The 113,885-nt window shown below is 62.3% G+C and carries 106 protein-coding genes and 2 tRNA genes (1 of these 108 running past the window's edge); 43 read left to right on the top strand and 65 right to left on the bottom strand.

The genetic code is table 11. The features are described from left to right. A protein-coding gene (locus tag NKJ28_RS21250; RefSeq protein ID WP_352636865.1) for a GNAT family N-acetyltransferase crosses the window boundary here: on the top strand, positions 1-919 show its 3' portion. It extends 311 nt beyond the left edge of the window; only the last 919 of its 1,230 coding nucleotides appear in the window; its start codon lies beyond the left edge, outside the window; it ends in the stop codon at positions 917-919. A gap of 22 nt (positions 920-941) precedes the next feature. Here NKJ28_RS21250 and NKJ28_RS21245 read toward each other — a convergent pair whose 3' ends face one another. Next, entirely contained in the window at positions 942-3,191 is a 2,250-nt protein-coding gene (locus NKJ28_RS21245; RefSeq protein WP_352636864.1) for a GumC family protein, read from the bottom strand. 255 nt (positions 3,192-3,446) lie between these two features. Between NKJ28_RS21245 and NKJ28_RS21240 the strand changes: the two genes are divergently transcribed. From NKJ28_RS21240 to NKJ28_RS21210, 7 genes are all read left to right on the top strand, one after another. Continuing rightward, positions 3,447-4,010, top strand: a complete 564-nt coding sequence (locus NKJ28_RS21240; RefSeq protein WP_023674625.1) for a polysaccharide biosynthesis/export family protein — start codon at positions 3,447-3,449, stop codon at positions 4,008-4,010. Between the two features lie 12 nt (positions 4,011-4,022). Further along, entirely contained in the window at positions 4,023-5,147 is a 1,125-nt protein-coding gene (locus NKJ28_RS21235) for a glycosyltransferase family 4 protein (RefSeq protein WP_023674624.1), read from the top strand. A gap of 116 nt (positions 5,148-5,263) precedes the next feature. Beyond that, entirely contained in the window at positions 5,264-6,802 is a 1,539-nt protein-coding gene (locus NKJ28_RS21230; protein ID WP_352636863.1) for an undecaprenyl-phosphate glucose phosphotransferase, read from the top strand. Next, complete coding sequence (locus NKJ28_RS21225; protein ID WP_023674622.1) at positions 6,799-8,088, top strand: O-antigen ligase family protein; 1,290 nt, start codon at positions 6,799-6,801, stop codon at positions 8,086-8,088. Before NKJ28_RS21230 ends, NKJ28_RS21225 begins: the two co-directional genes overlap by 4 nt. Positions 8,089-8,124: 36 nt before the next feature. Continuing rightward, positions 8,125-8,201, top strand: a tRNA-Pro gene (locus NKJ28_RS21220). Positions 8,202-8,991: 790 nt separating this feature from the next. Then, positions 8,992-9,225: a hypothetical protein gene (locus NKJ28_RS21215; protein ID WP_023674518.1), complete on the top strand. Its 234-nt coding sequence runs from the start codon at positions 8,992-8,994 to the stop codon at positions 9,223-9,225. Positions 9,226-9,372: 147 nt separating this feature from the next. Then, positions 9,373-9,567, top strand: a complete 195-nt coding sequence (locus NKJ28_RS21210; protein WP_023674517.1) for a hypothetical protein — start codon at positions 9,373-9,375, stop codon at positions 9,565-9,567. Positions 9,568-9,605: 38 nt separating this feature from the next. Here NKJ28_RS21210 and NKJ28_RS21205 read toward each other — a convergent pair whose 3' ends face one another. Further along, on the bottom strand, positions 9,606-10,064 hold the full coding sequence (locus NKJ28_RS21205; protein WP_352449319.1) for a YbaK/EbsC family protein: 459 nt from the start codon (positions 10,062-10,064) through the stop codon (positions 9,606-9,608). A gap of 120 nt (positions 10,065-10,184) precedes the next feature. After that, a complete protein-coding gene (locus NKJ28_RS21200; protein WP_023674515.1) occupies positions 10,185-10,463 on the bottom strand; it encodes a helix-turn-helix domain-containing protein in 279 nt (92 codons plus the stop codon). Positions 10,464-10,780: 317 nt separating this feature from the next. Between NKJ28_RS21200 and NKJ28_RS21195 the strand changes: the two genes are divergently transcribed. Further along, the gene (locus NKJ28_RS21195) at positions 10,781-10,972 is read left to right on the top strand and encodes a hypothetical protein (RefSeq protein WP_023674514.1); all 192 of its coding nucleotides are present in this window, start codon (positions 10,781-10,783) and stop codon (positions 10,970-10,972) included. 126 nt (positions 10,973-11,098) lie between these two features. On the opposite strand, the gene NKJ28_RS21190 is transcribed toward NKJ28_RS21195, so the two are convergent. From NKJ28_RS21190 to NKJ28_RS21160, 7 genes are all read right to left on the bottom strand, one after another. After that, a complete protein-coding gene (locus tag NKJ28_RS21190; protein ID WP_023674512.1) occupies positions 11,099-11,440 on the bottom strand; it encodes a hypothetical protein in 342 nt (113 codons plus the stop codon). Between the two features lie 74 nt (positions 11,441-11,514). Next, positions 11,515-12,057 (bottom strand): MerR family transcriptional regulator, encoded by a 543-nt coding sequence (locus tag NKJ28_RS21185; RefSeq protein ID WP_352575914.1) that lies wholly within the window; start codon positions 12,055-12,057, stop codon positions 11,515-11,517. Between the two features lie 245 nt (positions 12,058-12,302). Then, positions 12,303-12,626 (bottom strand): integration host factor subunit alpha, encoded by a 324-nt coding sequence (locus tag NKJ28_RS21180; RefSeq protein ID WP_023717292.1) that lies wholly within the window; start codon positions 12,624-12,626, stop codon positions 12,303-12,305. Positions 12,627-12,731: 105 nt separating this feature from the next. Beyond that, entirely contained in the window at positions 12,732-13,703 is a 972-nt protein-coding gene (locus tag NKJ28_RS21175; protein WP_023674509.1) for a beta-ketoacyl-ACP synthase III, read from the bottom strand. A gap of 9 nt (positions 13,704-13,712) precedes the next feature. Next, the gene (gene plsX / locus NKJ28_RS21170; RefSeq protein ID WP_352449317.1) at positions 13,713-14,783 is read right to left on the bottom strand and encodes a phosphate acyltransferase PlsX; all 1,071 of its coding nucleotides are present in this window, start codon (positions 14,781-14,783) and stop codon (positions 13,713-13,715) included. Between the two features lie 123 nt (positions 14,784-14,906). After that, entirely contained in the window at positions 14,907-15,455 is a 549-nt protein-coding gene (locus tag NKJ28_RS21165) for a YceD family protein (protein ID WP_352636862.1), read from the bottom strand. Positions 15,456-15,495: 40 nt separating this feature from the next. Next, on the bottom strand, positions 15,496-16,035 hold the full coding sequence (locus NKJ28_RS21160; protein WP_023674506.1) for a ubiquinol-cytochrome C chaperone family protein: 540 nt from the start codon (positions 16,033-16,035) through the stop codon (positions 15,496-15,498). A 114-nt stretch (positions 16,036-16,149) separates the two neighbouring features. On the opposite strand from NKJ28_RS21160, the gene NKJ28_RS21155 reads away from it, so the two are divergent. Further along, the gene (locus tag NKJ28_RS21155) at positions 16,150-16,683 is read left to right on the top strand and encodes an outer membrane protein assembly factor BamE (RefSeq protein ID WP_352636861.1); all 534 of its coding nucleotides are present in this window, start codon (positions 16,150-16,152) and stop codon (positions 16,681-16,683) included. A gap of 124 nt (positions 16,684-16,807) precedes the next feature. Here NKJ28_RS21155 and NKJ28_RS21150 read toward each other — a convergent pair whose 3' ends face one another. Further along, positions 16,808-18,949, bottom strand: a complete 2,142-nt coding sequence (locus NKJ28_RS21150) for a sodium-translocating pyrophosphatase (protein WP_023674504.1) — start codon at positions 18,947-18,949, stop codon at positions 16,808-16,810. 255 nt (positions 18,950-19,204) lie between these two features. Further along, positions 19,205-19,705, bottom strand: coding sequence for a DUF2165 family protein (locus tag NKJ28_RS21145; protein ID WP_352636860.1), 501 nt, complete (start codon positions 19,703-19,705; stop codon positions 19,205-19,207). Between the two features lie 79 nt (positions 19,706-19,784). On the opposite strand from NKJ28_RS21145, the gene NKJ28_RS21140 reads away from it, so the two are divergent. After that, positions 19,785-20,018, top strand: a complete 234-nt coding sequence (locus NKJ28_RS21140) for a hypothetical protein (RefSeq protein ID WP_023674502.1) — start codon at positions 19,785-19,787, stop codon at positions 20,016-20,018. Between the two features lie 27 nt (positions 20,019-20,045). Here NKJ28_RS21140 and NKJ28_RS21135 read toward each other — a convergent pair whose 3' ends face one another. The 17 genes from NKJ28_RS21135 to NKJ28_RS21055 form a co-directional block, all read right to left on the bottom strand. Continuing rightward, positions 20,046-20,795, bottom strand: a complete 750-nt coding sequence (locus NKJ28_RS21135) for an ABC transporter permease (protein ID WP_352636859.1) — start codon at positions 20,793-20,795, stop codon at positions 20,046-20,048. Further along, entirely contained in the window at positions 20,792-21,730 is a 939-nt protein-coding gene (locus NKJ28_RS21130) for an ABC transporter ATP-binding protein (protein WP_023674500.1), read from the bottom strand. The genes NKJ28_RS21135 and NKJ28_RS21130 overlap by 4 nt, the downstream gene beginning before the upstream one ends. Beyond that, entirely contained in the window at positions 21,727-22,902 is a 1,176-nt protein-coding gene (locus NKJ28_RS21125) for an ABC transporter permease (protein ID WP_031211170.1), read from the bottom strand. The genes NKJ28_RS21130 and NKJ28_RS21125 overlap by 4 nt, the downstream gene beginning before the upstream one ends. Positions 22,903-22,945: 43 nt before the next feature. Then, complete coding sequence (gene osmF, locus NKJ28_RS21120) at positions 22,946-23,857, bottom strand: glycine betaine ABC transporter substrate-binding protein OsmF (protein ID WP_352636858.1); 912 nt, start codon at positions 23,855-23,857, stop codon at positions 22,946-22,948. Positions 23,858-24,016: 159 nt separating this feature from the next. Next, on the bottom strand, positions 24,017-25,234 hold the full coding sequence (locus NKJ28_RS21115; RefSeq protein WP_352622820.1) for an MFS transporter: 1,218 nt from the start codon (positions 25,232-25,234) through the stop codon (positions 24,017-24,019). Beyond that, positions 25,231-25,731, bottom strand: a complete 501-nt coding sequence (gene nusB, locus NKJ28_RS21110; RefSeq protein WP_352449306.1) for a transcription antitermination factor NusB — start codon at positions 25,729-25,731, stop codon at positions 25,231-25,233. The genes NKJ28_RS21115 and nusB overlap by 4 nt, the downstream gene beginning before the upstream one ends. Further along, the gene (gene ribH, locus NKJ28_RS21105; protein WP_352456583.1) at positions 25,728-26,222 is read right to left on the bottom strand and encodes a 6,7-dimethyl-8-ribityllumazine synthase; all 495 of its coding nucleotides are present in this window, start codon (positions 26,220-26,222) and stop codon (positions 25,728-25,730) included. The genes nusB and ribH overlap by 4 nt, the downstream gene beginning before the upstream one ends. Before the next feature lie 130 nt (positions 26,223-26,352). Further along, the gene (locus NKJ28_RS21100; RefSeq protein ID WP_352449304.1) at positions 26,353-26,970 is read right to left on the bottom strand and encodes a riboflavin synthase; all 618 of its coding nucleotides are present in this window, start codon (positions 26,968-26,970) and stop codon (positions 26,353-26,355) included. 30 nt (positions 26,971-27,000) lie between these two features. Beyond that, positions 27,001-28,131 (bottom strand): bifunctional diaminohydroxyphosphoribosylaminopyrimidine deaminase/5-amino-6-(5-phosphoribosylamino)uracil reductase RibD, encoded by a 1,131-nt coding sequence (gene ribD / locus NKJ28_RS21095; protein WP_352571466.1) that lies wholly within the window; start codon positions 28,129-28,131, stop codon positions 27,001-27,003. 2 nt (positions 28,132-28,133) lie between these two features. Next, positions 28,134-28,643 carry a transcriptional regulator NrdR gene (gene nrdR, locus NKJ28_RS21090; protein ID WP_352571467.1) on the bottom strand — a complete coding sequence of 170 codons (510 nt, stop codon included), beginning with the start codon at positions 28,641-28,643 and terminating at the stop codon, positions 28,134-28,136. A 153-nt stretch (positions 28,644-28,796) separates the two neighbouring features. After that, positions 28,797-29,375 carry an invasion associated locus B family protein gene (locus NKJ28_RS21085; protein WP_502896681.1) on the bottom strand — a complete coding sequence of 193 codons (579 nt, stop codon included), beginning with the start codon at positions 29,373-29,375 and terminating at the stop codon, positions 28,797-28,799. Between the two features lie 76 nt (positions 29,376-29,451). Then, the gene (gene glyA, locus NKJ28_RS21080) at positions 29,452-30,765 is read right to left on the bottom strand and encodes a serine hydroxymethyltransferase (protein ID WP_352571468.1); all 1,314 of its coding nucleotides are present in this window, start codon (positions 30,763-30,765) and stop codon (positions 29,452-29,454) included. Positions 30,766-30,881: 116 nt separating this feature from the next. Further along, on the bottom strand, positions 30,882-32,528 hold the full coding sequence (locus NKJ28_RS21075) for a Na+/H+ antiporter (protein WP_352636857.1): 1,647 nt from the start codon (positions 32,526-32,528) through the stop codon (positions 30,882-30,884). Positions 32,529-32,657: 129 nt separating this feature from the next. Next, positions 32,658-33,911, bottom strand: a complete 1,254-nt coding sequence (locus NKJ28_RS21070) for a L,D-transpeptidase family protein (RefSeq protein ID WP_352636856.1) — start codon at positions 33,909-33,911, stop codon at positions 32,658-32,660. Positions 33,912-34,249: 338 nt separating this feature from the next. Next, positions 34,250-34,765, bottom strand: coding sequence for a transcriptional regulator LdtR (ldtR, locus tag NKJ28_RS21065; RefSeq protein ID WP_023674486.1), 516 nt, complete (start codon positions 34,763-34,765; stop codon positions 34,250-34,252). A 202-nt stretch (positions 34,766-34,967) separates the two neighbouring features. Next, a complete protein-coding gene (locus NKJ28_RS21060) occupies positions 34,968-35,390 on the bottom strand; it encodes a DUF6163 family protein (protein ID WP_023674485.1) in 423 nt (140 codons plus the stop codon). Continuing rightward, a complete protein-coding gene (locus tag NKJ28_RS21055; protein ID WP_023674484.1) occupies positions 35,387-36,430 on the bottom strand; it encodes an enoyl-CoA hydratase/isomerase family protein in 1,044 nt (347 codons plus the stop codon). The genes NKJ28_RS21060 and NKJ28_RS21055 overlap by 4 nt, the downstream gene beginning before the upstream one ends. Positions 36,431-36,575: 145 nt before the next feature. On the opposite strand from NKJ28_RS21055, the gene NKJ28_RS21050 reads away from it, so the two are divergent. The 3 genes from NKJ28_RS21050 to NKJ28_RS21040 all read left to right on the top strand — a co-directional run bounded on the left by NKJ28_RS21050 (position 36,576) and on the right by NKJ28_RS21040 (position 39,567). Beyond that, positions 36,576-37,400 (top strand): DUF8605 domain-containing protein, encoded by an 825-nt coding sequence (locus tag NKJ28_RS21050; protein WP_352636855.1) that lies wholly within the window; start codon positions 36,576-36,578, stop codon positions 37,398-37,400. An 87-nt stretch (positions 37,401-37,487) separates the two neighbouring features. After that, positions 37,488-38,519 carry a porphobilinogen synthase gene (gene hemB / locus NKJ28_RS21045; protein WP_352636854.1) on the top strand — a complete coding sequence of 344 codons (1,032 nt, stop codon included), beginning with the start codon at positions 37,488-37,490 and terminating at the stop codon, positions 38,517-38,519. A gap of 400 nt (positions 38,520-38,919) precedes the next feature. Next, positions 38,920-39,567, top strand: coding sequence for a dihydrofolate reductase family protein (locus NKJ28_RS21040; protein ID WP_352571472.1), 648 nt, complete (start codon positions 38,920-38,922; stop codon positions 39,565-39,567). 49 nt (positions 39,568-39,616) lie between these two features. Here NKJ28_RS21040 and ppk2 read toward each other — a convergent pair whose 3' ends face one another. Next, a complete protein-coding gene (gene ppk2 / locus NKJ28_RS21035; RefSeq protein ID WP_352575879.1) occupies positions 39,617-40,537 on the bottom strand; it encodes a polyphosphate kinase 2 in 921 nt (306 codons plus the stop codon). Between the two features lie 280 nt (positions 40,538-40,817). Here ppk2 and NKJ28_RS21030 point away from each other — a divergent pair, with 280 nt between their 5' ends. Then, positions 40,818-41,861, top strand: a complete 1,044-nt coding sequence (locus NKJ28_RS21030; RefSeq protein WP_352449292.1) for an aldo/keto reductase — start codon at positions 40,818-40,820, stop codon at positions 41,859-41,861. Positions 41,862-41,974: 113 nt separating this feature from the next. Continuing rightward, positions 41,975-42,133, top strand: a complete 159-nt coding sequence (locus NKJ28_RS21025; protein ID WP_352449291.1) for a hypothetical protein — start codon at positions 41,975-41,977, stop codon at positions 42,131-42,133. Positions 42,134-42,184: 51 nt separating this feature from the next. Here NKJ28_RS21025 and NKJ28_RS21020 read toward each other — a convergent pair whose 3' ends face one another. Further along, positions 42,185-42,442, bottom strand: a complete 258-nt coding sequence (locus NKJ28_RS21020) for a DUF982 domain-containing protein (protein WP_023674477.1) — start codon at positions 42,440-42,442, stop codon at positions 42,185-42,187. A gap of 96 nt (positions 42,443-42,538) precedes the next feature. Continuing rightward, a complete protein-coding gene (locus NKJ28_RS21015) occupies positions 42,539-43,201 on the bottom strand; it encodes a GntR family transcriptional regulator (protein WP_352571474.1) in 663 nt (220 codons plus the stop codon). 197 nt (positions 43,202-43,398) lie between these two features. Here NKJ28_RS21015 and NKJ28_RS21010 point away from each other — a divergent pair, with 197 nt between their 5' ends. Further along, a complete protein-coding gene (locus NKJ28_RS21010) occupies positions 43,399-44,658 on the top strand; it encodes a multidrug efflux MFS transporter (RefSeq protein WP_352636852.1) in 1,260 nt (419 codons plus the stop codon). 53 nt (positions 44,659-44,711) lie between these two features. Next, a complete protein-coding gene (locus NKJ28_RS21005; protein ID WP_023674474.1) occupies positions 44,712-45,083 on the top strand; it encodes a DUF423 domain-containing protein in 372 nt (123 codons plus the stop codon). A gap of 69 nt (positions 45,084-45,152) precedes the next feature. Here the strand turns inward: NKJ28_RS21005 and NKJ28_RS21000 are convergent, their stop codons facing one another. Then, a complete protein-coding gene (locus tag NKJ28_RS21000) occupies positions 45,153-45,296 on the bottom strand; it encodes a hypothetical protein (RefSeq protein WP_023674473.1) in 144 nt (47 codons plus the stop codon). Positions 45,297-45,667: 371 nt separating this feature from the next. On the opposite strand from NKJ28_RS21000, the gene NKJ28_RS20995 reads away from it, so the two are divergent. Further along, a complete protein-coding gene (locus NKJ28_RS20995; protein WP_352636851.1) occupies positions 45,668-46,747 on the top strand; it encodes a LacI family DNA-binding transcriptional regulator in 1,080 nt (359 codons plus the stop codon). Positions 46,748-46,769: 22 nt separating this feature from the next. Here NKJ28_RS20995 and NKJ28_RS20990 read toward each other — a convergent pair whose 3' ends face one another. Beyond that, the gene (locus NKJ28_RS20990; RefSeq protein ID WP_352636850.1) at positions 46,770-47,945 is read right to left on the bottom strand and encodes an OpgC family protein; all 1,176 of its coding nucleotides are present in this window, start codon (positions 47,943-47,945) and stop codon (positions 46,770-46,772) included. A gap of 215 nt (positions 47,946-48,160) precedes the next feature. On the opposite strand from NKJ28_RS20990, the gene NKJ28_RS20985 reads away from it, so the two are divergent. Then, entirely contained in the window at positions 48,161-48,817 is a 657-nt protein-coding gene (locus NKJ28_RS20985; RefSeq protein ID WP_023674469.1) for an alpha/beta hydrolase, read from the top strand. A gap of 46 nt (positions 48,818-48,863) precedes the next feature. On the opposite strand, the gene NKJ28_RS20980 is transcribed toward NKJ28_RS20985, so the two are convergent. The 3 genes from NKJ28_RS20980 to sthA all read right to left on the bottom strand — a co-directional run bounded on the left by NKJ28_RS20980 (position 48,864) and on the right by sthA (position 52,060). Beyond that, the gene (locus tag NKJ28_RS20980) at positions 48,864-49,241 is read right to left on the bottom strand and encodes a VOC family protein (protein WP_352636849.1); all 378 of its coding nucleotides are present in this window, start codon (positions 49,239-49,241) and stop codon (positions 48,864-48,866) included. Between the two features lie 72 nt (positions 49,242-49,313). Beyond that, the gene (locus NKJ28_RS20975; RefSeq protein WP_352575868.1) at positions 49,314-50,522 is read right to left on the bottom strand and encodes an MFS transporter; all 1,209 of its coding nucleotides are present in this window, start codon (positions 50,520-50,522) and stop codon (positions 49,314-49,316) included. Positions 50,523-50,671: 149 nt separating this feature from the next. Beyond that, positions 50,672-52,060: a Si-specific NAD(P)(+) transhydrogenase gene (gene sthA / locus NKJ28_RS20970; protein WP_352636848.1), complete on the bottom strand. Its 1,389-nt coding sequence runs from the start codon at positions 52,058-52,060 to the stop codon at positions 50,672-50,674. 212 nt (positions 52,061-52,272) lie between these two features. Between sthA and NKJ28_RS20965 the strand changes: the two genes are divergently transcribed. The 3 genes from NKJ28_RS20965 (at position 52,273) to NKJ28_RS20955 (ending at position 54,665) form a co-directional block, all read left to right on the top strand. Continuing rightward, on the top strand, positions 52,273-52,743 hold the full coding sequence (locus tag NKJ28_RS20965) for an RDD family protein (protein ID WP_023674465.1): 471 nt from the start codon (positions 52,273-52,275) through the stop codon (positions 52,741-52,743). 138 nt (positions 52,744-52,881) lie between these two features. Next, positions 52,882-53,646 (top strand): arginyltransferase, encoded by a 765-nt coding sequence (locus NKJ28_RS20960; RefSeq protein ID WP_023674464.1) that lies wholly within the window; start codon positions 52,882-52,884, stop codon positions 53,644-53,646. 122 nt (positions 53,647-53,768) lie between these two features. Next, positions 53,769-54,665, top strand: coding sequence for a DMT family transporter (locus NKJ28_RS20955; protein WP_352636847.1), 897 nt, complete (start codon positions 53,769-53,771; stop codon positions 54,663-54,665). On the opposite strand, the gene NKJ28_RS20950 is transcribed toward NKJ28_RS20955, so the two are convergent. Together NKJ28_RS20950 and parC are read right to left on the bottom strand one after the other, a co-directional pair. Then, entirely contained in the window at positions 54,653-55,873 is a 1,221-nt protein-coding gene (locus tag NKJ28_RS20950; RefSeq protein ID WP_352621043.1) for an AI-2E family transporter, read from the bottom strand. The two genes, NKJ28_RS20955 and NKJ28_RS20950, sit on opposite strands and share 13 nt — an antisense overlap. A gap of 248 nt (positions 55,874-56,121) precedes the next feature. Beyond that, positions 56,122-58,374, bottom strand: coding sequence for a DNA topoisomerase IV subunit A (gene parC / locus NKJ28_RS20945; RefSeq protein WP_352636846.1), 2,253 nt, complete (start codon positions 58,372-58,374; stop codon positions 56,122-56,124). A 371-nt stretch (positions 58,375-58,745) separates the two neighbouring features. On the opposite strand from parC, the gene NKJ28_RS20940 reads away from it, so the two are divergent. Further along, complete coding sequence (locus NKJ28_RS20940) at positions 58,746-59,939, top strand: aq_1923 C-terminal domain (RefSeq protein ID WP_352636845.1); 1,194 nt, start codon at positions 58,746-58,748, stop codon at positions 59,937-59,939. Positions 59,940-60,019: 80 nt separating this feature from the next. Here NKJ28_RS20940 and aspS read toward each other — a convergent pair whose 3' ends face one another. The 4 genes from aspS to NKJ28_RS20920 form a co-directional block, all read right to left on the bottom strand. After that, the gene (gene aspS, locus NKJ28_RS20935) at positions 60,020-61,810 is read right to left on the bottom strand and encodes an aspartate--tRNA ligase (RefSeq protein ID WP_352636890.1); all 1,791 of its coding nucleotides are present in this window, start codon (positions 61,808-61,810) and stop codon (positions 60,020-60,022) included. Between the two features lie 214 nt (positions 61,811-62,024). Beyond that, on the bottom strand, positions 62,025-62,849 hold the full coding sequence (locus tag NKJ28_RS20930) for a carbohydrate ABC transporter permease (RefSeq protein WP_352458566.1): 825 nt from the start codon (positions 62,847-62,849) through the stop codon (positions 62,025-62,027). Between the two features lie 19 nt (positions 62,850-62,868). Continuing rightward, on the bottom strand, positions 62,869-63,741 hold the full coding sequence (locus NKJ28_RS20925) for a carbohydrate ABC transporter permease (protein ID WP_352449432.1): 873 nt from the start codon (positions 63,739-63,741) through the stop codon (positions 62,869-62,871). A gap of 68 nt (positions 63,742-63,809) precedes the next feature. After that, positions 63,810-65,078, bottom strand: coding sequence for an ABC transporter substrate-binding protein (locus NKJ28_RS20920; protein WP_352458565.1), 1,269 nt, complete (start codon positions 65,076-65,078; stop codon positions 63,810-63,812). A 391-nt stretch (positions 65,079-65,469) separates the two neighbouring features. On the opposite strand from NKJ28_RS20920, the gene NKJ28_RS20915 reads away from it, so the two are divergent. Together NKJ28_RS20915 and rnd are read left to right on the top strand one after the other, a co-directional pair. After that, positions 65,470-66,717 carry an MFS transporter gene (locus NKJ28_RS20915; protein ID WP_023674455.1) on the top strand — a complete coding sequence of 416 codons (1,248 nt, stop codon included), beginning with the start codon at positions 65,470-65,472 and terminating at the stop codon, positions 66,715-66,717. Positions 66,718-66,790: 73 nt separating this feature from the next. Further along, complete coding sequence (rnd, locus tag NKJ28_RS20910) at positions 66,791-67,942, top strand: ribonuclease D (protein WP_023674454.1); 1,152 nt, start codon at positions 66,791-66,793, stop codon at positions 67,940-67,942. A gap of 12 nt (positions 67,943-67,954) precedes the next feature. Here the strand turns inward: rnd and NKJ28_RS20905 are convergent, their stop codons facing one another. The 3 genes from NKJ28_RS20905 to guaB are packed head-to-tail and all read right to left on the bottom strand — an operon-like array spanning position 67,955 to position 70,476. Continuing rightward, positions 67,955-68,374 carry an MAPEG family protein gene (locus NKJ28_RS20905; protein ID WP_352571486.1) on the bottom strand — a complete coding sequence of 140 codons (420 nt, stop codon included), beginning with the start codon at positions 68,372-68,374 and terminating at the stop codon, positions 67,955-67,957. Positions 68,375-68,402: 28 nt separating this feature from the next. Continuing rightward, positions 68,403-68,942: a hypothetical protein gene (locus NKJ28_RS20900; protein ID WP_352636889.1), complete on the bottom strand. Its 540-nt coding sequence runs from the start codon at positions 68,940-68,942 to the stop codon at positions 68,403-68,405. 31 nt (positions 68,943-68,973) lie between these two features. After that, positions 68,974-70,476 (bottom strand): IMP dehydrogenase, encoded by a 1,503-nt coding sequence (gene guaB, locus NKJ28_RS20895; protein ID WP_352458563.1) that lies wholly within the window; start codon positions 70,474-70,476, stop codon positions 68,974-68,976. A gap of 295 nt (positions 70,477-70,771) precedes the next feature. Here guaB and NKJ28_RS20890 point away from each other — a divergent pair, with 295 nt between their 5' ends. After that, on the top strand, positions 70,772-72,193 hold the full coding sequence (locus tag NKJ28_RS20890) for an MFS transporter (protein WP_352636844.1): 1,422 nt from the start codon (positions 70,772-70,774) through the stop codon (positions 72,191-72,193). 181 nt (positions 72,194-72,374) lie between these two features. On the opposite strand, the gene NKJ28_RS20885 is transcribed toward NKJ28_RS20890, so the two are convergent. Both NKJ28_RS20885 and NKJ28_RS20880 read right to left on the bottom strand, forming a co-directional pair. Then, entirely contained in the window at positions 72,375-73,070 is a 696-nt protein-coding gene (locus NKJ28_RS20885) for an RlmE family RNA methyltransferase (RefSeq protein WP_023674449.1), read from the bottom strand. Next, positions 73,067-74,494, bottom strand: a complete 1,428-nt coding sequence (locus NKJ28_RS20880) for a Ppx/GppA phosphatase family protein (RefSeq protein ID WP_352636843.1) — start codon at positions 74,492-74,494, stop codon at positions 73,067-73,069. The genes NKJ28_RS20885 and NKJ28_RS20880 overlap by 4 nt, the downstream gene beginning before the upstream one ends. A 494-nt stretch (positions 74,495-74,988) precedes the next feature. On the opposite strand from NKJ28_RS20880, the gene NKJ28_RS20875 reads away from it, so the two are divergent. From NKJ28_RS20875 to NKJ28_RS20865, 3 genes are all read left to right on the top strand, one after another. Next, positions 74,989-75,921, top strand: a complete 933-nt coding sequence (locus NKJ28_RS20875; protein WP_352590477.1) for a lysylphosphatidylglycerol synthase domain-containing protein — start codon at positions 74,989-74,991, stop codon at positions 75,919-75,921. Positions 75,922-76,040: 119 nt separating this feature from the next. Further along, positions 76,041-76,114: transfer RNA gene (locus tag NKJ28_RS20870), tRNA-Gln, on the top strand. A gap of 116 nt (positions 76,115-76,230) precedes the next feature. Beyond that, on the top strand, positions 76,231-76,446 hold the full coding sequence (locus tag NKJ28_RS20865) for a hypothetical protein (protein WP_352636842.1): 216 nt from the start codon (positions 76,231-76,233) through the stop codon (positions 76,444-76,446). Positions 76,447-76,657: 211 nt separating this feature from the next. On the opposite strand, the gene NKJ28_RS20860 is transcribed toward NKJ28_RS20865, so the two are convergent. Beyond that, complete coding sequence (locus NKJ28_RS20860) at positions 76,658-76,957, bottom strand: hypothetical protein (protein WP_352458760.1); 300 nt, start codon at positions 76,955-76,957, stop codon at positions 76,658-76,660. 252 nt (positions 76,958-77,209) lie between these two features. On the opposite strand from NKJ28_RS20860, the gene NKJ28_RS20855 reads away from it, so the two are divergent. Beyond that, positions 77,210-77,632, top strand: a complete 423-nt coding sequence (locus NKJ28_RS20855) for a CBS domain-containing protein (RefSeq protein WP_023674444.1) — start codon at positions 77,210-77,212, stop codon at positions 77,630-77,632. 155 nt (positions 77,633-77,787) lie between these two features. On the opposite strand, the gene NKJ28_RS20850 is transcribed toward NKJ28_RS20855, so the two are convergent. Beyond that, on the bottom strand, positions 77,788-78,213 hold the full coding sequence (locus NKJ28_RS20850) for a hypothetical protein (protein ID WP_352571492.1): 426 nt from the start codon (positions 78,211-78,213) through the stop codon (positions 77,788-77,790). Positions 78,214-78,761: 548 nt separating this feature from the next. Between NKJ28_RS20850 and NKJ28_RS20845 the strand changes: the two genes are divergently transcribed. After that, positions 78,762-78,896, top strand: coding sequence for a hypothetical protein (locus NKJ28_RS20845; protein ID WP_352636841.1), 135 nt, complete (start codon positions 78,762-78,764; stop codon positions 78,894-78,896). Between the two features lie 42 nt (positions 78,897-78,938). On the opposite strand, the gene NKJ28_RS20840 is transcribed toward NKJ28_RS20845, so the two are convergent. The 7 genes from NKJ28_RS20840 to NKJ28_RS20810 form a co-directional block, all read right to left on the bottom strand. Continuing rightward, the gene (locus NKJ28_RS20840; protein WP_352636840.1) at positions 78,939-79,370 is read right to left on the bottom strand and encodes a YybH family protein; all 432 of its coding nucleotides are present in this window, start codon (positions 79,368-79,370) and stop codon (positions 78,939-78,941) included. 449 nt (positions 79,371-79,819) lie between these two features. Continuing rightward, the gene (locus NKJ28_RS20835) at positions 79,820-81,025 is read right to left on the bottom strand and encodes a hypothetical protein (RefSeq protein ID WP_352636839.1); all 1,206 of its coding nucleotides are present in this window, start codon (positions 81,023-81,025) and stop codon (positions 79,820-79,822) included. A gap of 79 nt (positions 81,026-81,104) precedes the next feature. Continuing rightward, entirely contained in the window at positions 81,105-82,010 is a 906-nt protein-coding gene (locus NKJ28_RS20830) for a serine protease (protein WP_352636838.1), read from the bottom strand. A gap of 247 nt (positions 82,011-82,257) precedes the next feature. Then, a complete protein-coding gene (locus NKJ28_RS20825) occupies positions 82,258-82,653 on the bottom strand; it encodes a hypothetical protein (protein WP_352636837.1) in 396 nt (131 codons plus the stop codon). A gap of 18 nt (positions 82,654-82,671) precedes the next feature. Further along, complete coding sequence (locus NKJ28_RS20820; protein ID WP_352636836.1) at positions 82,672-84,444, bottom strand: vanadium-dependent haloperoxidase; 1,773 nt, start codon at positions 84,442-84,444, stop codon at positions 82,672-82,674. A 41-nt stretch (positions 84,445-84,485) separates the two neighbouring features. Next, positions 84,486-85,139: an acyl-homoserine-lactone synthase gene (locus NKJ28_RS20815; protein ID WP_352636835.1), complete on the bottom strand. Its 654-nt coding sequence runs from the start codon at positions 85,137-85,139 to the stop codon at positions 84,486-84,488. 83 nt (positions 85,140-85,222) lie between these two features. Continuing rightward, positions 85,223-85,945: a LuxR family transcriptional regulator gene (locus NKJ28_RS20810; RefSeq protein WP_352636834.1), complete on the bottom strand. Its 723-nt coding sequence runs from the start codon at positions 85,943-85,945 to the stop codon at positions 85,223-85,225. A 148-nt stretch (positions 85,946-86,093) separates the two neighbouring features. On the opposite strand from NKJ28_RS20810, the gene NKJ28_RS20805 reads away from it, so the two are divergent. The 3 genes from NKJ28_RS20805 to NKJ28_RS20795 are packed head-to-tail and all read left to right on the top strand — an operon-like array spanning position 86,094 to position 88,833. Continuing rightward, positions 86,094-86,741 (top strand): cysteine hydrolase family protein, encoded by a 648-nt coding sequence (locus NKJ28_RS20805; protein ID WP_352636833.1) that lies wholly within the window; start codon positions 86,094-86,096, stop codon positions 86,739-86,741. Further along, positions 86,738-88,057: a type I glutamate--ammonia ligase gene (locus tag NKJ28_RS20800; protein WP_352636832.1), complete on the top strand. Its 1,320-nt coding sequence runs from the start codon at positions 86,738-86,740 to the stop codon at positions 88,055-88,057. The genes NKJ28_RS20805 and NKJ28_RS20800 overlap by 4 nt, the downstream gene beginning before the upstream one ends. Beyond that, a complete protein-coding gene (locus NKJ28_RS20795) occupies positions 88,057-88,833 on the top strand; it encodes an N-formylglutamate amidohydrolase (protein WP_352636831.1) in 777 nt (258 codons plus the stop codon). Before NKJ28_RS20800 ends, NKJ28_RS20795 begins: the two co-directional genes overlap by 1 nt. Positions 88,834-88,894: 61 nt before the next feature. On the opposite strand, the gene NKJ28_RS20790 is transcribed toward NKJ28_RS20795, so the two are convergent. Then, complete coding sequence (locus NKJ28_RS20790) at positions 88,895-89,686, bottom strand: hypothetical protein (protein ID WP_352636830.1); 792 nt, start codon at positions 89,684-89,686, stop codon at positions 88,895-88,897. Positions 89,687-89,833: 147 nt separating this feature from the next. Between NKJ28_RS20790 and NKJ28_RS20785 the strand changes: the two genes are divergently transcribed. The 7 genes from NKJ28_RS20785 to NKJ28_RS20755 are packed head-to-tail and all read left to right on the top strand — an operon-like array spanning position 89,834 to position 96,086. Continuing rightward, complete coding sequence (locus tag NKJ28_RS20785) at positions 89,834-90,466, top strand: DUF4129 domain-containing protein (protein WP_352636829.1); 633 nt, start codon at positions 89,834-89,836, stop codon at positions 90,464-90,466. Continuing rightward, the gene (locus NKJ28_RS20780; protein WP_352636828.1) at positions 90,463-91,662 is read left to right on the top strand and encodes a DUF4350 domain-containing protein; all 1,200 of its coding nucleotides are present in this window, start codon (positions 90,463-90,465) and stop codon (positions 91,660-91,662) included. The genes NKJ28_RS20785 and NKJ28_RS20780 overlap by 4 nt, the downstream gene beginning before the upstream one ends. Further along, positions 91,649-92,605: an AAA family ATPase gene (locus NKJ28_RS20775; RefSeq protein WP_352449246.1), complete on the top strand. Its 957-nt coding sequence runs from the start codon at positions 91,649-91,651 to the stop codon at positions 92,603-92,605. The genes NKJ28_RS20780 and NKJ28_RS20775 overlap by 14 nt, the downstream gene beginning before the upstream one ends. Next, positions 92,602-93,909, top strand: a complete 1,308-nt coding sequence (locus NKJ28_RS20770) for a DUF58 domain-containing protein (protein WP_352636827.1) — start codon at positions 92,602-92,604, stop codon at positions 93,907-93,909. Before NKJ28_RS20775 ends, NKJ28_RS20770 begins: the two co-directional genes overlap by 4 nt. Next, positions 93,906-94,937 carry a stage II sporulation protein M gene (locus tag NKJ28_RS20765; protein ID WP_352636826.1) on the top strand — a complete coding sequence of 344 codons (1,032 nt, stop codon included), beginning with the start codon at positions 93,906-93,908 and terminating at the stop codon, positions 94,935-94,937. The genes NKJ28_RS20770 and NKJ28_RS20765 overlap by 4 nt, the downstream gene beginning before the upstream one ends. After that, positions 94,924-95,790: an RDD family protein gene (locus NKJ28_RS20760; RefSeq protein ID WP_352636825.1), complete on the top strand. Its 867-nt coding sequence runs from the start codon at positions 94,924-94,926 to the stop codon at positions 95,788-95,790. The genes NKJ28_RS20765 and NKJ28_RS20760 overlap by 14 nt, the downstream gene beginning before the upstream one ends. 20 nt (positions 95,791-95,810) lie before the next feature. Beyond that, positions 95,811-96,086: a hypothetical protein gene (locus NKJ28_RS20755; RefSeq protein WP_352449242.1), complete on the top strand. Its 276-nt coding sequence runs from the start codon at positions 95,811-95,813 to the stop codon at positions 96,084-96,086. A gap of 41 nt (positions 96,087-96,127) precedes the next feature. On the opposite strand, the gene NKJ28_RS20750 is transcribed toward NKJ28_RS20755, so the two are convergent. Further along, positions 96,128-96,814, bottom strand: coding sequence for a D-lyxose/D-mannose family sugar isomerase (locus NKJ28_RS20750; protein ID WP_352636824.1), 687 nt, complete (start codon positions 96,812-96,814; stop codon positions 96,128-96,130). 246 nt (positions 96,815-97,060) lie between these two features. On the opposite strand from NKJ28_RS20750, the gene NKJ28_RS20745 reads away from it, so the two are divergent. Then, positions 97,061-98,119, top strand: coding sequence for a D-TA family PLP-dependent enzyme (locus tag NKJ28_RS20745; RefSeq protein WP_352636823.1), 1,059 nt, complete (start codon positions 97,061-97,063; stop codon positions 98,117-98,119). 245 nt (positions 98,120-98,364) lie between these two features. On the opposite strand, the gene NKJ28_RS20740 is transcribed toward NKJ28_RS20745, so the two are convergent. The 6 genes from NKJ28_RS20740 to hutG all read right to left on the bottom strand — a co-directional run bounded on the left by NKJ28_RS20740 (position 98,365) and on the right by hutG (position 113,466). Continuing rightward, entirely contained in the window at positions 98,365-99,117 is a 753-nt protein-coding gene (locus tag NKJ28_RS20740) for a heme ABC transporter permease (protein WP_352636822.1), read from the bottom strand. A gap of 259 nt (positions 99,118-99,376) precedes the next feature. After that, positions 99,377-101,146: a glucan ABC transporter ATP-binding protein/ permease gene (locus NKJ28_RS20735; protein ID WP_352636821.1), complete on the bottom strand. Its 1,770-nt coding sequence runs from the start codon at positions 101,144-101,146 to the stop codon at positions 99,377-99,379. Positions 101,147-101,509: 363 nt separating this feature from the next. Beyond that, positions 101,510-110,080, bottom strand: coding sequence for a glycoside hydrolase family 94 protein (locus NKJ28_RS20730; RefSeq protein WP_352636820.1), 8,571 nt, complete (start codon positions 110,078-110,080; stop codon positions 101,510-101,512). Between the two features lie 268 nt (positions 110,081-110,348). After that, positions 110,349-110,936 carry a HutD/Ves family protein gene (locus NKJ28_RS20725; protein WP_352636819.1) on the bottom strand — a complete coding sequence of 196 codons (588 nt, stop codon included), beginning with the start codon at positions 110,934-110,936 and terminating at the stop codon, positions 110,349-110,351. Between the two features lie 8 nt (positions 110,937-110,944). Continuing rightward, positions 110,945-112,615, bottom strand: coding sequence for a urocanate hydratase (gene hutU, locus NKJ28_RS20720; RefSeq protein WP_352636818.1), 1,671 nt, complete (start codon positions 112,613-112,615; stop codon positions 110,945-110,947). Positions 112,616-112,647: 32 nt separating this feature from the next. Continuing rightward, a complete protein-coding gene (gene hutG / locus NKJ28_RS20715) occupies positions 112,648-113,466 on the bottom strand; it encodes an N-formylglutamate deformylase (RefSeq protein ID WP_352636817.1) in 819 nt (272 codons plus the stop codon). Positions 113,467-113,885 lie beyond the last annotated feature (419 nt).

Raw genomic sequence — 113,885 nt, 5'->3', positions numbered from 1 at the left:
CGGCCGCCATGCAAACGGCAATTTTGCCGCCGCCGACCCGCAATGGCTGGCGAATGCCGATAGCGCGGCGATCCGCTCGATGCTGGCTGCGATTGCCAAGGCGCGGCGCGACATCGATCTTGTTGCGCTGGAGCGGCTGCTGCCCGATCTCGACGGCGTTGCCAACCCGCTCTCCGCCTTGCCGCATTTTTCGAGCCCCAATCTGTCGCTGGCCGCCGGTCTTGTGGGAGGATTTGACGCACTGCTCACCCGCGTGAGCGGCAAGCGCAGGCGCAAGAAGCATCGCTCGCAGGCGCGCAAGTTCGAGGCCGTTGGCAGCTATCGTCGCATCGAGGCGAGGACTGCGGACGAAGTGCACATGCTGCTCGATGCCTTTTTCGAGATGAAGGAATTCCGCTTCCGCAAGATGGGCATCGCCAATGTTTTCGGTGAGGCGGAGGTGCGCGCTTTTTTCCGCTCGCTGTTTGCCGACGCGCTTCAAGAGGAAGATCCGTCCTTCGTCCTGCATGGGCTGGAAGTCGCCGGCAAACTTCGTGCAGTCACCGGATCGAGCCGCTCGGGCAAGCGGCTGATCTGCGAATTCGGGGCGATCGCCGAGGACGACCTCGCACACACCAGCCCGGGCGACTTCCTGTTCTTCGAGAACATCCAGGAAGCCTGCGAGGCGGGTTTCGAAATCTATGATTTCTCGGTCGGCGACGAACCCTACAAGCGATTGTGGTGCGATGTCGAAACGCAGCATTTCGAGGTGCTGGTTCCGCTGACGCTGAAAGGTCGTGCGCTGGCGCTTGCGCTCAGGCACGGCGCAAGCCTGAAGGCATTCATCAAGCACAGCCCAATGGTCTGGAAGCTGACCAAGCTGCTGCGCCGCAAAGCCGTGGGGCGGACAGCACCGGCCGCAGGCGAAGACGACAGCTGATTTCGATTTTAGAGAAACTGCCTCAGGCGGCCGAGCGCCGTCCCGGCATTGGGCCCGGCGCCACATGGCCGATGGGCGTGACCAGCGTCAGGTCGGGATAGCCACTCTCGATGAGCGCGACCGCGGCCTGCGTCACCTCGTCGTCCGGCTCAAGCATGGAGAGCAAGACCTCGGTCCCCTCGCCCACTAGGCGGCTGATGCCTTGCGCGTCGGCCGGTCCGCATTCGACCACGACCAAATCATAGGCGGTGGTCAGCGACTGCATGATGATCGGCAGCCGGTCGGCGGCGCGCATGGCGCGGACCGGATCGGCTGTGCCGACGGGAATAACGTGGCAGTCCGAATAGAGATCGGGGTGGATCACATCGCTGAACTGCGCTTGCGAGGCGAGCAGATCGGTGATGCCCGGAAACAGCCCGCTGTCCAGCATCGGCCGCGAGGCGGCACCCGAAGCGGTGAGATCAAGCAGCAGCACGCGTAGCCCGGCGTCGGAGACTGCGCGCGCCACCAACACCGCCGAGGCGGCCGCCTCGTCGCCTTCTGGCGACACGAATATGGCGCGGGCGGCACCGGTGGCGATCAGTTTTTCCGCGGCCTTGTCGATGTCGACCTCGCCGAGGATAGAACGTGCCGGTTCAATGTCTCCAGCGGCCATTTCAGAGTACTCCGGTTCGATTTTCTCGGCAGCCGCTTCCGCCACCGCGACGGGTTCCGGCTCCACTTTGCTTTCAATGATATTGTCGTCGTCGGCCTCATCGATCTCGACGACTGCCGGTTCGGACCGGCCAACCGACGGGTCGGGGTCGGCCATCACGCGTTCGGCCTGGACAGCCGGCATCGCAACCTGCTCGATGCGCTCGAAATGGGCACCGGCGGCCGGACGCATGGCGCGGCCGGAAAACAGTTCCTGCAGAAGCGTGACGATCGCCATGATGAGCAACGAGCCGACAAAGGCCGCACTGACAATCGGACCAATCTTGGGGAAATAAGGTTCGGCCGGCACCTGGGCCTCCGAAAATACGCGAGCGTCGACGGGCAGATAGTTGCGATCCTTGCGTGCGGCCGCCTGGAGATAGCTGGATGAATAGAGATCGAGCTGCTGACGCTTGGTCGCGGCATCACGCTGCAGCGCATCGAGTTCCACCTGCTCTTCGCCGGCGCGGGCGGACGCCGCCTTCAGCGTGTTGACGTCTGCCACGAGTTGGGCCTCTCGCGCCTTCGCCGTCTCGGCCTGCGCCATCAGACCTTTCATGATCTTTTCCGCTTCGTTGCGGATCTGGCGGTCGAGATCCGCGAGCTGCGACTTCAGCGCGCGGATGCGCGGATGGTTGTCGAGCAAGGTGGTAGAAAGGTCGGCGATGTTGTTCTTGAGTTCGACTTGCCGCTCGCGCAGGCGCTGGATCAGTTCGGAAGACAACACCTCCGGAACGGCATCCAGCGAGCCGCCATTGCGCAACGCCCTGCGCACGCTGTCAGCGGTCGCTTCCGCCGAAGCGCGATTGGCGCGCACGCGTGACAGTTCGCTCGACAATTCGGACAGCTGCTGGGTGGCAAGCACCGAATTGTTGCCGCCCATCAAAAGATCGGACTGCGCACGGAATGCGGCAACCTTGGCTTCCGCCTCCTTCACCCGATTCTGCAGATCCGCGATTTCCGGCGCCAGAAAGTCGGTGGCGGCGGAATTCGATTCGAGCTTGGCATTGCCCTTGGAGCCGATATAGGCGTTTGCAATGGCGTTTGGGATCGCGGCGGCAAGCTTAGGATCCTCTGACGAGAACTCGATTGCGATCGCGCGGGTTTTTTCAACGCCATAGACGTTGAGCTTCTCATGCATTGCGTCCAGCACGCGCTCTTCCAGCGGAATCTCGAACGGATCGCTTTTCAAGCCAACAAGGACAAGGGCGCGGCTCAGCGCCGACATCTTCAGCGCCTCGTCGAATTCGGGCAATTTCGCCAGGTTGAGCTTCGCCGCCACCTGCTTGAGGATGTCGGGGGACGAGATGATCTGGACCTCGGTGGCCACAGCCTCTTCGTCGGGAATCGACCGCTCGTTGCCGTTGGCCCCGGCTGGCCGCGTGAACTCCGATTCTCGAGGCCCGATCTCCAGCTTGGCTGCCGCCTTATATTCGGGCGTTGCAAGCCAGGCGAGCGCAAAGGCCAGGCCGGTTACAACCAGTGCGACGACAAGGATGCGCAACCAGTTTCGCGCCAGGCTGGCGAAAAGCTGCCTGAGATCGACGTCGACATCTGCGGCCGCGGATTGAACGGACATGCATCCCTGCTCCGGTACTGAGTCAGCATGCACCGTAAACAACTATGGTAACTCAGCCGTTAATATCGCGGTAAGAACCTGTTAGGCTCTACTAACAAGCCGCAAACAAGAGGCTGAAAACCATCTGCATTTGTCGATCCGGCCCGCATCGGCCGCGCGCCTTTACCGGCCATTAACCCTAACAGGATGATAACCGAGCTCGATCGTTAAGGTTTGCCGCAGAGTCGCCGGCTATTCAAAGGTACGTGTCCGCTCATGAAAAGCACTGCTCCCCTTTTCCGCGCGCTGCTTGCCGTATCGATGCTTTCGGGCTGCTCCAGCTACCGGCCGACGCCGGCCGCATTCCATGAAGTTCTCGACCAGCCCTATCGCCTCGGCGCCGGCGACCGCGTCCGCGTAACCGTGTTCGAGCAGGAAGGACTGACCAATACCTACAGCGTCGACCAGTCCGGCTATCTCTCGCTGCCGCTCGTCGGCAACGTGCCGGCGCGCGGCCACACCGCCCAACAGCTTGAAAGCGAGATCGCCGAGAAACTGCGCCAGGGTTATTTGCGGGATCCCGATGTTTCGGTCGAAATCGATCGCTACCGGCCGATCTTCGTCATGGGTGAAGTGGGTGCGGCGGGGCAGTATTCCTACGTTCCAGGCCTGACCGTGCAGAAAGCCGTCGCCATCGCCGGCGGGTTCACGCCACGCGCCAACCAGGAAAGCGTCGACATTACCCGCGACATCAACGGCAAGGTGATAACCGGACGCGTGGTGACCTCCGACCCGCTACTGCCCGGCGATACAGTCTATGTTCGCGAACGCCTGTTTTGATGTGCTGACAAAGTGGCGGACACACTCAGGATCGTCCACTGCTTTCGCTCACCGGTCGGAGGCATCTTCCGGCATGTGCGCGACCTGACCGAGGCTCAGGTCGCCGCCGGCCATGCCGTCGGCATCGTCTGCGATTCGACGACGGGCGGCGATTTCGAGGAACGGCTGTTCGAACAGATGAAAGGCAGCCTGGCGCTCGGCATTCACCGCACCCCGATGCAGCGGCATGTCGGGCCAGGCGATCTCGCCTCGGCCCGGCGCACCTATAGGATCATAAAAGAATTGCGGCCGGACGTGCTGCACGGGCATGGCGCCAAAGGTGGCGCCTATGCCCGTCTGTTCGGCTCATTGTTGCGGGTATCCAGGTCTCGCGTAGCCCGCCTTTATTCGCCGCATGGCGGCTCGCTTCACTATGACGAGACCACCGCCATGGGGAAGCTGTTCTTCGCGCTCGAGCGCTTCATGGCTCGCTTCACCGATTGCCTGCTGTTTGTTTCCGATTATGAGCGGCGGACTTATCGCAGGAAGGTCGGCGAGCCGCCCATTCCGAACGCTCTCGTCCACAACGGCCTGCGCGCCGCCGAGTTCGAGCCGGTGCGGACCGAGCACAATGCGGTTGACCTCCTCTATATCGGCATGATGCGAGACCTCAAAGGCCCGGACATCTTCATCGATGCGCTGGGGCTAGCCGCGACACGGCTCGGCCGCCCATTGAAAGCGCTGATGGTCGGCGACGGCGACGACCTGCCGCGCTATCGCGCCCAGGTGAATCAGCTCGGCCTCGAGGTCAGCTTCCTGGCGCCGATGCCGGCCAGGCTCGCCTTCACGCTGGCCGAACTGGTCGTCGTTCCCTCGCGCGCGGAAGCCATGCCCTATATAGTTCTGGAAGCGCTCGCCGCCGGCAAGCCGATCATCGCGACGGCGGTCGGCGGCATACCGGAAATCTTCGACACCGGCTCGCCTGCCCTGATCCGGCCCGACCCGCGCGAACTTGGCGACAAGATAAGCGCCGCATTGGCCGATCTCGACACCTACAAAGGCCTGATGCCCGGCCTCGCCGACCTCAAGGCACGCTTCGGCGCCGATGTAATGGCCGCCGAAATCGAAAAGGCTTATTTCGCCGCGCTCAAAAAATAGAGCAACGGGTTTCCACCGGGCTGCTCCTGGTGAAAGCGTCTCCAAAGCCATCTGTTGTTTCAAGGGTTTCTTAGCTCTCTTTTGCTATTCACCTGAGGGAAACCTGCGGACGCCCCATGAACGAAATCGACCCAGCGCGCCGTTTTTCGCTAGACGCGGTGCGCAAATTCGACGCCCCTGCCGAGAACAATACGGCCGGCGGCGGCATGACCGATGTTGCCCGCCAGGTCGCCTCGCAATACCGGCGCGATACGATGTCGCCGATCATGGTGAGCGGCGTCCTGCGCATGGTGGAATTCGCGCTGCTGTTGGTGTCAGGTCTTGCCGTCTATTTCTATTATGTCGGCTTTTTCAACTATCTTGCCTGGCAGTACTCACTGACGATCGCCGCCACCTCGTTCCTCGCGGTCGTTCTGTTCGACGTCACCGACTGCTACCAGATCGTCACACTGATGCGGCCGATCGCCAATTTCGGCCGTCTCCTGCTGGTCTGGGCCGGAACCTTCGCCTTGATGGCGCTCACCGCCTTCACCATGAAAATGTCGGAAGACTATTCGCGCCTGCTCTTCGGCACGTGGTTCGTCGTCGGTTTCGTGTTGATCCTGGGTCTCCGCCTGGTGATGTCGAAGCTGATCCGGCGCTGGGCGCGCGACGGGCGGATGGAGCGCCGCGCCGTCATCGTCGGTGGCGGCAAGGCGGCGGAGGTACTGATCCGCTCGGTCGAAAGGCAGCCCTACAACGACATCCGCATCTGCGGCATCTTCGACGACCGCGGCGACAAGCGGTCGCCGCCGGTTGTCGCCGGTTATCCCAAGCTCGGTACAATTTCCGAACTCATCGAATTTGCCCGCATCGCGCGCATCGACATGCTGATCGTATCGCTGCCGCTGACCGCCGAATCGCGCGTGCTGCAGTTATTGAAGAAGCTGTGGGTGCTGCCGGTCGACATCCGGCTATCGGCGCATTCGAACGCGCTGCAGTTCAGGCCGCGCGCCTATTCCTACATCGGCTCGGTGCCGATGCTCGATATCTTCGACAAGCCGATCAACGACTGGGATTCGGTCGCCAAGCGCGCCTTCGACATTGTCTTTTCGATCATCGGCATCATCGTGTTCTCGCCGGTGATGCTGGCGACCGCAATCGCGATCAAACTCGACAGCAAGGGGCCGGTGCTGTTCCATCAGAAGCGGCACGGCTTCAACAACGAGATTATCGACGTCTACAAGTTCCGTTCGATGTATACCGACAAGGCGGACCCGACGGCGAAGCAGACCGTGACCAAGAACGATCCGCGCGTCACCCGCGTCGGCCGCTTCATCCGCAAGACCTCGATCGACGAACTGCCGCAGTTCTTCAATTCGCTGTTCGGTTCGCTGTCGCTGGTCGGGCCGCGCCCGCACGCCATTGCCGCGCAGTCGCACAACCTCCTCTACAATGAAGTGGTCGACGGCTATTTCGCCCGCCACAAGGTCAAACCCGGTGTGACCGGCTGGGCGCAGATCAATGGCTGGCGCGGCGAGATGGACACCAACGAGAAGATTCGCATGCGGACGGAATACGACCTCTATTACATCGAGAACTGGTCGCTCTTGTTCGACCTCAGAATCCTGTTCCTGACGCCGATCCGCCTGCTCAATACGGAAAACGCGTATTGATCGCGACGGCCTATGAATTGCCGGCTGCGGCGGTCAACGCCAAGCTGATTGCACTGATTGCGTCGGGGGCGGTTTTCCTCGGCGTTTTCCTGTCCGGTTTCGTCATTGCCGAGCCCGCGCCGTACGATCTCTACATGATCGGGCTGATCGTGGTGTGGCCCTTGTTCGGCATGCGTATACAGCGCGCGGCGGTGCCACTTCTGGTGCTGCTGGTTATCATGAACATCGGCGGTATGATCTCGATGACGCAGATGTCGGACCTCGCCGGCACGCCGCTCTATCTCGCCGTCTCGCTGTTCCTGGCCTTAACCGCGGTTTTTTTCGCTTCGGTAACGGCCGTCCGGCCCAGTCTCTACCGGGTGATCTTCGTCGCCTATGTGGTGTCGGCAGTGCTGACTTCGCTGGTCGGCATAGCCGGCTATTTCCATGCCTTTCCAGGAGCGGAGATCTTCACCAAATACGACCGTGCCGCCGGCGCCTTCCAGGACCCGAACGTGTTCGGTCCGTTCCTGGTGCTGCCCGGCATCTACCTGCTCTACCTGCTGCTTACCGGCTCGGTTGCACGCATGCCGCTATTGGCGATGCCGTTGCTGATAATCACCGCCGGCATCTTTTTTTCCTTTTCGCGCGGCGCCTGGGGCATGTTCGCCGTTTCGGCGATCCTGCTGACCGGTGCCTTGTTCCTGCAGAGCGCCAGCGGCAAGTTCAAGCTGCGCGTCGTCGTCATGACCATCGCCGCCGTCGGACTGCTGGTCATCGCAATGATCGTCATCCTGCAACTGCCAGGCGTCGCCGAGATGTTCTCGAACCGCGCACAGCTCGAACAAAGCTACGACACCGCCCGGCTCGGCCGCTTCGCCCGCTATACGATCGGCTTTCAGATGGCACTGGAGCATCCGTTCGGCATCGGCCCGCTCGTCTTCGGCAAGATGTTCGGCGAGGACACGCACGACATCTGGCTGAAGATGCTGATGGATTACGGCTGGCTCGGCTTCGTGTCGTTCCTGACGCTGACGTGCTGGACGATCGCCGCCGGCTTCCGCATTCTGCTGCGCGACCGGCCGTGGCAGCCTTATCTTCTATGCGCCTACGTCGCCTTCATCGGCAATATCGGGCTCGGCACCTTCATCGACATCGACCACTGGCGCCATGTCTACCTGCTGCTTGGCTTGATCTGGGGTGCCATCGCGCTCGAATACCGCCACCAGTGGCAACTGCGGGCGGCGCAGCGACCGGCAATCCCCGTCGCGGTTGCTTCAGGCAGGACAGCAACCGAATTCGGTTGACCGGACCCGGTCTATCACGATACATCGCGACCGGTCCGGAGTGTAGCGCAGCCCGGTAGCGCACTTGACTGGGGGTCAAGGGGTCGTCGGTTCGAATCCGGCCACTCCGACCATTAAAATCCAAAGGCTTAGCCAGTTTTCCCCCAAAACTGGCTGTACAGACAATAGCCGCACTGCAGCCAGCGCAACATACGCAGGCGTGATCTCATCGAGGGAACCGATCACGCATCACTCGTGCGCGAGGCACGGAGGCTGGCGTCTAGCCAGAAGCCCACCGAGAAACCGCGCGGTAACGGCTAGGTAAGCTTTGCTGCGTACGCCAACCTTTATCGTGAGCCCGTATTCCAGCTTCAACAAGAAAAGGTCCCGCCGCACATGCCAGAACGGCGGGACTCGATCAGGCGCCTTGCATCAGGCAGGGGTGACTCGGGGGTTGGGCATGCCCGGTGCGCGCGGATCGTAGTGAACCCTAGGCGCATCAGCTGCAATGCGTCCACCAACCGTCGGTTGGAAAGAACTAATTCAATCCCGACGGCTGGCCTGGCCTGAACAGGCGCGCGCTCAAGGCTCAGTTTCTTCCCGGGGAGGAGCTTTTTGGTCAGGACAATCAGGATAGGGCAATTCTTCACACGGAGAGGGCCTGTCGCCAACGCTGCCATAATGTTCCGCGAGTTTTGCGAAACCGTAGGCGAAGGCGAAAAGAAGCGCGAGGACAACCGCTATTCGGACGGCCATACCGTATTGTAGCAGGATCCTCCCATTGGAGCGCGCGGCGTTTTGGTACGTTTGAATGTTGAGTTCGAAAAAGGTTGGCTGTAGTTGAATTGCCGTCGTCCGCAGTTGTAAGGGCGAGCGGACGCTTCGAAGATGCCACGCGCTTTCGCCCTGTCCGGGAGAGATGCAATGTCGCTTCAAGGGGTTGCCTGTCCTGCCGATCTGACCATGTTGACCAAGGCACTCGATGCCCGATGCCGTGAACTAGGCCTCGCTGATGGAGATCCAGGCAGAGAACTGCTCGGCCGCAGGGTGATGGATTTATTTGAAAGTGGTCAGCTCAGCGCCGAAGATTTGAGACTGGCTCTGAGCGGCGAGATCTTTAACGCCAAAAATCGTCCGGCCGGAGCCAGTGGGCTTTGATACGGCAAGCGGCTATCCGCGCAACCATTTGAATTACTGGCCCAGCGTCGGCTTCCGTGTGCGCAGGAGCGCGTGTGAACAAATGTGATTTTGCGGTCGGTGCCAGACGGGCTAACTTTACCCATCGAACGAAAGAGGAGAATGATCATGAAGACATTCCTCGCAATAGCCGCGGCACTGACCATGTCCATATCAGCTGCCTCTGCGGATTGCCCCGCGCATTCCAAGGTCCAGGCATCGGTCGACACGCAGACGAAGACAGCAAGCGTCGAGAAGGCCGATATGTCGACTGTCACGGACGCTCAGACGATCAAAAAAGAAGAGCCACAGAAGACCGAGTAGCGGTAACGCTCAGCGGATCCCACGACCCGGATAAATGGCTACTGGCACACATCCACCCACTCGGCGTCGACGAGTTCGGCCAGGCGTTGCGGGCTGAGCCGTACGGCGGCATTCGTCGCGCCTGCCGCCGGGACGACCTCGTCAAAGGCGCGCAGCGAGATGTCGCAGTAGACCGGGAGCGGCGCCGGTAGGCCGAACGGGCACACCCCACCGACGGGATGATCGGTCGCGGCGAGCACCTGCTCGGCGTCCAGCATTCGCGCCTTGCCACCAAACCGGTCCTTGAATTTGCGATTGTCCAGCCTAGAGATCCCGCTGGCCACGATCAGCATCGTCTGGTCGCCGGCGCGCAAGCAGATCGTCTTGGCAATCTGCGCCGGCGCTACGCCATGCGCTTCGGCGGCCAAAGGCACCGTCGCCGAGCTTGCCTCCGTGACGATGACATCAATGTCGGGCGCGTGTGCGGCGAAAAAGGCGCGAACGGATTCGAGGCTCATCTCCGGCAATTTCCGTCTGGCGTCGCCGTGGCGGCCGGCAAGTCCACTACGTGGCCGTAAAAAACGAAGCCCGCCAGGGCGACCCATGGCGAGCTCGTGGAATAAAAGCATGACACGTCGCTACGACACGGATCGCCTTTTGGCAGGCAACACGGCTTCGTCAAACAGAGCGCTTTCCGGAAGTTGAAGCGCGGAGGCAATACGCCGACGTTTCGAGGGATCGGCATCCTTGCCGCTTTCAATGTCGGCAATCTCATAGGCTGCCAGCCCGCACGCCAGGGACAGCTCTTCGATGCTGTATCCACGGGCTTCCCGGGCGGTTCGGACGGCACTGCGTTCAGGCGTAACCGCGCTCGCCGCCAGTTCGGAGTAAGGTTCGCGTTTTGCTATTTGGGGCATTGGCAACTCCGTGGGATGAAAGAGTTAGATCAAATCATGTTGTTGCCTGAGACGATCGGGAGAATGCCCGCTCGCCGGTGATTTGCCAAGCATCAAAGATAGCGTCACGGCATCGTGAACCGACGCCGGAATGAATGGCGGATGCCGGCGCGCCGACATCTGGCCGGTTCGTCAGCAGACACAGTTCGGAAACAAAATTCTACAGGCCGGAAAAACTGCCGAAAAACTCCAAGGCGATAGTCCCAACCGCAGCGCTCGAGTCACCGACCTGAATCAGTGACGCTCAAATTCCGCCTGCGCAAAAAGGAAACGATGTCATGAAGAAGCCTCTTCTCTCCGCCCTTGGACTTGCAATCGCACTTGCCCTCTCGATGCCGATCATCGGCGCAAGCAGCGCGAATGCAACGACGATGCACACCACCGTCAAGAAGCATCACCGCCATCACTACCATCACCGCGTCCACCACTACCGCCACCATCACAAGAAGGTTGTCGCGAAGAAGTACTGAAAACACCCTCGGGCGAACAACCCGCAATCAGGCGTTCTGGTGCTTGATCAAGGGCGGCGCGCTTGCCGGGCTTTCCGTGTCGGCGAAAAATGGCGGCGGTCCGCTGACCACCGCCATTTGCTTATCTCAACGTGCCGATCTTGAACGCGCTCGCGGTGCTTGTTGCTGCCGGCCGCCGAGGAACAGACTGGCGACGAGCCCGACCAGAACCAGCCCGACAGCGGCCGCCGTCGCCGGGTGATCTCGGGCGGTCTTCTCGATCGCCCGGCCTTGCCTTCTGATTGCCGGCAAGGCGTCGCCGAGGCGCTCAGTGATATCCGAATAATAATCCGACGCGGTATCGCGCCCGTCTTCGTAAAAGGCGCCGCCCCGCTTTAACACGGCTTTCTTCAAGGTGGCCAGTTCCCTGGTCAGGGCCGCGACCTGTTTGTCCAGATCGGTGTCGGAGATGCTCGAAAGCGATGCCATGACGTGCTTCCTTCATCTGTAGAAGGAAGCCTAACGCATGACCCTGAAGACCGTTCCGGTCAGCCCGGCGGGCTCTAGCGAACCTGATCGAGCAGGCGCTTGCATTCCAGCAGGTCGAACAGCGCCTCCTGCAGCAATGCGCGATTGTCACGGGAAAGTTTTGACGTGTCCGGCGGAACCGGACCTTCCTCGTCGGTCTTGCCTATACCGAAAAAACGACGGCTGGGTTTCACCCTCGGCTGGCCAACCAGCATTTCGTCGTCCGTGCCGCGCGGCTGCGCCGCTTGCGTCAGCGGTACCGTGTCGGCCTGCCGGCGCTGCGAGATCGCCTCGACCGCCGCCATGTCGCCACTGCCGACGGCGATCAGAAACTGGTTGCCGTTCTCGCGCAACAGCTTCTGCACGCCCTTGATCGTATAGCCCTGGTCGTAGAGCATATGACGAATACCCTTGATCAGTTCGACGTCCTGCGGACGGTAGTAGCGGCGGCCGCCGCCGCGCTTCATCGGCTTGATCTGGTTGAAACGCGTCTCCCAGAAGCGCAGCACGTGCTGCGGCAAATCCAGATCCTCCGCGACCTCGCTGATGGTGCGGAAAGCATCAGGGCTCTTGTCCATGGGCGAATCCTCACGCTAGAGCATGATCGCGAAAGGCGGGAACCGGGTTCGGGCGACATCACGCTTAACAAGGAGAGCAGCTTTCCGTCCCGCCGGAACGGATCACACCCAAATACCGATCCGGCGTACCGAATCGCATCTTATTTCAGCGGTTTATGAAACAATATTCAAGCCCGGCGCAAAAGCAGGGTTCGCTTTTCAACCGAAGCCTGGAGCATGATTCTTGGCAAAGGGGGATTGGGCGGCTACTTGCTGCCCTTGGCTTTGCTGTTTTGATGGGAGCGCAGGATACGATTCTTCAGCACGTTCGACGACTTGAAGGTCATCACCCGGCGCGGCAGGATCGGCACTTCCTCACCGGTCTTGGGATTGCGCCCGATGCGCTCGTTTTTGGAGCGCACGTGGAAGGTCGCGAAGGACGACAGCTTCACCGTCTCGCCGCGAACGATCGCCTCGCAGATCTCATTCAGCACCGCCTCGACAAGCTCGGCCGATTCAGTACGCGACAGCCCAACCTTGCGGTAAACGGCTTCGGCGAGGTCGGCGCGCGTAAGTGTCTTTCCCCCCATACGAACCGTCCCATCAGCTCAAAAACATAAATCGATACAAGCAACGGCAGAACCTAAGTAATTGATCCGTCAAGGTCAAGGGACCCGAACCCGATAGTTCGGCACTTACCAGCGGAGCAGGACGGCACCCCAGGTGAAGCCGCCGCCCATCGCCTCGAGCAGTACCAGGTCACCCTTTTTGATGCGACCGTCGGCGACGGCTGCGGACAGTGCCAGCGGCACGGAAGCCGCCGAGGTATTACCGTGCAAATCGACGGTCACCACCACCTTCCGCTCCTCTATCCCGAGCTTTTTGGCCGAAGCGTCAATAATTCGTTTATTGGCTTGATGCGGCACGAACCAGTCGAGATCGGCGGCGCCGATGCCGGCCTGTGCGAACGTCGCCTCGATGACGTCGGTGATCATGCCGACCGCATGCTTGAACACTTCGCGGCCTTCCATCCTGAGGTGCCCGACCGTTCCGGTGGTCGACGGCCCACCGTCGACAAAAAGCTTGTCCTTATGGATGCCGTCGGAGCGCAGGCTGGCCGCCAGAACGCCTCGGTCGGCGATGCCGCCTGCCCCCGTGCCTGCTTCCAGCACCATCGCGCCGGCGCCGTCGCCGAACAAAACGCAGGTCGAGCGGTCGTTCCAGTCGAGAATACGCGAAAATGTTTCCGAGCCGATCACCAATACCCGTCTGGCCAAGCCGCCGCGGATATAGAGGTCGGCGGTCGTCACTGCATAGACGAAGCCGGAGCAGACCGCCTGCAGGTCGAAGGCAAAACCGTGGTGCATGCCGAGCCGATTCTGGATCTCGACCGCGGTCGCGGGAAAGGTGTTGTTGGGCGTCGAGGTCGCCAGCACGATCAGGTCGATGTCGTCAGCCGTCAGGCCGGCGCTGTCGAGGGCTGCGCGCGCTGCCGCCTCGCCCAGCGAGGCCGTCGTCTCGTCGTCGGCCGCAATGTGGCGCTGGCGAATGCCGGTGCGCTGGACGATCCACTCGTCCGACGTCTCGACCATGCCTTCGAAATCGGCATTCTTCATAATGCGGCGGGGCAGCGCGGCGCCCGTGCCGCGCACGACTGATCTGATCAATGCTCTTTCCTATTCCTTTGCGTCGATGACGACGTCGGATTTCCGGATTGTCTGGGCATTCGGATTGCGGGCATGGAACAGGTCGAGATCGGCTTCGATGCGGTCAAGCAGATTGTTGCGCACCATGTCGTAGCCAAGCTCGATCGCCGCCGCGAAGCCATCCGAATCAGCCCCGCCATGGCTTTTCACCACGATGCCGTTCAATCCGAGGAAGACGCCGCCATTGGAGCGGCCGACATCCATCTTCTCGCGCAGGCGATCGAAGGCGGTCTTGGCGAAGATATAGCCGATCCTGGCCATCAGCGTCCGGTTCATCGCCGCGCGCAGATAGCCGGCGATCTGCCTGACGGTGCCTTCCGCCGTCTTCAGCGCGATGTTGCCGGCAAATCCTTCGGTAACGACGACGTCGACACTGCCCTTGCCGATGTCGTCACCCTCGACAAAGCCGTGGTAGTTCATCGAGGCCATGTTGGCCTCGCGCAACATACGACCCGCCTCCTTGACCTCTTCCTGGCCCTTGATCTCCTCGACGCCGACATTGAGCAGGCCGACGCTCGGCCGTTCGATGCCGAAAACCGAGCGCGCCATGCCGGTGCCCAGAATGGCAAAATCAACCAGTTGATGCGCATCCGCGCCAATGGTGGCGCCGACGTCCAGCACCACGCTCTCGCCGCGCAATGTCGGCCAGAGCGCCGCGATTGCCGGGCGATCGATGGTCGCCATGGTGCGAAGGCAGAATCTGGACATTGCCATCAGCGCGCCGGTATTGCCGGCCGAGATGCAGGCGTCGGCAGTGCCTGCCTTGACCGCCTCGACGGCCTTCCACATCGATGACTTCCAGCGGCCATGGCGCAGCGCCTGGCTCGGCTTGTCGTCCATCCGCACTGCGATCTCGCAGTGGATGAACTCGCTCACTTCCGCCAGCTTGGGGAATTTGGCGAGTTCGGGCCGTACCACTTCTTCGCGCCCATAAATGACGAAGCGTATATCCGGACGGCGGGTGGCGACAGTCATGAGCGCCGGGATGACCACGCTTGGCCCGTGATCGCCGCCCATGGCATCGATGGAAATCCTGATCACGCGGTGTTCATCTCACGGTTGCTTGGCCAGCGGGCTTGCCAAGGTGCGGGGCTCGCGAAGGTTCGGCGAAAATAACGGTTTTGGGCTGCCGCACAACCAACTTTTCTCAAATTGGGTCAGCTATCAGGATTTTCCCAACACTGATCTGAGCTTTTGCTGGAATTCATTCTCCACAGGCTCGGCATCGCCGGCGGCCTGCAGCGATACACCCGGCTTGCGCGGATATGGATCGATCGCCAAGCCAAAGAACTGCTCGGCAAGCGCCCCGACGTCGATCGCATCGCCGGAAAAGGTTTCCGGGCTGTCCGGGCCTTCGGCGTCGAGCAGGATCTCACCGCCGCCGTCGAAACCTTGCCGCCCGAGCTTGGATTGCTCCGGCAGGAACAGCGCTTCGACCGGCTCATCGATATGCGCCTCGACCGGGTCGAGGGTGACGATGCAGGCCTGCGTTATATCGGCCTCGACATGACCGCTGACTTTCACGCCGTTGCGCTTCCAGGGCTCGACCAGGAGTTCGGCGCGATAGTTCTCGACCGAAAGCAGCTCGTGCTCGACGGCCAGCAGGGCGCGCTGCCCAGCGTCGGCATCGATGACCACCGGCAGCCCCTTTTGCGGCAGCCGGGCGACATTTGCCAGGAATGACACTGGGCTGTGGGTATCAGGGTGTTTCATCTTCGCCTCCACTTCGCCACCTTCATCGGCCAGCCGTCGCTCAAGCGTTGGCCACGGGAAATGCCACCGTTCCGGAAACGATCGATTCGGTCGGCTGTTCCGCGAGTTGCCTTGATGCATCGGCGGCATAGAGTGCCAGTTGCGACGCTTGCGGCCAGGCGCCGGCATCCGGCCTGACATTGCGGGCAAGGGCGGCGGCGAGTGCATCATGGTCATTTCGTTGCAGCGCATCATCATAGGCGGCGGTACGGCCATAGAACATCTTCGCCAGTTTCCGCATTCGCTTCGGCACACCGACGTCGCCAATGCCCAATTCACGCAACGAATGTTCGACATCCATGAAGAACTCGTCGATCAGCACCTGCGCAACCTCTGCCGCAGCACCGCCCTCGCCGCGCAACCGGTGCTGGAACAGGAACATGTGCAACGACAGCATCTCGAAGCGGCCGAGCGGCGTGTCCGGGACGTTCCAGGCGGAATAAAACACCGTTTGCCGCGCCGCCGCCACGATTTGTGCGTAAAGCGCCTCGGTGATGGCGCGGTTGGCATGTCGTTCGCGGCCAAAGAGGCGCTGGAACATTTGAGGGTGGTCTCCCGGGACCGTTTGTTGAAGTGGCCTTGTTGCATCGGCAAGCAAGCTGGTTTACCGGTTTTGCGGCCCAGCGCAAGTTGCGGCCAGCTTATGGAGTTGTAGTTGCGCGCGCTGAAATTCAAGTCGACTTTCCTGCCCAGGCCCGGCGGTGCGGTTTCGCTGCTGGTGATCGCTGCGGCGCTTTCCGCCTGCAATTCGTCCAAGATGATCGGCGATCTCAATCCGAGCGAGACGCTGACGCAAGGCTACGTCATCGACCAGCAGGCGATCGACCTGGTGCCGGTCGGCTCAAGCCGCGAACAGGTGCTGCTGGCGCTCGGCACTCCCTCGACGAAGGCGACCTTCGATAACGAGGCCTTTTATTACATTTCTCAGACGCGCAAGCGCTATGTCGCCTTCGACAAGCCGCGGCTGGTCGACCAACATGTGCTGGCGGTCTATTTTGGCGATGACGGGCGCGTCACCCAGATCGCCAATTACGGCTTGAAGGACGGCAAGGTGTTCGACTTCATCTCGCGCACCACGCCGACCGCCGGCAAGGACCAGAACTTCCTCAGCCAGATCATCAGTGGCGCCAGCAAGCTGGCGCCTGGTGTTCCCGGCGCCAGCGGCGGCAGCACGCTCGGCGGCACCTGATCCACCCGAGGGTGTCGGCTTCCTTCCGTTCCTTTCGCTTCCCTGTAAGCGGCATATCTCAGGCAATGAAAAACCCGCGGGAGCGATCCCGCGGGTTTTTGTCTTAAGGCCATAGCGACCGAGCTTAGCCGTGCGCGAGAACGGCCAGCAACAGCAGCGCGACGATGTTGGTGATCTTGATCGCCGGGTTGACCGCTGGGCCGGCAGTATCCTTGTAGGGATCGCCGACCGTGTCGCCGGTCACCGAAGCCTTGTGCGCTTCGGAGCCCTTGAGGTGCTTGAGGCCGTCCTTGTCGACGAAACCGTCTTCGAACGACTTCTTGGCGTTGTCCCAGGCGCCGCCGCCGGAGGTCATCGAGATGGCAACGAACAGGCCGTTGACGATGACGCCGAGCAGCGAGGCGCCGAGCGCGGCAAAGGCGGATGCCTTCGAACCGGAGATCAGGAGGACGCCGAAATAAACCACCAGCGGCGCCAGCACCGGCAGCAATGATGGAACGATCATCTCCCGGATCGCTGCCTTGGTCAGAAGGTCGACGGCGCGCGCATAGTTCGGCTTCGAGGTGCCGGCCATGATGCCCGGATCCTCGCGGAACTGCTTGCGCACCTCCTGGACGATAGCACCCGCGGCGCGGCCCACGGCGGTCATGGCGATGCCGCCGAACAGATACGGGATCAGGCCACCGAAGATCAGGCCGGCGACGACGTAAGGATTGGAGAGGTCGAAGGAGACGTCGCCCATGCCCTGGAAGTACGGGTATTTGTCGCCATTGGCGGCAAAGAACTTCAGGTCGTTAGAGTAGGCCGCGAACAGCACCAGCGCGCCGAGGCCGGCCGAGCCGATGGCGTAGCCCTTGGTTACCGCCTTGGTGGTGTTGCCGACAGCGTCAAGCGCGTCGGTTGACTGGCGCACTTCCTTGGGCAGGCCGGCCATTTCGGCAATGCCGCCGGCATTGTCGGTGACCGGGCCGAAGGCATCGAGCGCGACGATCATGCCGGCGAGGCCAAGCATCGTCGTCACCGCGATCGCCGTGCCATAGAGACCGGCGAGCTGGTATGTCGAGATGATGCCGCCGACGATGACGATCGCCGGCAACGCCGTCGCTTCCAGCGAGACCGCGAGGCCCTGGATGACGTTGGTGCCGTGACCGGTGACCGAGGCCTGGGCGATGGAGTTCACCGGACGCTTGCTGGTGCCGGTATAGTATTCGGTGATCACCACGATGAGGCCGGTCACCACAAGGCCGACCAGGCCGCAGATGAACAGGTTCGTGCCGGTGATGGCCATGCCGGCGACAGTACCGATCTCACCCCAGCCGATGCATGCCGAAGTGGCGACGGCAAGGCCGACAATCGACAGCAAGCCGGTGACGATAAGGCCCTTGTAGAGCGCGCCCATGATCGAGCCGCTGGAACCGAGCTTGACGAAGAAGGTGCCGACGATCGAGGTGAGGATGCAGGCGCCGCAGATGGCCAGCGGATAGAGCATGGCCGCGCCGAGAACGGCGGTGCCACCGAAGAAGATGGCGGCGAGGACCATGGTGGCGACGACGGTCACCGCATAGGTCTCGAACAGGTCGGCGGCCATGCCGGCGCAATCGCCGACATTGTCGCCGACATTGTCGGCGATGGTGGCCGGATTGCGTGGATCGTCTTCGGGAATGCCGGCTTCAACCTTGCCGACGAGATCGCCGCCGACGTCGGCGCCCTTGGTGAAGATGCCGCCGCCGAGACGGGCGAAGATCGAGATCAGCGAGGCGCCGAAGCCGAGCGAAACAAGCGAGTCGATGACGACGCGATCGTCGGGCTGCAGACCCATGAACTGGGTCAGGATCAGGTAGTAGATCGAGACGCCGAGCAGGGCCAGGCCAGCAACCAGCATGCCAGTGATGGCGCCCGACTTGAAGGCGATCTCGAGGCCGGCAGCGAGGCTGTTGGAAGCCGCCTGCGCGGTGCGCACATTGGCGCGCACCGAGACGTGCATACCGATGAAGCCAGCGGCGCCCGATAGAACGGCGCCGATCAGGAAGCCGATGGCGGCGGTGATCGAAAGCAGCCACCAGGCGAGCAGCAGGACCACGACGCCGACGATGGCGATAGTGGTGTACTGGCGCGCCAGATAGGCCTGCGCGCCTTCGCGGATGGCCGCGGAAATTTCCTGCATGCGTGCATTGCCCTGATCGGCCGCGAGGACCGAACGTGTCGCCCAGATGGCGTAAAGGACTGAAAGCAGACCGCAGGCGATGACAGCTGAAAGTATGGTCATTGCCGAATTTTCCTCGATTGGTGGCCCAAAAGAACCCCTCCCCGGGCCGTTGAGACAGGGGACGAATTTTCCGCAACCGGAATCCGTCCCTTCGCAGCGGCTTATGCGAAACAGGGCTCGGAACGTCAAGATATTGTTCCGTTCCTGTCCGGCTTTCGCCCAAAAGATCCCGGGTTTCGTCCAAAAGGCTGGACGGCAGTGTGCGCCTGTCGACACTGCCATCCGGTTAGATCGGTTGAAATCGACGAACGGCGGTCAGGCTTTACGCGGGTCGCCGTCCGGCTGGACGACGAAGACCAGCACCACCAGCATGGTCATGTAGAATTTGAACGCCGCCTCCTGACCATTCCAAATCGAAGACTGCCACATGGCGAACCACTCGCCGCCAACGACCATGAAGCCGAAATACCAAACAAGGAAACCCATGGTGGCGGCTATGATGACGAACTTCTTGGCATCGTTGAATGCCTGTCCGCTGGCTTTGCGCGCCTGCCAGAGTTGCCAGGCGGCGATTAGGTAAAGCAGGCAGGTCAGCGCCTCGCCAATGATGATCAGCCAGTAGCCAGCCGTCCACAGCGACGGGTTGGTGATCGAGCGGTACATCAGTGCATTGCCGGGAAAGGTCGTGTCCATGCTCAGCACATGCTGGACAAAGACGAAGTTTGAGCCGTAATCGGTGATGTTGCCGAAGGCGACGAGGAAGGCGAAAGCCGCCAGACACAAACACATGACGATCTTGGAGAAACGCGCGGTCATGGCAAGAACTCCTGCTGAAAGATCGGGGCATCGCACTCATCAATCGCCGAGTCCCGAAGATCGCGCAACGGGTGGGCCAGTGATCATCGTGCTCACAGCCATTGCGAGACATTATGCCGGCAAGCAAGATATTGCCGAGACTGTCGAAGCCCTCGATCTCGACAGTGATTGCGCGGTGGGCGACTTGGTCTCTGTGGTTAGAGCCGACACACAGCACGATTTCGCCATCATCCGCCGCCGCTGGATCACCGGCGAGACGGGCACAACGCTGGAACTGACGCTCGATCATCCGACGCGGTCGACCGGCCACTGAAAAAAGAGCGAACTTCGCCCCGAGACGCTACTCGGGCTCGCGTCCCATGCGCCGGGCGGTATAGCGCTCGACCGCCGACAGCCCGTCATAGATCAGCACGGCAAGGGCGGCGACGATCAGGCCACCCTGCAGGATGAAGGCGAGGTTGTTCGACAGCAGGCCTGCGATGATCACCTCGCCCAGTGTCCTCGCCGCTACCGTCGAGCCGATGGTCGCGGTGGCAAGGCTGATCACCACCGACAGCCGGATACCACCGAGAATGATCGGCGCGCTGAGCGGCAGCTCGACCTTGACCAGTCTTTGCCAGCCGGTCATGCCGGCGCCACGCGCCGCCTCGACTACGTTGGCCGGCAGCGTCGTCAGGCCGGTCAGCGCATTCTCAAAGATCGGCAGCAGTCCGTAGAGAAACAGCGCAATCAGCGTCGGCTTTTCGCCGAAGCCGACCGCCGGCACGGCAAGCGCCAGCACCGCCACCGGCGGAAAGGTCTGGCCTATATTGACCAGACTGCGCGACAGCGGCAGGAATTCGGCGCCGGCTGGCCTGGTGACCAGAATGGCGAGCGCGACCGCAACGATCGTCGCGGCAACCGTCGCGATCAGCACGGTCCGCAGATGCAGCAGCGTCAACGTCAAAAGGCTGCCCTGATTGTAGATTACCGGCGCGTTGTTCTCTGTCAGCGGCTTCAGCAGCGGTTCGAACCAGCCGGGATTGGCGACGAAGGCAATAAGCACTACTACCAAGGCCAGCCTGAGCAGCGACGGAAGCCAGGCTTTCATGCCGGCCTCGCCGCGCGCTTAACCAGCCCGTCTACAGTGACGCGGCCAAGCGATTTGCCGTCAGAATCTTTCACCGGAAGTGCCGGGCGGCCCGACCACAGGAGTTCGGCCAACGCGTCGCGTTGGCTGGCGTCACCGGGGATCGCCTCGCCTTCGGCCGTGCCTTTTTCCACCGCGTCGCGCACCCGGCCAAGCGACAACAGCCGGAACGGTTTTTCGCTGGCGCCAACCAGGGTCTCGACAAACGCGCTGGCCGGTTTCGCCAGTATCTCGGCCGGCGCGGCATATTGCACTACTTTGCCGCCATCCATCACCGCGATCTTGTCGCCCATGTGAACGGCCTCTTCCATGTCATGGGTGACTAGGATGATGGTGGTGCCGAAGCGTTTCTGGATCGCCAGCAGATCCTCCTGCGCCTTGTTGCGGATGATCGGATCGAGCGCACCGAACGGCTCATCCATCAACAGCACGTTGGGTTCCGCGGCAAGCGCCCGGGCGACGCCGACGCGCTGCTGCTGACCGCCGGAAAGCTCATGCGGATAGCGTGGCCCGTAGGCTTGCGGGTCGAGCTGGTATAGCGTCATCAGCTCGTCGACGCGGGCCTTGATGCGGTTGGCGCCCCAGCCGAGCAATACCGGCACAGTGGCGATGTTCTGCGCCACCGTGCGATGCGGAAACAGGCCGTGGCCCTGGATGGCATAGCCGATGCTGCGACGCAGCTCATAATCCGGGACCGAGCGGTTATCGACGCCGTCGAGCTTGATCACGCCCGATGTCGGCTCGACCAGCCGGTTGATCATGCGAAGCAGCGTCGTCTTGCCGGAGCCGGAGGTGCCGACGATGACGGCGATGCTGCGCGGCTCGATTACTATCGACACGTCGTCGACGACTGTCGTCTCGCCGTAGCGCTTGGTGATGCCTTCGATCTCGATCATGCCGTTTCAACCCTGCGCTTGCTGGCGCTCATTTCGATCACTGCATCGAGGATGATGGCAGCGGCGAAGGCCAGCACCACCGTGGGAACAGCACCGAGCAGCACCAGGTCCATCGCCGTCTGGCCGACCCCCTGGAATACGAACACGCCAAAGCCGCCGCCGCCGATCAACGCGGCAATCGTGGCGAGGCCGATATTCTGCACCAGCACGATGCGGATGCCGGTGAGGATCACCGGGAAAGCCAGCGGAAACTCGACGCCGAACAGCCGCTGGCGGTCGGTCATGCCCATGCCGCGCGCTGCGTCGTTGGCGGCACGCGGCACACCGGCGAGGCCGACCACGGTGTTGGCCACTACCGGCAGCAGTGAATAGAGGAACAAAGCGACGAAAGCCGGCGCCGTGCCGATGCCGCGAATGCCGAGCGCGGCAGCTCCCGGCACATGCGAAGCGACCCAGCCGAGCGGTGCAATCAAGAGGCCGAACAGCGCAATCGAAGGAATGGTCTGGATGATGTTCAGCACGTTGAGCACACCGGCCCGCAATTTCTCGACGCGGTGGCAGAGGATGCCGAGCGGCAGGCCGATAATCACCGCTGCCGCCAGCGAACCCAGCGCCAGCGTCACGTGCTTGGAGCCTTCCGCCCAAAAACTATCGGCGCGATTGAAATATTCCTTGAGGATCGACAGGCTATTCCAGCTTCCCGAGACGAGCAGCAGCCCGATCGCCGCTGCGGCGGCAACAAGCACGCCGATCCGTGCCTGAGGCGACAGGTTCAGCCTAGTAAGCACGTCGGCGAGCAGAAGCGTGAAGGCGAAGATAAGCAGCCAAAAGCCCGAAGCCGGCGAGATACGGGCGAAGGTGTTGCCGGCAGGTGTCAGGAAACTGCCGGCGACGCCGATCAGCAGCGCCAGCGCTGCAAGCGCAACCACACTGGCGGCGAGGCGCAGAACAAGCGGCGTTTTCAGCAGCGCAATGAGCGCCGCTGCGACGACAATCGCCATCAACAGCGGACCGACCATCGCAGGCAAAGATTCGAGGATCGAGCGCGCCTCGCCGGGTACGATGCGATTGGCGCGGAACGTGGCGAATGGTGCCGCAAAAGCCGCATAGGCTGATATCGCCGCGATGACCACGCCGAGCTTGTCGAACCGGATGCGCACGCCCTCCCCCATCGGCCGATCCGGCGCACCTCGAAAGCGGCGCGCCGGAATCGCCTTACTTGAGGAAGCCGTTCTTTTTCAAAAAGTCCTCGGCGACGCCCTTGACCGGTTCGCCGCCGACCTGCACTCGGCCGTTCAACTCCTGCAGCGTGACAAGGTCGAGCTTGGCGAAGACCGGCTTCAGCAGCGTCTCGATTTCGGGATGCTCCTTCAGCACCGCCTCGCGGATGATCGGCGCCGGCTGGTAGACCGGCTGCACACCCTTGTCGTCCTCAAGCACGATGAGGCCGGAGGGCGCGATGCCGCCGTCGGTGCCATAGACCATGGCGGCGTTGGCGCCGTTAGTCTGGTTGGCTGCGGCGGCAATGGTGGCCGCCGTGTCGCCGCCGGACAGCGTGATCAACTGGTCCGGCTTTAGCGTGAAGCCATAGGTCTTCTGGAAAGCGGGCAGCGCGGCCGCCGAATTGACGAACTCGGCGGAGGCCGCCAGCACCACCTTGCCGCCGCCCGAGACATATTTGCCGAAGTCGGAAAGAGTGACGAGCTTATTGGTATCGGCGACCTCCTTGCGCAGGGCGATCGCCCAGGTGTTGTTGGCCGGTGACGGTGACAGCCAGACGATCTTGTTGGAGTCGTAGTCGAGCTTCTTGGCAGTCTCGTAGGCCTTGGCGGCGTCTTTCCACACCGGATCGTCGGCCTTCTCGAAGAAGAAGGCGGCGTTGCCGGTGTATTCCGGATAGATGTCTATCTCGCCGGCTGTAATCGCCTTGCGCACCACAGGTGTGCCGCCGAGTTGGATGCGGTCGGTGGTCTGGATATTATTGGCGTTCAGCACCAGTTGGATGATATTGCCGAGCACACCGCCCTCGGTGTCGATCTTCGACGACACCACCACCTGGGCACTCGCCGAGGCCAACGCAATTCCGAGCGCTAGTACAGCGCCGGCCAGAACCTTGATTGAAAACATCTCACAAATCCCTTGCTGTGAACCGGAATACGGCTGCCGCATATGAGCATGGCTTCGATGCCCCGTCGGGGTACACGGTTTCATAAGAGGGGGGATGGGCGCAATAATTTTGTTCAGATGTGAGTGAATCCGCTGCCGCGACGTCCCGACAGCGTGACGTCAGTTGGCCGCACGCAAGCCCGTCATCTTCAACACGCCCAGTGCCACGAAGCACAGCGCGACGACCGGGAAAATCATCCAGTTCAGCATCTCCCAGCCCCAGGCATTGTAGACCGCGCCCGACATCAGCGAGGCGAAGGCGACGGAGCCGAACAGGACGAAATCGTGGAACCCCTGGACCTTGCCTTTTTCGGATGACTGGTAGCTGTCGGCCACCATGGCGGTGGCACCGATGAAGCTGAAGTTCCAGCCAAGGCCGAGCAGGATCAGCGCCGTCCAGAACTGCCACAGTGCCAACCCTGACAGCGCCACTATGGCGCAGCCAATCAGCAGCACCAGGCCGATGGCCACGATCCGCTCCGCGCCGAAGCGATAGATCAGCGACCCCGTGAAGAAGCTCGGCGCGAACATCGCCATCACATGCCAGGAAATGCCGAGCGTGGCGTCGTCGGTCGAAAGGCCGCAGCCGACCATGGCCAGCGGCGCGCCGGTCATCACGAAGCTCATCAGTGCGTAGCTGCCGACGGCGCAAAACAGCGCTGCGACGAAGCGCGGCCTGGTGACGATTTCCGAGAGCGGGCGGGCGTCGCTGTCGGCGATTTCCACCTTGTCGGTTGCCTTGGCCGGGATGCGCAACAAAGAGAGAATGGCGGCGCCGACCGCCGCCAGCACCAGGATGGACGCAAACGAGCCGGCAAACTTCACCGGCGAGAACAGATCGCCGGTGAAGATGACGATCTGCGGCCCGAGTATGGCGGTGACGATGCCGCCGGCAAGCACGAAGGAGATGGCACGCGCCTTGAATTCAGGCGGCGCATTGTCGGCGGCGGCAAAGCGGAACTGCTGGACGAAAGCGCCCCCGATGCCGATCACGGCCAAGCCGAAAGCGAATAGCCAGAAGCTGGCATGAAACAGCGCCAGCGTGGCGACCAGCCCGCCAAGCGCCGTGACCGCTGTGCCGGTCATGAAGCCGTCGCGCTGGCCGAGCCGGCGGATGATCGCCGCGGCCGGCAGGGAACCGAGCGCCACGCCGACATTGAAACCGGTGATCGGCGCGGTTGCCAGCGACTTGTCAGCATCGAGCAGGTACTGCCCGGCCAATCCGCCCATGGAAATGGCGATGGGTGCGGCCGAGCCGATGATCGCCTGCGAGGCTGCGAGGATGAAGGCGGTGCGACGCGCTTCCTTGCCCGCCCCAACGGCGACGATAGCAGTCATGAGGCGTCCTTGCCACGGCCCTCGCCACGCACCCGGCGCGACACGCGATCAAGCACCGCATTGACCAGTTTCGGCTCGTCTTCCTCGTAAAATGCCTTGGCGATGTCGACATATTCGGAGACGATGACCGCCACCGGCACGTCCTCGCGCTGCATCAGCTCGTAGACGCCGGCGCGCAATATGGCGCGCAATGTGGAATCGAGCCTCGACAGAGGCCAGTCCTCGGTCAGCGCCTGTCGGATGACTGGATCGATGGTCTTCTGGTGCTCGACAACGCCGGCAAGAATGGCGCGAAACCATTGCGCATCGGCTTCGCGATAGAGCGCGCCATCGACTTCCTTGCCGAGCCTGAACGCCTCGTACTCGGCGGTGATCTCGAACACGCCGCTGCCGGCGACATCCATCTGGTAGAGCGCCTGCACGGCCGCCAGACGGGCAGCACCGCGCTTGTTGGCGTGGCGAACCGCAGGCTGGCCGGGCGAAGCGGGTTCGCTCACGATCGCTCTCCCAGTTGTTCCTTTAGGGCGATCATGGTCAGCGCCGCACGCGCGGCAAAGCCGCCCTTGTCGCCTTCCGAACGTCTTGCTCGCGTCCATGCCTGTTCGTCGTTTTCGGTGGTCAGGATGCCGTTGCCGATGCAGACCGCATCCTGCACGGACAGGTCCATCAGGGCACGGCTGGATTCATTGGCGACGATATCGAAATGATAGGTGTCGCCGCGGACCACCGTGCCGAGGGCGACGAAGCCGTCATAGTTCGTCCCGCCTTCGGAGGCACCGTCGAGCGCGAAGGAAATCACCGCCGGGATTTCGAGCGAGCCCGGAACAGTGACGACATCGTATGTCGCGCCCGCTTCCTCGAGGGCCTTTGTCGCGCCTTCGAGCAACGCGTCGGCAAGGTCGTCGTGAAAGCGCGCCTCGATGACAAGAAGGTGGGCCTTCTTCTTCGGACGGATGAACGCTTTGCCGTGTTGGGATGTGCCTGCCATAGATGTCTCCGGGGATCGCCGGTGACTTAGGCCGAAGCCGGTTTGATCGCAAGCGGAAGATTGCCGAAGGAACTTTCAAGGCCAACTCGGCGGCGGTCGCATCAGGGAATGGGCTTTATGGACGAGCGCCTCAAAGTCCCTCCTTCGCCGCCTCCACCAGTCGCGCCGCGTAGCGGGCCATGGTGTCGATCTCGAGGTTGACGCGGTCGCCGACCTGTCGCTCGCCCCAGGTGGTGACGGTCAGCGAATGGTGGATCAACAGCACGTCGAAGCGGGTGCCCTCGACCTTGTTGACGGTGAGCGAAGTGCCGTCGAGCGCGACGGAACCCTTGGGGGCGATGAATTTGGCAAGCTCGCGCGGTGCTTCCAGGGTGAAGCGAACGGCGTCGCCCTCTTCCTTACGCGCCACGATCTCGGCCATGCCGTCGACATGGCCGGACACTATATGGCCGCCAAGCTCGTCGCCGATCTTCAGAGCCCGCTCCAGGTTGATGCGCGTGCCGGATTTCCAGCCCATCGCGGTCGTCAGCCTGAGTGCTTCTTCCCAGGCCTCGACCTCGAACCAGCGTGCGTTGGCGCCGTCTTCCGGCAATCCCGTCACCGTCAGGCAGACGCCGCCGCAGGAAATCGAGGCGCCGATGGCAATGGTCTGCGGATCGTAAGCGGTGTCGATACGCAAACCGACGCCTTCCCTGAGCGGCTTCACGGCGGCAACGGTGCCGACGTCGGTGACAATTCCTGTAAACATTACTTTGGCCCAGTGAACATCAGTTCGGTCCTAGATGTCTCTTGTCCATTCGGCATACGTGTCTTCGCCGAAACGCATGTCGCGCAATTTACGAAACCCCGGCGAGATATGGTTGGCATCGACCGGCGATGCAATGCCGTCCCCGCCGATCGCATCCGGCCCCTGAAACAGCACGATGCGGTCGACTAGGCCTTCCTCAAGGAACGCCTTGGCCACCTCGGCGCCGCCCTCGACCAGCACGCTGGCCATGCCGAGCGCCGCCAGATCCTCGAGCAGTTCCGGCAACGCAATATCGCCTTCATACGTCTCAGTGCCGATGAAGCGCACGCCGGTGCGTTCGAGCGCGGCCCGCCGACGTGGATCGGCCTCGGCACAAGCGGCGACATAGAGCGGGACCCGGTCGACGCCGGAAACCAGTTTCGAGGTCTCCGGCAGCCTGATCTGGCGGTCGAGCACGATGCGCGCCGGCGAACGGTTCTCAAGTCCCGGCAGCCGCACCGTCAGTGCCGGATCGTCCTCCAGCGCGGTGCCGATGCCGATCAATATGCCGTCCGCTTCGGCGCGCATCAGATAGACTTCGCGTCGGGCGATATCGCCGGTGATGGAGACCTGTCCCTCGCCTTTCACGCCGATCTTGTTGTCGCTCGAAAGCGCAAGTTTCAGGATCACTTCCGGGCGTTTTTTCAGAGATCGAATTAAATAGCCGGCCATCTGCTCCGCGGCCTCGGCCGCCAACACTTTTTCCACCACTTCGACGCCGGCGGCACGCAAGATTGCATAGCCCTTGCCGGAAACACGCGGGTCCGGATCGCTGGCAGCGCCGACCACACGCGCCACGCCGGCACTGACCAGCGCATTGGCGCAAGGCGGCGTGCGGCCGTGATGAGCGCAGGGCTCCAGCGTCACATAGGCGGTGGCGCCGCGCGCCAGTTCGCCGGCCTCTGCCAAAGCCCCGGTTTCGGCATGCGGCCGGCCACCGACGGCAGTGACACCGCTGCCGACGATCATCGGCCCGTCGCCGTCATCGCGCACGATCAGCGTGCCGACGGAAGGGTTGGTCGAGGTCCGCCCGGCATTCTTGCGCGACAGCCTGAGGGCTGCCGCCATATAGCGGCGATCGAGGACCTCTTGCTCAGCCGTGCTGCGTTCGGACCCTGCCATGCTCAGCTGGCGTCCTCTTCGCTCTTCAGCTCTTCGCCCTTGGGCTCGTCGGTTTTGAGCTCGTCGCCTTTGAGTTCGCCCAACACGTCGTGGAAATCCTTGGCCTCGCGGAAATTGCGGTAGACGGAGGCAAAGCGCACATAGGCGACATCATCGAGCGACTTAAGCGCCTCCATGACCAGCCGGCCGACTTCCCCCGAGGCCACCTCGGTCTCGCCCGAGCTTTCGAGCTGGCGCACGATGCCGGTCACCGCCCGGTCGATACGTTCCGGGTCGACATTGCGCTTGCGTACCGCGATCTCGACAGAGCGCAGCAACTTGTCGCGGTCGAACGGCACCTTGCGTCCAGACTTCTTCACCACGACGAGATCGCGCAATTGGACGCGCTCGAAAGTGGTGAAGCGGCCGCCGCAATCCGGGCAGACGCGCCGCCTGCGGATCGCTGCACCGTCTTCGGCAGGGCGCGAATCCTTCACCTGCGTATCTTCGGACTGACAGTAGGGACAGCGCATGGAGAGCCTTCGGTTCGCGATTCTCGTAGTGCGAACGGCTTAGAGGTTTTTGCCACGATGGCAAAGTATGGCCGATGACCGATCGCGCCTCAGAGATAGCGAGGCACGAGGAAAATTGCGAGAGCGGCAATCAGTTGGACGGCAATACGCCAATCAGGGAGCGACGTCGCCGGTCGGGAAGCCGCAGGACGTGCCGAGATAGCGATAGGCCTTGGTGAAGCCGTCCATCGATATGGTCGCGACCGGCTTGTCGGCGAAGCTGACATCGAGGGCGCTGGTACGGCGCATGGCACGCAGTATGGCAAGCGTGGTCTCGGGTTTGTTGTCCATCATCCACTGTCCGTCGGCGATAATATGAAAACCAGCCTTGATCTTGTCGTTGACGTCGCGGAACACCGCCGGGATGTTGTCCCCCTTGGGCAAGTCACTGTTTCTCACGGCGATGATGAGGCTCGGATAGCCCTCGGGTGGCAGTACGTCGCCATTCGAGATGGCCAGCGTGAGGGTGCCACTGGTGCCGTTAGCGTCGAAAAAGACCGTCGAGGCGGCGCAGGTCTTGCGCACATCCTCACCGGTGTTGACCTCGTCCACCGTGGTGGACCACCTGCCGAAGGTCTCTGTCTTGGGTGCTGCCGGCGTCGGCTCGGTCTGCGCCAACGCCGCGCCGAGTAGCTGAGAGGTCGCTAAGGTGAGCAAGGCAGCGCCAACACTGGTGAAACGGAAAATTCGCATCATCATCAAGCGTCTCCGAGATGCAACCGTGGCCAGTTGATCGGCGCCGTCACAGTTGGGGGAACGACGCCCTGCGTCAACCAAGATACGGGTAAAGCGGAAAACGATCCGTCAATGCCGCCACCTTGGCCTTCGCGGTTGCCTCGACGGCCGCATTGCCTTCGTCGGAATTGGCGACCTTCAGTCCATCCAGCACTTCGGCGATCAGCTTGCCGATCTCGCGGAACTCGGCCTGACCGAAGCCGCGCGTGGTGCCGGCCGGCGTGCCGAGCCGAACGCCCGATGTCACGAAAGGCTTTTCCGGATCGAAGGGGATGCCGTTCTTGTTGCAGGTGATGTTGGCGCGGCCAAGGGCAGCCTCGGCGCGCTTGCCGGTGGCGTTCTTGGGACGCAGGTCGACCAACATCAGATGGTTGTCGGTGCCGCCGGAGACGATGTCGAGACCGGTTTCCTGCAGACTGGAGGCCAGCGCCTTGGCATTGGCGACGACGCTCTCCGCATAGATCTTGAAGCTCGGCTTCAGCGCCTCGCCCAGAGCCACCGCCTTGGCGGCGATCACATGCATCAGCGGTCCGCCCTGCAGGCCGGGGAAGACGGCCGAATTCATCTTCTTGGCAATATCCTCGTCATTGCAAAGGATCATGCCGCCGCGCGGCCCGCGCAGCGATTTGTGCGTCGTGGTGGTGACCACATGGGCATGCGGCAGCGGCGACGGATGCATGCCGCCGGCGACCAGGCCGGCGATGTGGGCCATGTCGACCATCAGATAGGCACCGATCGAATCGGCGATCTCGCGAAAACGCTTCCAGTCCCAGACACGTGAATAGGCTGTGCCGCCGGCCAGGATCAATTTCGGCCTGGTCTCATGGGCGGTCTTCTCGATCGCATCCATGTCGAGCAGATGATCGTCCCGGCGCACGCCATAGGAGACGACCTTGAACCATTTGCCGCTCATATTGACCGGCGAGCCATGTGTCAGGTGTCCGCCGGAATTGAGGTCGAGGCCCATGAAGGTGTCGCCGGGCTGCAGCAACGCCAGGAACACCGCCTGGTTCATCTGGCTACCGGAATTCGGCTGGACGTTGGCGAAGTTGCAGCCGAACAGCTTTTTCGCGCGTTCGATGGCCAGTTCCTCGGCGACATCGACGAATTGGCAGCCGCCATAGTAGCGCTTGCCCGGATAGCCCTCGGCATATTTGTTGGTCATGATCGACCCCTGTGCCTCGAGCACGGCACGCGAGACGATATTTTCCGAGGCAATCAGCTCGATCTCGTGGCGCTGGCGGCCGAGTTCGTTGCGGATTGCGCCGAAAATCTCGGGGTCGGCATCGGCAAGCGTGGTTTCGAAAAAGGATTCGAATTTGTTCGACACTGCCGCTGCTGTTGCCATGGGCTGAAATCCTCAAGGTTCGGAGTCTGTCGCGCCATTAACACAGTTGCTTTCGGCCCGCCACGTTTGCAGCGCGAAATTTGCTGGCCGGATTGCGCCAGAGAGACTGGCAGCCTCTATTTCCTTGCCTGCCGGCCCTTCAGCAGGGCCTCGGTGAGCGTGATCTCGGTGAACAGCGCCTGCATCGTATGGTCGTTAATCCGGCCGCTGCGAAACATTGCGCGAACCGCTGCGCGTTCGGCCTCAATGCCCGCCAGCCTCAATTCGAGTTCCAGCCGTCCGGCCTCGCGGGCCTCGGCGCGCGCCTCGTCGGCTTCGTCGGAGGCAGCGATGCGGCGACGGTAGCCGGCGACGATGCTGTCGGCGGTGGCAAGCCGGGCGCCGGGTGTTTCCCCTTCATCGCCGTCGGTCGCGCCGGCCATGCTCTCGATGCGGGCGATGGCGGCCTTGGCCGCGCCCACGCGCGCAAGACGCTCCTCGGCAGCGCCAGGATCCTCGCCCGGCTCGACCAGCCCTCGTGCCACCTTGGGTAAGGCAAGGCTGGCAATGAGCAATGAGCAGATGATGACGCCTGCGGCGAGGAAGATCACCACGTCGCGCGCCGGAAAGGGCGAACCATTCGGCATGGCGAGCGGCAGCGACAGGATGCCGGCCAGCGTGATGGCGCCGCGCACGCCGGCAACAGAGCCGGCGATCCGGACGCGCAGCCCGAACGGCTCGGCCTTCTGCTCGCGTAATCGCGCTGAGACGCGCGTCGCGATGTCGCCGACCCAGATCCACAGAAAGCGCAGCCCGATCAGGCATAGTGTCAGCGCGACCACCGTGGCGATTGGCTGGATGACCGGATAGCGGCTGCCGAGCTCAGGCGGCACGTTGCCGATGATTTCGGGAAGCTGCAACCCGAGCAGGATGAACAGCGCGCCGTTGAAGACGAAGGATAGCGTCGTCCACAGCGATACGGTCTGTATGCGTGCCGAGACGCCGAGAAAGCGGAAAATCCCGGAGCCGCCGGTGAGCACTCCGGCCGTGACCGCCGCCAGAATGCCCGAGGCGCCGACATTCTCGGCGCCGAGATAGGCGATGAACGGCAGCAGGACCATGACCAGCACCTGCACCTCGGCCGGCACGCCGCCGATACGGTTCAGCAATTGCAGCGCCTTGGCGGCGACGAACAAGGCAGCCACGCCGGCCAGGATGCCGGCAGCGACGGCATAGAGGAAAGTCACGGACGCCGCGACGAAGGAGAAGCTGCCGGTCAAGGCAGCTGCCACCGCAAAGCGGAACATCACGAGGCCCGACGCATCGTTGAGCAGCGCCTCGCCCTCCAGGATGTGCATCAGCCGGGCCGGGACCAGGCTCTTGTCGACGATCGAGGAGACGGCCACCGCATCCGTCGGGGACAGCACCGCAGCAAGTGCGAAAGCGACGACGAGCGGGATGCTCGGGACAAGCCAGTGCAAAGCGTAGCCGAAGCCGACAATGGTGAAGAAGACCAGCCCGATGGCGAGGTCGAGGATCGGCCCGCGCAGCGCGATCAGTTCGCGCTTCGGCGCACCATAGGCGTCGCTGAACAGCAGCGGTGGGATGAACACCAGCAGGAACAGCTCGGGATCGATCTCGACATGCATGCCGCGCACCGGCCAGGCGAGCGCTGCACCGATGGCGATCTGCAGTACCGGCAGCGGCACCCGCACCAGCCGGACCAGCGCGCCCGAAACGGCGACGAAGATGAGCACGACCAGAATGAACATTGCGACATGCATGATGCGATTTCCGACTACAGCGCCGCGTCCTTTTTCCGGCAATCGGCCCAGCAAAGCTTTCCGCGAAAGACCCCGGCAACGAAAAAAGGCCGCCCTTCCGGCGGCCTTTTTGCAAATGAACTCAGCTGCTTAGAGCGCGGATGTGATCTGCAGCTCGTTGGCCCCGTCGAGGCCGTAAATGTCGTCACGGAACTGGACCACGCCCGGCCCTGTCGACCAGGCCGAGACGTAGAGAAAATAAACCGGCACCGGATTGGTGACCTGCACCGGCGTGTTCTCCCCGGTCTTGATCGCCGCCTCGAAATGCTGGCGATCCCAGCCCGGTGTGTCGCGCAGAATCCAGGTGACGAGGTCGCGCACGTTCTGAACCCGCACGCAGCCAGAGGAATCGAAGCGCATCAGCTTGCCGAACAGGCTCTGCTGCGGCGTGTCGTGCATGTAGACGCCGTCCGGGCTGGGGAAATTGATCTTGACCGAGGCCATCGCGTTGCCGGCGCCCGGATCCTGGCGGAAGCGGTACTTCTCGGCGTCGTCGGTCGACCAGTCAACGGTCAGCGGATCAACCTCGCTGCCATCCGGTGCGAACAGACGGATGTGGCTATCCTTGAGATAGTTGGGGTCCTTCCGCATCAGCGGAATGATGTCCTTGCGCACGATCGAGACCGGCGCGTTCCAGTAGGGATTGACGATGATCTCGTTGATCTTGGAATTGACGATCGGCGTCTGGCGGTCGATCTTGCCGACGATCGCGGTATGGCGCAGCACGACGCGATCGTTCTCGACCGCCTCGATCTGTGCGCCCGGGATGTCGACCAGCACGTAACGGTTGCCTAGAGTACCGGCACGCTCGCGCAGCCGCTGCAGATTGGTCTGCAACTGGCCGAGCCGAATTGGCGCCGAAACATTCATCGCCGCATAAGAATACTGGCCCAGCGTCCCGTCGGCAGGCAGGCCATGGCGCGCCTGGAAGCGTTTGACCGCCGAGTCGACATAGGAATCGAAGGCTGTCGAAATGCCGGCGCTCTGCGCCAGATCGCCCGCAATCATCAGGCGCTTGCGCAGCGGGACCACGTCGGGATCATCGACGCCGAGCTGCAATTTCTTGGTGTCGGGAACCGGCTCCCAGCCGCCCTGGGCGACGATGTTCTGGTATTGCGCGACCGCCTGCTCGGTAAACGAAACGGTCTGCAGGCTGAAGATCGGCAGCGTCGAAGCCACTTTGCCGCCCTGGCTGGGGCGGGCGTCGAACTGGTCGTCCCAGTTGCCGCGGGCCGAGGATTTCAGGATATCCCCGATCACATCCTGCGCACTGGCGCGGCCGGCGACGATAGCGGCTGCGAGCGCGGAGGCTCCTGAAAGGAAGAAACGGCGGCTGGTTCTCATGGACGTTCCAGACATTCTTGCTACAATTCCACTCACCGGGCGGTCTCGCCCGCACTCTAGAGTTGGCTTCTTAACAATTAGCCAACCATGGCCCGCATCACTTCGGTGTAAAAACACAGGGGAAGTGACTTGGGCACAGGACAAATGCACGGCTTTGGCCCCAGCATCACCCGCATCTTCGGTTCCATTGGAATATGGCGGCAACGTGGCTGTTGCTCGAATTTGGATCGGCCGGCCTGACGAAACGGCAAGACCGGTGCTTTTCGGCACCGGCCTTTGGTCGACTCCGCGGCAGCACTTCCGTAGTCCAGCTTCAGATCTTGATGCGGCGGATGCGATTACATCCGGTAGGCGATGGTATCGTTCCAGAACCGATCCAGGCGCTGCAGGGCGCGGTTCATCTGCTTGAACTCTTCCGTGTTGATGCCGCCAACCTGCTCGATCGAACCGACATGGCGCTCGTAGAGGCCGGCGACGACTTCCGCCACCTCATTGCCCTTCGGCGTCAGCGAAACCCGCACCGAACGGCGGTCGATGCGCGAGCGCTGGTGGTTGATGAAGCCGAGATCGACCAGCTTCTTCAGATTGTAGGAGACATTCGAGCCGAGATAATAGCCGCGCGAGCGCAGTTCGCCGGCGGTCAGCTCCGAATTGCCGATGTTGAACAGGAGCAGCGCCTGGATGGCGTTGATGTCGGAGCGACCGTTGCGGTCGAATTCGTCCTTGATCACGTCAAGCAGACGGCGATGCAGCCGCTCGACCAGCTGCAGCGATTCCATGTACAGCGAACGGATCGCCTCGCGGCGGTCATCGGATACGTTGGCGGTCTTCGCCGCCGGACGCGAATTGATCATTGTCTTTGCCTCTCGTTTGTCGCCCGGTGATTTTTTGTTCTTCACCTTGATCGCGACACTATCGAATACTCATAAAATTCGACTTAAACGCCAAGGCTAACAAGAGCTTACCGGTAAGGGGTTTCGAAAGAGGCTTAACGGACGGTCACCCCAGCAAGGATAATTAACCTAAAGATTTAGCCAACGATCCTGGCCGGAATTGCTATCGCCGGGGTTGCCGCTTCTGGATCCAGATCACCACGCGGAACACTATGTAGAGCAGCGCCACCGCAAGGTGCGAGGCGACGATCAGCGGCCGGTGGCCGAACAGCTCGGGGAAGCCGGCATACATGACGCACTCGGTCACCGCGCAGATGAACCAGATCACCGGCCCCCAGGACGCCAGCATCCAGAGGCCGGCGGCAGCGAACGGAAAAAACACCGCCAGCACCACCGCCGCCACCTGCCAGTGCACCGGCATCAGGTCGAAGCGCCACAACGGGCCGGGGTAAAAGCCGATCAGCCGGATCCAGTACAAGATGCCGAACAGCAGACAGTAGCCGGCGATGACGCGCTGGAACCAGGCGAAGATGACCTCGATCGTCGAGGGCTGCAGCACCACGCGTCTCGAGGCGACCTCGCTCACAGCTTCAGTTCCCGTTCGCCGAGCGGTGCGAAATAGGCGTCGACGTTGGCGGCGCTGACGTCATCGATGCCTGCCGGCCGCCATTGCGGCGTCGAGCCTTTATCGATGATGGCGGCGCGGATACCTTCATAGAAGTCGTGCCCGGCAAGCATGCGGTTGAGGATACGGAACTCCATTTTCATGCACTCGTCCATCGACAACGTCTGCCCGGCGCTGATCTGGCGCCATGCAACATGCAAGCTGGTCGGTGAACGTGTGCGGATGGTGGCCAGCGTCTTTGCCGCGAACTCGTCGGCAGCGGCTGCCCGCTCCAGGCTAGCGACGATATCGGCCAGCGACGGCTGCGCGAAATGCCGGGCGATGGCTTCCAGCGTCGGCCTGTCGGTCTCGCGCCTGGCCGGGACGAAGCAGCCGCGCAGCACCGATTCCGGGTCGCCGCTTTCCGCCAGACGGTCGAGGAAGCCGGCCTGGCCCTCCGCCTTGATCGTATGGGTGGCTAGGCCCGACCACAAAGCATCGCCATAGCGGATGCGGTTGCCGGTCAGCGCCAGATACATGCCGAAGCTGCCGCCGAGATCCGGCAACAGATGGCTGGCGCCGACATCCGGGAAAAAGCCGATGCCGACCTCGGGCATGGCAAACTGGGCGTTCTCGGTCAGCACTCGCTGCGAGCCATGGAAGGAGATACCTACGCCGCCGCCCATGACGATGCCGTCGATCACCGCGACATAGGGTTTCTTGAAGCGGGCGATGCGGGCATTCAGCCGGTATTCATCGGCGAAGAAATCGACCGGAGGCCTTCCTGCGCGGCCGGCTTCGTAGATGTGGAGGATGTCGCCGCCCGCCGAAAATGCCCTGCCCTCGGCCTTGACGACGACAACGTCGACGCCGTCGTCGCGCTCCCAACTGCGCAGCGCCTTGTCCAGCGCCTTGACCATGCGGTGGGTTACGGCATTGAGCGCCTGCGGCCGCGTCAGCGTGACGACGCCGGCCCTGCCCAATCTTTCGAAGCGAATCTCGTCGCCTCCGCCAAAATCCATCGCCAGAGAATCCCTCCCCGCGCCCGCCGGGAGTGAAGTGCTAAAGCGTGGCGCATGGCCGCGTCAATGGCGGCGCCCAATCCGCTGCATGGTCGTCGGCGTCACCCAGTGCTAATGCTGGCGCTTTGAACCGGAAGGTTGAACCATGCCTTGGTTGCCGCGCCTTGCTGTTGTGGTGGTCGGCCTGATCGCTGCGAACACTCCTCCCGTATCGGCCGAAACCGTCGACGAGCTCTATCAATCGCAGACCATCGTCACCGGCCAGGGCGAGGTCAACAGGCAGATCGGTTTCAAGGCCTGCCTCGATGCGGTGCTGGTTCGTGTGTCCGGCGATCAGCGGCTGCCGAAGAAAACTGAGATGGCGGCGCTGCGCGACAAGGCCGGCAGCTTCGTTGCCGAATTCCGCTATCGCGACCGTCTCGAAGGCATTCCAATCCATGACGAACAAGGCACGCATGACCGGCCGCATGATCTCACTTGTCTGTACAGGCCTGACGTTATCGATCCGGTGCTTGCCACGCTCGGCAGCAAACCATGGCTTGGCGAGCGGCCACGCCTGGCAATTTTCCTGGCGGCGGAGCAAGGCACAAGGCAGTTCGCGCTGACCGCCGACGATGAGCGCGGGGCGGCGATGCGCGAATCCTTCGTCAATGCCACCGGTCCGCTGGTCATGCGGATTGTGTTTCCCGAAGCGTCGCTGCTGTCGGCCTCGAAGCTTGACGACCAGGCCCTGCGCCATGCCGATATCACGACGCTGGACCAGCTTGCCAGGAAGGCCGGAGCCGACCAGGCGCTCGCCGGCAGTATCGTCTGGAGCGACAAGGAACTGGGCTGGATAGCCGACTGGCGGCTTGCCTTGAATGGCAAGAGCTACAATTGGCAAGTGCGCGGCGTCAGCTTCGACGAGGCATTCCGCGTCGCCATGCGGGGTGCTGCGCAGATCCTGTCGGGCAATGGCCAACCAGAATAGCGCCCGACAGGACCGCTGGCACAATCGTGTCGCATTGGTCAGCAGCGCAGGCTCGTGGTAAAAGCCGCCCGATCCGGAGTTTTTGCGATGAACAAATTCACCCCTGCAAAGCCTGCCGGCGCGCGCAGCGTCGACGAGATCACCGGCAGCCGGCGGCTGCGGCGCATGCGCAAGGCCGATTGGTCGCGCCGCCTTGTCCAGGAGAACCGGCTGTCGGTCGACGATCTGATATGGCCGATCTTTGTCGTCGACGGCAGACAATTGCGCGAACCGATCGCCGCCATGCCCGGCGTGTTCCGCCTGTCGCTCGACCTCGCCGTCAAGGAGGCTGAGCGAGCGGCCAAACTTGGCATTCCGGCGATCGCCACTTTCCCCAATGTCGAGCTCGGCCTGCGCGATCAGACCGGTTCGCATATCCTCGATCCGGAAAACATCATCAACCGTGCCACCCGCGCCATCAAGCACGCGGTGCCGGAGATCGGCATCATCACCGACGCCGCGCTTGACCCTTTCACCTCGCATGGCCATGACGGCATCTTGCGCGAGGGCATTATCGTCAATGATGAAACGGTGGAGCAGGTGACGGCGGCGGCAGTCATCCAGGCGGCGGCGGGGGCCGACATCATTGCCCCCTCGGACATGATGGACGGCCGGATCGGTGCCATCCGCGATGCGCTCGACGCCAATGGATTTCAGGATGTGGCGATCATGTCCTATGCGACCAAGTTCGCATCCGCCTTTTACGGCCCCTATCGTGAGGCGGTCGGCACCGCCGGCCTGCTCAAGGGCGACAAGAAGACCTATTACATCGACCACGCCAATTCCGACGAAGCGGTGCGCGAGGCCGAGCAGGATCTCGCCGAGGGCGCCGACATGCTGATGGTCAAGCCCGGCCTGCCCTATCTCGACATCATCCGGCGGCTCAAGGACGAGTTGCAGATGCCGACCTTCGCCTATCAGGTCTCGGGCGAATATTCGATGATCAAGGCCGCCGCCGCCAATGGCTGGATCGATGGCGAAAAGGCGATGCTGGAATCGCTGCTCGCCTTCAAGCGCGCCGGCTGCGACGGGATTCTCACCTACTTTGCGCCCGAAGTGGCGGCGATGCTCAAGGGGTGATGCGCCTTTGTAGCGTCTACATCGAGTAGTGTTCGTTCGTCCAAAGCGCGACATGGAACGCCGCAGGACATCGCTTCAAGTTTACGCTGCCCCTCGTTGCCCTGCCGGGCATTTCTCGCCGTAAAGTGGCAGGGAGAAAGACGCGTTCGTAAAAGATTTCACCAATCTCCAGCGTTGCAAAAATATCGACGTTGCGGCCAGCCCCTTCTCCCCGTCACTATACAGGGAGAAGCTGCCGGCAGGCGGATGACGGGCGGCGCCGACATTGAGATTAGTTATTCCAACATGATTTGGAAGCGATTGCCCCGCCGGCGATTCAAAATACCGCTTGCAACATGCAATCAGTTAAGCTACCCCGATAACTGCTTGCATCTCACAATTGGTTATCGAGGAGGCTCTCATGTCCAAACTTCGCGTCAGCGCTTTCACCTTGTCGATCGACGGCTTCGGCGCCGGTCCCGACCAAGACCTGAAGAACCCGCTGGGTGTTGGCGGGGAAGCCCTGCACGAATGGATGTTCGGCACCCGCACCTTCCGCAAGATGGTCCTCGGCAAGGATGGCGGGACCACGGACACTGACGAGGCGTTCGCCGCGCGCAGCTTCAAAAATATCGGCGCGTGGATCCTGGGCCGCAACATGTTTGGGCCGATCCGCGGCGAATGGCCGGATGACAGCTGGAAAGGCTGGTGGGGTGACAACCCGCCCTACCATGTGCCGGTCTTCGTGCTCACGCACCATCCACGTGATCCCATTGTCATGGAGGGCGGCACGACCTTCTATTTCGTGACCGACGGCATCCACTCAGCGCTGGAGAAGGCGAAAGCAGTGGTTGACGGCAAGGATGTACGGCTGGGCGGTGGCGTTTCTACGATCCGGCAATATCTCAAGGAAAAGCTCATCGACGAAATGCATCTGGCGATCTCACCGGTCCTGCTAGGCGCCGGCGAGAGCCTTTTTGCCGGCATCGACATGCCCAAGCTCGGCTATCGCTGCAGCGAGCAGGTCGCGACGCCGAAGGCCACGCATGTCATCATCGAGCGCACCTAGCTTGTTGCAGGGCGCCGCCATGGAGGCGCCGCCTTCCTCGCCGCTTTAGTCAGTACTTCTCCGGCACATACAGTTCGCGCGGCAGTACCTGGCGCTCGTATTCGGGATTGAAGACGCGCTCCGGCAGTGTGATCTCTTCGTGCGGCACCTCCTCATAGGGCATCTGCTTGAGGAGATGGTCGATGCAGTTCAGCCGTGCCCGCTTCTTGTCGTTGCCCTCGACGATGAACCACGGGGCTTCCGGGATATTGGTGCGGGCGAACGTTTCTTCCTTGGCCTTGGTGTACTGCTCCCAGCGCACGCGCGACTGGAGGTCCATCGGCGACAGTTTCCATTGCTTCATCGGGTCATGGATGCGCATCAAAAAGCGCATCTGCTGCTCCTCGTCAGTGATCGAAAACCAGTATTTGACAAGCGTAATGCCTGAGCGGACCAGCATGCGTTCGAAATCCGGAACGTCGCGGAAGAACTCCTCGACCTGATCCGGCTGGGCAAAGCCCATTACCCGCTCGACGCCCGAGCGGTTGTACCAGGAGCGGTCGAACAGCACGATCTCGCCGCCGGCCGGCAGATGCGGAACGTAGCGCTGGAAATACCATTGCGACTTCTCGCGCTCGGTCGGCGCCGGAAGTGCTGCGACGCGGCAGATGCGCGGATTAAGCCTCTGGGTGATGCGCTTGATAACACCACCCTTGCCCGCCGAGTCGCGGCCCTCGAAGACCACGACGAGCTTCTTCTTGTGATAGGCGACCCAGGATTGTAGCTTGATCAATTCGGATTGCAGCGTGATGAGATTGCGAAAATACTGCAGGCGGTCGATCGATGGCGGATGCGCATTCTTGTAGATCTTGGCGATCTCCATCGACAGCGCCGGCTCCGAGATTTCCAGCTCATAATCTTCGTCGAGCGTGTCGGCGAGTTCCGCTTCCAGCCAGTCCCTGGCCGGGGAATTCTGTTTTATCTCGGTCATTTGCGCTGCTCCGCTTACAGGCCTTGCCGGCCGCTGTCAGGCGCTCTGCCGCCCGGCCCGGCGGCCGGAAATCGAAGCGCTGGACCGATGTTAGTATAGGCCGGCAATGACGGTTTTATTGCAGCCACTACTGCGCCGGCTGTGCGTTCAATCCGCAAGATGTGATCGAGCTTGCCCTGCGGGGCGGGCGACAAGCGGAACGAATTATCCTACAAATGCCCGGTTCACTGAGGGGCTGTCGTTTGCAACGCCCTTTCCCGATAAATCGTGAGGATACGACATGGAATACCGCACTCTCGGCCGTTCCGGGCTGAAGGTTTCGACCCTGACCATGGGCACCATGACATTCGGCGGCGGCGGCGCGTTTTCGGCGGTTGGCAAGACCGACCTCGACGAGGCGCGTCGGATGATCGACCTTTGCATCGATGCCGGCGTCAATGTCATCGACACCGCCAACGTCTATTCGAACGGGGTGTCGGAAGAGATCATCGGCGAGGCGCTCGGCGGCAAGCGCAAGGGCGACGTGTTGATCGCCTCCAAGGCGCGCATGCGGATCGGCAAAGGCCCCAATGATGAAGGCCTGTCGCGCTACCATCTGATCCGCGAATGCGAGAGGAGCCTGAAGCGCCTCAGGACCGATGTCATCGACATCTATTTCCTGCACGAGTGGGATGGCCTGACACCGCTTGAGGAAACCATCGCCGCGCTCGACACGCTGGTCGCGCAGGGTAAGGTCCGTTATGTCGGCTGCTCCAATTATTCCGGCTGGCAAGTTATGAAGGGGCTGGGGATCAGCGACCGTCATCACCAGCCACGCTTCGTCACCCAGCAGATCCATTACACGCTGGAAGCGCGCGAGGCCGAGTACGAATTGTTGCCGATCTCGGTCGACCAAGGGCTCGGCGTGCTGGTCTGGAGCCCGCTTGCCGGCGGGTTGCTGTCCGGCAAATACCACCGTGACCAGCCGACCGCCCGCCAGCTCAGCGGCTGGTCGGAACCGCCGATCCGCGACGAGGACCGGCTGTGGCGGATCGTCGACGTGCTGATCGATATCGGCAAGAACCACGGTGTGTCGGCAGCGCAAGTGGCGCTTGCCTGGCTACTCGGCCGGCCCGCTGTCAGTTCGCTGGTGATCGGCGGACGAACCGAAGCGCATTTCAAAGACAATATCGCCGCTGCAAGCCTTGTGCTTGCCGATGAGGAGCGCACACGGCTCGACGTGGTCAGCAGGCCGCCCGTGCTCTATCCCTACTGGCACCAGCAATTCACGGCAAAGGACCGGTTCGGGCCGGCCGATCTCGTCCTCGACCGCGACGGCGCCTGAAAAGCCGGGCTCTCCGGACTGCGCCGAGATATGGAGCCCGATCGTGCCTTGCGGTGTTGTGTTTGCGGTCCAATGCTCCTAGGCAAAGGCCAAGCACAATGAAAGGAAACGATATGGCACGAGCACCGAACTACGGTCAGGAACGCAAGGAACGCGACCGGCAGAAGGCTGCCAAGAAGGCGGAAAAGCAGGCTGCCAAGGTCGCAGCCAAGGAGCGATCGAAGCCCGAGGGCGAGAGCGAGTCCCAAACCAAAACCGAAACGACCGAGTGATGACGCCCGGCCTGTCAGGCGGTCCGGGCCTCGGTCAAATCCCGCTATGCCTCAGGCGGGCGCCTTGTCGCTGACGAAGACGTTCACTTCACGCGCGGCGGCAATAAAGGCCCGTCTTGCGTTCATGGCCGGCTTGTCGCCGGCCAGCGCATCATGACAGGCTTGCAACGCTTCGCGATGCTTGGGGCTGCGCTTGCCGGGCCAATTGTTGAGGAGGTAGTCGGAAGCCTCGCGGGCCGTACGCAAGAGCTGATTGCTTCCCGCCGCGCCCTTGACGGTCACGGGTGTGTCAAATCGGTTGTTTTCCATCGCTGCTCTTACGCCATCGGCATTTGCGAAGCGAGACCGAAAGTAGCATTCTTCGCTCATCTGCTCTTTTCGTGATCAATGGCAGCCGATCCTCACTCAAGCGACGACGGCAAATCCCCGGGCGCGCAGGCCGCGCCGGTCGTTGCGCAGCGAGGTCACCAGCCGGTCGCGGCTGCCGATGATATGGGCCGAAAGCAGGCGGGCGGCGCTATCGGCATCGCCGGCCCGCACCGCCGACAGAATGGCATGGTGTTCGGCCCAGGCACGGCCGAGCGCTGCCTCGTCGCGAACCTCGAGCCAGCGGGCGCGCGACAGGCGTGTCATCACGTCGCGAACCGCTCTGAACAGGAACTCGTTGCCGGATAGACGCGCCAACTCGATATGAAAATCCCTGCCGACGCGATGCCATTCCTCGCGCGGCGTCTTGTCGTCGCAAGAATCGAGCATCGCCTCGATGATTTCGACGGCACTTCTGTCCTGCAAGGTGCAAGTTAGTCTGAGTGCCGCGACCTCGACCGCCTCGCGATAGACGGCGATCTGCTCGAGTTCAGCAAGATTGATGGGCGAGACCGTCCAGCCGCGGCCGTCGCGGCAGATCAGGCCTTCAGTCTCGAGCCGCAGCAATGCCGCCCTGACCGGCGTGCGCGATGCACCGAAGCGGCTTTCGACCCAGCGCTCCGTCAGCCGCTCGCCGGGACCGATCTCGAGCCCGAGGATCATCTCGCGAAGCTGCTTTTCGACGTTCTGCATCTGCGACATTGGCGTTCCGTTCAGGTCATTTGTTCCGGCAATCGGGTCACTGGCCGGCGTTGGCCGATCACGCCGGCCTTTGTCGATCATGTTTGAGAGGCCCGCATTGACAGCGACGGGGCTTGCGTTCATGACAGATACCAGTTTGGTATCCCAAATTGGTATCCGTAGCAAGTTTCATGCAAGCTGGCCGGACAGGACATGACATGCCGCAAGACGCCGCCCTCGCCATGCAAGGCACGCACAACGTCCACTGGCGCCGCAATCTCGCCGTGTGTTTTGCCGGCTCGTTCAGCACGCTTGTAGCGATGACGCTGCTGTTGCCCTTCCTGCCGCTTTACGTCGAGCAGCTGGGCGCCGAGGGCCATGCGGCGATCGTGCAGTGGTCGGGCATCGCCTACGGCGCCACCTTCCTTGCTGCCGCGCTGGTCGCGCCCCTGTGGGGGCGGCTAGGCGACCGCTACGGCCGCAAACTGATGCTGGTGCGAGCCAGTTTCGGCATGGCGCTGTGTATGTCGCTGACCGGCATGGTGCAGACCGTCTGGCAATTGGTGCTCTTGCGCCTGCTGATCGGCTTTGCCGGCGGCTATTCTTCGGGCTCGACCATCCTGGTTGCCATGCAGACGCCGAAGGATCGCTCCGGCTGGGCGCTGGGCGTGCTGTCGGCCGGAATCACGGCCGGTGCCCTGGTCGGTCCGCTGCTTGGCGGCGCGCTGCCGCCGCTGATTGGCATCCGCGCCACATTCCTGCTCGCCGGCGGCGTCATTTTCCTGGCTTTTCTGGCAACCACCTTGCTGATCAAGGAGGCCCCTCGCCCGGTTGCCGCCAAGGCCGCGTCAGAAGAAAAAGTGAAAGACGGCTGGTCGCAGATTCCCGACAAGCGCCCCGTCGTCGCCATGCTGGCGACCGGCATGCTGTTGAGTTTCGCCACCATGTCGATCGAGCCGATCATCACCGTCTATGTCCAGCAGCTCATCGAAGATCAGAGCCAGGTCACGCTGGTCTCCGGCATCGTCATGTCCGCGGCAGCGCTAGGCGCCATCCTGTCGGCGTCGCGGCTCGGCAAGCTCGCCGACCGTATCGGCCACTGGAACGTCATCGTTGCCGCACTCGCCGTCTCGGCGCTGCTGCTGATCCCGCAGGCCTTCGTTACCCAGGGCTGGCAGCTCGTCGGCCTGCGTTTCCTGATGGGCCTGGCGCTTGGCGGTCTTTTGCCCTGCATCACCAGCGTCATCCGCCACAATGTGCCCGACGGGGTCGGCGGCAACGTGCTGGGCTTGTCGATCTCGGCGCAATATGTCGGGCAGGTCGCCGGACCGTTGCTCGGCGCCTTCGCCGGCGGCCATTTCGGTATGCGCTCGGTGTTTCTCGGCACATCCATTCTGATGGCGGGCGGAGCGGCCTATAACTGGCTGGTCCAGTCGCGCCGCGAACGCGACATGCTGGCGGAAGCCGGCAAATCCTGACACGGTTCGCGGCACTATCTCAGGCGGTCGCCAGGAATCACGGAGGCGTGGAAATGAGCACGGATGAACACGCGGCAGGCGGCCGCATTCTGGTTCTTGCCGGCGGCCTATGCGGCGCAACCGGCGTGGCGCTTTCGGCGGCGGCGGCACATCTCGGCGGCGCTTTCGTCGGTACGGCCGCATCCTTCCTGCTCTTGCATGCGCCGGTCTTCCTTACCGTCGGGCTGCTCGGTGGCAATAGCATCCTGCGAACCGGAAGCCTCATCCTTCTCGTCGGGCTTCTGCTATTCTCGGGAGATCTTTTGGCCCGCGACTTCCTTGGCTCGCGGCTGTTCCCGATGTCGGCGCCGATCGGCGGCACGTTGCTCATCGGCGGCTGGCTGATGATGGCCGCCTCGGCGCTGGTGCGCCCGCGCCGCCATTGATGCGGCAACCAATGGCCGCCGCTGCTCCTTCGCCAGCCGCCCTCGATCCACGAGCTCTGTCTTGCCAGCTCAGTCTCGCGGACGTTCGGGCCGGACTTGGCCATCGCTGTTGGTCGTCTTGACTACACGCCGCCGCTCCGGCCGTTCGGTGGCCGGCGAGATGCCCCAATAATTGCGATAGATGTCTTCGAACAGATGCTTGATCGGGTGCATGGTTTAATCTCCTCTAGTTTTTTGACTCGATCCAATCAGCGGGCACAAAAATAGGCCACCGATCAGCTCCGCTTGCGTCCTACGAGGAAACCCAGGTCGCGAATCCACGGACCGGTCCTGTCTCGCCGCTTCCGGGCCTCCGCGCTCGAACGGATGCTCCAGTCGTTCCGGTAAATGTCCTCGAACAGATAATTGACGGGGTGCATGGCGCTCTCCTATTGTATCGATCCAATCTGGGGGCGAAAAACGCTCTTGGATCGATTCAAAAAATACGCATCGCACCACGAATGTCAAGCAAAAATTTGAATCGATCCAACGAAGGTGTTAGGTAGTCGGCGATACTGTTGGACCGGAGTCCCGGAGACAAACAAATGGCATCACTCACCGAAGGCAGGAGGCCCATCCGGCTGGCGGACATCGCCAAAGCCGCGGGCGTATCACACGGAACTGCCTCCAATGTCTTCAGCCGTCCCGAAATCGTACGCGAGGAAGTCCGCGAGCGGGTCAAGGCGGCGGCCGACGCGCTGGGCTACGCCGGCCCCGATCCAAAGGGCCGCCTGTTGCGCGCCGGCAAGGTCAATGCGATCGGCGTCGCCACAACCGAGCCGCTGTCCTATTTTTTCGACGACCCCTTTGCGCGCGTGATGATGGCCGGCATCTCGGAGGCATGCGACGCCACCGGCGCGGGAATAGCCCTCGTGTCGGCCGGCAACGAGGAAAAACTTGCCTGGAATATCCAGAGCGCCCTGGTCGACGGCTTCATCCTGTTCTGCATCGAGGGCGGTCCGCGCCTCGTCGAGCTGACGCGCGAACGCAAGCTCCCCTTCGTCGCGCTCGAGCTCGGCTCGCAGGACGCCACGGTCTCCGCGATCGGCGTCGACAATGTTGCCGGCGGCCGGCTCGCGGCGCGCCATCTGGCGGAACTTGGACACCGCCGCTTCGCCGTGCTGTCGCTGGCCTTCGCCGACGACAGCACCGGACTTGTCTCGCCCGAGCAGGTCCGGACCGCAGTCTATACAGGAACCCGTGACCGCCTCCTCGGCTATCTCGAAGAGCTTTCCCGGTTCGGCGTCGATACCGCCAAGGTGCCGGTCTACGAGACTGAAAACGATGAGGCCAGCACAAAGGCTGGTCTCGAAACCCTCTTCGCCTCGGCGGAACCGCCGACCGCCATCCTGGCGATGTCGGACCGGGTCGCGATGGAAGCATTGGAATGGCTCAGCGCGCGGGGCATCGCGGTTCCTCGCGATGTTTCCGTCGTCGGCTTCGACGGCGTGCCTGAAGCCGCAATTTGCGAGCCTCCGCTCACCACCATCGCCCAGCCGATCGCCGAGATCGGCCGCCGGGCAGCGCGAAGAATCCTCGACTTCGACGGCACGGTGCGGCGAGAAACGCTCGATGTCGAACTTATCGTCAGGGCGTCGTCCGGGCCGCCGCCAGGCACAGGTTGACTGGGCAGATCGGCTCCAAATCTTATCGATTGGCCGCCATCGGACCGATGCCAAAGGATGGACGGACCGGTGACGCCTCGTTGCGGACCGGCTTGCCCTTGCCGGACCAGCCGATAGCGGACAGCCATTCCAGATAGAAGGCGAGCGCGAACTGCATGGCGATGCCGGCGGCGAGCAGCAGACTGTCATAGGCAAAGCCGCCCGGGTTGACCAGCTTCATCACCTGCGCCGCCATGGCAATCACCGTGCCGGCAATGAAAACCGGCAGCGAGCGTTTGCCCAATATGGCGAGCGGATTGTCGCGGCCGGTGCGGAACAGGTTCGAGACGAAAGGCAAGGCGACGACCAGATAGCTCATCGCCAGGATGTGCAGCAGCCGCGGCAACGACAGGAACGTCTTGTCGAAACCGGTCAGCACCACCGGCAGGTCGAGCCACGACACATGCCCCCACAGCGGGCTGTGCACCCAGACGAGCGCCGTCAGCACATAGGCGGCGGCCGCGCCGACCAGCCAGCGATTGGCCGGGATGGTGCCGCCGCGCCGCACATGCAACACGCTGGCCATGCCGATATTGAACAGCAATTGCCATGACAGCGGATTGAGGAACCAGAAGCCGGGCTCCGGGTAGTTCGGCGGCGCGATCTGGTAGATTCCGGCAATCAGCCAAAGGGCTGCGGATACTGCGAGCGCCGCCAGTGGCCGGTAGCTGATGAACAGCAGGAAGACCGGAGCCATCAACAGCAGCGCCGCATAGACCGGCAGTATGTTGTTGTAACCGAGCTGATGGCCGAGCGTGACGATGCCGACCAGGACTTGTGGCGGGTTCCTGACGAGCGGCTCGATGTTGATCAGCGTCAGAAGATCCGGCCGTTTCGCAAACACCGCCGCCGCGCAGAAGATAGCCATGACCACCATCGTCGTGACGATGTGGGTGACATAGAGCACACCGGCGCGGCGCCACATTTTCAGTGTTGCAATCAGCCGGTTTCCCGGCTGGAACTTAGTGCCGTAGGCGAGAGCGACGGACATGCCGGAGATCAGCACGAAGGCCTCGGCCGCATCCGAAAACCCGAAATTCTTGTAGGTCAGGGTTTCGAAAACGGTGCCAGGCACGTGGTCGACGAATATGGTCAGGAGGGCGAGAGCCCGGAACACATCAATACGCGTATCGCGTTCCGGCGAAACTGGCATGGTCATCGATAAAAGGCCTTAAAGCTGGTTGTTCATGCCCGGCATGCGATCCCTCGGGCGACCACCCGGCGCACACTGCTTCGATCCCCCCGCGGGGATTATATCGGCAAAGAAACGGACTGAAATGCGCCCGGTTCAATCAACTTTCGCGGAGCTTGAAAATATTCCGTTTTGAAGCCGGCAAATTAACGAAAGTAACGCGGAATCAAAAGGATGTGACTATGGCCGAGCAAAGCCTCGAAGACGGTATTTTGCAGGAGAATTCAGGCTTTTTCTACCGGCTCCATCGATCCGCCAATTTACCCGGTGACTGGCTGTTCCTGTTGCATGGATCGGGTGTCGACGAGACGACCTTGCTGCCGCTTGGTCGGCAAATCGCGCCGCATGCGGCGCTGGTTACGGTCCGTGGCCGCATCCCTCAGGAGGACGGTTTCCGCTGGTTCACGCGAATCACCCCGACGCGATTCGAGCAGGCAAGTATCCGCGCGGAGGCAGATGCGTTTGCAAGCTTCGTCGCCGGCGTCGCGAAGCGCCACAGCCTCGATCTCCGCCGCGCGACCTTTCTCGGCTATTCGAACGGCGCCAATCTGGTTTCAAGCGTCATGCCGCTGCATCCGGGCCTCATCGAGCGCGCTGCATTGCTGCGCCCCATGCCGGTGCTCGACGAGGTGCCGCCGGCCGACCTGTCGAAGGCGCGGGCTCTGATCGTCGCCGGCGCCGCCGACCTGACCTACGCGCCTTTCGCCCCCGTGTTGGCCGCTCTACTGAGCTCGCATGGCGCCAAGGTCGAGACCCACACCATTGCCTCCGGCCATGAAATCGGCGACGCGGATGCTGAAATCGTCAGGCAGTGGCTGGCGGGGTCAGGCAACCGCTGAACGAGCGGATTGAGCGCACGCACAACGCGGGCCCGACCATCGAATGTCAGTGTGCGGCGGGCTGGAATAGCTCGATCGCATTGCCGGACGGGTCTTCGAGCAGGGTCTGCGAGCCGCCGACGCCGTTGATGATATCGTTGCGGAAGGCGAGCCCGGCGCCCTTCAGGCGCGCAACCTCTTGCTTCAGATCCGGCACCACCAGCAGGATGCGGTTCCACCCTCCCGGCACCGGCCGGCGGCCATCCGGCATCGCCCGTGCGCCCGAGCTCTCCGGCCCGCTCAGCAGAAGCCGCAGATCGCCGCGCGTGACCGAGCAGAAAGCCGGCCGCGCATCCCGTTCAATGGCAAAGCCCAGATGCTTCACGTAGAAATCGATGGAAGCGGCGACATCGTCGACAATATAGCGAACACTGACGGGCGTCATGACCGGGGACCTTTCAGTTTGAGTAGAACGTTTTATTAAAGGCTGCTCATCATCGGCAACGCCCCGGCAGCACTACGACGCCGCCGACACACTATGACCGTCGGTTCGCCAGGGGATCAGGGCAAGCAGACCAGCACTGCCGACCACGGCGAAGACAGCGCCGTAGATGAACACCGCCTCATGGCTTACACGATCCCAGAGCTGTCCGGCGACAACGCTTGCCGCGAGTTCCAGCAGGCCGACCGTGGTGCTGTACCAGCCGATGCCGCTGGCACGCAGCTCTTGCGGCACGAAGTCCGAGGCGAATGCCTTGCCGACTGAGCGGAAGATGCCTTGATAGAACCCGTAGAAGGCAAAAAGCAGCCCGATCAGATAGATGTTCCGGGTCAAGACGAAGCCGAGATAGGCGATCAGGAAGATGACGAAGGACGACAGTAACACGCCCTTGCGGCCGAAGCGGTCCGATAGAAAGCCGGCCGGGTAGGAAATCAGCGCCGCAACGAGATTGAAGCCTGCATAGATAAGAATGGTTGCCTCCAAAGAGGCACCGATATCCTGTGTTTGCAGAATCAGAAACGCATTGCTCGAATTGCCGATGCCGAAGAGAGCTGTCACCAAGAGATAGGTCCAATAGGCTTTGGGAAACTGCCGCAGATTGATGTCGATCTTGGCCTTTGCGGCTACGGCCAGTGGCTGCTCGTGCACCAACACCACCATGAGGAAGGCGAGGAGACCGGGAATGAGCGCGAGATAGAAGATCCAGCGGATATCGACTTTGAGCGCGATGAGAAGCAGCACCGCGAGCAGTGGCCCCAGAAACGCTCCCAGATTGTCGCCAATGCCTTCTAGGCCGAATGCTTTGCCTCGGTGCTCGTCGGCCACGGACGAAGCAAGGAGCGCGTCGCGCGGAGCGGACCGGAAACCTGCACCGAGCCGATCCACAAACCGCGCGCCCAGGACCATCGGCCACACTGTGGCCACGCCGATCAGCGGTTTGGCGATAGAGGCCAGAAAATAGCCAATGAGGGCTATCGGTTTCCGCTTCTGAAGCCTGTCCGAGAGCCAGCCCGAAAAACCTTGCACGATGTTCTGCGTCGCCTGGGCGATTCCGTCGACCAGACCGACGACGCTCCCGCTTGCGTGCAGGGTCTGGGTTAGGAAGATCGGCAGGATCGGATAAAGCATCTCGGTCGAAATGTCGGCAAACAGGCTCGCCAGCGCCAGAAGCACCGTATTTCGGGAAATCCAGGCGAAGGTTTTCCTTGGCGCTGGCCCAGTCATTGCTTTGCCCTGTTCGGCAATCCGTTTGGCTGAAACGCAACGGCTACCATGTCGGTTGCAATGCGCCACTGCTGAGTGTCCTGCCCCCATCCCGAAGGTCCGCGCAGCAAAACCGATGCCCAAGCGGTCCTTCGATTCGGGATCATGGTCTACGCCCGCCCCATGCGGTTCCAGGCGTCCAGCCCGGCGATCTTGTAGGCTTCGGCCAGCGTCGGATAGTTGAAGGTGTTGTTGACGAAGAAGTCGACGGTGCCGCCGAGATTGATGACCGCCTGGCCAATGTGGATGAGTTCGGTCGCGCCCTCGCCGACAATATGGGCGCCGAGCAGACGGCGTGTTTCGATCGAGAACAGAAGCTTCAGGAAGCCGGTGTTGACGCCCATGATGTGGCCGCGCGATGTCTCGCGAAACCGCGCCACGCCGACCTCGTAGGCGGCACCACTCTCACGCACCTGCTCCTCGGATTGCCCGACCGTGGAGATTTCCGGCACGGCGTAGATGCCATAGGGAAAGGTTTCGGGCGGCGGCGGCAAGGGCACGCCGAAGGCATGGCAGGCGGCCACCCTGCCCTGCTCCATCGAGGTCGAGGCCAGGCTCGGAAAGCCGATAACATCGCCGGCGGCATAGATGTTGGACGCGCTGGTCTGGAAGGTCTGCGGATCGACCTTGATGCGGCCTCTGGAATCGGACTCGATGCCGACCGTTTCCAAGCCCAGGCTGCCGACATTGCCGGTACGCCCTGCGGCGTAAAGCACGATCTCGGACCGTATGGTGCGGCCGTCGGCCAGCGTCACCTCGGCATAGTCGGGTTTGGAGGCGATCTCCTTGACGGCACTGCCCAATCGGATGGTCATGCCGCGGTCGCGCATCTGATGGATGAAGTCGTCGACGATCTCGCGGTCGACAAAATCCAACATCGTATTGCGCGGCTCGACCAGCGTCACCGGCACGTCGAGCGCCGAAAAGATCGTCGCATACTCGACACCGATAACACCGGCGCCGATCACCGTCAGCGTGCGCGGCAGGCGATCGAGCTCCAGCATCTCATCACTGTCGAAAATCCGTGTTTTGTCGAACGGCACGTCGTGCGGCCGGTGCGGCCGGGTGCCGACCGCGATCAGCGCATGGGAGAAGCCAGCCTCGCTGTAGTCGCCGGTGTCGGTGGTCAGGCTGACCTTGTTGGCGCCGAGGAATTTTGCCGCGGCGCGCGCGCTCTTGACCGTGTTGCGCATGAACTGATGCTGCAGCACCTCGACCTCATGGTCGAGCGTCTTGTGCAGGCGCTCGACCAGATCGCCGACCGAAATGTCCTGCTTGACGCGGTAGCCGCGTCCATAAAAGCCGCGCTCACGCCAGCCGGAGAGGTTGAGCACCGTCTCGCGCAACGTCTTCGACGGTATGGTGCCGGTATGCACCGACACGCCGCCGAGACGCCGGCCTCTGTCGACCACCAGCACCGACTTGCCGAGCTTGGCCGACTGCACCGCGGCGCGGCGCCCGGATGGGCCGCTGCCGATGACCAGCATGTCGTAGTCCATGTCGCCCCGTCCCCTCGGCTCGGCGCGCTTTGTTGCGCCGCAGCAAACTAACGCTATCCGCGCCGTGAATTCAACAAGTCAGACGGCCCCAGGCACTCCGTCACCATCTACACGGCGGCGAAAGGCTCGATCTTGATTCCGCCGCGAACCTTCACCATTTCACCAAGAAGCGGCCCCGTGCATTAACCCGGGTTCGATTACGAGGAAATGACATGAACGCTCGCGTTCTCGACGGCGAAATCATCACCAGCAGGCTCGAAGATGTCCGCGCCTATGAGGGCGTGCGCACGCGGCGCATTCTCGCCTTTGTCATCGATTATTTCATCGTCGCGCTGCTCACCATTCCATTCGCGATCCTGGTGTTCCTGTTCGGGCTGTTGACGCTCGGCCTCGGCTGGATGCTGTTTTCCATTCTCGTGCCGGCCGTCGCCATCCTCTACATCTGGAACACGCTCGGCAGTAAAGACCAGGCCACCACCGGCATGAAGATGATGGGCATCCGGCTCGACCGGCTCGACGGCAGCCGCATCGACGGGCTGACCGCCGTCGTGCATTCGGTGCTGTTTTGGGCCGGCAATGTCATCCTTTCGCCGCTGGTCCTGCTGGTGAGCCTGTTTTCCGACCGCAAGCGCACGCTGCACGACCTGCTGCTCGGCACCGTCGTCAGCCGCAGCGGCCGCTGAGCAGACTTTTGAAGCGCGGCCGCAGCCTTTGCGCACAAATGTGAAGACGTCCAATCAACCAGGCTTTCACAATCCTGTTGAATTTTTCGGCGTCCGCGCCAAAGGTAGAGCGATTCGCAGGAGTGTTTCCAAGGCTCGATGACGCAGCACCCGACCCAGTCGCCGCAGTTCTTTCTGACCGCGCCCTCGCCATGTCCCTATCTCGAGGGCCAGTTCGAGCGCAAGGTGTTCACACACCTGGTCGGCGACAAGGCCCCCGAGATGAACGATCTGTTGACGCAGGGCGGTTTCAGGCGGTCGCAGAACATCGCCTACAGGCCGGCCTGCGAGACCTGCCGCGCCTGTGTGTCGGTGCGCATCCTGGCGCAGGAATTCACCGCCAGCCGCAACTTGAAACGGGTCATACAGCATAATTCGGATCTGGTCGGCGCCATGCACGACGCCGAACCCTCCACCGAACAGTATTCGCTGTTCCGCAGCTATCTCGACGCCCGCCACCGCCGTGGCGGCATGTCAGACATGACCGTGCTCGACTACGCCATGATGGTCGAGGATACCCATGTCGACACCAAGGTCATCGAATACCGTCGCCGCGGACCTGACAGCTTCATCACCGGCAAGGGCCAGGGCGAGCTGATCGCCGTGGCGCTCACCGACAAGATGGCCGATGGCCTGTCGATGGTCTATTCCTACTTCAATCCGGACTTCGAGGACCGTTCGCTCGGCACCTTCATGATCCTCGACCACATCGCCCGCGCCAGGGCGATGGGCCTGCCCCATGTCTACCTGGGTTACTGGGTCAACGGCTCGCGCAAGATGAATTATAAGATGCGCTTCCAGCCGCAGGAGCATCTCGGCCCGAAAGGCTGGGAACGCTACAATCACGAAGCGGTTTTGCGCTGATCTTCGCTTTCGGTATTCACTCTTAAATTGTTTCGAGGAGGATGCCGCTGGGCTTCCGGCCGATCGGCTGGAAAACCGGGCGGGTCAATTTTGCGCCTCCAAGCCTACGCGAGAATTGCCGCATGTCTTCCCACAACGACCACCAGAGAGGCCTTCTGATCACCGCCATCGGCGGGCTGACGCTGACCGTCGACATTCCGCTGATCCGGCTCGCCGACGGCGAGGCGTGGACGATCCTGCTGTTGCGCACCGGCACGACCTTCGTCGCCACGCTTATCATCTGGGCCGCCTGGCGCTCGCTGAGCGCAAAGGCACCGCAGCTTGTGCCGGGCTGGTCAGGGCTCATCGTTGCCGGCCTCTACGGGCTCGGCTCGATCGCCTTCATCACCGGTGTCTACAATACCTCGACAGCCAATCTCGTTTTCATCCTGGCGTTCACAACCATGTTCGCGGGCCTTTTGTCATGGCTGTTCCTGAAGGAGAGGCCACGGCCCCTGACGCTTGCAGCGCTGGCACTGATGATCGTCGGCGTGACGATCATTGTCGGCGATTCCGTTGGAACCGGACATCTCTTCGGCGACCTGATGGCGCTATGCTCGGCTTTCATGATCGCCGCGGCCATCACCATCTCGCGCGCCAGCGGCAAGGATATGGGCTTCACCGCGCTGATCGGAGTCGTCCTGCCGCTGGCCGTCGCCACCCTGATGGTTTCCAAGGTGGGTTTTCACGTCAACGCGCCATGGTGGATCGTCTTCAACGGTGCCGTCATCATGCCGATCTCGTTCTTCTGCCTCGCCAACGGCCCGAAATACATCTCCGGGCCGGAGGTGGCGATGTTCTACCTGCTTGAAACCGTACTGGCGCCGGTCTGGGTGTGGATGATCTTCGCCGAAACACCGTCGCGCAACAGCCTGATCGGCGGCGCGATCCTCATCATGACCTTGATCGGCCATTCGCTCTGGCAGTTGCACGAGGGGCGCAAGCGCCGCGCCACGTTCGCCGTCAGTCACCCGGCCTGATTCTTTTTCGCGGCGGCGCGTCCGGCGACAATTTCGATCTGCGGCGGTGCGTCATCGTGCTCCGCCGGTTCGGCGGCAGCGAGCTCATCGGTCAGTTCCACTTCGCGCAGCCATTCGCGCCAGATTGCGACCAGCAGGGCCATCAGCACCGGGCCAATGAACAGGCCGAGAAAGCCCATTGTCTTGACGCCGCCAATCAGGCCGAAAAAGGTTGGCAGGAAGGGCAGCTTTATCGGCCCGCCGACCAGCTTCGGGCGCAATGTCTTGTCGACGATGAAGAGTTCGACCGCGCCCCAGATGAACAGCGCCAGCCCCGCCATCGGCGAGCCGCTGGCGGCGAGATAGATCGACACCAGCGTGAAGGACAGCGGTGCGCCGCCGGGGATCAGCGCCATGATGCCGGTCAGCGCGCCGAGCGTCACCGGCGACGGCACGCCGGCCAACCAGTAAGCGATACCCAGCACCAGCCCTTCGCCGATGGCGATAACGGTCATGCCGGTCACCGTCGAGGAGATTGTCGCAGGCACCACGCGTGAGATCCGTTCCCATCTGGCCGGCAGGATGCGTTCGCCGAGGCGATCGACCTGTCCGGCGAAATGCTCGCCGTCGCGATAGGCGAAGAACAGCGCGATCATCATGAATAGCAGCGTCAGCAAAAGGCCGAAGGCGCTGCCGCCGGCGGCAAGCACGCCGCGATAGATGCTGCCGATATTGGCGCCACTGATCAGCTGGATCAGTTCGCCGATACCGCCGGGGTGGCCAACGTTGACCGTCCATTGTTCATTGAGCCATTCGCCCACCACGGGCATGGTGGCGATCCAGTGCGGCGTCGGCGCACCGTAGCGGTTGGTCTCGATCGCCCAGTTGACCCACTCGCGCACCTCATTGATGGCGTAGGTGCCGGCAAGCGCGATCGGCACCACCAGGAAGGTCAGGATGAACAAGATCGCAAGCGTCGCAGCGATGGTGCGGTTGCCGCCGACGCCGGCGAGCAGCCGCCGATAGAGCGGCCAGCTGGCGAAGGCGATAACCAGGGCGGCAAGAACCGGGAACAGGAAGCCGTGGAAAAAATATACGCCGGCGGCGACGATCAGCACCAGGAGCCAGCGCGCCGCCGACAGCGGCGGAATGACAGCGGCCCTGAGCGGCGTCGACAGGCCAAACAGACGCTGTTGACGCTCCGGCTTCTGGATCCTGACTTCCTTCAAGCGGCTACCTCTCCCTGGCCCATCGTATCGCTTATGCCCTGATATAGTGCAGCAATCGTGACGACATTCCAAATGTTTGGGTGGAGCTGCTAATCTCCCCCCTTGAGGGGGAATGTCGCCGAAGGCGACAGAGGGGGTCGGGACGTCCTGACGCGACCTTACCACGAACAAAGGAGGCTGGCGCTTCATGCGCGGGGGCCCCCTCTGGCCTGCCGGTAATCTCCCCCTCAAGGGGGGAGATTACCGCTTCACCCGAACTTGCCAGTCCTCGGGAAACCCTTCGGCACCATGCGGCCGGCCGAGGCGCGGGCGCCCATCCATTCGGCAAGCTCGTCACGCGATTTGGTGAAGGTGCGGTCTGCCGAATCCTGCCAGGACAGGCCGCTTGCGAGCGTGAAGGTCTTGAGGTCGAGGACACCGCCATCCTTGTATTTCTGCAGGCGCACGCCCTTGCCGCGTCCCATCTCCGGGATCTCGGCCAGCGGGAACACCAGCATCTTGCGGTTCTCGCCGACAATGGCGAGATGGTCGCCGGCGACGCTCACGCAGCGCTGGGCCTCGTCGGGCGCCTTGACGTTCATCACCTGCTTGCCCTTGCGGGTGTTGGCGACGACTTCTTCTTCCGGCACGATGAAACCGTTGCCGTCATGCGACACCAGCAGCAGCTTGCGCTTGGGATCATGGACGAAGGCGGTGACGATATCCTGGTCGTTGTCCATGTCGACGATGATGCGGATCGGCTCGCCATGGCCACGCCCACCCGGCAGCCGGTCGGCGCCGATCGTGTAGAACTTGCCGCCGGTGGTGAAGACCAGCACCTTGTCGGTCGTCTGGGCGTGGAAGGCGAGCTTGAGGCTGTCGCCTTCCTTGAAGGTCAGGGCCGAATGGTCGGTCAGATGACCTTTCATGGCCCTCAGCCAGCCCTTTTCCGAAACGACCACGGTGACCGGCTCGCGCTCGATCATGGCGTGGGCGATATCGGTCAGGTCATGCTCGGGTGCGTCGGCGAACTCGGTGCGGCGCTTGCCGATCTCGGTGTCGGGCCCGTATTTCTGGCGAACGTTGGCGACTTCCCACTTGATCGTCGCCCACTGCTTGGCGTCGGACGCAAGCAGTGCCTCGATCTGCTTCTTCTCGCCGGTCAGGCCATTGAATTCCTCGCGGATTTCGAATTCCTCGAGCTTGCGCAGCGCCCTCAGCCGCATGTTGAGGATGGCTTCAGCCTGGGTGTCGGTCAGTGACCAGCGCGCCATCATCACCTGCTTGGGCTCGTCCTCCTCGCGGATGATCCTGATCACCTCGTCGATGTTGAGGTAGGCGATCAAATAGCCGGCGAGGATCTCCAGCCGCCTTTCGATCTCGCCGAGGCGGTGCTTGGAGCGGCGGATCAGGACGTCGCGGCGGTGCTCCAGCCATTCCTTGAGCACACCTTTCAGCGACAGCACGTTCGGCACCTTGCCGCGCGACAACACGTTCATGTTGAGCGGAAAGCGGCTTTCGAGCTCGGTCAGCTTGAACAGCGATTCCATCATGATGCCGGGATCGACCGAGCGGCTCTTCGGCACCAGCACGACGCGGATGTCCTCGGCGCTCTCGTCGCGGATATCCTCGAGCAGCGGCAGCTTGCGCGCCATCAAGAGCTCGGCGATCTTTTCGATCAGCCTGGCCTTCTGGACGCCGTAAGGGATTTCGGTGACGACTATGTTCCAGGTGCCCCTGCCCTGGTCCTCCTGGCTCCACTTCGCCCTGACGCGGAAACCACCGCGACCCGTTTCGTAGGCTTCGAGGATCGAGGCACGGCTGTCGACGATGATGCCGCCGGTCGGGAAATCCGGACCTTGCACGAAGTCCATCAGCTTGGTGACGGGCGCATCCGGATGATCGATCAGGTGAAGCGCGGCATCGCAAAGCTCGGCCGCATTGTGCGGCGGGATCGAGGTCGCCATGCCGACGGCGATGCCGGACGAGCCGTTGGCGAGCAGGTTCGGGAAGGCGCCGGGCAGCACGGCCGGCTCCTCGTCTTCCTCGTTGTAGGTCGGGCGGAAATCGACGGCGTCCTCGGTGATGCCTTCCAGCAGCAGCGTCGACACTTCGGTCATGCGCGCTTCGGTGTAGCGCATGGCGGCGGCGTTATCGCCGTCGATATTGCCGAAATTGCCCTGCCCGTCGACCAGCGGGTAGCGCATCGAAAAATCCTGCGCCAACCGCACCAACGCGTCGTAGATCGACTGGTCGCCATGCGGATGGAATTTGCCCATCACCTCGCCGACAATGCGGGCGCATTTGGCAAAGCCCTGGTCGGGGTTAAGCCGCAACAGGCGCATGGCATGCATGATGCGACGATGCACCGGCTTCAGCCCGTCGCGCACGTCTGGCAGTGCCCGGTGCATGATGGTCGACAGCGCGTAGGCGAGATAGCGCTCTTCCAGCGCCTTCTTCAGATCGACCGGTTCAATATTGTCGCCGCCGCCACTCTCGGGCGGCAAAAGCCTTTTTCCCATGGGCTGGCACTAGCCGAGCGGGTGATTCGCGGCAAGAGGCACCGGTATGCATCCCCCTAAAGCGAGTCGCATTCGACCGGCCCCATGCGACGCTTTAGGTCCTTGTTTTGACACATGCCGTTATCGCAAAACCCGCTGCACACTTTTGCGCGACATCCATTATGCAACAGGAATTGGAAGCGTCACGACGCCGGCCAACATCAACCCGTTACATCCTGCTTCTATCGCAAGCCTGATGGATCGGGTTTGCCTTTGGCCGCGATTTTCGACCATTGTGCCGAGGCCCGCCTTTTTCCGGTCCAGTTCGTCACCGAATGGTGGCGACGCGACGATTTGGAAAGAATTTCAGGACACTCTCAGGGGAGCTCTCGATGACGATCAGACACTCGACACTTATTAAGAGACTGGCTTTTTCGACCTTTTTGCTGACGCTGCCGCTGAATGCGGCGTTCGCGCAGGATACCGCGGTCGCCGACCGGCTGAAGGCTGCCCTCGCCGCGCAGGGTGTCGACCTCTCCTGGACCGGAGTAACCGGCGACACCTCCAGCATGGTTCTGCAAGGCGTAGCGGTCAAACCGGCGGCCGAAAAGGAGGCGCTCAAGATCGGCGACGTCAAGCTCGAAGGTGTGACCGAAGCCAATGGCGGCTATCAAATCGCGACCGTATCGACGTCGCCGTTCGAACACAGCGAAGATGGCGTGACGCTCAATCTCAGCCCCTTCGTCATCCACGACATGACGGTTCCGGCCGAAGGCGCAACCGGTCCGCTGGGCTCGCTGATGATGTACAAATCGGCCGAGCTCGACAACATGACAGTCAAAGTGGCTGACAAAACTGCTTTCTCGATGGACGGGCTTGCCATCGCAATCACGCCGCCGGCCGACGGCAAGGCCATGGCGTTTTCCGGCACTACGGAAAAATTCGCTGCCGACCTGACCCTGGTCGAAGATCCGAAGTCCAAGGAAGTCATCAACGCGCTCGGCTACCAGAACATAACAGGCAATCTTGAGATGGAAGGCACCTGGCAGCCTACCGACGGCAGGATGGATTTGTCGAAATACGAAATATCGGTCGACAATGCCGGCACGCTCGGCATGACCTTCGATCTCGGCGGCTACACGCTGGACGTCATCAAATCACTGCAGGACATGCAGAAGAAGATGGCAGCGCAGCCCGAAGGCGCGGACAATTCGGCGCAAGGCATGGCCATGCTCGGGCTGCTGCAGCAGCTGTCGTTCAACAGCGCCTCGATCCGCTTCGACGACGATTCGCTGACCAAAAAGGTGCTCGATTATGCCGGCAAGCAGCAAGGCATGTCCGGCAAGGACATCGCCAACCAGGCCAAGGCGATCGTGCCCTTCGGCATGGCGCAGCTCAACAATCCGGAACTGACCGCGCAGGTTTCGGCCGCGGTCAACAAATTCCTCGACGACCCGCAAAGCATCGAGGTCTCGGCCGAGCCGCCGGCAGCGGTGCCGTTCGCGCTGATCATGGCGGGCGCCATGTCCAACCCGCTCGACCTGCCGAAAACGCTTGGCGTGACGGTTACAGCAAACGAAGACTGATCGAGACAGGCTTCAAGCAAAAAGCCCGGCAGCGATGCCGGGCTTTTTTATGAATCAACAGCACCGGTTCGGAGCGTTTTCTAAACCTCTTTCTTCGTCGCCACCACGTGCAGCGACAATTCGCGAAGCTGCTGCGGGCTGGCTTCCGACGGCGCGTTCATCAACAGGTCGTAGGCCTGCTGGTTCATCGGGAACATGGTCACTTCGCGCAGGTTCCTGGCGCCGACCAGAAGCATGACGACACGGTCGATGCCGGCCGCCATGCCGCCATGCGGCGGCGCGCCATACTGGAAAGCACGGTAAAGGCCACCGAAGCGCTCCTCGACGGTTGCGCGGTCCAGCCCGACGGTTTCGAACGCCTTGACCATGGTTTCGGGCAGATGGTTGCGGATGCCGCCTGAGGCGATCTCGAAGCCATTGCAGACCATGTCGTACTGGAACGCCTTGATGCCGAGCAGATCCTCGCCGTTAAGCGCATCGATGCCACCTTGCGGCATCGAGAAGGGATTGTGCGCGAAGTCGATCTTCTTCTCGTCCTCGTTCCATTCGAAGAACGGGAAGTCGACGATCCAGCACAATTCGAAGCGATCACGGTCGACAAGGTTGAGCTCCTCGCCGGCGCGGGTGCGCGCCGCTCCCGCGAAGGAGACGAACTTCTTCGGATCGCCGGCGACGAAGAAGGCGGCATCGCCATCGGCAAGGCCGAGTTGTTGTCGGATCGCGTCGGTGCGCTCCTCGCCGATGTTCTTGGCCAGCGGCCCGGCGCCTTCGAGCTTCTCGCCCTCCTTGCGCCAGAAGATGTAGCCGAGGCCGGGCTGGCCCTCGCCTTGCGCCCATGAGTTCATGCGGTCGCAGAAGGCGCGCGACCCGCCGGTCTTGGCCGGAATGGCCCAGACCTCGGCCTTCGGATCGTTGGCAAGGATGTTGGCAAATACCTTGAAGCCAGAGTCGCGAAAATGATCCGAGACGGCCTGCATCTCGATCGGGTTGCGCAGGTCCGGCTTGTCGGTGCCGTATTTGCGCATGGCGACATCATAGGCGATGCGCGGAAACTTCTCCGTCACCGGCTTGCCGGCGGCAAAGGTCTCGAACACCCCCCGCATCACCGGCTCCATGGTGGTGAACACATCCTCCTGCTCGACGAAGCTCATCTCCACGTCGAGCTGGTAGAATTCACCCGGCAGACGGTCGGCGCGCGGGTCCTCGTCGCGGAAGCAGGGCGCAATCTGGAAGTAGCGGTCGAAGCCGGACACCATGATCAGCTGCTTATATATCTGCGGTGCCTGCGGCAGCGCGTAGAAAGTGCCGGGGTGGATGCGCGACGGCACCAGGAAGTCGCGCGCCCCTTCCGGCGACGAGGCGGTCAGGATCGGCGTCGAGAATTCGGTGAAGCCCACGTCGCCCATCAGCTTGCGCATCTCGGCGATGATTTTCGTCCGCGCGACGATGTTCTTGTGCAGCGTGTCGCGGCGCAGGTCGAGAAAGCGGTATTTGAGGCGGATGTCCTCCGGATAATCCGGCTCGCCGAAGACCGGCAGCGGCAATTCCTTGGCCGCCGACAGCACCTCGATCTCGCGGGCGAAGATTTCGATCTCGCCGGTCGGCAAATTGGGATTCACGGTGTCGGCGAGGCGCGCCTTGACCTCGCCGTCGACGCGGACGACCCATTCGCCGCGCAGGGTCTCGGCGATCTTGAAGGCCGGCGAATCCGGGTCGGCAACGATCTGGGTCAGGCCGTAATGGTCGCGCAAATCGATGAACAGCAGGCCGCCATGGTCGCGCACGCGATGCACCCAACCCGACAGGCGAACGGCGAAGCCGACGTCGCTTTTCCTCAACTGGGCACAGGTGTGGCTGCGGTAACGATGCATTGTCATTCTTAAAGTCCGGATGTTGGGTTGCGGCCGAGGCATGATGGCCCAGCCTGAAAATTTGCGCGAAAAGCACATGAGAGGGTGCATTTGTCAAGGCAAGCGGCAGCCGGGTCGAGTTCGCGTTCTTCCCGCCCCTATCCCACCGGCATCAATTTGTGCTCGAGGCGTCAATCTGAGTTCGCTGCTCTGTGCCGGCAGTTCAACTATGCACTCACCCCTTGACCCCGCCCGCGGTGAGGCCGGAGATGATCTTGCGCTGGAAGATCAGGACAAGGATGACGAGCGGCACGGTGACGATCACAGATGCGGCCATGATGTTGCCCCACGGGATCTCGAATTGAGAGCTGCCGGAGAGCAGGGCGATGGCGACCGGCACGGTTCGCTGCTCGTTGCTGGAGGTAAACGTCAGGGCAAACAGGAACTCGTTCCAAGCACCGATGAAGGCGAGTAGCCCGGTGGTCGCCAGCGCCGGCCACATCAGCGGCAGGAAGACGCGGCTGATGATGATCCAGGGCGTGGCGCCATCGAGGATCGCCGCTTCCTCCAGTTCGATCGGCAGGTCGCGAACGAAGGCGGTGAGCACCCAGACGGTGAACGGCAAGGTGAAGATCATGTAGGACAAGATCAGCGCGAACGGCGAATTGTAGAGGCCGAAGGTGCGGATCAGCTCGAAAAGACCGGCAAGCACCGCCAATTGCGGGAACATCGAAACGGACAGGATAGTGAGGAGCAGAGCCGAGCGGCCGCGGAAGCGGATGCGCGCCAGCGCATAGGCAGCGGTGACGCCCAGGAACAGCGAAATGACGACAACGGCGCTCGAAATGAATAGCGAGTTCACGAGGTTGCGCAGGAAGGTCCCCTCGGTGAAAACGGTCTTGTAATTGCTGAAGGTAATCGTCTTCGGCCAATAATCGATCTGGAAGAGCGCCGTCCCGGATTTCAGGCTGGTGATGATGGCGTAGTAGAACGGGAACACCGCGACGACGACGATAACGGCGACGAGGAGATAGAAAGCCGTGCGCTTGACGATCCACATGGTCAGTAGTCCCCCATGATCAATAGTCCTTGTCCAGTCTTATCCGGCCGAGCCAAAGAACGAGCATGGTCAGCAGAGCGAGGATAAGGAAGAGAAGCGTCGAGGCGGCGGAACCGGAAGCGAACTTGTCGAACTCAAACAGGCTCTCGCGGGCAAACACCGACATCGACTTGGTGTGTATGTTGTTTGGCGTAAGCACGTAGATCAGGTCGAAGATGCGCAGGGCATCGAGACCGCGAAAGATCATGGCCACCATCAACGCCGGTCGGATGAGCGGCAAGGTGATCTTCCAGAAAATTCTCCACGCGCCGACGCCGTCGAGCTTGGCGACCTCGTAGATTTCTTGTGGAAGCATCTGGAGGCCGGCGAGAATGAGAAGCGCCATGAAGGGGGTCGCCTTCCAGATGTCGACAACAAGGACGGCGACCATCGCCGTGTCGGCGCTGGCCGTCCAGGCGATCTTGGTGCTGATCAGGCCGAGCTTGAGCAGGACGTCGTTGATGATGCCGAACTGGTCGTTGAGCATCCACTGCCACATTTTAGCCGAGACGATCGTCGGGATGGCCCAAGGGATGAGAATCGCGGCGCGTACGATGCCGCGGCCGCGAAACTTGGCGTTGAGCACCAGCGCGACGATCATGCCGAGCACCGTCTCGCAGGTCACCGAAATCACAGCGAAGCGCACCGTGTTCCAGACGGCGCGCCACCAGACCGGATCGGCGAGCAGCCCGTCATAGACGACGCGGCCGCTCGGCATTTGCAGGACGGAGAAATAGTTGGCGAAGCCAACCCAGCGGCGGGCTTCGAGGTCGGCGAGCGAGGCATCGGTGAAGCCGAAATAGATCGTGCGCATCAACGGCCAGCCGGCAACGGCGGCGAGCACGATGAGCATCGGAGCAAGCAGCAGCCATGCCGAGCGCACACGCTGACGCGCCAGCAGCGAGCCTGAGCGCGGCGAGGTCACCAGGCGGTGCCCTTGAGCCTGGTCAAGGAGAACTCCAGATCGGCAAGGTTGTCGGCGGCCGTGCCCTCGCCGGACATGGTGTTGTGGACGGCGGTCCAGAACTCGCTCGATGCCTCATTGTACCTGGTCTTGGCCTGGGCCGAGGGACGCGGCACCGCGTTGAGGACGACTTCCTTCCAGCGCGGAATGACCGGCTGCGCGCCGGCGATGTCGGCATCGTCATAGAGTGCCTGGATGGTCGGCAGATATGCCCCCTTCAAGGCGCGGTACTTCTGCATCTGAGGCGAGGCGATCCATTTGACCAGCTCGATCGCTGCATCCGGGTTCTTCGAATATTTGGAAACCGCGAGATTCCAGCCGCCAAGCGTTGCTGCCGGGCGCGCGCCCTCACCCGACCCCGGCGGCAGCGTGGTCACCTTGAACTTGCCTTTGATGGGGGAGCTTTCGCTGTTGCCAAGCGCGTAGGCGTAGGGCCAGTTGCGCATGAAGACGGCGTTGCCGGTCTGCCAGACGCCTCGCGACTCTTCTTCCTGGTAGGCCAGAACGCCGGGCGGCGAGATGGTTCCCACCCAGCTCCTCGCCATTTCCAGCGCCGCAGCTGCTTGCGGATTGTTGATGGAGATCGTGCCGTCCGGCTCGATAATCTGGCCGCCGCCGTTCGACTTCACCCATTCGAGTGCATCGCAGGTCAGCCCCTCATAGGCGTTGCCCTGGAAAACGAAACCCCACATGTCCTTGTTGCCGGCCGCGCGCTCCTTGTCCATGACAAGCTTGGCGGTATCGGCAAGTTCAGCCCAGCTGGCCGGGACCCTGGCGCCGTATTTGTCGAGGAGATCCTTGCGGTAGTAGAGCGCCGGAGCGTCGGTGAATATCGGCAAGGCGACGAGCTTGCCGTCCACGGTCTGCGATTTGATGATCGATGGGAAATGGGCGCCAACGACATCCTTGGTCGCTTCGGTCAGGTCGATGAACTGCCTTGCAAGCTGGGGGGCCCAGATGATGTCCGTTTGATAGACGTCGACGTCGCTGCTTCCGGCGGCAAGCCAGAGCCGGTATTGGCCAAACTGGTCCGTCGCCGAGGGAGGCAGCGGAACGACGCTAACCTTGTTGCCGGTCTTCTTCTCGTATTGATCGAGGATCTCGCGAAGGATTCTCTGGCCGTTGCCGGTATCTCCGGACACCATGGCGAGGTCGACAGCCCGCGCCGGCCCGGCCGCCAGAACTGCGGCCACGGCAAATGCCGCAAATGCGGAATGAAATTTCATGATGGCGGACCTCCCTTTGGAGCTTCAGGCCGGGCAGCAGAAACGACGTCGATGCCTGACACCGTCTCCGCACACCGGCAGCTCACAAGACGCGTATTCGCCCACCAGCACTGAACTACAAAGATACGCCTTGGTTCCCAACACGGAGGGTCCGGCGCCACGCGGTAGCGCAATTTCCCCCTCGGCAATGCACCTAAAGCGTGTCGCGTTCGATCGGCCTCATGCGACGCGCTTTAGGTTCTTGTTTTTATGCATGTCGTTATCGCAAAACCGCTGCACACTTTTGCGCGACATGCATTAAGGCCCCCGGCTGGCCCCAACGCCACCGGGAATTGCCGCTGGCAATGGCGAAGGCGATGGTTCAAGAAGGATCAACGACAGGCTTTCCTTCATGTCCTCCATCCGCCCGCTGATCCCCCTCCTGATCGCCGCCGGCATCCTGCTCGGCGGCAACGGCCTGCAGAGCACGTTGATTGCGCTGCGTGGTGCGCAGGAAGGTTTTCCCGCTTCCTCGATCGGCCTGATGGGCACGTTCTATTTCGCCGGCTTCCTGCTCGGCTGCCTTGCCGTGACCCGCATCATGAAATCCGTCGGCCATGTGCGCGCCTTTTCGGCACTCGCGGCGATCGCCTCGGCGGGAACGCTGCTTCTGGTGCTGGTCATCGATCCGGTGATGTGGTGCGCCGTGCGCTTTGCCGGCGGGTTCTGCTTTGCCGGCCTGTTCACCATCATGGAAGCCTGGCTGAATTCCGGCGTCACCAACACCGACCGGGCGCGGGTGCTTGCCATCTACCGGATGGTCGACATCGGCTCGGTGACGGGCGCCCAGTTCCTGATCCCGATCTTTGGCGCCGGCGGCTTTGCCATCTTCGCCATCATGTCGATGATGATCACCGTTTCGCTGGTGCCGGTTTCGCTCGGCGACCGCTCCAATCCGACGCCGCCGGAAGACGTCAAGCTCGATTTGGCGCGCGTCTGGCGGATCTCGCCGCTCGGCTGCTTCGGCTGTATCGCCGTCGGCGTCACAAACAGCGCCTTCCGCACCCTGTCGCCGGTCTACGCCGAGCAGATCGGCATGTCGGTCGCCGACGTCGTCACCTTCGTCAGCGTCGGCATTTTCGGCGGCGCCATCATCCAATACCCGCTTGGCTATCTCTCCGACCGCTGGGACCGGCGCTCGGTGCTGCTGATGACCACGTGCTGTGCGATGGTGGCGGCACTGGCGCTGGCATTCGTGGCAGGCGGCAGCCCGTTTCTCAACTTCCTGCTCGTCTTCATCTTCGGCTGCTTCGCCATGCCGCTTTATTCGTTGTCAGCGGCGCATTCCAACGACCGCGCCGACAAGGGCGAGTTCGTGCTGATCAACGCTGCCTTGATGCTGTTTTATTCCTTCGGCGCCATCGGCGGGCCGTTCGCAGCCTCGACGGTGATGCAATTTTTCGGGCCGAGCGCGCTGTTCGTGTTCAGCGCCACCGTCTATGCGATCTTCGTGGCCGTCATCCTTTACCGGATGCAGGCGCGCTCCGCCGTGCCGGCCACCCATCGCAGCCGTTTTACGGCGCTGTTGCGCACTTCGACGGTTTTTGCCCGGTTGGCGAAGCGGAATGCCGATCCCGATGAACCCGCAAAGCCTGGATAGAGGTGCTTGCGCTTGACGAAAGCGCGCGCGGCTGAAATTGAAAGAGACCCTATCCCTTGCCAAAAGCGATTTGATGCACGTCATCACCACCCAGAAAGAACTCGAGACCGCTATTGCCGCTTTCGAAAAGGCGGAATTCGTCACCGTCGATACCGAATTCATTCGCGAAACGACCTTCTGGCCGATCCTGTGCCTGATCCAGATGGCAGCGCCCGGGGTGACCGCGCTGATCGATCCGCTGTCGCCCGACATCGACCTGAAACCGTTCTTCAGGCTGATGGCCAACGAGGCGATCGTCAAAGTCTTCCATGCGGCGCGCCAGGACATCGAAATCATCGTGCATCTCGGCGATCTGGTGCCGCATCCGGTGTTCGACACCCAGGTCGCGGCAATGGTCTGCGGCTTCGGCGACAGCGTCTCCTACGACCAGCTGGTGCAGCGCATCACCGGAGCGCGGCTCGACAAGTCCTCGCGCTTCACCGATTGGCGCCACCGTCCGCTGTCCGAAAAGCAGCTCGACTACGCGCTCGCCGACGTCACCCACCTGATCGAGGTCTACAAGCATCTCAGCGCCGAGCTGGTGCGGGAAAACCGCGCCCACTGGCTGAACGAGGAGATGGACGTGCTGACCTCGCGCGAGACCTACGATCCGCATCCCGAGGATGCCTGGAAGCGGCTCAAGATGCGGCTGCGCAAGCCGCAGGAACTGGCGATCGTGCAGGCGGTGGCCGCCTGGCGCGAACGCGAAGCGCGCGAGCGCGACGTGCCGCGCGGCCGGGTGCTCAAGGACGATGCGATCTACGAAGTGGCGCAGCAGGCGCCGCGCGACGCTGCGGCGCTGAGCAAGCTGCGTACCACGCCGAAGGGCTGGGAGCGCTCGTCGACGGCGACGGCACTGCTTGGCGCGGTAAACGCTGCCCTTGCCCTGCCCAGGGAAGAGATGCCGAAGCTGCCGAAGAGCTTCCAGCCGCCGGAGGGGTCAAGCGCCGCGGCGGAGTTGCTGAAGGTGCTGCTGCGGATCGTTGCCGAAAAGGAGGGCGTCGCATCCAAGGTACTCGCCTCCAGTGACGACATCGACCGCATCGCTGCCGAGGGCGAGGAAGCCGACGTGCCGGCATTGCAAGGCTGGCGGCGCGCCGTCTTCGGCGAGGCCGCGCTCAAGCTGGTGCGCGGTGAACTCGCCATCAGGTTCGACAAGCGCAAGATCGCTGTATTCGATTTGTAGCCTTGAGCTTGCTCAGATCAAGCCGAGCAGATGCAGCGCTAGCCATATCCAGCCAAGTGCAAGAACTACCGCGCCCAGGTAGAATGCCCTGCTGCGCAGGATTAGCCGATTCCTGGTCAAGTGGACCGACGCGTGAAGATAGCGGGAGACGACAAAGATCCACATCAGAGCCAAGGTCAGATAATTGACGCCATTGGTCACGTGCAGCGTCAAGCATAAGACGTAGAAAAGCACCTGCAGTTCGAACTGGTTGCTCAGATTGTCGGCGACGGTGATACTGGACCCAGGCTCCGTCGAGCGCGTCTTGAACTGGCCGGTCTTGGCTTCGCCCGACCTGACCGCACCATAGCGGCGCCGGCCCATTACGATATAGACGATATAGACCAACAGCACCTGCGCCAGGATCGGCCAGAAGATCGCGGTCTGGTTCAAGACGCCCCCTATCGTTGTCACCCAACCTTCAAGGCCGTTTCTGAGCCATCAGAGTGAAAGCCGCAATGACAGTCACTGGTATCGCCAGTAGGGCGAATTTGGTGACGATCAGCGCCGAGGCGAAAGATAGTGAATCCGGATTGGCCGACAGAAAATCGGACAAAAGACGAGCCACGGCGATATTCTGGGCATAGTCGGTAAGCAGGTAGGGCAGCACCAGCACAACCGCGAATATCGACTGGGTTTGCGCAGGCAGTGCACGGAAATTCTTCAGCCGCCGGCCCGTGGCCAGGATCAGGCTGACCATCGTCAGCGATAGCAGCGCCGGAAAAAGCAGGTCGAAGGTCAGGTAATGCCAGACGAGAATAATTTCGCTGCCGCGCCGGCCGAGGGCTATTAGCCAGGCCATGCCCTCATCCGGGGTGAAACCGGTATAGCGCATGTCGAGCGACGGCAGACCGCCGCTCAATCGGCGAAAATAGAGGAACTCCATCGCCGTCATGATGATGAAAACCGCCACGGTGGCGGTACAGAGTGCGGCCGCGTGGCGCGACAGCCGCAGGATCATTGCCGCCAGATTGCGCCAAAGCGCATGGCGATCAGGCTCCGCCAGGATAATTCGGGCTTTCGCGGGTAATCGTGACGTCATGGGCGTGGCTTTCACGAAGTCCGGCATTGGATATCCGCACAAAAGTGGCGCGCTCGCGGAAATCGGCAAGGTCGCGGCCACCGACATAACCCATAGCGGCTTTCAGGCCGCCTGCAAGCTGGTGCAGCACGCCAGACACAGGTCCTTTGTACGGCACCTGCCCTTCGATGCCTTCCGGGACCAGTTTCAGCGTGTCGCGCACCTCGGCCTGGAAATAACGATCGGCGGAGCCGCGCGCCATCGCGCCGACCGAGCCCATGCCGCGATAGGCTTTGAAGGAGCGGCCCTGGTGCAGATAGACCTCGCCCGGGCTCTCGTCCGTGCCGGCCAGCAGCGAGCCGATCATCGCCGCGCTGGCGCCGGCGGCCAGTGCCTTGGCGAGATCGCCCGAATATTTGATGCCGCCATCGGCAATGACCGAAACGCCGGATTTCTGCGCCGTCTCGACCGCCGACATGATCGCCGAGAGCTGCGGCACGCCGACGCCGGCGACGATGCGGGTGGTGCAGATGGAGCCTGGTCCGATGCCGACCTTGACCGCGTCGGCGCCCGCATCGATCAGCGCCAAGGTGCCTTCCGCGGTGGCGACGTTGCCGGCCAGGATGCGAACCGAGTTGGACAGCTTCTTGGCCCGCGTCACCGCGTCCAGGACGCGCTGCGAATGACCGTGCGCGGTGTCGATCACCAGAAGGTCGACGCCGGCGTCGATGAGGCGCTCAGCCCGCTCGAAGCCGTCATCGCCGACGCTGGTGGCGGCAGCGGCGCGCAAGCGTCCCTGCGCATCCTTGGTGGCGTGCGGGTTGAGCTGCGACTTCTCGATGTCCTTGACCGTGATCAGCCCGACGCAATTGCCGTCCCGATCGACCACAACAAGCTTCTCGATGCGGTGCTGGTGGAGCAGCCGCTTGGCCTCGTCCTGATCGACGTTCTCCTTGACCGTGATCAGGTTCTCGCGGGTCATCAGCTCATAGACCTTTTGCGCCGGGTCGGAGGCGAAGCGGACGTCGCGATTGGTCAGGATGCCGACGAGCCGGCCGACCGTGTGGCCGCCGGTGCCGCCGTTCTCGACCACCGGGATGCCCGAGATGCTGTAGGTGCGCATCAGACCCAGCGCATCGGCAAGCGTCGCCTCGGGACCGATGGTGACAGGGTTGACCACCATGCCGGACTCGAATTTCTTCACCTGCCGCACCTGCTCGGCCTGTTCGGCCGGCGAGAAATTGCGGTGGATGACGCCAATGCCGCCGGCCTGGGCCATGGCGATGGCGAGCCGCGCCTCTGTGACCGTGTCCATGGCGGCAGACAGGATCGGCACGTTGAGGTCGATGTCACCGGCGATGCGGGTGCGGATGTCGGTCTCGCCGGGCATGACCTCGGAATGACCCGGCTGCAGCAGCACGTCGTCAAAGGTCAGCGCCAATGCGCCGGTGGACGTCTCGATGATTTTTGCCATGGCCAGCCCTCGGAATGCAGGAAAGGCGCTCGCCCTGATGGACAGCGCCGACTCATCTTCTTCCCTTTCAGGATTGGCGCTGGCTCGTAACACGTCCCGTGGCCGTTGAAAAGCCGATGGTTGTGTAGTGGCGAAGCTGTATTTTTGCCCTAGGGGCCGCGGCACTTGCGGTCGCACAAACGTGACAGCAAATTAATGCGACATCCGGGTCAAGCCATGATAACCGCCCTACCTGTCGGTTTGGCCCCCAGGGCCGGCAAGCAATCGCGACGCACATTTCAAGGCCGGATCCATCGTGAACCGCACCATTCCGCTTATCCTGGCGGTCGCTCTATTCATGGAAAACATGGATTCGACCGTCATTGCGACATCGTTGCCGGCGATCGCCATCGACATCCACACCAGCCCGATCGCGCTCAAGCTGGCGCTGACCGCCTATCTGGTATCGCTGGCGATTTTCATTCCGATCAGCGGCTGGATGGCCGACCGCTTCGGCGCCAAGAATGTCTTCCGTGCCGCGATCGCCGTGTTCATCGTCGGTTCGGTCGCGTGCGCCATTTCCAATTCGCTGCCGGCTTTCGTGGTGTCACGTTTCCTGCAAGGCATTGGCGGCGCCATGATGACGCCGGTCGGACGCCTGGTGTTGGTACGCGCGACGCCGAAAAGCGAGCTCGTCGCCGCCATGTCGTGGCTGACTGTCCCGGCTCTGGTCGGCCCCCTGGTCGGCCCGCCGGTTGGCGGCTTCATCACGACCTATTTTTCCTGGCACTGGATTTTTCTGATCAATGTGCCGATCGGGCTGATCGGCATCTGGCTGGCCACGCGTTTCCTGCCGAAGACCGACGCCGCGCAGACGCCGCCGCTCGATCTCGTCGGTTTCGTGCTGAGCGGGCTGGCGGCATCGGGCATCGTGTTCGGCCTGTCGGTGGTCAGCCTGCCGGCTCTGCCGCCAGTTGCCGGCTTTATCACCGTTGCCGTCGGGCTGGCATCGGCGGTGCTTTACCTGCTGCACGCGCGCCGTGCCAAGAATCCGCTGCTGGCGCTCGAGCTGTTTCGCAATCGGGTGTTCCGCTCGTCGGTGCTCGGCGGCGGACTGTTCCGCATCGGCATTGGTGCCGTACCTTTCCTTTTGCCGCTGATGTTCCAGATCGGTTTCGGGCTGACGCCGTTCCAGTCCGGCATGATCACCTTCGTCTCGGCAATCGGCGCCATAGGCATGAAATTCGTCACCGCGCTGATCTTCAGGGTCGCCGGCTTCCGCCGGGTGCTGATTTCAGGCTCGCTCATCGCTGCCGCGTCAATCGCCATCAACGGCCTGTTCACACCCGACACGCCCTACGGGCTGATCCTCGCCATGCTGCTCGCCGGGGGCTTCATCCGCTCAATGTTCTTCACCGGCATCAATGCGCTTGCCTACGCCGAGATTTCGGCCGCCGACACCAGCAAGGCCACGCCGATCACGGCGGTGTTCCAGCAGTTGGCGATCGCACTCGGCGTGGCGCTGGCCGGCGGCATCCTGGAAGTGTCGACCAAGATCCATGGCGGCCCGCTGACGCTGAGCGACTTCCACACCGCCTTCTTCATCGTAGCGGCGGTGTCGGCGGCAGCCTCGCTGTCGTTCATGCGGCTGGCGCCGGACGCCGGCAATGCCGTGTCGGGACATGGCAGGTTGACACCGCCGAAGACGCTGGAGCCGGTGAGCCCGCCGGGGAGTTGAGGACCCCTTCCCTTCTCCCCTTGTGGGAGAAGGTGGATCGGCGCGCAGCGCCGAGACGGTTGAGGGGTGTTGGAAGAAATGAGGCGATGATAACTGCAAGCGTGTTGCCAAGCTGGAACACCCCTCATCCGACCTCGCTTCGCGAGGCCACCTTCTCCCACAAGGGGAGAAGGAAAGGGCGCTACCCCTTAAAATCCTTCGCCAGCAAATACAGCTCCACCGATTCGTCGCGTGAGGCTGGCGGCTTGACGTGATGGACCGAGCGGAAATTCCGCTTGAGTCTCGCCAGCAATTCGTTTTCGGCGCCGCCCTGAAACGTCTTGGCGAGGAAATGTCCGCCAGGCTTCAATACCGACAGCGCGAAATCGGCCGCCACCTCGCAAAGATGCATGGTGCGGATGTGGTCGGTCCGCTTGTGGCCGGTGGTGGGTGCAGCCATGTCGGAGAGCACGATGTCGGGCTGGCCGCCCAGCGTCTCGGCCAGCTTTTCGGGTGCCTGCGGATCGAGGAAATCCATCAGCAGCACCGGCGCGCCCGGCACGGCGTCCATCTCGAGATAGTCGATGCCGACGACGTTCGGGTGTTCCGCGGTCGACTTGGTACGCGCGGCGGCGACCTGGCACCAGCCGCCGGGTGCCGCACCAAGGTCTATCACCTTCATGCCGGGCTTGAGCAAATGGTGCTTGTCGTCGATCTCGATCAGCTTGTAGGCGGCGCGCGAGCGATAGCCGTCGGCCTTCGAGCGCTGGACATAGGGATCGTTGATGTGGCGCTGCAACCAGCGGCGCGACGATTCCTTCAAGCCGCTTTTCTTCTTGATCTTCGTCTTCAGCACGCGAATGCCGGCGGAGCTCGGTCTTTCCGGTTTTTTGGTCATTGCCGGCCCCGCCCGCTGTTGCGCCAGACGCCGTCATCGGCCATCAATTCGCTCAGTATGCCCTCGCGCAGGCCACGGTCGGCGACACGCAGCCGCTCCGACGGCCAGACGGCACGGATCGCCTCCAGTATGGCGCAGCCGGCCAGAACCAGGTCGGCGCGGTCGGCGCCGATGCAAGGGTTGGCGACGCGCTGCTGGAAATCCCAGCCGACCAGTTTTTCGACCATGCGGTCGACGCTGTCGCGATCCATCCACAGCCCGTCGACGCGGCGGCGGTCATAGCGTTCGAGATCGAGATGGACGCCGGCCAGAGTCGTCACCGTGCCCGAGGTGCCGAGCAGATGGAATTTCGGGCTGGACAGGAGGTGGCTCAGCCGGTCGCGCTCGTCGAAGGCGCGCAGCCGCATTGCGACATCCTCGACCATGGCGCCAAAGATCTCGCGCGTGACCGTGCGGCCGCCAAAACGCTCGGCCAGCGAGACGACGCCGACCGGCAGCGACGTCCACGAGACGATATGGTTGGCAAGCCTTGGCGAGCGCTGACCAGTGAGGTCGATCAGCGCGATTTCGGACGAGCCGCCGCCGATGTCGAACAGCACGACGCCTTGCGTGTCGCGCTCGACCAGCGAGCCGCAGCCCGACACCGCCAGCCGCGCCTCGGTCTGGCGGTCGATGATCTCGAGCTTCAGGCCGGCCTCGCGCTCGACGCGCTCGAGGAACTCGACGCCGTTGGCGGCGGTTCGGCAGGCCTCGGTGGCGATCAGCCTGGCCTTCCTGACCTTGCGGTTGCGCAATTTGTCACCGCAGATCTTCAGCGCCTCGACCGCGCGGTCCATTGCGGCGTCGCCAAGCCGACCATTGGCGGTGAGGCCCTCGCCCAGCCTGACAATGCGCGAGAACGCATCGATGACGCGGAACTGGCCATGACGCGTCGGCACCGCGACCAGCAGGCGGCAATTGTTGGTGCCGAGGTCGAGCGCGGCAAAGACCGGTAATTCCTGCAGCGGCGGCGGTGTGCGGGCACCTTGCCCCGGCCTTGGCGAGGCTGGAGGCAATTGCGCGATCGAAGCCGATTGCGCGATCGAGGACTGGGGCGCGATCGAAGCCGCTGGCTGGGGTAGGCGCGCCGGGGCCTCGTTGGCGACGGGCAGCGAAGTGCCGGCAGCCACGGGACGAGCCTCGTCGCGTGCGAAAACCTTGCGCCCGCGCCGGCGCTTGCGCCGCTTCTTGGGCTTGCCGTTCTGATGCGGGCCGTTCTGACCCTTGTAATCGTGGGACGTGTCGCCAGCCTGTCCATTGCCGGACCGGGGCTGCACTTGACGGCCGTAGCGTCCGGTGGATGGGCTTGCCTGGCCGGACGGCGTCGGCGAACCCCTGGACACGCCCACTTCCGGCGCGCCAGCGCCGGCGTCGTGGTCTTCCACTGTCGTTCCTTCCGGCGCCGCGCGAACCGAGATCGGACGCAGCAGGCGCTTTTACATGTTCAAGTTGCCGCCAGACTATCAGCGCCGGGCCGGATCACCAAGAGTGCCCGCAGCGAATTTTGCCGGCGGCGTGAAGGCGGCGACGTCGGTGACCCCTTCTCCCCTTGTGGGAGAAGGTGGCCGAGCGAAGCTCGGTCGGATGAGGGGTGCTGGACGGATCGCGGCATTGAAGATGTAACCCCTTCAAATCATTTTATTTTTTCGAGCTGAGTTCCTTCCGGCACCCCTCATCCGGCTCGGCGCTGCGCGCCGATCCACCTTCTCCCACAAGGGGAGAAGGGGAGGCGCGAGCGCCACAACGCGCCTTCCCGGTTGAATAGCCGGCTTCAATGAGGCATTTCTGAAATGGAGGGGTAAACCATTCGGGAGCGCGGGCGGTTTTCCTGCTGCGAACCGGAAATCGGGTACGGGCTGCAACGCATGATCGTCAGGCCATGAACTGGAGGCGTTATTTCTGGCCCGTGATCGGCATCGCCGCTGTGGTGTTCTCGCTGTGGCTGCTGCTGCACGAATTGCGCGGCATCTCGCTCGACGATGTCTGGGCCGGCATAATCGCCATCCCGGCGCGCGGCTGGGTGCTGGCGGCGCTGAGTTCGGTCATCGCCTATGCCTCGCTCGCCGGTTACGACCACATCGCGCTGCTGCACATCGGCAAGAAAGTCTCGTGGCTGTTCGTCACCTTCTGCTCGTTCACCACCTACGCGCTGTCGCACAATATCGGCGGCTCGGTGTTTTCCGGTGCGGTGATCCGCTACCGCGCCTACGGCACCAAGGGCCTGACCGGGCAGGACGTCGGCATTCTGGTGGCGATCTGCTGGATCACCTTCGTGCTGTCGACGCTGTTCGTCTCAAGCATCGTCCTGCTGCTCGAGCCCGAGGTGATCGACCGGTTTTCCGGCACGCCGCATCACCGGCTGGCGCAGGCGGGAGGGCTCGCCATGCTGCTCGTGGTGGCGGCCTATGTCTTCGGCAGCTGGCTGCATCTCAGGCCGCTGAGGATCGGCAGCTTTCAGCTGCACTACCCGGCGCTGCCGATCGTGGCGCGGCAATTGCTGGTCGGCCCGATCGAGCTCCTGGCGGCAGCGGCGATCATCTTCTTTGCCCTGCCCGCCGCCGGCAATCCCGGCTATTTCGTCGTGCTCGGCGTCTTCCTGGTGTCGTTCTCGATCGCGCAGATTTCACATGCGCCGGGCGGGCTGGGCGTCTTCGAGGTGGTGTTCCTCGCGGGCTTGTCACATATGGACCAGGTCGGCGTGCTGGCGGCGCTGCTGGTGTTCCGGCTGTTCTACCTGATCATCCCGCTGCTGATCGCACTCGGCGTGGTGCTGTTCTTCGAGCACTCGCAATACAGCCGCAGCGAGAGTTGAAGCGCGGGAAGCCGACGATTGAACCCAGACACAGGGTTGACTATTTTCCGGCGGCGGCTACAAGGCACGCGCGGCGACGTCGCCGCCCTGCCCGTGTGGTTTTCAACAGCCGCGCCTGCTGGGGAATAGGTTAACGGTAGACCCACGGACTCTGACTCCGTTAGTCCTGGTTCGAATCCAGGTTCCCCAGCCAGCTTCTTTTTTTCAATAGAAACAATTACTTAGATCATTCCCGAAAATGGCATGTGTTACAACCATGCGGATGATCCGCATGGTATTCTATCCGCATCATTCGGACCGGGAGGTGGCATGAATCTTCGATGGTCAATAAACCTGCTTGAGGACGGCGCTGTCGTCACTCAGGAAGGCGAATATCTCGGAACTTGGGGAATCGATGAGTCGGACGCGATATATGAATTCACGCCAGACGGTGCAGCTGAGCCGTTGCTGTGCAGTGGATTTGTGAAGTTCCTATGCGATAGCATTGAACAATGGCACAGCCTGCAACAGAGCGGCGGCGAGTGAGCCACTCGCGATCGAAGCTGTCAAGTGCCTGCGTCCGCGCACGACGTTGATCCTTATACTTGCTGGACGGCTGAGCACACTACATCTAGGAATTACGGTGACAGTGCACTTTTTACCATGTCGCCCCGTGTCTAGATTGACCGCATGGTGCACCTTGCCCGCGTTCCCGCCCTGCCGCATCCCCGGACCGTACGGGCGAGCCAAAGTGTTTTCACGTCCGAAGAATATATGTTCCGCAAGAACTGCTCATCGAGTATTGCCGCGTCGCCGATGTCGCGGTTTTTCGATGCACCCGGGGGCCGAGAGTATCGCCGGGCAAATCGGCAAAGCCGAGAAACCCGGAAACGAGCCAGGCGGCGAAAAGAAAATAGTGCACCGGAATTACGGTGACGGTGCACTTTTTACCATGTTCGCCCCGCCGCATCGTGTAACCTTGCCCGCGTTCCCGGTCTGCCGCAGCACCGTACAGGCGAGCCAAAGTGTTTTCACGTCCGAAGACTATGCGTTCCACAAGGACCGCTCATCGAATATTGCCGCGTCGCCGATGTTGCGGTTATCGATGCTGGGGGATGCGGCAGACCGGGAACGCGGGCAAGGTGCACCATGCGGCGGGAGCGACATGGTAAAAAGTGCACCGTCACCGTAATTCCGCATGACAACCACCGCAAAATGCGGGTCTGGATGATGACCTCTGGCAGCCAAACCCCGTCCGCGTTAGAATGGGACAGGGGGACATTCACCAACCCAGCAAGGGAGGTCCGCCATGAAAGTCAAAGACGCAATGCATAAGGGTGTCGACTGGGTCAGCCCCGAAACCGCTGTCACCGAACTGGCGAAAATGATGCGAGCCCAGGATATCGGGTCGATTCCCATTGGAGAGAACGACCGACTGATCGGAATGGTGACCGACCGCGATATTGTCTGCAACGGACTGGCAGAAGATGGTTTCGACGGCCGCATCGCAACGGCGCGCGATGTTATGACGGCCGGCATTCACTGCTGCCGCGAAGACGACGATCTGGCCAAGGCCGTACGGCACATGGAAGAACTGAAAATCCGCAGGTTGCCGGTGATCAACAAGAATATGCGGATGGTCGGCATCCTTAGCGTCGGCGACGTCAGTCAGTCGGCACCGAGGGAACTGGTGTCCGAATACGTCAAGAGCGTTTCCGCCCACCACCACTGAAGGGCGGCTCGCCCGTGCGCTAAGGCCTCAGTCTGCCGCCGCGCTGGCCACAGCGCGCCGGCAGAAATGTCCGGTCATCGAGGCCGTGGCGCACCGGAAAAGCCCGCCGGCCGAAGCCGGCTGGAGCGTCTGCAGTCGCCAGAGTGTGGGTAACTTTATGCAGCCTTCAGGTTAATCACCCGCATCACTGCGACCGCTGTTCCGTTGTTCGTAGCAGCCTCCTTCGTGCTACCCTTGCCGCAGCTCCATACGTCACCCTCCTTGGCCGTGAACTGCATGTCTCCGGCCGTGACCTGCAGCTCGCCTTCAGTGACCGTGCAGACCATATCGTCGGCCATGACATCCCCGAGCGGGCTAGTTGCCTTTGGCTGGTAGACGACGTCTTCCATGGCAATTTTCTTGTACCCCTTGATATGGGAGTCTCGTGTTCCCAGTTCGACGAGCCGAACGCCGGGAAAAATCTCTTTGCCATCAGTCGGACCGTAGGTCTTGGCCGCTACCGGAATGGGCTTTGCGACCAATAGCGGGGCCGCCAACGAGGTGGCACCAAGGGCGAGAGCATTACGTCGAGTCATCTTCATAACATCCTCCCTGAGTTAGTTCGCCCGACCGGGCGAACCTGATATTTTACGCGCCCGTTCAGCCAAATAGTCAAAACACAATTGGGCAAGCCAACGCCTGGCCTGCGCGCGTTCTGGCGTGCCGCTGTCCTACACCGCCGAAGTGCTTCGCGCGTCTTGGCGGCTCGCTGCGGCTGGCTGCGCATGGCCTGCCTGCCACACCTCTTGACTGTCCGAGCGGGTTAGATACTTTTTGCTGCGTGCCTTGAGAAAAGCGGTGCCGGGCACCTTGGTCAGCCGCGTGATAACCGACGAATGGGTGAGCCCTCACGTCGAAGAGAAAGAAGAAACAGCACCAGCTCTTGCTGGCCGCGCTGCCTAAAGCGAAACCGAAAATGACCTAGATTGTTGATGCGACGCGGGAAATTGGCCGCTAAGGATGAATTACGGTGACAGTGCACTTTTACCATGTCGCCTCCGCCGCATGGTGCACCTAGCCCGCGTTCCCGGTCTGCCGCATCCCCAGCACCGTACGGGCGAGCCAAAGTGTTTTCACGTCCGAAGACTATATGTTCCTGCTGATCGAGTATTGCCGCGTCGCCGATGTCGCGGTTTTCAATGCGCCCGTGGGCCGAGAGTATCGGCGAGCAAATCGGCAAAGCCGTGAGAACCCGGAAAATGCGGCACGCGGCGAAAAGAAATAGTGCACAGTCACCGTAATTCCTAAAACCTCTCCGGCAACCCTTCTACTCCCCGACAATGGACGTCGGCGGGCGTGCCGAGGTTATCGGATCGGCATGACGAAGGACGATCCTCCACGCGCCTTCCTCGCGCCGGAATATGGTGGTGACTCGAAGCGCAATCGGCACCAGTTTGTTGCCACCACCGACCTTGGATTGGAACCGCTCGACCTCGATGATGTATCCCAAGTCGGCTGTCGCATACTCCGAGATGCGCTCAAAGCCGATGGCCTTGCCGTGCCGGTAATTGGTGGCGGCCCGTTCCATGGTGTCAGCGGCCTTTCTCCATCCCTTCGCCGGCGGGCCAAAGGGATTGGCAATAATGACGTCGTCCTGTCGCGAGTAGAGGTTTTTCAGGGGCTCAGGATCGCCCTTTACGAAGGCATCCAGGGCCAGATGATCCTGCTCGATAAATTTCGTCAGGTCGGAGGCTAACATCTTAACATCGCCCCATGACTAAAAAGAGAACTCTATCAAGCGCTACATCCGCCCTTCGCTTTGCCGTAGGCGGTCGGGCTGGTGTCCGTAGTATAGATCAGAATTACGGTGAGTGCACTTTTTACCATGTCGCCCCCGCCGCACGGTGCACCTTGCCGGCGTTCCCGGTCTGCCGCATCCCCAGCACCGTGCGGGCGAGCCAAAGTGTTTTCACGTCCCAAAGTCTTCCACAAGAACTGCTCATCGAGTATTGCCGCGTCGCGGATGTCGCGGTTTTCGATGCACCCGTGGGCCCTCGCCGGGCAAATCGGCAAAGCCGTGAAACCCGAAAACGAAGCAGGCGGCGCACTGTCACCGTAATCCGATTGTGACCTGCGGCCCAGATGACAGCGCTCCGCGCCGCCTTCCTCGTTAAACATGCGAACCGACGCGCAGGCGCAGCGGACTCGCTAATTCTGCTCTCTCATAGATCTAAATGGCGCCGACCAAATGAAGTCCGTTTGAATATATTCGATCGTCGATATGCCGGGTCCTGGACCAGCACCAAACAGGGTTTCGTTCGGCGTTCCGAGCTCAGGATCTCCGGACGAAAGCGTATTCAGGTCGTCTGATTGCTTGCCGTCACCAGATACAAGACGCGGCCCGACAGATGCACGCGCATGACAGCTTATGCAGGACGACTTTTGGAAAGTGTTTTCGATTACGGGATTTGATAGCACCGTCGGAGATCCAATTGAGGTCGTGAATTCAGTCTGAGCCCCTCGCAATATGTAATTTTGCCAAACAGTCCCTCTTGTCTCAGCCCTAACGCCGTCCTGTCCAATGGTAGCGTCAACAGGGCTCGTCTCGGCGACCAATTGCGTCGGAAAGCCAAATTGAGAAAGCCATTTGTTGTCGCAGGCGCCTTGAGCAATCTCACAATCTCGATGACCGAAATCGATCCAGACCCAATTCGGAAGGTCCTTCGTTATGATGTGTAAAGCAACAAGACCAATCGCTATTTGTTGCCCATTCAGTTCGAATTTCCTCCACAGGTAGCGGGGCTTGTCCTCATCCCGTATTGGCCGCCATTCGGCCTTTATCTCTTTCGCGCCTTGATCAAAGGAAATTTTCTTTCGACTATCTTCCTTCACGGCGGCCGCGAAGTTTCTTTCGAGTCCGTTTCGGGAATAAAGGTCACCTGAGACAATCTTCTCATACATTATGCGGTTTGCCCGTACCTCTTGGCTGACTGGACTCAGCGGATCAAATTTTGGTTTGACGATCTTGCTCGACGACAGGACCATCTTCCTTTCTAAGTTTTCGTCCAAGACAATTTCGTGACTCTCCCTTGGCAACTTCTCCCATGCCGGCGGTCTTGAGCCGTCAGTCTTATAGACCTCGCTGTGGTCACCACCCGACTCGAGGGCCCAAGTTTCCCAGACAAGCGGAAGGTCCGGAGCATCGCCAAATTTCTTGCTTGAATCTGCGACGCCAGCTGTCCCCAGTTCCGCCGGTCGTGATACGGAAAAAAACACTTGCCACGCATACTCATCCGGATTGGTCAGCGCGAGTAGAGAAGCCGTTGCATCTCCCCCGAATTCGACCTCCGCTGCTGCGCAGGGGGCGGCCGCCAGGATTGAGCAAGCGATAAGCACGGGAAAAGCGCTTCGCATGAATATTCCTCCGATGTGAGCGTATGTACGCCCCTGAACACTTTGATTGATGAAGCTCGCTAACTTCCACGAAGACAGCCTAGTTGGCAGCCATTGTCTGGGTGATCCAGTCAGAGAAGGCGCTCACGCGGGTGTAAACACCGTATTTTAATCGGCGAGCGCAGCCCTCGCCAAAGCTTACAATGCCGACCAATACTGGCTTTCCGCCACGCGTTGCCACCGCAGGACCCCCGGAGTCGCCTTGGCATGAGTCCAGCCCGCCGTCGCGATAACCCGCACACATCATCGTATTCTTGATTCTGCCGTTATAGCTTCCAGGCTGATTGCAATCGCTCAAGTTCACAAGCGGAACATCGGCCACGCGAAGTACTTCCGACGCAGCGCCTCCCTCCATTACAGCCCCCCATCCCGTGACTGAAACGTTGGTGCCATCAGGGATATCTGCCGATTGCTCTATCAATGGGACCACAGTTGGGTCCGCAACCGGCTCGGCAAGTTTTACAAGAGCAATGTCGTTCTCATAGGTGGAGCTATCATAACTCGGATGAACGAAATATTGAACGCTCTTTGTGCGAATTCCAAGGGCATGATAGAATGTTGTCTTAGTTACAACGTCTTCTTCGGTCTTGTCCGCAACGCAATGGGCCGCGGTCAATATCCAATTGGAGGCAATGACGCTACCTCCACACCGTAAAATTCTCTGAGGTTCAGGCACCATCGCATAGAGAAGAGCCGCCTGCCATGGATATTGCTCAACAGTTGTTACCTTCCCGCCAACTATGCGCGGATCAATTTCCGTTCCGCTCAAGTTTTTGGTATCAAAACCTAATGCTTCCAGACCCTTTACCTCACCGACGATCTGGGTGAACTCCTCGAATGTTACTGTTTTGCCAGGCACATACCGCTGAAAGTCGTCGGCAAGCGCCGTTGAAGCAACCGTCAGCTGTATTGCGGCGATTATTATTGTACGGAACAGGGATACCATGGTCGCTCCACGAACGTTTGAGTTCACTCGGCAATAATCGACAAATAGGTGCGTCGATTAGGTCGGAACTTCTGTCGCGTGAAAGATCCAACCTTTAGGGGTGCCATTCCGAGCAAACCCCGCGGAATTACGGTGACAGTGCACTGCTTACCATGTCGCCCGCCGCTAGATCACATTGGTGCGCGTTGCCGCGTTCCCGGTCTGTAGTCCGCTATCTAAGCCCCAGTTGGTGCAAATTTATAAATGACTAGCCGGGCCCGGTTTCAGTTGCATCGAATATCCAGCCCTTTGGCTGACCGTTCCTGTCAAAACCAGCGGCTCTCAGGCGCCACTTGTCGCCCTCTCGATAGACAATAGCGGTCCCTTGGGCAGGAAACGGCTTCGACGTAGACGTTAGATTTTCTTCCACTATGACAAAGGCTGCCAACTCAGAAGGTTGAGGGCCTAGATCAAGGCTTCGGCGACCCTGGATTACAGCTTCCGTCATAGTCGTCTCACCAGCCAAGCCTTCTATCACAAGAATATTCTTGGTCAATGTAACGCGCAGGTTTTCCACTAGCTGGCTCCCGCTAGGTTCATTGAATGCTTCATACGAAGTAAGGTACCATTTATTTGCCATCAACACCTTAAAGTCTTGCAGCACTTTACCCTCCATCAAGCTTTAACGTCGCAAAAAGACTTCATCCATTACATACGTTGCTATGTTATTTCCTTGCTTTTTTCCGTTTGTTTTATCGAATTCCCAGTGAATTCCCATCCAAATTCGACTCATTCCGTTCTCTTCTTCAACCGCCGCTTGGTCAGGAAACTCCACTTCTACAAGCGGTCTAGGCACTACCGAGCCAGGAGAATAGTTCTCATGGTTATACTCATCAGAGATGAACTTAAACGACGCATCTGCAGTCGATGAGGCAATCAAGAATCTTCGAAGGACTTCGCATACCGCGCCACCAAACACCGCATGCCCCGAGGGGTAGGCAGGAAATGGAGGCGTGACATTCCGGCCCATCCTTCCCGCATTTGTTACCGCTGCGCCGAGTGGCGTCCATGTCGATTCGCCTTTACCTTCAGGCGAACTATCCGCGTCCACATTGCGTATATATGTAATTGGTCGAGGAAACAAATAGTAATACTTAGCCTCCCAAGCGCTAATACCGGCATCTGCCATGGACAGATTTACGATTGCCAGGAAACGGGATAATTCATAAGGATCAATAAACTTGAGCTTTGTCCGCGCAATCGTCATTGCTAGTGCGTTATACAGACGAGGCGGAGCGCATAAGAAGGCAGTGCCATCATAGCCCCAGAACACGGCTTTCAAGCTCTGGTTGTTCTTATAATCGATTTTCCCATCGGCCCCTGGCTCGGGGTCAACTTCGCCTTCGCGAGTGGTCTCTGTAGCGAACCTGCCCGTGCTTGGGTCAGCCGACACTTTCTTGCCCCAAGCCCCAAGAGTCTTCACTTCCTTGAAGGCAGATATAAATCGATCGGAAGTCAGATCAGGTGGCGGATCACAGCGAAACGATTCTGCTTGAGGAATAACGAACGTTTTAACTCTAGACCACATTCCGCCTAGCGCTACGGGAATTTTAGAGATCGGGTCTATATGCCACTTTCTAATATCAGCTGTCTTAAAATCATCCGCTGCTGGCTCCGGAAACTCTGATCCGTCAGTAAAACCGTACGCATCACTCCATCCGCGAGCCCTTAACACGATAAGGGCAGTGGCCTCGCCGATGGCCTTTCCAATGGCAATGCCTTGCTCACCCTTGACACTCGTTTTGAATATTTCATCAGCGCGAGCCGCTATGAAGGCGCGCTTTTTCGGGTAGAGGGTCTTGACGATCATTACTACAGAATGAAAGGCAGCCGATGCTAATGTACCGACTTTTATTACTATATCATTCGTACCTAAATGAGACTCTCTTATTATCTCCTCCCGTATCTCAGTATTAGAACCAGGCTGCTTGTAGCTGACGTAGTCATTTCGAAACACATTCATTGCTTCGAACATAGCCAGATGAACGAGGCCGAGCGCCCAGCTGCTTCTTGCAGGCCCTAGCTGTTCGCCGTAGATATCTATGTCAGGAACACTGACACTGGTGGTCGTGTTATGATCTATAGCGGTAAGATCTAGAGCGAGTTTGTGGCAGGCCTCCACGGTTACAAGCCAAAGCTCTTTATCTGTTGTTTCAGCAGTTACCGCGTCAAGTATTGGCTCTATTGCAAACAATCTTGGGGAGATAGGCACAGCGGCTCGCTCATCTTGTCGTTTTTGCAATATTGTGAGGAGATTGTTCTCAACACCATATATCTGGGCAAACCCATGCTTTTGCTCGATACTTAAAGAGTCACTATACGCCGGTATCGAAGACAATGACGTGGAGGCCAACAGAAACATGCCACCTGAATGCAGAAAAGTGCGTCGGTTCATTTCATCCTCCCGCCCCAAACGAGCTCGTCTACCTAAAAATATTACGCGATTGCAGATTCGGGTTTTTCCCTGTGGAGAGGCATTTGCCTCCCGCGACGAACCAGCAACGAATGCTCGACCCTAAGTATCTTCCGCACACTCGCCAGCGCCGCCTCATTCACCTCGATATACGCGACGATGTACCATTCACCGTTTTCTTCCCTGGCCATGCCCATCGGCTCGGCCCGCCATTTGAGCGCGCCATGGTGCGGCATGAAGTAGGTTTCCTGGATGCCGCCGACGGCGGTTAGTCCTTCGTCGAGCGCGTATTCCATCACCGCGCAGCACAGCTGCGTCAGCGTGCCCCTCAGTCCGGCAGTGCGTTTGTCGGGGACGACGAATGTGCGCGTCCATTCGGCCCAATCGGGTCGTCTCGGGACGCCCGATTTTTCGCACATGTGAGAAAAAACCTCCGAGACCATGTGCGGCTCGCTCGTTGGGATCAATCGAGCCGAAGTCACCACGCGATCGTCTTCAATGCCCAGCAGGTATGTCGCCGCGTCTGTATCGAATTGATCCAGTTCGCGACCATCCGGGCTCGGAGGGCGCCAGCGTTTTTGATGCACGAAGAAATCGTGCCGGCGGCGCAGAAACTCGTCGAATTCGTTTTCATAGAGATGCTTGTTATGCGCATTGACTACGTGGGCCGTTATCATGGCGCGATCCCCCGATCGTTCTCGCAGGGATAGTCGCAGTCGCGCTAATATACGTCACCTGTCCGATGGGACAGTTGACGCGTTTAGGGATGGATCAGGCGCCGGCGCACCGCCTCGACGACCGCTTGCGTGGTCGTGGCGACGCCAAAAGCCTCGCGGGCCCGCGTTGAGTGCCATTTGACCGTACGCTCGGTCAGGCCGAGAATCTGTGAGGTTTCCGATGAGGTCTTGCCGGCCGCGGCCCACAAGAGCACTTCCTTTTCGCGGTCGGTCAGTACGCCCTCATGGTCATCATCGTCATTCGCCAACGCCTGGATCGACATGCCGGCATAGACCGCCATCGTCACCAGTTGCACTTGATGGCGCGGCGACAGGGTGCAGGACTTCGCGGAAGACGCAAACGACAGCACGGATTGCCAATGATGAACGCTGAGCATCGGCACAGCGAAGCCGCTACAGATGCCGAACTCCGTCGCCTCGCCGGCAACGCGTCGTGAGCCCTCCGTATCCGACCACTTTGCCGGGACTTCGGACCAGAGGAACGGCTTCAAGGTCTTTGCCGAGTAAACGCAAACGCCGTCGACGGCGGCATGCTCGGCCTCGACATAGCGCTCGAACCAGCCGGCCGGCCAGCCATTCAGTTCGACCATCGGTGCAAGCTTCTGCCCGCCAAGCGGCACCCCGCTCAGGATCAAGTGCTCGAAGCCGAGATTTCGCACGGTTTCGAGCAGGTCGCCCAGCAGCGGCCCGGTAGCTGCGTGTTTCCTGCAGCGTTCGACAAAGTCGAACACGTCTGAATCGATCATGACAGAGACCCCCCGTCTCCACGCCCGAAAACAAAGCTTACCTTAAATTAGTGACTTCGAATATCCCAATAAGTGCGTCCGCCACGCAGGACGCCTGGGCCAAAATCAGCTAAATCAGCCAGACGTGATCAGCGAATAGGACCCAAGCATGACGCCAGCACTGCCAAAACGAAACGAGCCGTTCCGGGCCGGCGAAACCGCGTTGCTGCTGGTCGACATGCAGCGGGTCTGGCTGGAGCCGGGCGCCGATCCGGCGCATCCGGAGCGTGGGCCCGATCACTATTTCTACCGGCAGACCGCGTCGCAATCGATCCCCAACCAGGAGCGCCTGCTGGCGGCGGCGCGGGCCAACGGCGTCGAGGTGATCCACACCATCATCCAGAGCCTGACCGAGGACGGCCGCGACCGCTCGCTCGACCACAAGCTGACGCCGATCCATATCGCGCCGAGCCGGCCGGAAGGCCTGCCGGTGCCGTCGCTGGCGCCGGTCGGCGACGAGATCATGCTGCCGAAGACGTCATCGGGCGTCTTCAACTCGACCAACATCGACTATGTCCTGAAAAACCTCGGCGTGCGCTACCTGATCGTCGCCGGCATCATGACCGACCAGTGCGTCGACATGGCGGTACGCGATGCCGCCGATCGCGGCTATCTCGTCACCTGCGTATCGGATGCCTGCGCCGCCGCCTCGCAGGAGCGTCATGACGGTGCGCTAAAAGCCTTCGGCGGCTATTGCTGGGCCGCAGATACCGCCATCGTTTCGGCCCGTTTCGAAGCTTTGGGAAAAGCTGCATGATATCGACCGTCGAACCGCTCGTTGCCGTCGTCACCACCGATCTTTCGGCGATTACGCGCGGCCGCTCGGTCGCCGAAAGCAAGCTGCAGAAGATCGCCGCGACCGGCGTCGGCTGGCTGCAGGCCAATCTGTCGCTGACGCCGTTCAACTCCATCGTCGACCCCAATCCGTGGGGCTCGTCCGGCGATGTGCGGCTCATTCCCGATCTCAACGCGCGGTTTCGCACGGCGCTGACCGGATCGGCGACGCCCTTCGATATGGTCGCCGCCAACATTGTCGAACTCGACGGCAGCCCGTGGGTCGGCTGCACGCGGACCATGCTCAAGGATGTGCTGGCGGAGTTGAAGGCAGCGGCCGGGCTTTCCGTCATCGCCGCCTTCGAGCATGAATTCCATATCGAGGGCGACTTTGGGCCGGCTCATTCGATGTCGTTGGCAGCACTGCGCCGCGCCGACCCGTTTGCCGCCAATCTGATGGCGGCGCTGGCGGAAGCCGGCGTCGCGCCCGAAGTGGTGATCGCCGAATTCGGCACCGACCAGTTCGAGGTGACGTGCGAGCCGGCCGATGCGCTTGCCGCGGCCGATCGCGCCGTCGCCATCCGCGAGATCACGCGCGAAGTCGCGCGATGTGCCGGCTGGCGGGCGAGCTTCGCGCCCAAGATCGCTCCCGATGCCGTCGGCAACGGCGTCCACATCCATTTCAGTTTCGTCGACGAGGCCGGCAAGCCGGCGACCTACGATCCGGCCCAGCCTGGCGGCCTTTCCAGCCGTGCTGCTTCGTTCTGTGCCGGCGTGCTGCGCCACCTGCCCGCGATCACCGCCATGACGGCGGCGAGTGTGTCGTCCTACTACCGGCTGAAGCCGCATAGCTGGAGTTCGTCCTACACCTGGCTTGCCGATCGCGACCGCGAGGCGAGCCTGCGCATCTGCCCGACGGTGACGATCGGCGGGCGCGATCCTGCGCGGCAGTACAATATCGAATACCGGGCAGCCGACGCCACCGGCAATCCCTATTTGTCGCTGGCGGCGATCGTGCGCGCCGGGCTGGAGGGGCTGAAGGCCAAGCTGCCGGCGCCGCCGCTTGTCTCGGCCGACCCGACGCAGATGAGCGTTGCCGAGCGCAAGAAGCTTGGCCTCGTGCGGCTGCCGGAAACGCTGCCTGCGGCACTCGACGCGCTCGTTGCCGACAAGACCGTCACCGGATGGTTCGCGCCGGTGTTCGTCGAGACCTTTGTCGGCCTCAAGCGGCATGAGACCGAGCGCCTCGCCGGTCTCGATCCAGTGGCGGTCTGCGATCTCTACCGGACGCTGTATTGATGGCTGAGCCGCTTGCTAACGCCATCCTACCGGAAGGTTGGCTTCCAGCGGTCGAAGCAATCAACGAAACGGGGCGTTCCGATATCGTTCTGATATGCGAGCATGCGTCCAATCATATTCCGGCCGAGTATGCGCGGCTCGGTCTCGACAGCCGCCATTTGCAGCGCCATATCGCCTGGGACATCGGCGCCGCCGAAGTGACCCGCACCCTGTCGAAGCTGCTCGATGCTCCGGCTTTCCTCAGCTCCTATTCGCGGCTTTTGATCGATCTCAACCGGCCGCTTGGTTCCGGCGGCAGCATTCCGGCGCTATCGGAGGACACCGGCATCCCCGGCAATGTCGGCCTCGATCCGGAGGAACGAAGCCGGCGTGCCGAGATCATGTTCGCGCCGTTTCATGACCGCGTGGCCGCCCATCTCGACGAGCGGGCGAAGCAGGGCAGAGCGACGCGGATCGCGACGATCCACTCCTTCACGCCGGTCTTCCTCGGCATTGCGCGGCCCTGGCACGCCGGCGTGCTTTACGATCGGGCAAGGGAGTTCGGCCAGGCCGTGCTTGCCGGCCTGCGCGCCGACAGTGCACTCAACGCCGCGGCAAACGAGCCCTACGTGATCAGCCGTGACGGCGACTATGCCATACCCGTCCATGGCGACGATCGCGGCATTCCCGCGGTCCTCATCGAGATCAGGCAGGACCTGCTGGCGGGCTCTGGCATCGAGGAATGGGCGAAGCGGCTGGCGGCGGCGTTGCCGGTGCAGCAGACAAAGGCGTTGTGACCAAGCTCGGCTGCTCGAGCGCAACGCGACATGCCAGCCGGTGAAAAGCCTCCACCCGTCCTCAGGAGAATATTTCCGCCAAGTCTTCGACGCTGGTGCCTTCCTTGACCTGACGCAGTTCGACGTAGCTGACCGCCGTGGCTACCGACAACACCATCGACGATATCGTCGACACCAAGGCTCCCGCTACATCGGCAATTATGGTCCCGCCAAACAGGACGACAGTTCCCACCATCACCGACTGAATGACCATTGCGATGATGATCAGGATGAGGAACAGGCCGAACAGTGGCCAACGGCTGCCCTTGGTCAGGGCACGGCTGCGCGACATGGAGCCGAACACACCGAGCCGCTCCTGGATCAGAACCGGCACCGCCACGCACCATCCCAGCCACAGGATGATGCCGGGAACCAGCAAGGCTATTGAAGCCAGCCCCGCACCTAGAACGACGAGCAGGCCAATGCCGAGGGTCGGCAGCAAATAGCGGATGGCTATCTGAATGCAGTCACCAAAGGTCGGCCGCTTGCCGCTCAAATCCTCGATCGTGGCCCGCACGAGCGCAGACTGGAGCAATAACGAGAGTACAAAATAGAGCATGGCAAGGGCAAACGAGAGCAAGGAATCACGAAGCAGCGCACTGGGGTCGGCCATAGCTGGATTGCCCGGGTCGCCAATCGCCATGTCCTCCAGGTGCGCCCGATTCCAAAGGTGAAGAACAAGAGCAGGCAATCCCGAAAATAGCGCCGCCAATCCGAAATAAAGCCCGGCGTTGCGGCTGATCACCGCAAAGCTGTTGTTGAACACCCTGCCAATCTCGAATTTCTCAGGCCGGTCCAGTGTCGTCGAAGCCATGATGCGTCCCCCTGCTGCATTGCGTCATGCCGGCAGCACAATCCCGGCAGTAAATCTGCCAAGATTAACCGTCGCCGTCCAGCCCACTTGCAATTGTTCCGCTGCATTGTCAGTGTCGGCAGGGAACCACAGGTTGCAGGGGAGCGGGTGGCGTTGGCACAGCCAGGCACAGCGGAAGCCGAACGGCTGACCAATCTGCACAAGCAGCTGATCGCCGATGAGTCGATCCAGTTCGACCTGCCGGCCTATGTGCCGCGGAAGCCGCCCGAGTGGCTGAAACCGCTGCAGGATTTTTTGTCGTGGCTCGGTCCCTACATGATCTATCTGTTCTGGGGGGCGGTGATATCGGGCGTCGCAATCATCCTGCTTTTGGTCTTCCTCGAGGTGAAAGGCATCGCCTGGCGGCTGCCATGGCAGCGCGCGCGGCCCGAAGTCGAAGACGAAGAAACCTGGCGCCCAGACGCCGGCGCCGCGCAGATCCTGCTGTCGCAAGCGGATGCGCTGGCCGCACGCGGCGACTATGACGAGGCGGTTCACCTTTTGCTTCGGCGCAGCGTCGCCGATATTGCCGGCCGGCTGCCGGACTTCCTGCGCCCGTCGCTCACCGCGCGCGACATCGCCAATGCCCCTTCCCTGCCGGGAAGGGCGCGCCATGCGTTTACCGAGATCGCCCGCATTGTCGAGGCGGCGCTGTTCGCGCGCCGGCCGGTCGGCGCGGAAGGCTGGCGGCAGGCGCGCGGCGCCTATGAACGTTTCGCCTTCCGGGATGCCTGGACGTGAGTGCACCGGCGGTCGAGGCACAGGAGCCGTTCAATCGAAAGACACTGTTTTGGGGGATTTTCGCCAGCCTCCTTGCGGCAGCCGGTTTCTTCCTGCTGTCCACCTATGCTCCCGATTTCCGGCAGCCCGGCAATGGCGGCGCCACGCCGCTGTCGAAAAGCGGCGTCGGCTACGCCGGCCTGGCGGAATGGCTGCGGCTCACCGGCGAAGCGCCCTTGATGGCGCGGACCGAAGACGATCTTGCCAGAGATATACTGCTGATCGTCACCATCTCGCCCGACAGCGATCCGGAGGCGCTCGACCACATCCTCAATCTTCGCCAGGACCAGAACACGCTCTTCGTGCTGCCCAAATGGCAGATCCTGCCGCTGCAGGGGCATGAAGGCTGGAACATGAAATTCGGGCGATTGCCCGGTTCGGTGGTGAACGAATGGCTTGGCCGCATCGCCGATGCGAAGATCGGTGCCGGCCAGAGCACGGCAAAGCAACTCGACATCGAAGGCAACATGGTTGCCGCACCCGAAGAATTGCAGTGGGTGGCCGACAAGTACCCTCTCATCGCAGCCGGCAATGACAAGGCTGTGCTTACCGAACTGGACGACAAGCCGTTCTATATCCTGACTGACCCCGACCTGATCAACAACGCCGCCCTCAAGGATCCCGAAAAGGCAGCAGCCGCGCTCGGGCTGATTGCCTTGCTTCAGCCCGACGACGGCCCGGTGATGTTCGATCTGACGCTGCACGGCGCGGGGCGGAAGTATGATCTGGCCAAGCTCCTGGTCGAGCCGCCGTTCCTGGCGCTGACACTGACGATCCTGATCGCTGCGGCGCTGGCGTTCCTGCATGGCCTTGGCCGGTTCGGCCCGCCGCGTATCGACCAGCGCGCGATCGCCTTCGGCAAGCGTGCGCTGGTCGATACGACAGCGATGCTCATGCGGCGTGCCGGCCGGCTGGACGAGCTGGGAGGCCGCTATGCGGCCTTGATGCGGGTACGCGCCGGCGCGCTGCTCGGCGCACCGCAAGGGTTGCAAGGCAAAGCGCTCGACCACTGGCTCGACTCTCGCGATAAGGAGCAAGCTGGCGGCTTCACGACGCGCTCGCAAGCGGCCGGCGAGGCGAAGAATCTGACGCAGATGCAACAGGCAGCAGAACGGCTGCATGACTGGACGGCAAGGAGGCTCGGTGAACGTCGATGATGTGAAGGCCCTGGCGACACGGATCAGGGAAGAAGTGGCCAAGGCGATCACCGGGCAGCACGATACGGTCGACCTGATGCTGACCGCCTTGTTTGCGGGCGGGCATATCCTGCTGGAAGGTCCTCCGGGCACGGCCAAGACAATGACGGCGCGCTGCTTCGCCCAGGCGCTTGGGATCGCCTACGGGCGGATCCAGTTCACGCCGGACCTGATGCCCGGCGATATCGTCGGGTCGAACATCTACAACTTCCAGACCGGGCAGTTCACGCTGACGCGCGGCCCGATCTTCTGCGATCTGCTGCTTGCCGACGAAATCAACCGCACGCCGCCCAAGACGCAGGCCGCACTGCTCGAGGCGATGCAGGAACATGCGGTCACCTTCGACGGCACCACGCATTCGCTCGGCCGCAATTTCATGGTCGTCGCGACCCAGAATCCGATCGAGCACCAGGGCGTCTATCCACTGCCGGAGGCGCAGCTCGACCGCTTCCTGTTCAAGCACCGCGTCAGCTATCCCGGCCCCGAGGAAGAACGAGCCATCATCGTCCATCATGGCGGCGGCTCCGCCTCGCACGACATCGCGCAATATGGCATCGAGGCGCAGACGGATCGCGAAACGCTGCAGGAGGCCCTTGAAGTCGTCGGCTCCGTCACCCTCGTCGACGATGTCGTCGGCTACATAGCGGCGCTGGTTCGGGCTACGCGCGAAAATGCCGATCTGGAGGTCGGGGCCAGTCCGCGCGCCGGCGCCATGCTGGCGCGGGCGGCGCGTGCCCGGGCGGCGCTGGACGGACGCGCCTATGTGATCCCCGACGACGTCAAGGCGCTGGCGGTGCCGGCGCTGCGTCATCGCGTCATCCTTTCGCCTGCCGCACAGATCGATGGCCGGCTGGTCGAGCAGATCGTCTCCGACCTGGTCGACCAGACGGAAGCACCACGTTGATCTATCCCAGCGGCCGAGCGGTATGGGCAGCTGCGGCCGGCGCGGTCCCGGCCTTCCTGGTCGCGCTGGCACTGCCGTCGTTCTGGTATCTGGGATTGCTTTGGAGTTGCCTGCTGCTTGCCTTCCTGGCGGTGGATGCCGCGGCCGGACGCGGACGGGCATCGCTGAATGCCAGCATCGATGCGCCGCAGCAGGCCGGTGTCGGTGGGGAATTCGGCGCGCAAATCACCGCCCGTCACTCGGGGCCGCGCGCCGCGGAGGCTCGGGTCGGCCATGATGCGCGTCTGGCGCCGGTGGACGGCAGCGGCGGCGCCTTGCTGCCAATCGCCGGAGGCGGGTCGCTCAACCTCCGCTTCCAGGCGCTGCGGCGCGGCGTCGCCAGCTTCGACCGTCTCTGGGTGCGCTGGCGCGGGCCGTTCGGGCTGGTCTGGAACCAGGTCGTGCTGCCGGTGGAAAGCAAGGTTGCGGTGCTGCCCGACGTCAGCAGCGCCCGCGGCGAGGCGATCACGCTGCTGCAACATGCGGCGCTTGCCGAAGGCCATGCGCAGCGCCGCGCGGGCCAAGGCCGCGAGTTCGACGCGCTCAAGGATTACCAGCCGGGCATGGGCCGGCGGATGATCGACTGGAAGCGCAGCGCCCGCCACGGCAAGCTGTTGGCGCGCGAGTTCCGCATCGAGGAGAACAACAACATCGTGCTGGCCATCGACAGCGGACGCCTGATGTGCGAGCCGGTTGACGGTGTGCCGAAGGTGGACCGGGCGGTGACGGCCGCCTTGCTGTCGGCATTCATCGCGCTGAAGGGCGGTGACATGGTCAGCCTGTTCGGCTTCGATGCAAGGCCGCGCGTTTCGAGCGGCGCGGTGCGCGGCCCCGCCAGCTTTGCGATGATCCAGAAACGGGCCGCCGAGATCGACTACTCCAGCGAGGAGACCAATTTCACACTGGCATTGACGACGCTGGCGGCGCGGCTCGACCGCCGTTCGCTGGTCATCATCTTCACCGATTTCGTCGATCCGATCAGCGCGGAATTGATGCTGCGCACCGTGGGTCGGCTCACCGAACGGCATCTCGTGCTGTTCATGATGATGAAGGACACCGAACTGGAGGGCCTGGCCGACACGCCGCCACGCTCCGGCGAGGATGTTGCGCGCGCGGTCGTCGCCGGAGGGCTTTTGCGCGAAAGGCAGGTCGTCATCGGCCGGCTGCGGCTGCTTGGGGCGCATGTGATCGAAGCCGACCACAACCGGCTGGGTCCCGCGCTGGTCGAGCGCTATCTGCAGTTCAAGCACGAGGATTTGCTGTGACGGCGCCGGTACGCGGCAATGCGGTGCGCGGCGACGCGGTACGCCAGTCGCTGGCCAGCTTCCGCCGCGAGCGCGAGGCCGACTGGAAGGCATTCGAGGCGTTGCTGGCGCGTGTCGAGAAGCGCGCGCCGCGGACGCTTTCCGAAGAGGAGCTGCTGTCGCTGCCGCTGCTCTATCGATCGGCGCTGTCTTCCCTGTCGGTGGCGCGCGCGACATCGCTCGATAATGCGCTGGTCGGCTATCTCGAAGCGCTGTCGCTGCGCGGTTATTTCTATCTCTATGGCGCGCGGCGCGGGCTGCGGCAGCGCCTCGCCGATTTCTTCCTGCATGACTGGCCCGAGGCCATTCGCGACCTGTGGCGCGAGACATTGGCGTCGGTCGCGCTGATGGTGATCGGCATTGGTGCAGGCGCCTGGCTGGTGGCATCCGACAAGAGCTGGTTCGACGCGATCATCCCGCCCGGCCTGGCAGGAGGCCGCGGCCCCGACACCTCGGCCGAACTGCTGCGTGGCATACTTTATGATGGCGACAATGGCTTTCTCTCAGGCTTTGCCGCCTATCTGTTCACGCACAACGTCCAGGTCGCAATCCTGGCCTTCGCCCTTGGCTTCGCCTTCGCGGTGCCGACGGTGCTGCTGATGCTGTTCAACGGCTGCATGATCGGGGCGTTGTTCCAAGTCTATTGGTCCAAGGGGCTTGGCATGGAGCTCGGCGGCTGGCTGGCCATCCACGGCACCACCGAATTGTTCGCAATCTCTTTGGCCGGTGCGGCGGGCATGCGCATCGGCACCAGCATCGCCTTTCCCGGCGAATTGACACGCATGGCGGCAGCGGCTCGCGCCGGACGCATCGCCGCGAACGCCATGGTCGGGGTCTCGGTCATGCTGCTGTTTGCCGGGCTGCTCGAGGGCATTGGCAGGCAGACCATCACCAGCGACGTCACGCGCTACGGCATTGGCGGTGGCATGCTGGTGCTGTGGATCGGTTATTTCTACCTGTTCCGGGCGGTGCGGCATGGCGATCGTTAAACGCGCCGCCTTCGCGGCTATACGGCCGCTGATCACGCCCGAAGGCGTCGATCTCCGGATTAGGCTTGCTGACGCCGGCACGCGGGCCTCCGCCTTCCTGCTCGACATCGTGTTCATCGCCGTGGCTGCAATCGTGATCACGATCGTCGCGCTATTCGGGGTGGGAGGCCTTGGCAGCGAGGGATTTCAGCCGCTCTTCGTAGTCTGGATCATCCTGATCTTCTTTCTGCGCAACGCCTACTTCATCGTTTTCGAAGCGGGCCGGCGCGCGGCTACGCCCGGCAAGCGGATCGTCGGCATCCGGGTCGCGTCGCGCAGCGGAGACGGCCTGTCGATCGACCAGGTCATCGCCCGCAACCTGATGCGCGAGATCGAGGTGTTCCTGCCGCTGTCGATCATCGTTGGACGCAGCGGGACCGACCTCGCCGACACGCTGACGACGGTGTTCGGACTGGTGTGGACGCTGCTGTTTGCCTTGTTCCCGCTGTTCAATCGAGACCGCATGCGGATCGGCGACCTGTTGGCGGGGACCTGGGTGGTCGAGGCGCCGAAGCGCGCCTTGCTTGAAGACCTGTCGGCACGGCAGGATCCGGCGGCCGGCGCCTTCCGGTTCAGCCACGCCCAACTCGATGCCTACGGGATTGCCGAACTCCACAAGCTGGAGGAGGTGCTGCGCCGCGACGACTATTTCGCCCTGCGGACGGTTGCCGAAACGATCGGACGCAAGATCGGCGCGACACCGCAAGCCCACGATGCGCGCGCGTTCCTGACGGCTTACTACGGCGAGCTACGGGCGCATCTCGAGCGCAAGCTGCTGCTGGGCAACCGCAGGGCCGACAAGCACGCACGGTAACAACGCTCCACGAGGCTGTCATGAACACATCTCTATCGGAGCTTGAACTTCAAGAGATGGAAGCCCGAGTTGCCGCGGCCCAGACCGGCCCGTGGAAATCGTGGGTCGAGGGCCGGGATTTTTCTGGAGGATCGAATTTCATCCAAACCGGCCAAGGACCGGATAGAGGTGAAGACATCGAAATGACTGGCGCGACGATTGCCGACCAGGATTTCATTGCCGCCGCTCGCCAGGACATCCCTCGCCTGATCGCCGAAGTCCGCAGGCTACGTGGAATTGCTAATCGCACGAATTGAATTCGTGGTCGTTTTTCGACAATCCTGCCGACTCTTCTGCCCTACCCCACCCACTTCTCATAATCGGATACCAGCAGGTGCAGCGGTGCTGTGTCCTCGTCGATGTCCGCGAAGCGGCCGATTGGTTCGCGAAAGACATTGTCGGTGAGATCGTCGTTGACGGTCGAGACCTCGCCGATCAGCACGTCCTTGCCCTCGGCCCAGAAGGCATGCCAGACACCCGGCAGCAAAGTGACGCTCTGGCCTGGGTCGAGCTTCAGCAGCCCACCCGCAGGTAGTCTGTGGATGGTTCCGTCGACAGGCACCGATACTTCGGCCTTCGGATCGATGCCGCCATCGCGATCATGCATGAACAGCTCCAGCACCAGTCTGCCGCCGCCGCGGTTGATGATGTCCTCGGCCTTGATGTTGTGGCGGTGCATCGGCGACAGCTGATCCTTGCGCGAGATCATGATCTTTTCGGCATAAAGCATGCCCATGCCCTTCTTCATGTCCTCGTAGCGGCCGTTGCGAACGGTGAAGAGGAACAGGCCGAGCTCGTCGAATTTCTCCTGGCCGTAGTCGGTGATGTCCCAGCCAAGCCGCGACGAGAAGATTGCCGACGAATCCTGCCGGCGCGCCTTCATCTCTTCCGGCGACCAGTAGGCGAAGGGCGGCATGATGTAGCCGAACGAGCTGATGAAGGCGTCGGCGTCGCGGATGATGTCGTTGATGGCGGAGCGTTTCATGATCGTGGTTCCTTCCCGTCGCTTTGCGAGCGCTAGAACGGTTCATCGTTTCACGGAAACGATGAACCGTTCTATCTTTTTTTGGACGCAATTCCGGACGGAAAACCGTTTCACACTTTTCCTGGAATTGCTCAAACCGCAATAGCCGAACGTCCATCCGGTGTCGATGCAAACTGCTGTCGCTGGCCCCATGACATGCGGTCCGATCAGGGCCATAAGGTCAACCAATTTTCCGATGGTGAGACCATGCGCAGCATAGACGACCTCGATACGCCGGCGATCCTGATCGATGCCGGCCGCGCCGAAGCCAATATCGCGCGGGCGCAGGCCCATGCCGACCGGCACGGGCTGAAGCTCAGGCCGCACATCAAGACCCACAAACTGCCCTACTGGGCAAAGAAGCAGATCGCGGCCGGCGCCGTCGGCATCACCTGTCAGAAGATCGGCGAGGCCGAAGTCATGGCCGACACCGGACTGACCGACATCTTTCTGCCCTACAATATCCTCGGGCGGGCCAAGCTGGAGCGCCTCAAGGCGCTGCACGGCCGCGTAACCCTGTCGGTGACAACGGACAGCATGGACACGCTGATGGGACTTGCCGCCACCTTTACCGATCCCGGCCACCGCCTGCCGGTGCTGGTCGAATGCGACACCGGCATGGGCCGCTGCGGTGTGCAGTCGGCCGGCGAGGCAGTCGCGCTGGCGAGCGAGATCGACAAGGTCCGGGGGCTCGTCTTCGGCGGCTTGATGACCTACCCGGGGGCTGGCCGCGCCACCGAGACCGAGGCGTGGCTCGCCGATGCGCAGCAAGCACTTGCCGCATCCGGCCTTGCTTGCGAGCGCATCTCCAGCGGCGGCACACCCGATATGTGGCGTTCCGGCGAGCATAGCGTCGTCACCGAATACCGGCCCGGCACCTACATCTATCTCGACCGCTACCAGGTCGCCAAAGGCGTCGGCAGCCTCGACGATTGCGCACTGACGGTGCTGTCGACGGTGGTCAGCCACCCAACGCCGACACGCGCCATCCTCGACGCCGGCAGCAAGGCGCTCTCCAGCGACACACTGGGGCTCGCCGATTTCGGCGAGCTGCTGGGCATTTCAGGCGCAAGGGTGACCAGCCTCAGCGAAGAGCACGGCAACGTCACGCTGTCAGGCGGCGCCGAGCTTCGCATCGGCGAGCGCGTGCGCGTCGTGCCCGACCATTGCTGCGTCGTCACCAACCTGTTCGACGAGGTGCATCTGATCGAAGGCGACAAGGTGTTGGAGACGCTGCCGGTGGCAGCACGCGGGCGGATGGGGTGAGTCCAGTTGGAGCGCGTGCGCTTCAGGTACAAAATCCTTCAAACGCTGGAGGGACAGCGCCCGGACAGCGCCCCCCTCTGGCCTGCCGGCCATCTCCCCCTCAAGGGGGGAGATCGGTAGCTTCGCCGGTAGCGCCTCTCTTTCAACATTCGCGATTGGCGAAACGATACGTGACATTCAATCTCCCCCCTTGAGGGGGAGATGTCCGGCAGGACAGAGGGGGGCGCGAAGGAACTCGACCAAGATCAGCTAGCCTGTCTCACGGCAACCCGGCGCATCGAAATGACGCGGCGGCGCCAGATCTCGGTGCGCATCGCCGTTAGGTGCAGCGCGAAGAAAAGCACGGTGAAGCCGAGTGCCATCACCAGCAACGGCCACAACAGGCTTGGATCAATGGTCGGCCCGCCAAGCCGGAACACCGACGCCGGCTGATGCAGCGTGTTCCACCAGTCGACCGAAAATTTGATGATCGGAATGTTGATGAAGCCGACCAGGGTGATGATGGCGGCGGCCCAGGCGGCGCGCCCGGCATCGTCGAGCGCGCGGGTCAGCGCGATGATGCCGAGATACATCAGGAACAGTATGAAGACCGAGGTCAGCCGCGCGTCCCACACCCACCAGGTGCCCCACATCGGCTTGCCCCAGATCGAACCGGTGATCAGTGCAAGGGCGGTGAAGACGGCGCCGATGGGTGCCGCCGATTTTAGCGCCACGTCAGCCAGCGGATGGCGCCAGACCAGCGTGCCCAGTGCCGAGACCGCCATCAGCGTGTAGCACATCATGGCAAGCCAGGCGAAAGGCACGTGGATATACATGATGCGAACGGTGATGCCCTGCTGGAAGTCCTCAGGCGCCGTGAAGCTCATATAGAGACCCACGCCGAGGACGATGGCGGCCACGCTCGCCAACCACGGCACGACCTTGTCGGCCAGCCCGACGAACCGCGTCGGGTTGGCAAGGTCCATCCAGCCGGAGAGGCGTGAAGTCGTATCGCTCATGCGGCTTTACATAGACCGCCGGCGGAGTTGCGGCAACCGCAGCGGCGGTACGTCTTCCCTTCTCCCCTTGCGGGAGAAGGTGGATCGGCGCGTAGCGTCGAGCCGGATGAGGGGTGCTGGACGGAGTGAGGCGCCAATGATCGCCGTGCGCCGAAGTCTGGATTTGGATGAAGATTTGCGCCAAGCTGGAGCACCCCTCATCCGACCTCGCTTCGCGAGGCCACCTTCTCCCGCAAGGGGAGAAGGCAAGCCGCGCTGCTCAGGCGGCTTCGTTCACCGGACGGCTGAGGCGGCGGACCTCCTCGTCGTTGAGCAGGCCGCCGGCGCGCAGCAGGCTGGCGAAGCGACCGTTGCGCAGCGACAGTTCGGTGAACCCGCCCATCTCGACCACCCGGCCCTTGTCCATGAACACGACCAGATCGGCGTCGCGAACGGTGGTCAGGCGGTGGGCGATGATGAAGGTGGTGCGGCCGCGCCGCAATTCGTCGATGGCGTCCTTGACGCGGTCTTCCGTCTCGACGTCGAGCGCGCTGGTCGCCTCGTCGAGAACCAGGATGGGCGCGTCCTTCAGCACGGCGCGGGCGATCGCGATGCGCTGGCGCTCGCCACCGGACAGCTGTCCGCCGCGTTCGCCGACGACCGTGTCGTAGCCCTCGCACTTTGACAGGATGAAATCCTGCGCGGCGGCGGCATTGGCCGCGGCATGGACCTCGTCATAGGTCGCCTCCGCGCGGCCGACGCGGATGTTGTCCTCGATCGAGCGGTTGAGCAGGCCGGCATCCTGGAAGACGGTGGCGATCGAATGGCGCAGCGACTTGCGGGTCACCGTGCGGGTGTCGATGCCGTCGATCAGGATACGGCCGCTGGACGGGGTGAAGACGCGCTGCAGAAGGTTGATGAGCGTCGTCTTGCCGGCGCCCGTCGGGCCGACGATGGCGACGGTCTGGCCGGCCTGGACCTCGAACGACGCGTCGTCGACACCCTGCCCGGAATTGCCGAACTCGAAGCAGACATTCTCGAAACGCACATGACCCGTGACGTTGACGAGATCGCGCAGCCCATCGGGCTCGGCGGCGTCGGATGCAGAGTCCTCGAGATGATAGAATTCCTCGAGCTTGGCGCGCGCCTCGGAAATCTGGTTGGCGAAGGCGGACATCTGGTCGAGCCGGGCAATCAGCAGCGTGGCAAAGCCGGTAAAGGCGATGACGTCGCCGATGCGCAACTGGCCGTGCGTCACCAGATAGGCGCCAATCAAGAGCACCACCATCATCGAAATCGTCGACGACAGGCGGTGCAGCGCGTTGGCCATTGCCCACCAGTCGAGCACGGGGTTCTGCACATCGAGCAGATTCTTGACGTAGTGCTTCAGCGCCTCGGTCTCGTGGCCGATGCGGTTGTAGCTCTGCAGGACGGCGACGTTGCTGACCGAGTCGGTCACATGCGCAAACACCTTGTGGTAGTGACGCTCCACGGCCGCCTGGCCTTCCTTGGTGCGCCGCATCACCAGCCGTCCGATGCCGACATAGAGCGCGCCAAGCGCCAGCAGTACCATCGACATGCGGATATCCATGCTGAGCGCCGTGGGCACCAGCAGAACCAACGCGACCGCTGTCGACAGGTGCTGCCTCATGAATTCGAGCCAGAGGCTGAACAGGGTCTCGACCGCCCGCAGAAGCGTGTGCAGGGAATTGGAGGTGCCGCGCTGATGATGCCAGGCAAGCGGCATGGTGATGACGCGCTCGAACGACTGGCAAAGAACCTCGCTGCGCCGCTGGTGGGCAAAGCGGTCGGCGCCGCGCGCCACCAGAACGAAGGCGACGATATTGAAAGCGCCGATGCCGGCCCACATTGCGAGCGTCGAGAACACCGAGCCGCGGTCCGAAATGGCATCGATCACCCGGCCGAACATGATCGGCTCGAGGATGGCGATAATGGCAAGCGTGACATTCGCCCCGCAGATAAACGCAACGCGTTTCCTGTCGGCAGCGAGATAACCGAGCGCTCGCCAGTAGATTTGCAGAAGTGACACTTCAGCTACTCCGCCAATTATTTATGGTGCAGTGCGTCATTTTTTGACTCGTACCGGTTGACGCGTCGCAAAACAATGCTCGTCTAGCTGTTCCGTTCCCATTCCGCGAACAAAAGATGACGACGCTTCGAAATTTGCCGTGATCGTCTAACAGTTTGAGATAAAAGGTGAAATGTCAGCGTTGCGGCAAAATCATGGCAGCTGGAAAGCACTGCCACAATTTTAATCAGCAAGACCCTGGGCACGACGTCTAAAGTCGTGTGCAGGCATTCAGCAAGGTCAACCGCAAATATAACCGGTAGCGGCACTTGGAGCGCCCGTGCGTGCCCTGGGAACGCTAAGCGACGCTCCAAGCCCTTGAATCTAGGCCGGTATTCTGACGACCACCTCGGCACTATCTCCGGCTTTTGGCTCGAAGGACGAAGATTTGGTCTTCGTGCCATTCACTTCAAGTGAGATGGCCCGGGCCTTTTTGTCGCGGACGACGCGTACCTTGATCTCGGCGCCCAGCATCTTCAGAGTTGCCGAATAGCCGTCCCAATGGCTAGGAAGTCTCGGCGTGAACTGGAGGCGCTGTCCGCGGCGCTCTATGCCGAGAATGCTCTCGACCGCGGCGCGATAAAGCCAGCCCGCCGACCCGGTATACCAGGTCCAGCCGCCGCGGCCGCCCTTGTCTTGCCCGGAATAAACGTCGGCCGCGACGACATAAGGTTCCACCCGGTAGCGCTCTGCCGCGGCTTCGTCGAGCGCATGGTTGACCGGATTGAGCATTGAAAGGCAACGGTAGGCATCGTCGGTGCGACCCATCTCGGCGAGCGCAATGACGAACCATGTTGCCGCGTGCGTGTATTGGCCGCCGTTTTCACGGACCCCCGGCGGATAGCTCTTGATGTAGCCCGGGTCCTTTTCCGTCTTCGAGAAGGGCGGGGTGAACAGTTTGGCGATCTTGAGGTCGTCGTCGACGAGCGCTTTCATCGCCTGCGCCATTGCCGTGGTCGACCGCGCCGGGTCGCCCTCGCCCGAAAGCACGCTCCAGGACTGGGCGATCGAGTCGATCTTGCACTCGTCCGACTTGCGCGAGCCGAGCGGCGTGCCGTCGTCGAAGCTGCCGCGCCGATACCACTCGCCATCCCAGGCGGTGCTTTCCAGCGCCCGCTTCAGCACCTCGGCGTGCTTCGTCCAGGCCTGCACGCGCTTGGCATCGCGCTCCGCCTTGGCGACAGCGGCAAAGTCGCCCAGCGTCTTCAGCAGGAACCAGCCCAGCCACACGCTCTCGCCCTTGCCGTGCTCGCCGACGCGGTTCATGCCGTCGTTCCAGTCGCCGCCGAGGATCAGCGGCAGCCCGGCCGGGCTGCTGCGCTTGACGGCAAGATCGAGCGCCCGCGCGCAATGGTCGTAGAGCGAGGCTGTCTTCTTCGAGATTTCCGGGATGAAGAAAGCATCGTGCTCGCCTTCGCCCAGCGCCTGCCCTTCGATGAAGGGCAGTTGCTCCTTCAGGATCGCGGTGTCGCCGGTCACCAGCAGGTAACGGGCCGTGGCGTGGGCCAGCCAGACCACGTCGTCCGAGATCATGGTGCGGACGCCGGCCTCGGTGCGCGGCAGCCACCAATGCTGCACGTCTCCTTCGGGGAATTGCCGCCGCGCCGCATTGAGTATCTGATCACGCGCCAGCTTGGGGTCATGCGCCAGCAAAGCCAAGGTATCCTGCAACTGATCGCGGAAGCCGAAGGCACCGCTCGCCTGATAGAACGCAGAGCGGGCACGGATGCGGCAGGCCAGGCTCTGATAGGGCAGCCAGTGATTGACCATAGCGTCGAGTGCCTTGTCCGGCGTCTCGACCTGGATTGTGTCGAGAAAGCCGCGCCATGTGCGCTCGTTGTCGGCCAGCCGCTGATCGAAATCCCTTGAGCGATGGGTCTGCACCAGCGCGCTGGCCGCCTCGGGCGAGGCCGCGTCGCCGAGCAGCCAGAGCAGCGTGACGTCGCCGCCGGCAGCGATGTCGATGTCGCGTGCGATGGCCGCGCAGGGATCGTCGCCGGCCTCGACACGGCCGGACAGGCCGGCGCCGCTCAGCACGGCATGCGGAAACTCGCTCGTGCCTTGCCTGCCGATGAACTCGCCGCGATCGGCGGTGACCGAATGCACAGCACCGTCGGCGGCCAGAAAGGCGATCCGCTCGCCGAAATCGAGCCCATAGGGATTTTGCGCCAGCAATGCGCCGGTTGCGGCATCCCTCGACGGAACGATGCTTGCAGCGGTGCGCGAGCGATGGCCGCCAAGAACCCATTCCGCATAGGCGTAGACGCGCAGCCGCATCGGCACCGAACCCGAATTCTGGATGCGCAGCCGCGATATCTTCACCGGATCGACGGGATCGACAACATGGGTCAGGTCCATCGACAGCGGCCCGCGTTTTGAGCGGAACGTCGAAAAACCCTGCCCGTGCCAGGTTTCGTAGGTCATTGTCGGATCACGCACCACGGCAGCCATTGGCGAGAACGCCCTGCCACTGGCATGATCGTAGATATAGATGCCCTCGCCCGGCCGATTGGTGACCGGATCGTTCGACCATGGCGTCAACTGATAGTCGCGGCTGTTGCGGCTCCAGGTGAAGGCAGCGCCTTCAGCCGAAATGTGGAACCCGAACGATGGGTTGGAGATGACGTTGATCCACGGCTGCGGCGTCGTGCGCCGGCCGGCAAGACGCACAACGTAGTGGCGTCCGTCGCCGTCGAAGCCGCCGAAACCGTTCCATTGGTCGAGCCCGCTGCCGTCGACGCGGCCCTCGATCAGTGCCTGGGCGGCAGATGCTTGCGACGTCGGCACCGGCAAGGACGGCTCGCGAAGCGCTGCAAGGTCTGCCGGCTGGAGGGCGGCGTCCCGCGCCTGCAGTGCCGCGGCCTCGGCGCGCTCGATCTGGTCGAAGATGGTGCCGTTGCGCGTATGCAGCACCACCCGAGCGACGGCGAGCAAGGTCCTGTAGGTCGTTTCCTCCATCAGATCGCGGCGCACCGCGAAGATGTGCTGGCGGGGTCCGAGCTCCTTGCCGCGCAACCGGCTGTTTTCGCACAGCGTCTCCACCGCGCGCTGCAGGTCCTGCACGTAGGAAGACGCCTGCTCGTTGACGACGACAAAATCGATCATCATGCCGCGAGCGCGCATGTATTCCTGGAAGCGAAGCGCCTGGGCGACGATCTCCAGATCGGCGACATCGGCGATCCTGACCAGGAAAATCGGAAAATCGCCGGATATGCTGGTCGGCCACAGGCTGGATTGCCTGCCGAGCCCGGAGACGATGGATTCGCCCGGAAGGCGCAGGAACGGATCGGGATAGATCAGATAGCGCGCCAGCTTCTGCACATTGGCGGCGTCGGACAGGCTGAGGCCAAGGTGCCGGGTCTGCACCTGCGAGCGCGTCCAGGCGAGCATCGCCTGGCGGGCGAAGCTTTCGGGATGGTCGAGCCGTGCGATGGCGGCATCCAATTCGGCGCGATGGGTACCGACGACTGTCCAGAACGTCAGCGAAATCTTCTTGTTGGCCGGCACGCGCACCTGCCGGCGAAGCGATGCGATCGGGTCCAGGGTGAAGCCGGAATGGCCGCCAAGCTTGGCGCCGGGATCAAAGGCCGCCGCTTCGGTGATGGTGCGGCCGCGGCCGATGAAGGCGCGCCTGTCGGTTTCCGCCTCGGCGTCTCGCGCCGATCCAGACGGGTCGGTGACGAAATGCACCATGGTGACGTCGGGTTCGTCCTTTTCGCGCTTGCCCCTGGTGGCGAAGATCGCGCCGTTGTTCGGCGCGATCTCGGTTTCCACGAACATCTTCGAAAAAGCCGGATGGGCATTATCCGAGGGCTCGGAGCCCAGCACCAGTTCGGCAAACGAGGTTACTTCGATATGCCGGTCGGCGGGGCCATCATTGTGGAGCGTCACCCGTCGGCCCTCACCATTGCCTTCCGAGATGACGATGCACTCGACTTCCGAACGCAGCGATCCAATCGATTTGACGAAGCTCGCCTTGTCGTCGGAGAACAGCGTTTGCGCACGCTCGCCGGCGGCGCGCTTCGGCTCGGCGGTGGTCGACCACCAGTCTCCGTTGCTGGCGTCGCGCAGGAAAATATAGGAACCAAGGCGGTCCTCGGTCGGATCCGGCTGCCAGCGCGTGACGGCAAGTTCGCCCCAGCGGCTGTACCCGGAGCCGGTGGCGGTCACCATGACCGAATAGCGGCCATTGGACATGACACTGGTCGAGCGGAGCGCCCTGAGCGGATCGAGCACGATGCGGGTATCCGGGCTTTCCAGCTCGGTCTCGTCCTTCGAGCGCTCGTCGGCCTCGGTCCTGACGGTCGCAGTCGGGATGTCGCGCGGCGCCCTTTCCTGCAGCAGCAATTCGGCCGACTCGATCACCGGATCGCTGTGGAAGCGGTCGCGCAGGCGCCCTTCGAAGATCGCATCGGCAACTGCGGCAATCGACATGCCGGAGTGGTGGGCCATGTAGTTGAGCACGACGGCGTGGTCGGTGCCCTCGGGAACGCGTTGCGGCGTGAAATCCACCGCGTCGTAAAAACCGTGCCGGCCCAGTGCGCCCAGCCGCCTGAGCTTGGCCAGGTTCTGGACGGATTCATGCGGCGTGAACTGCGCTGCCAGCACGGTCGCGTAAGGCGCGATCACCGTGTTTTGGCCAAGGCCGCGCTTCAGGCCGAGCCCGGGCACGCCGAAATTGGTGTACTGATAGGTCAGCTCGCGGTCGCGGGCGTTGTAGGCCGCTTCCGAAATCCCCCAGGGAACGTTCTTCGAACGGCCATACTGGATCTGGCGCTTGATGATGAGCTTGCTGGTCTGGTTGAGAATGCTGCCTTGCGGCTCCTTCATCACCAGTGGCGGCATCAGATATTCGAACATCGAGCCGGACCAGGACATCAGTGCGCCCTGGAAGCCGATCTCGACGATCGGCCGGCCGAGCCGGAACCAGTGCTCGGTCGGCAAATCGCCCTTGGCGATGGCGAACAGGCTGGTCAGCCGCGCCTCGGAGGCCAAAAGATCGTAGCAGCTTTCGTCGAGCTGATGCTCCTCGACCCGGTAACCGATCGACAAGAGCTTGCGTTCGGGCCGCATCAGGAACGAGAAATCCATCTCGAAGGCGAAACGGCGCGTGCGCTCGCGCAACGTCAGAAGCTTGGCCCGCAATGCCGCGACGGCGTTTTCGTCGCTGTGCGCGTCGTGCACATGCGCCTCGCAGGTGGCTTCGAGCCTGGCCGCCCAATCGGCGATGGTGTCGCTCTGGGTCGACGCTGCCTCGGTATGGATGGCTGTCGCGAGCTTGCGTATCTCGCCGGCCAGGACGGCCAGGTTGATGGTGCGGATCGACGCCATCTCCGGCTGCGCCTTGATCAATTCCACCGCCCGCCGCATGCCGTCGAGACGGTCGGCGAGCCGCTGGCGCAAGGGCCGCAATTGACGCCGGTCGTCGGGCAGTTCCTCAAGGCTTTCGTCGAGGATGGTGACGGTGTCGAGGATGCCTTCGAAGTCGCCCTGCACATGCACCGACGGCGCTTCGGCCCATTCGGCGCAGGCAGCGGCCACGGCCACCAGATGGCCGGCGAGATTGCCGCTGTCGACCGCCGAAATGTACAGCGGGTAGAGCGGCTTCAGGGTCGTCGTGTCATACCAGTTGAAGAGATGGCCGCGGTCGCGCGGCATGCTCTCGATGGTCGACATGGTCGCGTCGATGCGGTTGACGGCGTCGGAGAGGCTGATCCAGCCGAAATCGCGTGCCGAAATCACCGACAGCAGGTAGACGCCGATATTGGTCGGCGAGGTGCGGGGCGCCACCACGGGGGCCGGGCTTTCCTGGAAATTATCCGGCGGCAGATGGTGATGCTCGGCCGTCACGAAGGTCTCGAAATAGTGCCATGTACGTCGCGCCACGGTGCGCAGCGCGTGGATGTCGGCGGCCGATATGCGCAGGCGGTCCTCGGTTTCGGCCGAACGGCTGATCCAGCAGGCGATGGCGGGCGAGCCGATCCAGAACAAGGCAAAGAAGAAGGCGACGAAGGCGCCGGTGGAATCGGCCAGCACCGGGACAGCGAGGCCGACGACGCCGATGATCACCGCGCCGTACATGATGCTGTAATAGGAGCCGAGATCGTTGTCGCCGCCCTTGTGTGCCTGCGAGGCGGTGCGCCATTCGAGCAGGTTCTGGCGGCTGACGAACAGGCGGTAGAGCGTGCGGATGATCGCGTCGCCCATCATCCAGGCAAGATGCGCCATCAGCACGATCTTCAGCGCCACCAGGGCGGTGCCGAAGGCAACGTCGCGTGCCAGTGCCGAGAAATGGCCGCGCGGCGTCTGGTCGCCGCTCTTCGGCAGGATGGCGTCGACAATGTCGAAAGTGGGCGCCATGAACAGCGTGAGGATCAGCAGCGCCTGCCATTGGGCGGCCTGCGTGAAGGGCAGCAGCGTCCAGCCGGCGATCGCGGCCATCACCCAGAAGATCGGCGTCACCGAGCGGCGCAGATTGTCCACCATCTTCCAGCGCGACAGCGCCGGCACGTTTGAGCGCGGGCCAAGAATGAAGCCCAGAAGCTGCCAGTCGCCGCGTGCCCAGCGATGGTGGCGCGACGCGTCGACCGAATAGCGGGTCGGATAGTCCTCGACCAGTTCGACGTCGGTGACCAAGGCCGAGCGCGCCAGGGCGCCTTCGAGCAGATCATGGCTGAGGATGGTGTTTTCCTCGATGCGGCCCTTCAACGCCGCCTCGAAGGCGTCGACATGGTAAAGACCCTTGCCGGTGAAGGAACCGTCGCCGAAGATGTCCTGGTAGAGGTCCGACACGGCAAAGACGTACGGATCGAGCCCGCGATTGGCGGAAAAGACACGCTGAAAGAACGATGCCTCGTCGCCACTGGTCAGCGACGCGGTGATACGCGGCTGCAGGATGGAATAACCTGCCGTAACCTCGCGCCGTGCGACATCGAAATGCGGACGGTTGAGCGGGTGGCAAAGCTTGCCGGCCAGCGCAGCGACGGCGTCGCGGGTGGTGCGGGTGTCGGCGTCCAGCGTCATCACGTGGACGACGCTCTCCGGCAATGGCACTTCCAACGGCAGGAAGGTGGTGTCGCTGTCGCCGCGCAGCAGAAGGTTCAATTCGTGCAGCTTGCCGCGCTTGCGCTCCCAGCCCATCCAGACGCCTTGCGATGCGTTGTAGAGCCGGCGCCGATGCAGCAGATAAAAGCGCGGCGCCCCTTCCGAGGGATAGCGGGCGTTCAGCCTGGCGATTTCGGCGCGGGCGAATTCGAGGATTTCGACATCCGCCGTATCGATCTCGGTCTTCGAGTCCGGCCAGTCGGAAAGCAGCGCGAAATAGACTTCGCCCGCCGTGTTGGCGAGGTGATGCACCTCGATGTTGCGGATGTTCTCCTCGACATCGTCGCGCGAGCCGATCAGCGACGGCACCACCACCAGCGTGCGCGCCTCGGGCGGCACACCGTGCCTGAAATCATAGCCGATGAGACGCGTCGGCTTCAAAAACAGCGAGACGACGGTGTTGAAGAATGCAAGCGCGCCTTCGCTGGCCGGCACCGCGAACAGGGCCAGCATCAGGACGATCGACGGCACCGACAGGCCGAGATTGGCAAGCGCATTGCCGGAAACGACCAGAAGCAGGACCGTCAGCGCAAACACCGGCACGACGATGCCCAGCCATCCGGTCTTGCGGAAGGTCCGGTTGAGCGTCTTGCCGATGGTCGGCCGGTAGCCGATCGACCGCTCGAGCTCCTGCCGGCGCGGGCCGACCAGAAAGAAGCCGACGTCGGTGTGAGCGATCGGACCGCTTTCGGAGCCCGGTGCATCGGCAGCATGGCCGGCGAGCTCGATCGCCCTTTCGGCAACGCGAAATTCGGAGAGATCGGAACGGCGCGCCAGCTCCTCGATCGCAGTCCGGTATTGGTCGCGCGAAAAGAAATCGAGCGCGGCGAAATCGGTGCGTTCGCGCAGCAAGGTGTCGATGCGGCTGACGCCCTCGAACCACACCGTCCAGTCGATGTCGTTGATCAGGCGCAGGCCGCGGATGATGTTGCCGGTGGTCACGTTGCCGCTGGACAGCGTGTGGTGCTCGCTGAGGATGATCTCCTCGGCGTCGGAGCCGGTCCTTTCCAGCTCGCCCTCCAGCCATTCCAGCGCCCTGCCGGCATTTTGCGAGCCGTCACGCAGCCGGTAGAGCAACTGGGTGGCGAAGGTGGTGTCCTGCGCATGGGCGCTGTAGTGGGAAAGTATCGCCTGCCGGTCGGCGCTGTCGTCCGTCGACAGCACACGGTCGGCGACCTCGTTGGCGATCTGGCGCAGTTCCCGCGTGCGATTGACGCGGACCGCGATCCGGCGAAGGTTCTCGATCAGGACGAAGCGCAGCAGCGACGGCAGCGCCCATAATTCGCCAATCTTCAGCGGCTCGATGGACTGGAAGCCTTCGACGATCGCCTTGAACATGGCCGACGAGACGGAACTGTCGGAATGCGCGACATAGGTCCACGCGACCGCCAGTGCGCGCGGCACGCTGGATCCATCCGACAGTTTCAGCGTCGGCAACTGGCGGTAGAAGCGGCGCGGCAGGTCGCGCTTGACCTGAAAAATGGTCTCCTCGACCAGGTAGTTGTTGTCGAGCAGCCACTGCGCCGCGGGCGTGATCGTTTCGCCCCTCGCCTGGGCAGCGTTGGTGGAACGGTAGACATCGAGAATTTTCCTGGCGCTGTCGCGGATGCGCGCCTGAAAATCGAAAGGCGTCAGACCGAACAAGTCCTTGGCGTCGCCACTGGCAAGGGCTGCGCCCAAAGCGCGCAGCCGATCTTCCGGCAGGAAATTGGAGCGTATCGGCACGTCGGTGACAGCCGGGAAGCTGGCGCTCGTCTTTTCGATCTGTGCGAGATTGGTCTGGATATTCATCTAAGGTTCCGTGTTGGGGACGCAGTGCGGCGTCACCGCCACGGCAATGTCCCTAAAACCGGTCCAAATGCAATTGGTTGCATCGCAACACTTGGCCGAAAGTTTTGTTTCCGCACCACGACAAGATGCCGTCTTTCGACAACTTCCAGGCGGGCACTATGAGCATCGTTTCGGCTTCTGATCGGCGGAAGATTCAGGCTTTTTCGTGATGCAGCGACCAGCTTACGCGATATTTGGCCGGCGTCACGATCATGTTTGGAAACAGACGTTAATCGTTGCCGGCAATGCGGTCGATGCGGATCACGAACAGCATGGCCGGCCGGACCGGATCCAGGCGCAGTTCCGGCGCTTGCGCCCCGAGCAACAGCGCGTCGAGCGGCCCAAGTTGCATGGGCGCCGCGCCGGCCACGCTGAGTTCGCCGTCGACGCACAGGATGAGTGTTTCATCGGCTTCGGCCTGGATCTCCGTCGGAGCCGAAATCAGCAGGCGCTCGACCGTGTGGATCGCCCGGGCGCGGCGGGTCATGACGTTGAGGTCGGTGATCGGACCGGCGATCAGCATGGCTTGCGTCGGCACGTCGGCCGGAAAGGCAAGCGGTGCGGAAGCCTTGGTGATTTCGACCGGTAGCCGGCCGGCGATGTCGAGGATCATGCCCTCGCCTTCCAGCAACGCCAAGGTCCGGTCGACGCCGGCAAATCCGGAAAATGGGCCGCCGCCCTCGACCAGCGCCATCGAGACGCGCCAGTCGAAATCGTCGAGCCCGGCACCTGGCGGCGAGACGGCAATCTCCGTCGTCACCCCGCCGCCGTTCTTCCACGGCATCGACCGGTATTCGGCTGCCCGAAGGATGCGCAAGGCGCGACTCAGCCCAAAATGCCGGGCAGGTTGAGCTGGTTCTCCCGGGCGCACTCGATCGCGATGTCATAGCCGGCATCGGCGTGGCGCATGACGCCGGTCGCCGGATCGTTCCACAGAACCCGCTCCAGGCGCTTGGCCGCCTCGGGCGTGCCGTCGGCGACGATGACCATGCCGGCATGCTGCGAAAAGCCCATGCCGACGCCGCCGCCATGGTGCAGCGACACCCAGGTGGCGCCGGACGCCGTGTTGAGCAAGGCATTGAGCAACGGCCAGTCGGAGACGGCATCGGAGCCGTCCTTCATCGCCTCCGTCTCACGGTTCGGCGAGGCGACCGAGCCGGAATCGAGGTGATCGCGGCCGATGACCACCGGCGCCTTCAGTTCGCCCCTGGCGACCATCTCGTTGAAGGCGAGGCCGAGCCGGTGGCGATCGCCAAGCCCAACCCAGCAGATGCGCGCCGGCAGGCCCTGGAAGGCGATGCGCTCACGCGCCATGTCGAGCCAGTTGTGCAGATGGGTGTTGCCGGGGGTCAGCTCGCGCACCTTGGCGTCGGTCTTGTAGATATCCTCGGGATCGCCGGAAAGCGCTGCCCAGCGGAACGGGCCGATGCCGCGGCAAAACAGCGGACGGATATAAGCCGGCACGAAACCCGGGAAGGCAAAAGCATTCTCGAACCCCTCCTCCTTCGCCACCTGGCGGATGTTGTTGCCGTAGTCGAGCGTCGGCACGCCGGCGTTCCAGAACGCCACCATCGCCTCGACGTGCTCGCGCATCGACGCGCGGGCAGCTTTTTCGACGGCCTTCGGATCGGAGGTGCGTTTCTCGCGCCACTCGGCCAGCGACCAGCCCTTGGGCAGATAGCCGTTGAGCGGGTCATGCGCCGAGGTCTGGTCGGTGACGATGTCGGGGCGCACGCCGCGCCGCACCAGTTCCGGCAGGATGTCGGCGGCGTTGCCGACAAGACCGACCGATTTCGCTTCACCGGCTTTGGTCCAGCGCCCGATCTTTTCCAGAGCCTCGTCGAGCGTGTCGGCGCGCTCATCGACATAGCGGGTGCGCAGCCGGAAATCGATGCGGTCGGGATCGCATTCGACGGCCAGGCAGCAGGCGCCGGCCATCACCGCGGCGAGCGGCTGGGCACCGCCCATGCCGCCGAGACCGCCGGTCAGGATCCACTTGCCCCTGAGATTGCCGCCATAATGCTGGCGGCCGGCCTCGACGAAGGTCTCGTAGGTGCCCTGCACGATGCCTTGCGTGCCGATGTAGATCCACGAGCCGGCCGTCATCTGGCCGTACATCATCAGGCCCTTTCTATCGAGCTCGTTGAATTTCTCCCATGTCGCCCAGTGCGGCACCAGGTTGGAATTGGCGATCAGCACGCGCGGGGCGTCACGATGAGTGCGGAAGACGCCGACCGGCTTGCCCGATTGCACCAACAACGTCTCGTCGTCGCCAAGCGTCTTCAGCGAGGCAACGATGCGGTCGAAATCGTTCCAGGTGCGCGCCGCCCGGCCGATGCCGCCATAGACGACCAACTCGTTGGGGTTTTCGGCGACGTCTGGGTCGAGATTGTTCATCAGCATGCGCAACGGCGCTTCCGTCAGCCAGGTGCGGGCGTTGAGCTCGCTGCCGCGCGGGCTGCGCACTTCACGGATGTTGTGGCGAGGATCGGTCATGATTGTCCCTTTCGAGTGAGGTGCACCGCGCGTCAGCTTTCGGCCCAGGCGATCGCGGTTTCCAGGATCTTCTTCAGCGTGACGCGGATCGGCGCCGCGAATTCGGCCTCGTAAGGCACCGGCCAGTTAGCCGGTTCGCCCTTGCCTTCGGGCTCGCGCATATAGCCGCGGTTGGAGAGTTCCATCTGCAGCGCGTGGACGCCGGCTTGCGGCTGGCCGAAATGGCGCGTGATCCAGCCGCCCTTGAAGCGGCCGTTGACGACGTAACTCTCGCCGGTTTCGGCGAGGATCTGGCCAACCGTCGCTTGCAGCGTTGGATCGGCGCTCTTGCCGTCATTGGTGCCGAGATTGAAGACCGGCAATTTGCCTTCGAAAAGGCGCGGCAGCACCGAGCGGATCGAATGGCAGTCATAGACGACGACCTTCCCATGCAAAGCGCGCAGCCTGCCGATCTCGGCCTGCAGAGCGGTATGATAGGGTACGAAGAACTTCTCGCGGCGCTCGTCGATCTCCGACGGTCCCGGCTCTTCACCGTTGCGGTAGAGCTGATCGCCGTCAAAGGTCTCTGTCGGGCAGAGCCCGGTCGTCGTCTGGCCGGGATAGAGCGAAACGCCGGACGGATCGCGGTTGACGTCGATAACGGTGCGCGAAATCGCCGTATGCACGACCGTCGCGCCGAGGCTCTCGGCGAAGTCATAAAGCTTGTCGATCCACCAGTCGGCGTCACGGCGGCCGAGCCAGGGCGAGACCAGCCGGCTGTCGAGGCCGGCGAGATCGATGCCGGTATGCGGGATCGAAACCAGCAGGGGTGCTGTGCCTTGGGTGACGGTGAGCCAGGAGGGTGAGGTCATCGGAAGTCTCCGCGCGACAGAACGCGACCTTGCAATCGTCCGTGAACACCGACCTCGGTTTTTATCGCTCGCAACGCATTTTGTTCTTGCTTTGTGCCGGCAGCTATGCTACTAAGTTCGGTATGGTGCTGATTCGGCCCGACGACCCGCCCTCGAGGCGGGTTTTTTGTTGCCGGGCTGAGGTTGGCGGGACAGCGCCCCCCTCTGTCCTGCCGGACATCTCCCCCTCCAGGGGGGAGATTGGCAGCTTCGGCGCCTCGCTCAGTCCTGCAACGCTGGAGATTGGCGAAAGCCGAGACGACAGCCAATCTCCCCGCTGGAGGGGGAGATGTCCGGCAGGACAGAGGGGGGCGCGACAGAACGCGACCTGTCACGGCACACCGCCTCATGACGCAACGCCCGGCAGTTTCACCGCACCC

Origin of the sequence: Mesorhizobium sp. M0145, from assembly GCF_040322355.1 — a bacterium.
Lineage (GTDB): Bacteria > Pseudomonadota > Alphaproteobacteria > Rhizobiales > Rhizobiaceae > Mesorhizobium.
Note: the sequence above shows the minus strand (reverse complement) of the source record. Positions and strands in the feature narration are given on the sequence as shown.

Excerpts from the sequence above, each read along its gene's own strand:
- NKJ28_RS21245 (WP_352636864.1), bottom strand. The coding sequence starts at position 3,191 with ATGTCCGTTCAATCCGCGGCCGCAGATGTCGACGTCGATCTCAGGCAG.
- NKJ28_RS21240 (WP_023674625.1), top strand. The coding sequence starts at position 3,447 with ATGAAAAGCACTGCTCCCCTTTTCCGCGCGCTGCTTGCCGTATCGATG.
- NKJ28_RS21230 (WP_352636863.1), top strand. The coding sequence starts at position 5,264 with ATGAACGAAATCGACCCAGCGCGCCGTTTTTCGCTAGACGCGGTGCGC.
- NKJ28_RS21215 (WP_023674518.1), top strand. The coding sequence starts at position 8,992 with ATGTCGCTTCAAGGGGTTGCCTGTCCTGCCGATCTGACCATGTTGACC.
- NKJ28_RS21210 (WP_023674517.1), top strand. The coding sequence starts at position 9,373 with ATGAAGACATTCCTCGCAATAGCCGCGGCACTGACCATGTCCATATCA.
- NKJ28_RS21205 (WP_352449319.1), bottom strand. The coding sequence starts at position 10,064 with ATGAGCCTCGAATCCGTTCGCGCCTTTTTCGCCGCACACGCGCCCGAC.
- NKJ28_RS21200 (WP_023674515.1), bottom strand. The coding sequence starts at position 10,463 with ATGCCCCAAATAGCAAAACGCGAACCTTACTCCGAACTGGCGGCGAGC.
- NKJ28_RS21195 (WP_023674514.1), top strand. The coding sequence starts at position 10,781 with ATGAAGAAGCCTCTTCTCTCCGCCCTTGGACTTGCAATCGCACTTGCC.
- NKJ28_RS21190 (WP_023674512.1), bottom strand. The coding sequence starts at position 11,440 with ATGGCATCGCTTTCGAGCATCTCCGACACCGATCTGGACAAACAGGTC.
- NKJ28_RS21185 (WP_352575914.1), bottom strand. The coding sequence starts at position 12,057 with ATGGACAAGAGCCCTGATGCTTTCCGCACCATCAGCGAGGTCGCGGAG.
- NKJ28_RS21180 (WP_023717292.1), bottom strand. The coding sequence starts at position 12,626 with ATGGGGGGAAAGACACTTACGCGCGCCGACCTCGCCGAAGCCGTTTAC.
- NKJ28_RS21165 (WP_352636862.1), bottom strand. The coding sequence starts at position 15,455 with ATGAAACACCCTGATACCCACAGCCCAGTGTCATTCCTGGCAAATGTC.
- NKJ28_RS21160 (WP_023674506.1), bottom strand. The coding sequence starts at position 16,035 with ATGTTCCAGCGCCTCTTTGGCCGCGAACGACATGCCAACCGCGCCATC.
- NKJ28_RS21150 (WP_023674504.1), bottom strand. The coding sequence starts at position 18,949 with ATGACCATACTTTCAGCTGTCATCGCCTGCGGTCTGCTTTCAGTCCTT.
- NKJ28_RS21145 (WP_352636860.1), bottom strand. The coding sequence starts at position 19,705 with ATGACCGCGCGTTTCTCCAAGATCGTCATGTGTTTGTGTCTGGCGGCT.
- NKJ28_RS21135 (WP_352636859.1), bottom strand. The coding sequence starts at position 20,795 with ATGAAAGCCTGGCTTCCGTCGCTGCTCAGGCTGGCCTTGGTAGTAGTG.
- NKJ28_RS21130 (WP_023674500.1), bottom strand. The coding sequence starts at position 21,730 with ATGATCGAGATCGAAGGCATCACCAAGCGCTACGGCGAGACGACAGTC.
- NKJ28_RS21125 (WP_031211170.1), bottom strand. The coding sequence starts at position 22,902 with ATGGGGGAGGGCGTGCGCATCCGGTTCGACAAGCTCGGCGTGGTCATC.
- osmF (WP_352636858.1), bottom strand. The coding sequence starts at position 23,857 with ATGTTTTCAATCAAGGTTCTGGCCGGCGCTGTACTAGCGCTCGGAATT.
- NKJ28_RS21115 (WP_352622820.1), bottom strand. The coding sequence starts at position 25,234 with ATGACTGCTATCGTCGCCGTTGGGGCGGGCAAGGAAGCGCGTCGCACC.
- ribH (WP_352456583.1), bottom strand. The coding sequence starts at position 26,222 with ATGGCAGGCACATCCCAACACGGCAAAGCGTTCATCCGTCCGAAGAAG.
- NKJ28_RS21100 (WP_352449304.1), bottom strand. The coding sequence starts at position 26,970 with ATGTTTACAGGAATTGTCACCGACGTCGGCACCGTTGCCGCCGTGAAG.
- ribD (WP_352571466.1), bottom strand. The coding sequence starts at position 28,131 with ATGGCAGGGTCCGAACGCAGCACGGCTGAGCAAGAGGTCCTCGATCGC.
- nrdR (WP_352571467.1), bottom strand. The coding sequence starts at position 28,643 with ATGCGCTGTCCCTACTGTCAGTCCGAAGATACGCAGGTGAAGGATTCG.
- NKJ28_RS21085 (WP_502896681.1), bottom strand. The coding sequence starts at position 29,375 with ATGCGAATTTTCCGTTTCACCAGTGTTGGCGCTGCCTTGCTCACCTTA.
- glyA (WP_352571468.1), bottom strand. The coding sequence starts at position 30,765 with ATGGCAACAGCAGCGGCAGTGTCGAACAAATTCGAATCCTTTTTCGAA.
- NKJ28_RS21075 (WP_352636857.1), bottom strand. The coding sequence starts at position 32,528 with ATGCATGTCGCAATGTTCATTCTGGTCGTGCTCATCTTCGTCGCCGTT.
- NKJ28_RS21070 (WP_352636856.1), bottom strand. The coding sequence starts at position 33,911 with ATGAGAACCAGCCGCCGTTTCTTCCTTTCAGGAGCCTCCGCGCTCGCA.
- ldtR (WP_023674486.1), bottom strand. The coding sequence starts at position 34,765 with ATGATCAATTCGCGTCCGGCGGCGAAGACCGCCAACGTATCCGATGAC.
- NKJ28_RS21055 (WP_023674484.1), bottom strand. The coding sequence starts at position 36,430 with ATGGATTTTGGCGGAGGCGACGAGATTCGCTTCGAAAGATTGGGCAGG.
- NKJ28_RS21050 (WP_352636855.1), top strand. The coding sequence starts at position 36,576 with ATGCCTTGGTTGCCGCGCCTTGCTGTTGTGGTGGTCGGCCTGATCGCT.
- hemB (WP_352636854.1), top strand. The coding sequence starts at position 37,488 with ATGAACAAATTCACCCCTGCAAAGCCTGCCGGCGCGCGCAGCGTCGAC.
- NKJ28_RS21040 (WP_352571472.1), top strand. The coding sequence starts at position 38,920 with ATGTCCAAACTTCGCGTCAGCGCTTTCACCTTGTCGATCGACGGCTTC.
- ppk2 (WP_352575879.1), bottom strand. The coding sequence starts at position 40,537 with ATGACCGAGATAAAACAGAATTCCCCGGCCAGGGACTGGCTGGAAGCG.
- NKJ28_RS21030 (WP_352449292.1), top strand. The coding sequence starts at position 40,818 with ATGGAATACCGCACTCTCGGCCGTTCCGGGCTGAAGGTTTCGACCCTG.
- NKJ28_RS21025 (WP_352449291.1), top strand. The coding sequence starts at position 41,975 with ATGGCACGAGCACCGAACTACGGTCAGGAACGCAAGGAACGCGACCGG.
- NKJ28_RS21020 (WP_023674477.1), bottom strand. The coding sequence starts at position 42,442 with ATGGAAAACAACCGATTTGACACACCCGTGACCGTCAAGGGCGCGGCG.
- NKJ28_RS21015 (WP_352571474.1), bottom strand. The coding sequence starts at position 43,201 with ATGTCGCAGATGCAGAACGTCGAAAAGCAGCTTCGCGAGATGATCCTC.
- NKJ28_RS21010 (WP_352636852.1), top strand. The coding sequence starts at position 43,399 with ATGCCGCAAGACGCCGCCCTCGCCATGCAAGGCACGCACAACGTCCAC.
- NKJ28_RS21005 (WP_023674474.1), top strand. The coding sequence starts at position 44,712 with ATGAGCACGGATGAACACGCGGCAGGCGGCCGCATTCTGGTTCTTGCC.
- NKJ28_RS21000 (WP_023674473.1), bottom strand. The coding sequence starts at position 45,296 with ATGCACCCGATCAAGCATCTGTTCGAAGACATCTATCGCAATTATTGG.
- NKJ28_RS20995 (WP_352636851.1), top strand. The coding sequence starts at position 45,668 with ATGGCATCACTCACCGAAGGCAGGAGGCCCATCCGGCTGGCGGACATC.
- NKJ28_RS20990 (WP_352636850.1), bottom strand. The coding sequence starts at position 47,945 with ATGACCATGCCAGTTTCGCCGGAACGCGATACGCGTATTGATGTGTTC.
- NKJ28_RS20985 (WP_023674469.1), top strand. The coding sequence starts at position 48,161 with ATGGCCGAGCAAAGCCTCGAAGACGGTATTTTGCAGGAGAATTCAGGC.
- NKJ28_RS20980 (WP_352636849.1), bottom strand. The coding sequence starts at position 49,241 with ATGACGCCCGTCAGTGTTCGCTATATTGTCGACGATGTCGCCGCTTCC.
- NKJ28_RS20975 (WP_352575868.1), bottom strand. The coding sequence starts at position 50,522 with ATGACTGGGCCAGCGCCAAGGAAAACCTTCGCCTGGATTTCCCGAAAT.
- sthA (WP_352636848.1), bottom strand. The coding sequence starts at position 52,060 with ATGGACTACGACATGCTGGTCATCGGCAGCGGCCCATCCGGGCGCCGC.
- NKJ28_RS20965 (WP_023674465.1), top strand. The coding sequence starts at position 52,273 with ATGAACGCTCGCGTTCTCGACGGCGAAATCATCACCAGCAGGCTCGAA.
- NKJ28_RS20960 (WP_023674464.1), top strand. The coding sequence starts at position 52,882 with ATGACGCAGCACCCGACCCAGTCGCCGCAGTTCTTTCTGACCGCGCCC.
- NKJ28_RS20955 (WP_352636847.1), top strand. The coding sequence starts at position 53,769 with ATGTCTTCCCACAACGACCACCAGAGAGGCCTTCTGATCACCGCCATC.
- parC (WP_352636846.1), bottom strand. The coding sequence starts at position 58,374 with ATGGGAAAAAGGCTTTTGCCGCCCGAGAGTGGCGGCGGCGACAATATT.
- NKJ28_RS20940 (WP_352636845.1), top strand. The coding sequence starts at position 58,746 with ATGACGATCAGACACTCGACACTTATTAAGAGACTGGCTTTTTCGACC.
- aspS (WP_352636890.1), bottom strand. The coding sequence starts at position 61,810 with ATGCATCGTTACCGCAGCCACACCTGTGCCCAGTTGAGGAAAAGCGAC.
- NKJ28_RS20930 (WP_352458566.1), bottom strand. The coding sequence starts at position 62,849 with ATGTGGATCGTCAAGCGCACGGCTTTCTATCTCCTCGTCGCCGTTATC.
- NKJ28_RS20925 (WP_352449432.1), bottom strand. The coding sequence starts at position 63,741 with ATGCTCATCGTGCTCGCCGCCGTTGCCGGCTGGCCGTTGATGCGCACG.
- NKJ28_RS20920 (WP_352458565.1), bottom strand. The coding sequence starts at position 65,078 with ATGAAATTTCATTCCGCATTTGCGGCATTTGCCGTGGCCGCAGTTCTG.
- NKJ28_RS20915 (WP_023674455.1), top strand. The coding sequence starts at position 65,470 with ATGTCCTCCATCCGCCCGCTGATCCCCCTCCTGATCGCCGCCGGCATC.
- rnd (WP_023674454.1), top strand. The coding sequence starts at position 66,791 with ATGCACGTCATCACCACCCAGAAAGAACTCGAGACCGCTATTGCCGCT.
- NKJ28_RS20900 (WP_352636889.1), bottom strand. The coding sequence starts at position 68,942 with ATGATCCTGCGGCTGTCGCGCCACGCGGCCGCACTCTGTACCGCCACC.
- guaB (WP_352458563.1), bottom strand. The coding sequence starts at position 70,476 with ATGGCAAAAATCATCGAGACGTCCACCGGCGCATTGGCGCTGACCTTT.
- NKJ28_RS20885 (WP_023674449.1), bottom strand. The coding sequence starts at position 73,070 with ATGACCAAAAAACCGGAAAGACCGAGCTCCGCCGGCATTCGCGTGCTG.
- NKJ28_RS20875 (WP_352590477.1), top strand. The coding sequence starts at position 74,989 with ATGAACTGGAGGCGTTATTTCTGGCCCGTGATCGGCATCGCCGCTGTG.
- NKJ28_RS20865 (WP_352636842.1), top strand. The coding sequence starts at position 76,231 with ATGAATCTTCGATGGTCAATAAACCTGCTTGAGGACGGCGCTGTCGTC.
- NKJ28_RS20855 (WP_023674444.1), top strand. The coding sequence starts at position 77,210 with ATGAAAGTCAAAGACGCAATGCATAAGGGTGTCGACTGGGTCAGCCCC.
- NKJ28_RS20850 (WP_352571492.1), bottom strand. The coding sequence starts at position 78,213 with ATGAAGATGACTCGACGTAATGCTCTCGCCCTTGGTGCCACCTCGTTG.
- NKJ28_RS20845 (WP_352636841.1), top strand. The coding sequence starts at position 78,762 with ATGTTCCTGCTGATCGAGTATTGCCGCGTCGCCGATGTCGCGGTTTTC.
- NKJ28_RS20840 (WP_352636840.1), bottom strand. The coding sequence starts at position 79,370 with ATGTTAGCCTCCGACCTGACGAAATTTATCGAGCAGGATCATCTGGCC.
- NKJ28_RS20835 (WP_352636839.1), bottom strand. The coding sequence starts at position 81,025 with ATGCGAAGCGCTTTTCCCGTGCTTATCGCTTGCTCAATCCTGGCGGCC.
- NKJ28_RS20830 (WP_352636838.1), bottom strand. The coding sequence starts at position 82,010 with ATGGTATCCCTGTTCCGTACAATAATAATCGCCGCAATACAGCTGACG.
- NKJ28_RS20820 (WP_352636836.1), bottom strand. The coding sequence starts at position 84,444 with ATGAACCGACGCACTTTTCTGCATTCAGGTGGCATGTTTCTGTTGGCC.
- NKJ28_RS20815 (WP_352636835.1), bottom strand. The coding sequence starts at position 85,139 with ATGATAACGGCCCACGTAGTCAATGCGCATAACAAGCATCTCTATGAA.
- NKJ28_RS20810 (WP_352636834.1), bottom strand. The coding sequence starts at position 85,945 with ATGATCGATTCAGACGTGTTCGACTTTGTCGAACGCTGCAGGAAACAC.
- NKJ28_RS20805 (WP_352636833.1), top strand. The coding sequence starts at position 86,094 with ATGACGCCAGCACTGCCAAAACGAAACGAGCCGTTCCGGGCCGGCGAA.
- NKJ28_RS20800 (WP_352636832.1), top strand. The coding sequence starts at position 86,738 with ATGATATCGACCGTCGAACCGCTCGTTGCCGTCGTCACCACCGATCTT.
- NKJ28_RS20795 (WP_352636831.1), top strand. The coding sequence starts at position 88,057 with ATGGCTGAGCCGCTTGCTAACGCCATCCTACCGGAAGGTTGGCTTCCA.
- NKJ28_RS20790 (WP_352636830.1), bottom strand. The coding sequence starts at position 89,686 with ATGGCTTCGACGACACTGGACCGGCCTGAGAAATTCGAGATTGGCAGG.
- NKJ28_RS20760 (WP_352636825.1), top strand. The coding sequence starts at position 94,924 with ATGGCGATCGTTAAACGCGCCGCCTTCGCGGCTATACGGCCGCTGATC.
- NKJ28_RS20755 (WP_352449242.1), top strand. The coding sequence starts at position 95,811 with ATGAACACATCTCTATCGGAGCTTGAACTTCAAGAGATGGAAGCCCGA.
- NKJ28_RS20750 (WP_352636824.1), bottom strand. The coding sequence starts at position 96,814 with ATGAAACGCTCCGCCATCAACGACATCATCCGCGACGCCGACGCCTTC.
- NKJ28_RS20745 (WP_352636823.1), top strand. The coding sequence starts at position 97,061 with ATGCGCAGCATAGACGACCTCGATACGCCGGCGATCCTGATCGATGCC.
- NKJ28_RS20740 (WP_352636822.1), bottom strand. The coding sequence starts at position 99,117 with ATGAGCGATACGACTTCACGCCTCTCCGGCTGGATGGACCTTGCCAAC.
- NKJ28_RS20730 (WP_352636820.1), bottom strand. The coding sequence starts at position 110,080 with ATGAATATCCAGACCAATCTCGCACAGATCGAAAAGACGAGCGCCAGC.
- hutU (WP_352636818.1), bottom strand. The coding sequence starts at position 112,615 with ATGACCGATCCTCGCCACAACATCCGTGAAGTGCGCAGCCCGCGCGGC.
- hutG (WP_352636817.1), bottom strand. The coding sequence starts at position 113,466 with ATGACCTCACCCTCCTGGCTCACCGTCACCCAAGGCACAGCACCCCTG.